A 98,534-nucleotide genomic window follows, 5' to 3' on the forward strand; every position below is an offset into this window, starting at 1 on the left:
AAGAAAAGTAGTTGGAGGGCAAGAGGATATGATTTTAGATGTCGCGGCAGAATTAGCAAAGATAAAAACGGGGGTGTAAAAGATGGCTTTAGTGAAAGGAGCAGATTTAGAAATTGTGGAGTATTTACTTCAAGCTGAAAAGGAAAGGAAAGAAGTAGTAAAAGTAACGGATAAGCACCCAGATTTAACAGTAGAGGATGCTTATAAATTGCAAAAATGTTTAATTGAACAGAAAATGAACGAAGGTTCTAAAAGAGTTGGTGTGAAGCTTGGGTTAACGAGTAAAGCAAAACAGCAAATGATGGGTATTGATGAAGCGATATACGGATATTTATTGGAAGATATGTTAGCGTTCGAATGGGAGCCATTGCAATACGAAACATTGATTCATCCAAAAGTAGAACCAGAGATTGCTTTTTTAATAGGTGAGGATTTACAGGGAACGAATGTGACAGCAGATGATGTATTAAAGGCAACAAAATATGTTGCGCCAGCTTTAGAGATTATTGATAGCAGGTATTTAAATTTTAAATTTACATTACCTGATGTAATAGCAGATAATTGTTCATCTTCAAAGTTTTTATTAGGAAGTAGATGGATGGATGCTAAAGAAATAGACTTAGCTAGTGTAGGTATGGTTATGTCGAAAAATGGTAAGATTGCTACAACTGGAACGGGGGCAGCAGTACTGGGACATCCAGCAGAGGCAATTGCTTGGGCGGTAAATAAACTTGGTTTACAAAATGAAGGATTAAAAAAAGGTGATATCGTATTAAGTGGAGCATTATCAGAAGCGATTGCATTTAAAGCAGGAGATTCTATTATTGCACAATTTGATCACTTAGGAAGTGTAGCGATGTTTTGTGAATAAATAGCAAAGAGAGAGATAGAAATGCCAATTGTACAAATTCAAATTATAGAGGGTAGAAGACAAGAACAAATTCAAAATCTTATTTCGGATGTTACAGAGGCAGTTGCAAAAAATTTAGATGTAGATGTTGGGCGTGTACGTGTTTTAGTAAATGAAATACCTAGTTCACATTGGGGAGTAGGAGGAAAGTCAAAAGCTAGTTTAGAAGAAAGTTAGTTAGTAATAAAAGCAATTTTCATTCTTTTATGAATGGGGATTGCTTTTATTATTTTGAAAATTTTTGATAATATGTTAAAATTTAATCTTGGTTTTAAGGAGATAAGGGGGAGTAAGAATGCAAATACTACTAATACGCCACGGAGAATCCGAGGCAGACATTTTACATGTACATGAAGGTCGAGCTGACTTTGAATTAACAGAAAAGGGAAGACAGCAAGTGCAAAGGCTTGTAAAGAAAGTGAAAGCAGATTTCCCACCAGATTTCATTTGGGCAAGTACATTAAAACGTGCTCGAGAAACGGCTGAAACATTAGCTGAAGCGATTCAGTGCCCAATTCAACTAGAAGAAGAATTAATGGAGTTTAATAACGGGATACAAGCAGGGTTATCATTTGAAGAAGCGAAAAAATATCCAGAGCCAAAATTTCTTCATGATCGTTTTGAAAACGGGGAATCATTTATTGAATTTAGAATGAGAATAGAAGGAATCTTTTCTAAAATCGTGACAGAGAATACATATGACCGAATTGCAATTGTTGCACACGGTGGTGTAATAAATAGTATTTTACGAGCGTTTTTCCAAATGCCAATTAGCATGGACTATTATTTTAAAATGGGAGATACGGGAATTAGTTTGATTGAACTTACGGATAAACAGAAAACTATTCATTTTATAAATGATACAAATCATTTAGATGGAATGTAAGAGGATATGTACAAAGTTGTATTTTTTGATGTTGACGGTACTCTTTTAAGCGAGATTGATAGAAGTATGCACGAAAGTACAAGAGAGGCTATACAAAGGTTAATAGATAAAGGAATTCACGTAGTTGTTACAACAGGGAGACCATATAGTTTATGCTCACAATTTAAAGAGCTGGGCATAAATACGTTTATTTCTGCAAATGGTGCACATATAAAATGTGCTGATGAAGTTATACATAAATCGGTACTTTCAAGTGAAATTGTTCATGATATTTCAAATTTTGCTGAATTACATGGTCATAGTGTTTCTTATTTTACAGAAGAATTTGTAATGAATGGTATTGCCTCAAAAGACGAACGTGTAATACGAGCATTAAATGAAACGTTAAATTTAGAGTGTTATCCTGACAAAGTTAGAAACTTGTCAGAAGAGATTTATTGTGTTTGTCTGTATGCTGATGAAACAGAAGCCCAAAAATTCTTTGAAAGATATCCAGCACTTACGTTTGAACGTTTTCATGGTTACGTTATGAATGTGTTGGAAGATAATAAAGTATCGAAGCTAACTGCAATTCAAAAGGTATTGGAACATTTAAACATTTGTAAATCAGAAGCAATTGCTTTTGGAGATGGTGGGAATGATGTTGAGATGTTGCAATATGTAGGATTAGGAATTGCGATGGGGAATGGCGGAGAAGAGTTAAAAACAAGAGCAGATTTCGTTACAAAGAAATCAAGTGAAGGTGGTATTTTATTTGCCTTAGAGAAGTTTCATATCGTCTAACATACCTTTATTGAAATAAAGGTATGTTAGGATCTTTAATGTGCTCGCACAATAAAATATGAATTTGCCCGCGATGATGATAAAAGTGTGCAACGATTTCAAGTAACCATTCGAATCGAGAATAAGAAATCCCCCAATAAGCAGTCATAATTTCCGCTAACTCTTCATTGGAATAGGATAAGAAAGTTTTAGAAAGTAGTTCGTACCCTTTTATCATCATTTGTTGCATTTGAGTAATTGTTTTTGGTGTATGTTCTAAATAAAAGGTACGTAACTCTTTTTCTGTAATACCATTTAAAATGAGTAAATCAGCATGGCAAATAAGAGAAAGATGTGCGCACATTTCAAATAATGATCGCTTCGAGTGAATTGGTTGTATTTTTAAATCGTCTTCATTATATTGGTTAAGCATTTGAATAGAAGTATCAACAGCAACTTGTAGTTGATGCAAGGCAGAGTGAACAAACATTGTAATTCTCCTCATCTCCGTATATAATAGTTTCTTAAGGGTATTATATCATACTCAAAATTCCGAAAATTCTAGTAGTTTGACTAGCATATTGAAAAGTATTATATTGTAAAAGGTCATATGAAACGTGAAATAGAATGGAATGTAATTATTGAGTTAGGAGTTAGACCAATGAGTTTGAAATATGGAAGAGATACAATTGTTGAAGTTGACTTAAATGCTGTAAAACATAATGTAAAAGAATTTAAAAAACGTGTGAATGATGAAAATATTGCAATGATGGCTGCTGTAAAAGCGAATGGGTATGGCCACGGAGCAGTTGAAGTTGCGAAAGCTGCTATCGAAGCAGGAATAAACCAACTTGCAGTTGCATTTGTAGATGAAGCAATAGAATTAAGAGAAGCTGGAATCACTGTACCGATTTTAATTTTAGGCTATACATCAGTAGCAGCTGTGGAAGATGCAATTCAATATGACGTTATGATGACTGTTTATAGAATTGAAGACTTACAAAGTATAAATGAAATTGCAAACCGTCTTCAAAAGAAAGTGCAAATTCAAGTGAAAATTGATACAGGAATGAGTCGTATCGGTTTACAAGAAGAAGAAGTGAAACCATTTTTAGAAGAATTAAACCGTATGGAGTATGTGGAAGTGGTAGGAATGTTTACACATTACTCTACCGCTGATGAAACTGATAAAGCATATACGAATATGCAAACAAGTTTATTCGAAAAAGCTGTAAATACAGCAAAAGAATTGGGAATTCATTTTCCATATATTCATAGTTCAAACAGTGCAGGATCAATGGAACTTAGCAACACATTTCAAAATATGGTTCGTGTCGGTATTGGAATCTATGGAATGTATCCTTCGAAAGAAGTTGATCATACTGTTGTAGCGTTAAAACCAGCGTTGTCTTTAAAATCAAAAGTAGCTCATGTTAAACATGCGAAGAAAAATCGTGGTGTTAGTTATGGAAATACGTATGTAACAACGGGCGAAGAATGGATTGCAACTGTACCGATTGGTTATGCTGATGGTTATAATCGTCAGTTGTCTAATAAAGGACATGCATTAATAAACGGAGTTCGAGTACCTGTTATTGGCCGTGTTTGTATGGATCAGCTTATGCTAGATATTACGAAAGCAATGCCAGTACAAGTTGGAGATGAAGTTGTATTCTATGGCAAACAAGGCGAAGAAGAAATTGCGGTAGAAGAAGTAGCAGATATGTTAGGGACAATTAACTATGAAGTTACATGTATGTTAGACAGAAGAATCCCACGTGTTTATAAAGAAAATAATGAAATGACTGCTGTTGTAAATATATTAAGAAAAAACTGAATCGTTATGATTCAGTTTTTTTATTTTTCACAAATGAAAAATGTTCTATTTGTACCATGTAGTTGAATGTTTTTAAATCCTACAGATTCCAACGAAGAAATTATTTCTTCATTAGAGTAACAAGCTTCCTCAAAAGAAAAGTCACTTCTTTTCCAATTATCATTTATGTCATGCTTAAATAGTATAAAGTTCATCTCTGCTTTTTTTCTTTCAATGTCATAAGTAGAGTTTATCGTACAGACATATTTTTGTTCTGAAATGTGAAAGGACGCACTCCAATTTTCAAGAAAACCTTTCTCCATATTCATATCAAATACAAATGTACCTCCATCATATAATGCTAAATAAACATGATGAAAAGTGTTTTTTAGCTCATCTAATTTCATTATATGATTTAAGCTATCACCGGCTGAAATGACATAGTGGAATTGCTCATTCAATTTGAAAGAGCGTGCATCATCGACGATGAAGGATGCATCTGGCGCGTTTTGACGTGCGTGTTCAATCATTTGAGCAGAACCATCTATACCAGTTACTATAAAATTATTATCAATTAGTTTCCTAGTAAGATGACCAGTCCCGCAGCAAAGGTCTAATATACGGGAGTGGGGAGCGGCATCTTGTAAAACGAATTTATGATAGGCTGGATAAGAGTGTTCTGCAAAATGTCCCCAATGTTTATTATAGATCTCTGCAAAAATATCATAATCAGAATAAATTAGTTTTTTAGACATATGTATTATGCTCAAAATTCATTAAATTATAATAGTCATGCTTCGTTTTAATTTCAAAACCACATTGTGTATATAGTTTTAAAGCATTATTATTTTTCGTTTCGACGTCTAATTCAATTGTTGAAACTCCTTCTATAATAAGTGTATGTACCATATAACTAAGAATATCTTTACCATACCCTTTACCTTGATAAGAAGGATGAACTGCGAATCCTGATAGTGTGGTAGATTGCTCTTGCTCAGAAACGGTAATCGTTCCAATTGCTTTTTCATTAATAAGAGCAATGTAAACTTGATGAGAAGGTGAATTCATCATTTTCTGTAACCATGTAGCGGTATTTTCTACAGAATCTCCAAAGGCTTTACTGGAAATTTCAATAAGATTAAGAAGTGATTCTGAAGATGCAAGAGTGAGCTGTATAGTATTCTTTGTTGTTTGTTGCACTTCTTTTGCTTTGAACTCCATACTATATTCACTATATAAATAAGGTAACTTCATTTGTTTTGCAAATTCTTTCCCAGAAGCAGAATCCCCATTCATAATAAGAAGAGCTTCATCTACCTCTCTTATCCGTATTTCTTTCATTGCGGTTTGTAAAAGAGTGGTGCCTATATGTTGCTTCCTATAGTTCGGATGAACAAACCCTATTAACTCCAGTTTTGTCGGTCTTTCAAAGTCATACATACTTAATGCACCGATTAATTGAGTATCATCATAAAGTAGAAAATCATTTATCACATCTTTATTACGGGCGGTTAAAAAGTTGACATGTAAATCTGACGAGTAATCAATTTTATCTTGTTGTCCGCAAATATGAGCTAAATCTTTCATTTGCTGAATTTCGTTTGCTGTTAAAGATTTCTTTTTTTCAATATTCATTTCATAATCCCTCTCATTCGTATTTAAAAATAGGATGGATGACTTAGCCACTTTTCTAACTCCACACTGCCCTGAACAGATAATAACCGGTATAAATATCGATAGGGGTGTCTACATTCTTCAAGACGAGGAATGGGCATAATGGTTTTGTAACCTTGTTTAAAAGCATGAGCCTCTTTTTCTGTAAATACATATTCTAAGCCGATAAAATCAAACTCTCGAGGAGCAACTGCATAGGCTTCTGTATCTACTAAACCCGTAATAGTTGTACCATCTGATAAAAACTGAGTAGGATCCATATCAATTAAAACGAGTGTAGATTCCTTTGGTGCAGGCAAGGAAGATAGCTGTGATTCAAAAGTATGAAATGCGTTATGGATACTCGTGTTATCGGAATAGAACCTATTTACAAGTTCTTTACTGACTTTTAATATGTGAGATTTAAATTCTTCTAGTGGAATGTGGAAAGTACTTGATGGGTTTCCTATAAACTCTGCTTGAAACGAATGAATTTCTGCTAGTCCTTTTCCAAGGCTGAATAAAATAGAATCAGCTTGTCCGATAAATGTTTGCAGCGTATTTCCGGTTAGTTTTTCGACGATTACATACTCTCGCTCATTTAAAACATGTTTTTGCAAAATAGTAGGGATGGGTAGGGTAGTATGCTTTTTCAATAATGCGTGTATTGTTTCTAAATGATGTACATGCCTTGGATCAATTCCAAAAAGGTTTTTACATCCCCACCAAAAATCATTGTTGGGCTCTTCAGTCATTTTTGAGGAACGAACAATAACTTCTTCAGCTTCTGTTTTAACAAGAAACACGTCGCTTGCATGGTCTACATAGCCTGGATGCAAAGTTTGAACAGATAAAATAGGTGAAGTGAATAGTTGCTGTAGCATGAAAGAGCTCCTTTTTCTGTAAATTCTCTAAATTTAATTATATAACATAATGTAATTAAGAGGTAAAAATTAGGGGGATATTATTTTTGTATAAAGTGTATTAAATTTTGAGATTCTACATAAGAATCACCAAAAAGGTGAAAAATGTGTGTATATAAAGCAATTTCTTTGTATTTGCGAAAAAAATTAGTTATGATAATACTAAGAAAATATATAAGTTTTGGGGGTAATGAATGAAAAAATTATTTGAATACGTATTATTAACAATTGGCTCCATTATTGTAGCGGGTTCACTAGAGCTTATTTTAGCGCCAAATGGCTTAGTAGACGGTGGGGTAACCGCGATTGCTATTATGGCAAATAAAGTTGCTGGATTACCGCTTTACGGAGTGTTTTTAGGACTTAACATCCCGATTTTACTATTTACTGCAAAGGTAATGGGAAAGAAGTTTTTCATCCGTACATCCTATGCAAATGTTGTTACAACACTCGGATTGATTTATTTAAAACCATTTCCAGCAATTACGACTTCGGAATTATTAATTGTACTTTATGGAGGAGTTCTATTTGGTGTTGGTGTAGGGATTGTTGTAAAAATGGGCGGAGCAATTGATGGATCAGAAATGTTAGCTGTTTGGATGAACAAGCATTTTAAAGTACCAATTAGTACATTTTTACTTGCTGTAAATGCGGTTATTTTTGTATTTGTTGCTATTTTATTTTCAATTGAGCAAGCGATGTTCTCATTAGCAATTTTCTATATTGTTACGAAGATGATAGATTTCATATTAGACGGTATTAATCAAGGAAAGAGCGTCATGATTATTTCGAATAAAAATAAAGAAATTGGCGAACTGCTTATGAAAGAATTACAACTGTCTGTTACGTATCTACATGGAGAAGGTGGTTTTTTAGGAGAGCACCAGAGAATTATTTATTGTATTACAAACCGTTTCATTTATCCAAAAATGAAAGATCTCGTTCTCTCTGTAGATCCAAGTGCTATAATTGAAGCTTCTTATTCAACAGAAACAACTGGTGTAAAGCGTCCAGGAAGGACAGCGAGATCAGGGCAAGTATCAGAAGAATAGTGAATAAAAATAACTCCACGTAAGTATAACTTACGTGGAGTTATTTTTAGTTAGGGAACCAGACTTTTTTCAATAATTTTACAATCGTTTCGATACTATCTTCGGGAATACTGCCGAAACCGAGTAATACATACGATGCCTTCTTTAAATTGTGAACAGAATCGTATGTGGAGAGAGGATACAACTTAATTCGCTGTTTTGCAGCAGCATGAATAAGTTCTTGTTCGTTCATCCCATTATGAACATGAAGTACGATGTGCAGTCCTGATTGTTCACCGAGTATATGAACGTTATTGCCCATTTCGTTTGTAATAGATTTAACTAAAGAAATATGTTTTCTTTTATATAACGTACGACTTCGATTAATATGGCGTTCCCAATCCCCATTTTGAATAAAGGTTGCAAAGGCAAGTTGCTGCAGGATAGAAACAGTTTGTTTAAACATGCCTCCAAGCGCTTTATAGATTTTTAAAAGATGAGGTGGTAAGACGATATACCCCATTCGCAAAGAAGGTAAAAAGGATTTCGAGAAAGTTCCCATATAAATAACGCGTTCATTTGAATCTAGTCCCTGTAAAGAGGGGATAGGTTTTCCTACATAACGAAATTCCCCGTCATAATCATCTTCAATAATATATCCTTCGCAATCATTGGCCCATCTTAATAATTCGAGCCTTCTAGATAATGGCATAATCATTCCAAGAGGAAATTGGTGAGATGGAGTGACGTATGCTACATTAGCACTTGATTCACGTAAAGCTGAAATATGAATCCCTTTCTCATCTAGAGATATAGGGTGAACAGGAAGAGCAGAACTTTGAATCATTGCAGTTATACGGTGAAATCCAGGGTTTTCGATTCCATATTCTTTTTTTGAACCAAGCAGTTGGAGTAGTAGCCAAAGAAGAGGCTGCGTACCGGCTCCAATAATAATTTGATCAGGTGTAGAATGTACCCCGCGAGCATGATATAAATATTTTGAAATATGTTCTCGTAGAATGAACTCACCTTGAGGATCTTCTTTAGCAAATAATTCATTTTCATACTGGAATAAAGTTTCTTGTAATGCTTTTTTCCAGTTTGTAATTGGAAAAGCTTTTTGATCAATAAGGCCTTGGCTACAATCATAGTCATATTGTTCATTTTTAGTATTGTTAGCGCTGTTTGACGCAACGTGTTGTTTATTTTGAATGACATCAATATCAACTTCCACAACAAAAATCCCGCGTTTCGGTTTACTTTCTACATAACCTTCAGCTAGTAATTGTTGATAAGCAGATTCAACAGTAATACGACTAACATTAAGTTGTATCGCTAAATTTCTGTGAGAAGGAAGGCGCGTACCGGCAGGCAGTAATCCCTGAGAAATTTCTCGTTTCATATATTCGTAAATTTGTAAGTAAATTGGTGTTTTACTTTCTAATTGTAATGGGATAGTAAGATCCATTTTAAGAATTCTCCTTTAAAAACTGGCCATATAAAAAATAATCGAACTGTCACTTAAGTTAAGGGCAGTTACTTTTTATAATGATGATACAACATTTAGAAAATTTAATAAATAGAAAGGAGAGAATCAAAATGAATATTAGAGAAATAGTAACAGAAGCTGATTTACATGATGTATTCCCTGTATTACAGCAATTACGAACAAAAATTTCAAGAGAAGAAGCAAGTTCTTTATTTCAAAAAATGAAAAAAGAAAATTATAAACTACTCTCGTTACAGAATGAAGATGAAGAAGTTGTTAGTCTAGCTGGTGTAGCGATTTGTACGAATTTTTATAATGAGAAACATGTTTTCGTATATGATCTTGTAACTGCAGAAGCTCACAGATCAAAAGGATATGGTAAGGTTCTGTTGTCATATGTAGAAAAATGGGGGGAAGAAAAAGGGTGCAGTTCTATCGTTCTTACATCAGCGTTTCCAAGAGTTGATGCACATCGTTTTTATGAAAGAGAAGGCTATGATAAGGTAAGCTATTCTTTTTATAAAGAATTATAATAGTAAGGGGGTTCTATGTGTGAGAACATATGGAACCCCTTTTAATTTAGAATTGAAGAATGAGGAGGGGTAATTACTTATTTTGTCGAATAGTCTCTTTATAATTGAGACGATAATATGGAATTAAAAGAAGGTTAGGGGAGTTTATACTTGGAAAAAATTCAGAAACTATTAATCCCAAAAGGTGTAAGAGTTATCGTAATATCTGATATTCATGGTGAATTAAATCTTTTAAAGGAATTATTACATAAAGTTCATTTTAAAGATGATGATTATTTAATTATAAATGGAGACCTTTGTGAGAAGGGAAACGATAGCGTTGGCGTCGTAAACTATGTAATGGATTTAGTAGTTAGCAAGCCAAATGTTTATGTAGTTGAAGGGAATTGTGAAGTTGTAGTTGAAGCACTTGTAAATGAAAATCCTGCGCTAATAAATTATTTATGTACGAAAAAGAATACAATTTTTAATGAATGGCTAGCGAAATTGAACGTTACCGTTAATGAAGAAAGTGATATTTGTGAAGTGAAAAACATATTGATGGGCCATTTTTCAAAAGAAATAAAGTGGCTAACAGAATTACCAACTGCTATTGAAACTGAGGAGTATATCTTTGTACATGCTGGTCTTGAAGATAGAGAGAATTGGAGACAAACAGACAGGAAAAATGCAATTGCAATGCCAGAGTTTTTTAATAAGTCACATAGAGCGGATAAGTACGTAATTGTTGGACATTGGCCTGTTGTGAACTATTCCGAGGAGGCACCATCTAACAATCCAGTTATTGATAAGGAGAAAAAAATTATTGCGATTGATGGTGGTAATGCAATTAAAGAAGCAGGGCAATTAAACGCATTTATTATTCAGAGGACAACTTCAGGTGATACGTTTTCTTATACATATGTAGATCATTTTCCGCAGTATGAGGTATTGGCCGATTTTAATGCGAATTCAGTAATGCAGGGCGGGGTTACATATCCGCATTATTACATAGAGCCTGTGGAGAGAATGAAAGGTTTTACCGTATGTAAACAACTAGGAACAAATGAATTACTTCATGTGAAAAACGAGTATATAAAGCAACTTGAATCAGGTGAGTATACAGTGAAAACGGATATTTCTTGTGCACAATTAAGCGTTAGAAACGGGGATGTTGTTTCTCTCATTGATGGTAGTTGTGCCGGATATGATTTAATTAAAAAAGATGGTGTAGAAGGCTGGATAGAGAAAGGAATTCTACTTGAGGTAGAAAAGAAGGGGAATACAATATTTAGCTAAAGTGGGAGGGATATAACCTCCTATTTTTTATTAACTATGTTACGAGTTCGTACTTCATCTAATTTTTTCCGAAGTTCCGTTTCTAAATTAAACTCGAAAAAATAGGCTAATTTACATAAATAATTCGTATTTTATAACAAAATTATACAATAAAATAAAGGGTTTTGTTTTGATTTTTCTGAAAAAACATTATAATTATATATGAAATAAAGAGGAATGTAGGAGGAAATTATGCAAAACGTTATATTAAAGGGGAACAAAGTTACAATTCGTACAATAGAAGAATCAGATATAAAAACATTATGGAGCTTCATATATAAAGAAGAAAATCCAGAGTGGAAAAAATGGGATGCACCGTACTTTCCGTTCTCAATGCAAGAATACGCGTCCTATAAAGAGAAGATGCAAACTCGTTTACGAGAAGAACCGCTGTCAAATTTAATTATAGAAAATAACGATCAAATTATAGGGACAGTCGGATTTTATTGGGAACATAAACCGACGCGTTGGTTAGAAATGGGAATCGTAATTTATGACCCAGCATACTGGAATGGTGGATATGGTACAGAAGCATTAAAACTATATAGAGATTTGCTATTTGAAAATATGGAGATTGGTAGAGTAGGACTTACGACTTGGTCTGGTAATGAACGAATGATGAAAGTAGCGGAGAAAATAGGAATGCGATTAGAAGGTAGAATGCGAAAATGCCGTTATTATAACGGGACATACTATGACTCTATTCGAATGGGAATGATTCGTGAAGAGTGGGAAGCGCTATGTGTAACGGAGGGGTGAGGAAGCATGTACGCAATTATTGCTACATTGGATAGTGTGTTTACTAATAAAATTAAAGAATTGCAAAATGAATTAACAAATATAATTGGAATAAATCAACTAGCTGGAGTAGAACCACATATTACATTGGCTGATTATAATGAGTTAGATGTTAATTTATATACGAAGAAATTAGAGGAGTTTGTAGTTTTTCAAGAGAACATCTCCGCTGTAACTTTTCCATCTGTTGGAACTTTTCCTACTAACGGAACGATCTTTCTAGCACCAACCATTACTGATGAATTATTAAAACTTCATCATTCTTATCATGATTATTTCAAAACTTTTCATGATAATCCACAGTCCTATTACGTTCCGGGAAAATGGATTCCGCATTGCACGATTGCAAATGGGTTAAATTCAAATCAATTTTTAAGTGTAATGGAATATATATATGAAAAATTTGATGTTACAATAGCTTCGATTGAGAAGTTAAAATTAATTAAGGTAAATTATGAAGATGGTTTTGCCATTTCTTCTAGTATATTAGCAGAATATAATTTAAAGAGAATGGAGACATCGAGATGACATATGTAATTAGAGAAATGAAGCAAGAAGATATTCATGCTGTACAAAACGTAGCAAAAATAGCTTGGCATGATACTTACGAAGGAATTATTCCGAGAGAGATTCAAGACAACTTTTTAAATGAAGCATATTCCGATGAAAAAATGAAATATCGTCTTAAAAATACACATTTATTCGTTGCAGAAGAAGAGGGAGAAGTAATTGGATTTGCGAATTTTTCACCCGTTAGACTGCAAAATGAAGCAGAATTAGGTGCGATTTATTTGTTACCAGATCAGCAAGGAAAAGGGATAGGAAGTGCTTTGTTAAAAAGAGGGATTAAGGGACTAAAAGGGATTCGGAAACTGTACATACATGTAGAAGCAGCAAATGAAAAAGGAAAGCGCTTTTATGAAGCGAAAGGTTTTGCAGCTTTAGAGCAATTTGAAGAGGACTTTGAAGGACATATGATGCAGACAGTAAGGATGGTTTTATACATATAGGGAGGAGCAGGAATGAAAATATTTGATTTCAGTGCAGAAGTTGGGAAACACATATCAGCATTTCAATCTAATTTCATAATGGCAAAAATATTAAATCATCAAGGGAATATACATATCGGTGCCATGCATTTACAAGAGAATGGAATTATCGGATATCATGAAGCAGTTGTATCTCAACTGCTTCTTATTGTGGACGGCGAAGGATATGTGTGCGGAGCAAATAAAGAAAAAGTGAAGGTGGAAGCTGGACAAGCTGTGTTTTGGGAGAAAGGTGAGTTACATGAAACAAGTACAGAAAAGGGATTGATGGCAATTGTAATTGAGTCGGAGGAACTTGAGAAAAGAGTTTTAATGAAAGAAGTGGGAAAGTTTGATGATTAAGGTGTGTAAGGAGGAGATTACTATGCGCAAAGTTACGCAAATAGTAATATGTGCAGCAGCAGTACTATTAATCACACTCGCTATGATAAATGGAGAAACGTGGAAAGATAAAATTGTTATTTCGCTAGCTGTTTTTATATTTACTGGATTTTCTCTAGTATGGAACACATTTATTATAAATTTTATGGAGAAATTCAATGGAAAAAGGAGTAAATAAATGCTACCTTTCAAGCGAATGAGAACTATATATTTAATAACAGTACCTATTATTGCACTACTCTCATTATTTTTCCGCAGTCATTAGGAGATCGTATATTTACTTTCTTTTTTGTACTTGTTTTTGGCGGATTAGCAATTGGATTTACCTATTTAATGGACTTTATTGGAAAAACAAAAGATAAAAGGGAATGAAAATGAAGCTTTTACAAGTGGGAACAGTAGTAAAGTCCAAAGTTGTAGATTTGTAAAATTTGAGAAGACGGATAAGGAGTAGTAAGGTGATGAAGATTCCGAAAATTATAATGGTAATACTAGTTGTAATTTCAGTCGCTGTCGGGCTGATGGGGCCATATTCAATAAAAGAAAAGATTATATATACATTTGGTGTGATCTTTTGGGGAGCAATGGCGATAGGAGCAATTAATTTAATGGAGTATATTAAAAGGAGGATGAGTAAATGAAACTTAGATTGAAGGAGGAATAATAATTAGGATAAGAAACGGAATTATATGTTAGAGATAGTTATGGACTAGGTGGTACCATTAAGTTTGAGGCGAATGCTTTAGACCACTCTTCCTCTAAAAAACTTCCCTTTGCAGAGGATTTAACAGTTACACAAAAGTTCTTAAATGGATCTTATGTATTCGGAATAGATCAATATACTTTTAAAAATGATTATGAATTAACAGCACATAAGTATGAAGTAGTTCTTAATAAAATTGAGATTCCGGATTATATCCCTTTCTTAGGTGACTATGATATTACACTAAAAGGTGAATATGGGTTTGGATATGGTTACAAAGTCCATTTAGGACAAGAGACTGGGGGGTATGCGACAGCACCTAATGGTCATGGAGGAGGATTCTTTTTTAAACTTGATAAAGACAAAAAGGAGTAAAAGTATGTTCAGACAAGGACGGTTTATGATTATTATTGGTACTATGGTACTTGTTATTGCAGGGTGGTTTTTCCCATTTAATTTATGGCAGAAATTATTTTTCAGTATTGCTATGATTGGCATTGGGATGTTGGCATATGAAAGTTCAATATTATTTGACCGTTTAGCTAAAAAATTTACAAATAGAGGAGAATAAATACCTATGAAACTATTTCCAATTGGAACAATAGTTAAACTAGAAGAGGTAGAACCGATTATTATGATCATTGGAAGAATGGTTGTATCAGCAGATAAACGTGATTTTGATTATGTGGGCGTTCCTTATCCAGTGGGCTATCTAGGTGATGAAAAAGTACTTTGTTATAATCATGATAAGATTGTAGAGGAAATGCATAGAGGGTATATGACTGAGAGTGAATTAGTTCTACGTGAGAAATTATTAGAATTGTAGATTAGTTGAAAAATACATATAGATTTAAAAAATAAGATAGGGGAAATAAAATGGGGAAAATAATGAGAACCCTTGTAATCATTGGCATACTTATCCCTCCAGTACTGCTGTGGAGTGTACCTACAATGCCTCTAAATGATAAATTGCTGTTTACAGTTTTACAACTAACTGTAGGATTCAGTACGGTAATTGTATTAGAGATTATATTTAGAAATCGAAAAAAGAAAAGGGTAAAATAGAGATAGATTGCATGGAATATCAGTTGAAAATATATAACATGTATGACTAATAGCTTTCCTTGGAAGGTGGCCTACTGGTCGCCTCTTTTAACGTTATCTCCCTGGTAATGGAGGGCTGATTTTTTATTTAACAAAGAAAAAAGGAGCAATCAAGCATGTTTAAACAAGGGCGCATTTTAATGTGTATTTTTACCGTAGTGTTATTTTTTTCTTCCTTCTTCTTTCCACAGCCAATGGGAAAAAGGGTGTTAACAGCTATTGTTGCTCTAATTATTGGTGGAGTAGGTATTGGAATTTCCTATTTATTAGAAAATTTCAGTAGCAATTCGAAAAATATATCTAAATAAGAACAGAGAATAACGATAAAGCGTTCCTAATTGGTTCAGTTGTAAAGATAAAAGATTTAAATTGTTTTTTTATGTTATAGAAATTAACAAGAGTTAACAAGCATAGTATATCATATAGTAACGACAAGCGGAGTACATGTGAATAGATATTAGTTATACGCAGAAGAGGCTACTTATAATAGGCAGCCTCTTCTGCGTGTATTATGCATTATTATCGATACATCGTCCACATTCCAATATCTTTAAACCCTAATCGCTTATAAATTCGTCCGGCAGCTGGATTGTTATAAAATAAGCAAAGCGTTCGGCCTTCTTTCGTAAAGTCTTGGATCATTTTCTGTAATATGAGCGAAGCATATCCATTCCCGCGATGATTCGGATGTGTACAGACTCCAACAACCATAGCCGATAATGAATTTTCAGCGGAAGTAGAAGCAGATGCGATAATAGCACCGTCTTTTTCAATATAATATGTACGTCCTGTATTTGTTTCGAGAGCTTGTCTTAATATTTTCTCTGATTCATTAGCAGTTGGGAATTCAGCGATGTTACTTCGTAATTTCATAATTCGCTCTACATCATCTAGTGTGGCATGTTTAATTGTTTCTTGGACAGGCGTGCTAGGTAAGTTGTTGTCATCTAGACATTCGCAAAAATACATTTCATTTTTGGTACCTAGTTGTACACTTGGAGCAGTTTCAAATCTTTCTACAATAGTCGACTTGCCAGAGAGTTTAAGCGGCTTATATGCGGAAAGAAGTGCCTCATAGTCAGCGACTATAAACTCTCCTTTACTATACGGTATAAATGTTTCATGGAAGCGTAGCAAAATTGATTTTAATGTTCCGTTCTCTTTGAATGCGCCCCATAATTCTTGAAAATCTGTGTCATAACCGAAAGCTTCAATATCTCCAATGATAAATAAGTTAAGGGCTGCTTCTTCTTTTAGAAAAGAAAATACTTGTTCATGATCTTTCTTTGTTAATTTTCGCAGCATCACGATTCGACCCCTTTTTTATTTTTTCTAAATATTACAACTTAAGTTTTTTGAAATCAATATAAAATTTTATGTTTAGTTCACAAACTTTCGGAAAAACTAGGAAAGATATGACAAAGGAGGTTATGAACGGTGGATCATCCAATTCAAGGATTAATGAAAGCAGCAATGGAAAATTTGAAGGAAATGGTCGATGTAAATACGATTGTTGGAGAGCCTGTTCAAACGGCTGACGGTGGTGTAGTATTAACGGTTTCTAAAGTAGCGTTCGGTTTTGGCGCAGGAGGTTCTGATTTCCAGACGAATGATGGACAAAGAGCGAATGGTAACCCTGCATTTGGTGGCGGTAGCGCGGGTGGAGTATCAATTACACCGGTAGCATTTCTAGTTGTGAATAAAGATGGGGTAAATATTCTTCATTTACAAAATGCGACACATTTAGCGGAAAAAATGATTGAATTAGCTCCACAAACAATTGATAAAATCCAATCGATGTTCCAAAAAGAAGAAAAGAAAGAGGAAAATCATCACCCTCAAAACCCAGATGATATCCTTTAAAAACGCCTGCTTATGAGCAGGCGTTTTTTCTTGTAATCAGTATGTAATAAAACACATGAAATTGTAAATAGTTTTTGAAGTTTTTTCTATGTTTCTAAAATTTTTCATGTTAAAATATGCTATAGAATTGAAACATATAAAACGAAGGTGGCTGGGTGCTTTGTCTGGAGGATCTGACCAAGTAAACAATATGATATATATTAATGGTAATCGTCGGGGTCATTGTTTTATTACATCTGGAATTACGTTTAAAGAGTTTGCAAGTAACATCCCTTCACCGCTTCATCAAGTATTACTTTTAAAGCATAATTTTGAGTGGACAGATTTTCATTATCATACTTTATTTGAATATGTCGAGGAAGAAAACATACATAAACTCATTCAAGCAGAGATTGATGAATTTGATGAATTTTGTTGGGTAGATTTTGATGATGCAAGCGATTTAGATGAGTTAGAGCCAAAAGAAATTGCAGAATTATTATATTTGGCTCACAAAAAAGAACCACTTGGAAGAACGTTCTTCCCGTTACTGAAAAATAGATTCGTTTATTTTTCACATGATGATGGTTGGTACAACAAAGTGTATTACCGTAGAATCGGTGATTTTGTAGGAATGCTAAGTAAAGTAATTCCATATAAACTCGGTTCGTTTGGAAAGAAACGTTTTACTTTCTTCCAAAAATCAAAAATTTTCCCAGCAATTTCAAAGGAAGTTATCCTTGGGCTTGTTCCGTTAATGGAAGATGGGTTATACATTGATTTAGCGGGGAAAATTGAGTCAAGAAGAGGTCTTGAAATTCCGGTATATGTAGTAGGATCATTCGAAAGTACGGATGAGGTACTAGATAATATCGATGAATTGAAAGCGGACGCAACAGAAACAGGTTGGCTCATTTTTGATAAGAAAGAACAAGAGTGGCAATGGGTAGTAGACTAAGAAAACTTGGCGCATGAAGTCAAGTTTTCTTGTCTTTTGAAAGGAGAACAAATGAAGAAATATTATACAATTGTGGGTATGGTAAGTATTATTCTCGTGGCGATATTACTTATAACTTGTCCGAAAGAATCAGATTTCAAATTGTATTTAGAGGATAAGTATGCATTGAAATGTGACGAGAGTAGCTTTGAATGCACGCAAAATGTAGATGGAAAAAAAGAAAAATTACAGTTTGAAAGTATTGATGCGCGAAATGGTGTTTTCTTTATGACTGTAAAGCAAACGTATAAAACAGAAGCTGGTGTTACAAAAGAATATAGCGGAGTAGGGATGTTTGGTACATTTCTTTTTGTTTCAGAGAAGACTTTCTAGTAATAGAAGGTCTTTTTTTTATGCTTATGTTCATATAGATGAAGTAAGACAAGCATAGGAGGGGGATTAATGAAGAAGGAATGTATCGTTTGTGGTGGTGAGGAGTTTTTTTCATCAACATTATATGCACGTACGAAACAAGATTGGGCATATGCACCAAACATGTACCGATTTGAAAAGGTGTTTATTGAACAAAGGGACGAAGAAAATTATCCAGTCTTTCAAGAAATTACAGCCAAGCATTGTTGTGGATGCGGTCATATTATGTTGTATCATGAATGAACACACCAAGTATAACTTGGTGTGTTTTTTTTAAAACGCTGATAAAGCAAGCGGATATAGTAAAGTGAATAAAACAGAAAAACTGCCAAAACCAATTGCAGTATATCCAAGTGTTCTCGCTCCAAAGTTGACAGCTAATAAGCCAACTAAAATCGCAAGGGAGCCGAGTGTAACAGGATAAAAAGCAATGGAGAATAACGAAAGAAATAATGCGACATAGCCTATCATTGCTCCGGTATTTGTACCTTCTATTTCATTTGCAATTTCTTTGCGCTTATGTCTAATCGGAATACCAGCTGGTGATATTTCAGCTGCATACTCTTCGTTTTTTTCACCACTTTTAAAATGATGATTTCTCTTTCTTCGCATGTACATCCCTCTCTTTCAATTGGGTGTATCTATAGTATCTTTCATAAGGAAAAGAACATGAGTATGAGTTAAACCCAAGTAAAGCAAAAATTGGAGAAAATAGATTCCATTGTTATCCTGTACATCCCGCTATTTGCCGTGCAGTAAGGTTACCCGAAAAAGCCCGATTGGTGAGGGCTAATAATCAGTGGGGGACGAACAAAATCCCCCACTGATTAAAGCTTCACTTTATCTCTTTATGAAGATAAACAGGAATTTTGGAAAATGATGTAGAATGAAATGAATGATAATAACTGAAGGTAGGGGAATGTATGGCGAAGTTTAATTGGCATGAATCGGCAGAGAAAAAATGGGATAACGATGCAGAGTTTTGGAATCAAAATAGTCAAGAAATGTGGGATAGCGGGAGCAGGAGTACAATCATTCCATTTTTTGAGCAGTACGTCGAAAAAGAAGCACAAGTGTTAGATATTGGCTGTGGTGATGGGTATGGTACATATAAATTAAGTGTTACTGGGTACAAAGCAGTTGGGGTGGACTTATCGGAAGTGATGATTCAAAAGGGTAAGGAACGCGGAGAGGGCTCAAATTTATCTTTTATAAAAGGTGATTTTTCTGCATTACCATTTGAAAATGAGCAATTTGAAGCAATAATGGCAATTAATTCTTTAGAATGGACTGAGGAGCCATTACAAGCATTAAATGAAATAAAGCGTGTTTTAAAGAAAGATGGATACGCATGTATTGCAATTTTAGGACCGACAGCAAAGCCTCGAGAGAATAGTTATCCTCGTTTATACGGCAAAGACGTTGTTTGTAATACGATGATGCCTTGGGAATTTGAACAGTTAGCGAAAGAACAAGGTTTTGAAGTTGTAGATGGCATCGGTGTATATAAGCGCGGAGTAAATGAGAAGATGTTAGGTCAACTACCTACAGAGTTACAACAATCGTTAACATTCTTATGGGTATTTATGTTAAAAAACGTATAAAGAAATGAAAGAATTTTTAGGAGGTAAATAAGTGCAGAAAATACAAAAAACTGATACAATATCATCAGAACCAATTAAAGGGGGACTAGGGTATATGACAACTACTACAACAGTTAAATCCGATATTGAAATCGCACAAGAAGCGAGTATGAAGAAGATTCAAGAAATTGCAGCTGAATTAAATATTTTAGAAGATGAATTAGAGCCATACGGACATTATAAAGGTAAGTTATCTCTTGATATTTTTAAGCGCTTACAGGATGAAAAAGACGGTAAAGTTGTTTTAGTAACAGCGATTAACCCAACTCCAGCTGGAGAAGGTAAATCAACAGTAACAGTTGGTTTAGGTCAAGCTTTTAATAAAATTGGTAAGAAAACAGTAATTGCACTTCGCGAACCATCTCTTGGACCAACGATGGGACTAAAAGGCGGAGCAGCAGGTGGTGGTTTTTCACAGGTTGTACCAATGGAAGACATTAACCTTCACTTTACTGGAGATATCCATGCGATCACAACTGCCAATAATGCGTTAGCGGCGTTTATTGATAATCATATCCAACAAGGAAACACACTTGGAATTGATACGCGTAAAATCGTTTGGAAACGCTGTGTTGACTTAAATGATCGTGCCCTTCGTAATGTAGTAATTGGCCTTGGTGGACCGGTTCAAGGTGTACCACGTGAAGACGGTTTTGATATTACAGTAGCATCTGAAATTATGGCCGTATTCTGCCTTGCAACAGATATTCAGGATTTAAAAACGCGTCTATCTCGCATTGTTGTCGCTTATAATTTTACAAATCAACCTGTAACGGTTAAAGATTTAGGTGTAGAAGGTGCGTTAACATTATTATTAAAAGACGCATTAAAACCGAACTTAGTACAAACATTAGAAAATACACCAGCTATCATTCATGGCGGACCATTTGCGAATATCGCTCACGGTTGTAACAGTGTTATCGCTACGACAATGGCAGCAAAATTAGGTGATTATGTTATTACAGAAGCTGGATTCGGTGCAGATTTAGGTGCTGAGAAGTTTTTAGATATTAAAGCTCGTGCAGCTGGCATTAAACCAGAAGCAGTTGTTATTGTTGCGACTATTCGTGCGCTTAAAATGCATGGCGGCGTAGCAAAAGATCAATTAAAAGAAGAAAATGTAGATGCATTAGCAAAAGGTATGGAAAACTTACAGAAGCATGTTGAAACAATTCAAAGCTTCGGTGTGCCTTTCGTAATTGCTATTAACAAATTCATTACTGATACAGATGCAGAAGTTACATATTTACAAGAATGGTGCAATGAGCGTGGCTATGCAGTATCCTTAACAGAAGTTTGGGAGAAGGGTGGCCAAGGCGGAGTTGATCTTGCTGAAAAAGTACTAAAAGAAATCGAAAAAGGTGAGAACAACTACGCACCACTTTACGAATTAGAATTACCATTGGAAGAAAAAATTCGTACAATTGCTCAAAAAGTGTATGGTGCAAAAGATATCGAATTTGCTCCGAAAGCACGTAAGCAATTAGCTCAATATGAAGGAGAAGGTTGGAGTAACCTACCAGTTTGTATGGCGAAAACACAATACTCTCTTTCTGATGATGCAACGAAATTAGGGCGCCCATCTGACTTTATTGTTACAATTCGTGAATTAAAACCATCTATCGGTGCAGGGTTTATCGTTGCGTTAACAGGAACAATGTTAACAATGCCAGGTCTTCCGAAACAGCCAGCTGCGCTGCAAATGGATGTAAATGAAGAGGGAAAAGCAGTAGGTTTATTCTAAAAGGTTGTAATTCATCTCGTTTATCTGTACACTATATATACATCAAGTGGCGCCTTTCCATCGAAAGGCGCCTGTTTTTTGGAGGAAATTATGTTTGATCCAACTGCTTTTGAAAATTTAAAGGTAATTGTGGAAGGAGCTGTCTATGATTTCGATTTACACGGTGATATTCTCGTAACAGATCGAAAAGATGTGATGGACCTTGCTTCATTGAGTCGTATGTATAGTATTTCATTTCAACTAACAGAACCATTTAAAACGATGGTAGAGGCAACATTTTCACTATCTGTTGATGCAAAGAATTTATCAGGTGAAATATTAGAAGTACCTCAGTTTATACCAGGTTGTGAAATGAAGCTGGAATTCTCGTTCGAAATGGAACAACCAGAGATAGGATGCGAAGAAATTGAAACTTTATTGCATTCTATATGGGGAAAAGAGCGAATGATTACGCAGAAAATTTCATACGAATATAATAAGCAAGCGATTTCATATCATAATAAGGTAGAGGTTCTATTTCAAAAAGCGATTACAGAAGACCATGTTGATGATTTAATAGCTGTTATTTCACACATGATAGAAACGGTGCGAACAATACAGCATTTTCTTCAAAAATAGAGATAAAGGAGAAAAACAAATGATAAAAGATATGCAACCATTTTTACAACAAGCTTGGGAGAAGGCTGGTTTTAAAGAATTAACTGAAATTCAAAAACAAGCGATTCCAACTATTTTAGAAGGACAAGACGTTATAGCTGAATCTCCAACTGGAACAGGAAAAACATTAGCGTACTTATTACCACTTTTACATAAAATTAATCCTGAAGTAAAACAGCCACAAGTTGTTATTTTAGCTCCAACGCGTGAACTTGTAATGCAAATTCATGAAGAGGTTCAAAAATTTACAGCAGGAACTGAAATTTCAGGTGCATCTTTAATTGGTGGTGCAGATATTAAGCGCCAAGTTGAAAAATTAAAGAAACACCCGAAAGTAATTGTCGGTTCACCAGGCCGTATTTTAGAATTAATTCGTATGAAAAAGCTAAAAATGCATGAAGTGAAAACAATTGTATTTGATGAGTTTGATCAAATTGTAAAGCAAAAAATGATGGGCGCTGCACAGGATGTAATTAAATCAACGATGCGCGATCGTCAATTAGTATTCTTCTCAGCAACAATGACAAAAGCGGCAGAAGATGCAGCACGTGATTTAGCAGTTGAACCACAATTAGTACGTGTAACTCGTGCAGAGTCAAAAAGCTTAGTTGAGCATACGTATATCATTTGTGAGCGACGCGAAAAAAATGATTACGTAAGAAGAATTATGCATATGGGCGATGTAAAAGCAGTTGCTTTCTTAAATGACCCATTCCGTTTAGATGAAATTACTCAGAAATTGAAATTCCGTAAAATGAAAGCAGCAGCTCTTCATGCAGAGGCAAGCAAGCAAGAGCGTGAAGCAACGATGCGTGCATTCCGCGGTGGGAAATTAGAAATTCTACTTGCTACTGATATTGCAGCACGTGGAATAGATATTGATGATTTAACACATGTAATTCACTTAGAGTTACCTGACACTGTAGACCAATACATTCACCGTTCAGGACGTACTGGACGTATGGGTAAAGAAGGAACAGTAGTTTCTCTTGTAACAGAACAAGAAGAACGTAAATTACTTCAATTTGCGAAAAAATTAGGTATCGTGTTTACGAAACAAGAAATGTTCAAAGGAACATTTGTAGAATCGAAACCACAAGAACCAAAGAAAAAGAAACCAGCTTTTACTGGGAAGAAGAAGCCTAGATAAAGTTAAACTTTAATCAGTGGGCGGGTGTTCCTCCCCACTGATTATTAGCCTTCACGTGCAGTTAATCTCCCACCGGACTTCTTTGCTCTAACTGAATTTTGAGGTGGGAGTCTTACTGCACGGCAAATAGTGGGATAAATAAAAGGAAAGACGCAACTATGCGTAGTTACGTCTTTTTTTTGTGGAATAATAGATGAAATTTTATTAACGATTATTAAAATTTCATCTATCGTAACTTTAAAAATATTAATGATTCTACAGGGATTATTGATAAAGGTGTAGCATTTCTAGTTTAGTTTGTACAAGGAAGTAACATAAAAAGAGTCGAATATTAACATGATACGAAATAATAAAAAGAAGGTACATTTATGAACAGGAAATTAGGAATGTTTTTAAATACAAAACATATTGAAGTAAACGAAGGAATAAAAAAGGCGAGAGAATGGGATTTAAAATATATTCAACTATATGCTATGAATATGACTTTCAACTTAGCAAATATTTCAAAGGTAGAATGGACCAATTTAAAGAAAAGTTTATTTTTTAATGGAATTAAAGTTCCGTCATTAGCAATTAGTTTTGGAGAAAGTGGAATTGTAGGGGCGGAGGATGAAAATGTAATAGAGCAGTTGAAACGTGTTGCTGATAAGGGATTAGAATTAGGAGCAAATATAATAACGGCTCACATTGGAAAAATTCCAGATGTTGAAAAGAGCGAGCGATATGACAAGATGCAAAGGGCTTGTTATGAGATAGGGGATTTATTATTAAAATTAGGGGGAGTCTTCGCTATGGAGACAGGATCTGAAAAAGCAATAGTATTAAAACAATTTTTAGAAACTACAAACTCCAAAGGACTAGCTGTTAACTTTGACCCAGCAAATTTAATTAGCGATGTAAATGGAAATCCGATAGAGAGTTTATTACTATTAAAAGATTATATAGTACAAACTCATATTAAAGATTGTAAAGAAGTGAAAAGCGATAGTTCAAGTAAGTATATAGAAGTCGCAGCAGGAAATGGTGAAGTAGATTTCGATATATTCTTCAAGGCATTAGATGAAATCGGATTCGACGGGTATAACATGATTGAAAGAAATGATTATTTTAACGAACTTGACGGGATGAATCAGTCGGTAAATTTTGTAAAGAGGTACATATAAACTCAAAAGGAATAACAATAACACTTGTAGAAACCTACATAGAGTATAAAAACCATTAGGGGGAAATGAAATGATCCATAAAGTTGGACAAATTATGCTGTATGTAAATAATCAAGATGAGGCAGTAAATTTTTGGACGGAAAAGGTAGGGTTTCATGTAGTAGCAGAGGAAGATAACAAGCAAGGAATGAGATGGATTGAAATCGCTCCGACTAACGGTGCAGAAACGAGTATTATATTACATAATAAAGAAGTTATTTCTAAGATGAGCCCAGAATTAAATCTTGGTACACCATCTTTAATGTTCTTCTCAGAAAATCTTGATCAATTATATACAGATTTAAAAAATAAAAATGTTACTGTTGGAGAAATGGTAACTATGCCTTCTGGTAAAGTGTTTAACTTTGCTGATAGTGAAGGGAACTATTTTGCGGTTATGGAAAAGAACCAATAATAATATTGTTATGTGAAAATCCCCCTCGTAAATCATGAGGGGGATTAAATATTTGAAGTGAATTTTTTATTAGCGAGTTGTTCTATAAAAAATGTTCCTTTTTCAATAGCGGTCTCAATATAACCAACGATTTGATCAAACGTAAAAACCTGTAACTCTTCATGCAAATGTTGCTCCGGATACAGCATATCTTCAAAAAGGTATGCTCGAAATGCTAAAACGTTTTCTTTAGAAACCTCTTCGATATCCATAATGTGAGCCTCTTGATTTAGAAGAGAGAAGAGCTTTTGATCTATAGCGTAATGATGCAACAACTTTGCGTTCAACAATTTAAAATCGTTATAGTACATAGGTGCGATAGTTTCGTCGTTTTCCATTCTATTTTTAAGCCAAGGTAGAAAAAAGCCGCTTAGCCAATTATCATCGGCAATGAGGTGGGTGCAATAGCCTAGGAGAAAAGGGGACTCCATATAATCTTTATATTTATGAATAAATGATCCATAATCAATTCGTCTCGTATAGTCTTTTGTTGAGCCGGCGTAAAAATGTGAGGTGACTTTTTCTATCTTTGAATGCACAGCATCGGGGGCTACGCCTCCAAGTATAAAAGAAGTTTTATCTTGAATAGATAATTTCTCGGCAATCCTGTTAGCGATAATAGCATGCATAATTCGTGATCCCATGAATGACACCTCGGTTTCAAGTATTCATTTCAGGAAGAGGGCTGAATAGTTAGTATGACTTTCCCTGTACTTTTTCTACTTTCGACCCATTCATGTGCTTTCCCTGCATCTTGAAGTGGAAAAGATTTCGTTGCTTTCATTTTCAGACGGCCATCACGTAAATAACGGAAAACTTCATTTGCAGTTTCTTGGAGTAGTTCAGGACGTTTTTTTCGTGTAGTACCAAAGCTAAAACCGAGTATAGAGCGGCAACTTGCGTGTAAATCTTTCGTTTGAAAGTTACCAATTTCACCGCTTGCATTACCGAAATGAACGAGGCGACCGTAATAAGCAAGACATTTTAAACTTCTTTCCGAAACCGTTCCAGAAATAGAATCTAAAATTACATCGACCCCTTCACCGTTGGTCAGCTCATTGACTTTCTCTACAAAATCCTCATCTTGATGACAAATAACATAATCAGCTCCAGCATCTAAAGCTATTTTTCTTTTTACTTCACTCCCGACAGTACCAATAACGGTTCCAGCCCCTAATCGTTTTGCAAGTTGAATCGCGGTAGTACCAATTCCACCAGCAGCCGCATGAATTAGAACAGATTCACAATGTTGAAGTCTTGCAACATTTACAAGTAAATTGTAGCTTGTAAAAGATACGATAGGGCAAGCGGCTGCAGTTTGGAAATCAACTTCATCAGGTAATACGAAAGTAAGATTTTCATTTGCAACAACATATTCAGCGTAAGAACCATTTTGAGGAAAAGCAATGACTCGTTGGCCAGGATAAATGTTTTTCACATGAGAACCTACGCGTTCTACAATACCAGCTGCATCTATCCCTGGGATAAAAGGTAAGGCTTTGTTTCCTTTTTTGCCATAACGTGATTTAATATCGGCAAAATTAACACTAGTAGCAACAACACGAATTAATACTTGATTGTCTGAAATAGCCGGCATCTCCACGTCTGTATATTTCATCACTTCAGGACCACCGAACGAAGGTACAACGATAGCTTTCATATAATATCCTCCTAAATTTGACTATATAAATCATTTTAAATCTTCATTAAGAATTGGAAAATTATATAATTGTTATGCAAGGTTATAAGTGAAGCTTATGAAGTCATTAGATCATTATATTAATGTATATAAAATTTTTTTTGAAAAATCGAACGAAATATCGTTTTCTTGCCAATATATAGTATAAGACAAAGGAGGGATGGTACATGAAGGATGAAACAGTGTATACAGATTTAATCCAATTAACTTTATCAGGAAATAAAGAAGCGTATAGCGAATTGTATGATAAAACGATTCAAGAAATATATAAGACAGCACATTTTTTAATAGAAGACAAAGCAGATGTAGATGATGTCGTTCAAGAAATATACATACAGCTATATGAATCGCTTCGTAAATATGATAGCGAGAAGCCATTTAGACCTTGGCTAATTGGACTGGCGATTAAACAAATTCATTCTTATAGAAGAAAGAGGTGGATGCGACTGCGAATTGTAAAAAAAGCAGAAGAGCAAAGAAAGCCAGTACAAATTGATTTTTCTAGCGATGTTGTAAGTAAAATATCAAATCAAAAATTAATCGAACTCATTCATAAGTTACCGTATAAATTGAAACAAGTTATTATCTTAAGATACTTACACGATTACTCTCAAGAAGAAGTAGCACAAATATTACATATTCCAATCGGTACAGTGAAGTCTAGAATTCATGCGGCATTAAAGAAACTACGTCAAAAAGAGCAAGTAGAAGAAATCTTTTTAGGAGAGGTAGGGAATGTGAAATGAGCTTAGATTGTAGAGTTAGAGAATCTATACAAGAAGAAGCGAAGGGGATTATTGCCCCGCCGGAGTTAAAAGAAAAAGTAATTGTTCAGATTAAAATGAAGCGAGGGGGGAACAAAAGGAAGAAGCGCCTTATTGCAGGAGTGCTTGCAGCAGCATTTTTAATCCCAACGACTGGTTTTGCTTACCAATCTATTATGGCGGATGGTATATACGGGTCGTTTGAGAACTTAAAAAAACATGCCGGAGCGATGACATTAGAAGCATATATGCGTTTTAATGCAAAGTTATCACAAGCGAAAGACGAAATGGGTGCAAAGGAATATGAAGAGTTTACAAAAGAACTAAAGAAATTAACAAATGCAAAGCTTGAGTACGGGGATTCGAACGGTAATATTGATTATGATCAATTATCACCAGCTAAAAAAGAGGAAATGAAAAAGGTAGAAATGGAACTTCAGCCGTATTTTGATAAATTAAATGGCCATAAATCTAGTAAAGAAGTATTAACTTCAGAAGAGTATGAACAATATATGGAAGCGTTAATGTCATATCAAACTGTATTAGTAAAAGCGAAATCGAGTGGTGGGATAACAGTAGAAGAAGTACCTGAAGCGTATAAAGAAAGATTTATTAAAGCAGAACAGTATATGGAGTATGTAGATGAAAAGGTGAGATAAGTAAAAAAGCTCATAGCTTAAGCTGTGAGCTTTTCTTATTGAAACGTAAATATATTAACCACCTATGCCTTTTGCTAGCAATAAGAAATATACAAATACTAGTATTACTCCATTTAATGCCGTGCCAACTATTTTAAATAGCCAATTCTTTGATGCGATCGCAAAAATAATACCGAGTAATGAAAGAATACTTAGAAGTACAATAATTAATGTTAAATTTGCATTAGGTCCTCTTAAAATAAAGAAAGAACATATACTTGCGATAAACGTTAGAAACGAGAAAGTCCCAAATTTCATAATAAGTCTCCCTTGTTTGAAATGTATTTTGATTTAGTGCACGACTTTCTTTAGTTTAACATGAATTTCCTATTATCAATTAAATATATGAACAATAACAAAACGAGTATAAAATCTATGCGATTTCATACTCGTTTTGTTATTACTTAAATTTCCTTACCGCATGTATAGAAACTCTTACAAGGAGTATTGCACTTATAAATAAACCACCATAACCAACGACACTTAAAAATTGAACATTAGGTTCTTTTGCATACAAGTTAGGGGCAGAATTATCTTGATTTACTAAATAAGTGAAAGTGGGAAATCACTTAGTTATATTCCTTCCCAGTCTCCTTGTCTTTTTGTATCAAACAATCTAAAAGTGAGTAACCAGCTATTAAACTAATAATGGTAACGAAAGTTGTATTTATAAGAATAATATTAGTTAAATAAGGTAGATATTTTCCAACTGGTGAAAAGAGTAGAGCTGGAGAAAAGGAAATGAATAGTGTAGGCAACGTAATAGCGATAAATTTATCCGGCTGAAAGTTCCAGTTTTGTTTACTTGTTTCACGATTAATGGATTGAAGGAATCGTAATAAAATGCCGACCAAAAGAGGGAAGAGTGTATAGTAGAATAATCTTGGATAAACGTTAAAGTTCACCTGCGCGTCTGTATCTAAATAAAATTGAATTTTCACTCCGACAAATAATAATAAGACGATAAATAATGTGAAGCAGAGGTATAGAATCACTTTTTGCATTGCATTCCACCATCCTTTACTCAAAATATATTCAAAAAAAGAAGAGATATACAATAACTACTGTTGTATATCTCTTCTTTTACTGTTAGTTAATAGTGGAGTTTGCTTTTTCTTGCTTCGTGAAATAATCAATAATGCCCATCGCGCTAATTTCTATATCTAGATGTAAAATGTTATAAACGGAATGATTTGATGGAACGTTTAACTTTGTAAGATGAGAAGAGATTTTATCCATTAATAAAGTTTGTAAAGCTTTAGTCGCTTCATCAAAATCATTATACTTTTCAAAGACCTCTTTACCAGTACCAACAAAAATAGGTAACCAATGTTCAAGTTGGTTATATACTTCTGTAACATTGGATGATGCGCCGTAATGACCGAAATAAATAGTATCTACATCCATACTTTGAATATGATTTTTAGAAGCGATCATCGCCTCTGGTTGGAATTGTGAAGGTGAAGTTGATGGTAGATATAGTTCTACACCAAGATCAGCTAGCTCTCGATAGTAAATTCCAATTGTATCGCCAGTAAAAATGCCGTTTGTTAATGAATCGTGAATGCTAATATGATGCTTAGCATGTCCCGGTGTATCGTAAAATGTAAGTGTACGGTCTTCTGCAATTTTTAACGTATCACCATGTTGTACAATACGAACACGTTCTTCTTCAATTGGAAGAATGGGATCAAAAAGTTTATCAAAATCTTCTTTGTACACAGCTTTTGCACCTAAAATGAGTTTTGTTGGATCGATCATATGACGAGCACCACGAGAATGTACAAATAAAGTAGCATTTGGGCACTTTTCCATCATTAGCCCTGCTGCACCTGCGTGATCTAAATGAACATGTGTAACAATGATATTTTTTACATCTTTTAAATCAATATGTAATTGTTGTAAGCCGTCTAAAATATAGGGAAGAGAAGGGGCTGCACAAGTTTCAATTAAAGTAATGTCGTCACCTAATAAAACGTACGTACCTGTTCGTTCAATATGTTGTAAGTCGTAATCATCAATAAGATATAGGTGAGAAGATAATTGTTCTACTTTTTTCATCATTACCACTCCTTATATACTTTTATGTTTTTTATTATACGCTAAAAATGCAAAAAGGCAGAAAACGAAACCTCGTCTTCTGCCTTTTTGTAATGTTCTTACCGCGTTTGTTCTTTATTAATAGACATAACGAACAGTCCAACAATGCCACCAACGATTGGAAGCATAATCTCTCCTGCTAAATTAAAGTAGGAGCTTAAAAATAAACCATTTACATCGATTACCCAGCCAATAACATACAATAACATCATATATAGTACGAAATAAAACTCGCGATTTGAAATCGTTTCATGTTGTGCAGTTTTCATAATGAACACCATCCTTTTCTTTTATAATGGAATATAAACTGTCACATTTTGTTCATAATTCAATTGTAAAACTTTCCATCATAAAAGTCTAGTATATTGTGTCGAATTTTTGAACGAAAATAAAGCGCTATCATTTTGGTGTGTAAGTACGTAATAAGAGCTGTATATTCACGAATGTAGTATAGTATAAACATAGAATGATAGTAAAGAGAGGGGCAAGGATAATGACAGTTTATGATTTTTCAGCTAAAACGATAACAGGAGAAGATAAATCGTTAAAAGATTACGAAGGAAAAGCGCTTCTTATTGTAAATGTAGCTAGCAAATGTGGTTTTACACCGCAATATAAAGGATTACAAGAAGTATATGATAAATATAAAGATCAAGGATTAGAAATACTAGGCTTCCCTTGTAATCAATTTGGAGGGCAAGAACCGGGAACGGAAGCTGATATTACTAGTTTTTGTGAATTAAACTACGGTGTAAACTTCCCGATGTTTGCAAAGATTGATGTGAAAGGTGATAAGGCTCATCCTCTTTATACATACATGACAGAACAAGCACCCGGTTTACTTGGTATGAAAGCAGTGAAATGGAACTTTACTAAGTTTCTAATTGGAAAAGATGGGAAAGTAGTAGGGCGTTTTGCACCGCAGACGAAGCCGGTGGATTTAGAGGTTGAGATTGAGAAGGTGCTTGGGGAATAATTAGGAGTTAGCTATCTTTTATTATGTTTATTAAATAACACCTCAAAGAACAAAGTAGTTCTTTGAGGTGTTTTCTTTAAACTCACATAATCAAGATTAAATCACTCTATCGTAGTCATTTGATTTAGGCAGAGAAGCTGCTTTTTTCATAAGCACTTCCCATAAGTGTACGGATGTCTTCCATTCGGCGGCGGCCTGTTCCTTTTGATACATAGCGTTCTCATAACTGAAAGTAAGTTGTTGCATATCAGCCGAGTTGTAAAGTGTATCGATGTGAAGAGCGTATTCTCGGAATGTTTGACTTTCACCCCGCGGTATGCCGATTCTCGCAAATTGTTTTAAAAGTGCACCGTAAGCTTTTCTATAAACAGCATCATCTTTTCGATATTTATAGAAAAGAATAATAAAAAATGTAATCCATTTCATTCTTGTGGTGAAGAGAATGTATCCTATGATACTAATCGGTATCGCAGAGAGGAATACGTACCACCAAGAAAAATCATTTTTAGAATTTGTGATCTTTTTAGTAGAGGCTTCTTCTGTATCTTCTATTAAACTTTTGAGCTTCGCTTCATTGTTTCTTTGGTGCATTTGCTCGTTTTGAGAATTAGTTTCTTCGCTATTTTGAAAAGTAGGAGCAGGAGTATTATTTGTAAAATTATAGGGATTGGTAAATCCTTTTGTTGGTTCGAATGGAATCCATCCGTATCCAGGAAAATATACTTCGACCCAAGAGTGTGCGTTATTGTTTTCGATTTTATAAACATTCTCACCTTCTGTACTAACAAGTGTATTCTCAAGAGTTCCTTCTGTATAGCCTTTTACCCATCGAGCGGGAATCCCGGCAGAACGAAGTAACACGATCATAGACGTCGAAAAATTATTACAGTAGCCGCTTTTTGTATCGAAAAGGAATTGATCTACATAATCTTGGTTTTTGGCAGGAATCATCACATCCGTTGTTTCGTATACAAAAGAATGGTCTGTGAAGTAATTTTCAATAGCTAATACTTTATCATATCGGTTGTCTTTATCATTTGTAAGATTAACAGCTAAGTCTCTTACTCGCTGCGGTAATGATTCGGGAAGTTGTGTGTACTTTGTCATGAAATAAGAATTTGATTCTTGACCTTCATTCGTTTTTGTTGCTTTCAAGTTTTCTATGGAAAACTCCGGGATCTCATATGTTACTTTATATGAATTTAAAGTAGTAGAAGAGTCTCCGTGCATCGTATAGATTTTTTCTGAAAATGGGTCAACGCTGTATGATACATCAGAAGAAGCCTCAACTGATACTAATCCTGTTGGATAGGTAAGGTGAGAATAACTTTTTTGCATGGTGATTGTTGCTTTGGCTGTTTCTGTTTTTGTATTTTTTTCGTACCAACTCACGACGTCGTTTTTATTTTTAAAAGAAACCTTTTTCGGATTTTCAGAAACCTCCCAGCCTTTTCCTGTATAAAAATCTTTTGTTTCTACTCTCCAATATTGTTTGTTTTGCGTTTGTGCTGTAAAAACAATTGTATTATCCGCCTTAAAAGGACCACCTAATTGCGAGTCATCTAAACCATACCCAATTTTAGAAACTTCTTGTTCTTTACTTGCTTCGGATGTGTTGAATTTTAAAAAATCCATTGGGTTTGGCCATTGAGGGCCAAATTTTGGAGCGAAGTATGCGATAGTTGCTGACAATACAATAAATATTGTAAGAGGTCTAAGTAATTTTGAGATTACTCTAGCATAATTTTGTAAGTGTTCCATCTCTTTTATTCGTTCTATTTGAAGAAGACTAAGCATAAAAAAGCCGATGACAACAGTACGAATAATAGCGTAGTTTGCATTGTATAAATGTAAGTTATGAAAAGTTATGATATAAATAATAGTCAATATAAGAAATAACAACCCGCGTTTTTTATGAATCATCCAAAAAAAGATGAAAGAACTCAAAAACCAAAATGATAAAAAAAATAAAAGTGTTGGAAAAACTGGAGAAATATCTAGCAAATTCCCTTGAAATAACAGGGAGGAATTTCGAGAAATATCAGAAAAAAATTTCGTTAGCCAAGATGGATTTATAAAAGCATTTTTATAATACAGGAAATGAATGATGAATAAGATCGTGACGATCTTTATTGGAATTTGCCACCTTGTTTGAAAAAAAGAGAGAGTGAAGCAAATTCCTATAAATATTACAAAAATATCTAATCTACCTACGTTTGTAATACCTATAAGGGGTCTTAGCCATTCTAGTAAAAGTAGAAGTGCACATACATGCATGAAGAATCTGCTCATATCCCATTTGTATTTTGTTCGTAATGTTATCATTTGCTCACCTCAAAAAACACGTTTGTATACCGGTTCCCATAAACCACATTTACAAATATTTTTCGTTTTTGTAGAGTTTCTAGAATACTTAGTTCTCGATGTGAGAGTTGATTTGCTTTTTCTTTCACGACAAACACCATTAATTTTCTGTTTTTTATAGCAGCAAAGTCAGCCGCCTTTTGAATATCGGGAGAAAGATCGCTTGTTACGAGTATAATCGTTACGGGCTCATAAATTTTTCTTAATTCTATTTCTACACTCCGAGAGAGCGGGAATACACAGTCCGCTTGTACTTTCGCTAAATGACAAAAGATTTGATGCAACTGACTATCTCCATTGTCTAAAGGGAAAAAAGTTTGTTCTTTTCCGACAGACACGAATGACGCTGGTGAATTTTGCTTCAATACAGCCCTTACAATAGAGGCGGAAAATGTTACGACTGATTCGAATAGAGGGGATGGGGTTCTGTCCATGAATATCATAATATTATGGCTGCGCTGTTGTTCAAATTCTTTCGTCATAATGTTGTTTGTTCGTGCAGTTGCTTTCCAATCAATCCATGAAAAGCGATCACCAGGCTTATATTCTCTGACACCGACAGAAATTGTAGAGTCCTTTGCTAAATTTATATTTGCTGAAAGCGCTCCTTGTTCGAAATGATTTTCTAATTGTCGATACGCTATATCTACATACTGGGGATAGACTAAAAATGTATCTGGAACTGAAAAAGTTACTTCTTTCTCCATCATACCGAATAAATCGCCAGTTTTGACACGTACGCTTGAAAAAGTGTGCTCTCCTCTAGGGATTGTGTCAATAGCATATTGAAACGAAATATTCCGTTTTAATCCTGGAAAGAGTATTACATTATTCACCGTCGTTTGTCTACAATTTGTAAATTGTGATGGCAGTTCATCTTCTATAACTAAATAAAGTAAGGGGAAAGGAAATCTTCTTTTTATTGTAATCGTGCTTGAAAATTGTTCTCCTGCTGCATATTCATCTTGGTTTGTTATTCGTTTTACTTCAGCGTCCCGTAAAGCGTAGAAGGGAAGTAGTAGTGAATAAAGGCCAATAGGAATCGTACTGTAAAACAAAAACCAACTTACAAATCCTCCTTGAAGCATAGCGTATACAAATGTTAAGACTAGGCATAAAGGTATTAGCAATAACTTGGTAACGTGATATAGCGCCCGTAGTAGTTGTTTCATCAAAGGTTTTTCGTCCTTTGAGTCGGCACGGTAGTTCGTGCAACGATTTTGGCGATAACTTGTTCTCCTGTTATTCCTTCAAATCTTGCTTCCATTTTTAGAATGAGTCTGTGAGCTAACACGTAAGGAGCTAAAAATTTAACATCGTCTGGAATAACATAATTTCTACCATGGATGAATGCATAAGCTTGTGAAGCTTTCATTAAAGCAATTGAGCCGCGTGGACTTGCACCTAGCTGTATAGAACTATAAGAACGGGTCTGACTAACAAGCTTTACAATGTAATGTTTGATTGCTTTGTCCATGCTTATATCCCGTACGCTTTGTTGTAAATAAAGTAATTCTTTTATTGTAGTAATAGCTTGTAAATGAGAGAGTGGATTTGTTTTTTCCATCCGGTTTAAAATTTCAAATTCTTCTTCTGGTGTAGGATATCCCATTTTTAGCTTCAACAAGAAACGATCGAGCTGAGCTTCTGGTAAAGGATATGTTCCCTCATATTCGACCGGATTTTGTGTAGCCATTACAAAGAAAGGTTTTGGTAACGATCTTGTAATGCCATCTATTGTGATAGTGCCTTCTTCCATACTTTCAAGTAAGGCAGATTGTGTCTTTGGAGATGTACGATTAATTTCATCAGCAAGTATAAAATTCCCCATGATTGGTCCAGGCTTGAACTCAAATTGGAGCTCTTTTGGATTGTAAATAGAAACACCTGTTACATCTGACGGCAGTAAATCAGGTGTGAATTGAATGCGCTTGTAATCGGCATCAATCGATTTAGAAAGAGCACGTACTAACATTGTTTTCCCAACGCCAGGAACATCTTCTAATAGTACATGACCTTCAGCTAAGAGAGCTGTCAAAGCTAAGATCGTTTCTTTTCGTTTTCCGACCATTAATTTTTCAATATTGGTGATTATTTTTTCTACAAGGGGATGTAATGAATCAAGCTGGTGCATCGTAATCCTCCTAATGTTATTATCGTTTTTTAATCTATTGAGTGGAAAATAGAATGTATCCATCTAATTGCGGGCAGTAAAGATTTTATCTTTAATTCTAAGAATATTCAGATTATTTATTCTGATTACATCTAGTATAATTGTTTCCGTAACTTTGGGCAATATGGTAAATAATGATTTGTAGTTTTATGTAAAATATGTCTGGATATAAAATAGTATCGTTGGAGAAAATAAATTCCTTATTAAATCAGAGTCATCCTTCGATAACGTTAAGATCCATTGGAATTACTGGAGAACAAATCGAAGACAAATTAAAAACGTTCAAAATATAGTCGGTATAGATACCGGCTTTTTTCTTTAAGGGCGGAGGAGATATTCGGAATTTGTATTTGCCAGGTGCCTGAAACAGCGGCGCAAAATTTAAAATTTTAGGGTTTGAAGTCGAGAGTATATTCGTTGTATTTTGAACTCCTTTCATTTTTAAAAAAATAATAACGAAGACTAACGCCTTTTATATTAGTAGTAGCCTTCGTTATTATTTATTATGATATATATTTGTGCTTTATTTTCGTTACACCTTACCTCATTATTTAGATTAAGTATTTAATTTTTTGTAGTTAGTATTTATCATTTATTAATTTTATTAATGATATTATTTATCCCCTCAAATAGTGCATCTTTGACTACTTCAGTATAATTACTATAATTATCATTTTTGTCGATTATTATATCCATGACTTGCTTTAACTTTCCATCAACTATAACTGTTAACCCTTGTAACTTTTCACCAGTCTGCTCATTTTCGAATTCCTCATTTAATATAGTTACTACATCTTTATTACTCATACTATTATCATCCTTATCCCGTTTAAATTATAGTGAAAATAGATTGTTATTAAACTCATCTATCCAATATTTTTCTGATTTAGGTATTAATTTAGTGAAATCTTCATATTTACCATTCCAATCTTTTGGTGTATATTCTTCATATGATGCTGGTTCTGGGAACATTGAATATAGTATTTTATCATCAAAGTTAATTAATAACACCGGACTAAAATCTAATAGATCTTCTCCTGCATGTTTACTTTTAATATTTTCAAGTAGTAAATAATTTAATTCCTCTTTAGTTGTGTTATATTTATTAATCCTTTGTAAAAATACTTCTACATTTTCATTGTCTAATACTTTTATTCCATTTCTTTCTTCAATTTCGTCATTATCTTCAATGCTTACACCTAAATTTTTATATGCATTATCTAACTTATTATAATCCAAAAACCATAGTTCTTTATCTGTTACATACCATCTAAATTCATTATTATATATGACGGCTACTATAATGTTTTCTGCATAAAGCGGTTCTAATATCATAATCTACTCCTTTTATTATTACTTTATAGTCCTGCCATTCTTGGCGTATTCTTCTATCCATTCAATCCAAGGTGCTGGCAATTCATAAGAATTTCCTGGCGTTGTTGGGTCAACTATTTTCGGTGCAGTTCCTCCTTGATTTAGGGGGTTTGATTTATATCCTTTTTGAGGTATTGCATTTTCATTTATAAAATCATCTAACGATTTAGGTATATCAAATTCAACTATCTCTGCATTACTTCCTCTTTTATTTAAGAAATATTTTGCATGCTCATCATTACCTGTACTTACATTTAAATTAGCTTTCTTATTAGGTATTTCTACATTACTATTTTCATCTACAGTTATCCTAGTTCTACTTGCATTTGGAGGTGTTCCACCTTGAACACGTCTATAAGTGACCATTTCCTCTTCAGCTTGTGTAATTCTCTTAGTTGCCTTAGAAGCTTCAGTCGCTCTATCAGCATTCTTAATACCCTCTAACGCATTAGTAGTCATCTTCACGCCTTTTCCGACTTTAGCAAGTTTTCCAAAAGGTGTGAGTCCAGCTACCGCCATTCCTCCAGCAAATATTCTATCCCAAGTGGAAAGCTTTTCACCGGTAGAGGGATCAATGCCATCCCAAGCACGTCTAATATCGTATTCACCTGTCAATTCACCTGCTATATCTCTAGCTAGTTTTTTTTCATCAAAACTTTTCTCTTCCATTGATACTTTACCACACATTGCACCCTCTGCCTTTGCTACATCCTGATTATCTGTATTGCGAAATTTCTCAGCAATTCTCTTTAATTCTTCTTCAATATGTGAGATTGCATTGGTAGCTGTAAACACAGAAGGTCTTGCGTTATTGAACACTTGAACGAAATTTTGATTAGATGCGCCTGCCCACTGATAACACATGTAATCAATTTGATCGCATAAATTTTTATGTATAGATTCTAACATGTGTTTTGTATCATTTGCCCGTTTTGCAACTTGTTCTAATTCCTCAGGTGTTACCTTAATCTGAACCATATTTATCCTCCCATCCCCGATTAAATTATGAACCGTGAGGATAAATATGTAAATACCTAAATGAGGAAATATCAGTATATTCGCTATGTTATTAACGTAATAATTCTTTTTTGTACTACTACCATCTTCACATAAATACCACTGAATTCCTAGACAATTGAGTAATGTAATACGAAACATTTTTAAATCAATGAGGGGACATACAAGGAAGAAATAGAGTAGTAGCTTTCGGTGACGAAAAAGCGCAGAGGGATCTACGTGATAAGATTGTAAACATAAATCATACGTCTTATGATTTAAATTTATTAGTTAATAGTATGATTAATTACATACTTAGTCACTATTTTGATCACAATTCTATTAAAATACCGCTTTCATCTTCTAGCGAACAATTTGTCTAAGATACGTCTTTATTTGATAAATATAAAGAATAAGAGTTAGAAATACTCGGTTTCACTTGTAATCAATTTGGAGGGCAAGAATCTGGTACGGAAGCTTATATTACAATCTTTTGTGGACTGAACTATGGTGTTCATCCACTGTATACATACATGATGGAACAAGCACCGGTTTTACTTGTCATGAAAGCAGTAAAATGGAAATTTACGAAGTTTTTAATTGGAAGGAATGGGGAAAGTGATAGGAAGTTTCGTACCACAGACAAAGCCAGTTGATTTCTATCATATTGCGAACCGCTTCACTATAATTTCATTCGTAGATGACTTTTGAAAGATAATAATTTTCATTGGAAAAAGGAAATGAGTATAACAAACGTATCCTTTGAGCATTCAATATTAGTAGGTGAAATTAGAATAATTAGAAGAAGGTGCTGAATAGAACGTGAGAAAAGAGTCTACCAAAAAAGCATAAAAAACTTCTCAATATACTTATAAAGAAAAACGTAGGAATGTCTCCTGCGTTTTTTCTTTTGCAAAATAGTCGATACCCCAAAATACTATTCTCCTAATAATTAAGATTAACCATAAATCTTCACAACGGAACAAAGGATTTTCTCACAAACTTATTTTCTACTGAATTTTTGACAATCTCTTGAACTGTGCGAAATGTCACATCTGTATTTTATAACCTCTTTTATAGTAAGGGTATGTAAGAGAGACGTATTAAAGGAGTGAACATTATGAAGAAGAAACCTTCAGCACTAATGAGACGTTTAAAATATTTTTCACCAATAGATCGTTATAACGATAATCATACACAAGAAACATATGAAGATCGCGAATGGGAGAATGTGTACAGAAAGCGTTGGCAGCATGATAAAGTAATTCGTTCTACACACGGCGTGAACTGTACTGGTTCATGTAGCTGGAATATATATGTGAAGGATGGAATTGTAACTTGGGAAGGACAGGAGCTTAACTATCCGACTACAGGTCCTGATATGCCTGATTTTGAACCACGAGGATGCCCACGTGGAGCAAGTTTTTCTTGGTACATTTATAGCCCGCTTCGTGTGAAATATCCATACGTACGTGGTGTTCTTTGGAATATGTGGCAAGAAGAACTACAAAATAACGAGTCACCATTAGACGCTTGGAAAAGTATTGTGGAAAACCCTGAAAAGGCACGTACGTATAAGCAGGCGCGTGGTAAAGGGGGATTCATTCGTGCGAATTGGGATGAAGTGTTACAACTCGTTTCAGCGTCTTTACTTTACACAGTAATAAAATACGGTCCAGATCGAAATGTTGGTTTCTCACCAATTCCAGCTATGTCGATGTTAAGTCATGCAGCTGGTAGTCGCTTTATGCAACTTATGGGTGGACCGATGCTTAGTTTTTATGATTGGTACGCAGATTTACCACCAGCTTCTCCGCAAATTTGGGGCGATCAAACAGATGTACCAGAAAGTAGTGATTGGTATAACTCGGGTTACATTATGACGTGGGGTTCAAATGTACCGATGACGAGAACTCCAGATGCACACTTTTTAGCAGAGGTTCGATATAAAGGAACGAAAGTCGTTTCTGTTAGTCCTGACTTCGCTGAATCTACAAAGTTTGCGGATGATTGGATTAGTGTGAAACAAGGTACAGATGGTGCACTTGCGATGGCAATGGGGCACGTAATCTTACAAGAATTTTACGTAGATAATCAAGTGGAGTACTTCACAAAGTATGCGAAGCAATATACTGATTTTCCTTTCTTCGTTACATTGAAACAAAAAGGGGATCAATTCGTTGCTGATCGTTTCTTCAACGCTTCTGATATTGGACGCGAAACGAAGTTAGGAGAATGGAAACCTGTTCTTTGGAACGAGAACACGAACGATTTTGCAACACCTCACGGCACAATGGGATCACGTTGGGATAACGAAAAGAAATGGAACTTACGTTTAGAAGATGAAGAAACAGGTGAAAAGATTAATCCGCGTCTTTCTTTACTTGGAATGGAAGATAGTGTTGAAACGGTGCAAATTCCGTACTTCTCTGATGATGGAAATACAATATTAGAACGTACAATTCCAGTGAAAAAGGTTATGACAGAAGAAGGTGAAGTGTTCGTTACAACTGTATACGACTTAACATTAGCAAATTATGGCGTGAACCGAGGGCTTGGCGGGCAAGAGCCGAAAGACTTCAATGATGACGTACCGTTTACACCTGCATGGCAAGAAAAAATGACAGGGGTGAAACGAGAGCTTATTATTCAAATCGCTCGTGAGTTCGCACAAAATGCTGTTGATACGAATGGTCGCTCAATGATTATAATGGGAGCTGGTATTAACCATTGGTTTAACTCTGATACGATTTATCGCGCCGTTTTAAATCTTGTACTTCTCGTTGGGGCACAAGGTGTAAACGGAGGTGGTTGGGCGCATTACGTTGGTCAAGAAAAATTACGACCAGCAGAAGGATGGCAAACAATTGCGATGGCAAAAGATTGGCAAGGGCCACCGAAATTACAAAACGGTACATCTTTCTTCTATTTCGTAACAGATCAATGGCGCTATGAAGATACACCAGTTGGACATTTGGCATCACCAGTTGAGGGTAAATCACGTTATCAACATCACGGTGATTACAATGTATTAGCAGCAAGACTTGGCTGGTTACCTTCGTATCCGACATTCGAGAAAAATGGGATTGAATTATATAAAGAAGCTGTTGCTGCTGGTGCAACAACGCAAGAAGAAATCGGAAAATACGTTGCGCAAAAACTAAAAGAAAAAGAACTGAAATTTGCAATTGAAGATCCTGATAATAAAAATAACTTCCCGCGCAACTTATTCGTATGGCGTGCAAATTTAATTTCAAGTTCTGGTAAAGGCCACGAATATTTCTTAAAGCATTTGTTAGGTACAACGAACGGATTAATGAATGATGATAGTGATTCGTTACGACCAGAAGAAATTAAGTGGCATGAAGAAGCACCAGAAGGGAAGCTTGATTTACTTATTAATTTAGATTTCCGTATGGCTGGAACAGCGCTTTATTCTGATATCGTCTTACCTGCTTCAACTTGGTATGAAAAGCATGATTTAAGTAGTACAGATATGCATCCATTTGTACATCCGTTTAATCCAGCAATCGGTTCGCCGTGGGAAGCGCGCTCTGACTGGGATATTTTCACCTCTCTTTCTAAAGCTGTGTCAGATTTAGCGAAGAAAATCGATCTTGAGCCAATGAAAGAAGTTGTTGCAACACCACTTCTTCATGATACACCGCAAGAATTAGCGCAACCACTTGGCAAGATTAAAGACTGGAGCAAAGGTGAGTGTGAACCGATCCCAGGGAAAACAATGCCGCAAATTCATGTTGTCGAAAGGGATTATAAAACGATTTATGACAAGATGACAGCGCTTGGACCAAATACTGGAAAACAACCAATTGGTACGAAAGGGATTTCTTGGTCTGCAGAAAAAGAATATGAGCAATTAAAGAGCCGATTAGGAGTTGTTCGAACGGATTCTATTGCGAAGGGGTGCCCAGATATAAAAGAAGCAATTAATGCTGCTGAAGCGGTATTAACACTTTCTTCTACAACAAACGGTCATATGGCTGTAAAAGCATGGGAAGCGCTTGAAAAACAAACGGATTTAAAACTACGTGACTTAGCAGAAGAACGTGAAGAAGAATGCTTCACATTTGAACAAATTACAGCGCAGCCGAAAACAGTAATTACTTCTCCGGCCTTTACGGGTTCTGAAAAAGGTGGACGCCGTTACTCACCATTTACAACAAATGTTGAACGTCTCATCCCTTGGAGAACGATAACTGGTCGACAATCTTTCTACTTAGATCACGACATGATGAAAGAATTTGGTGAAACGATGGCAACATTTAAACCAATTCTGCAACATAAACCGTTCCGTAAATCACGTCCCGAAGTAGAAGGAAAAGAAATTACACTAAACTATTTAACACCGCATAATAAGTGGTCGATTCATAGTATGTATTTCGATTCATTACCGATGTTAACGCTGTTTAGAGGTGGTCCGACTGTTTGGATGAATAAAGATGATGCGAATGAAGCTGGTGTTGCTGATAATGATTGGATTGAATGTTTTAACCGTAACGGCGTAGTCGTAGCACGTGCTGTTGTAACGCACCGTATACCGAGAGGAATGGCATTTATGCACCATGCGCAAGATCGTCACATTAACGTACCTGGTACGAAATTAACAAGCACCCGCGGGGGAACGCATAATAGTCCAACCCGTATTCATGTGAAACCAACACATATGATTGGTGGATATGGCCAATTAAGCTATGGATTTAACTACTATGGTCCGACTGGTAATCAGCGTGACTTAAATGTCGTAATCCGTAAACTGAAGGAGGTAGATTGGCTTGAAGATTAAAGCACAAGTCGGAATGGTAATGAACCTAGATAAATGCATCGGCTGCCATACTTGTAGTGTAACGTGCAAAAACACCTGGACAAATCGTCCAGGTGCTGAATATATGTATTTCAATAACGTAGAAACGAAACCGGGAATTGGTTATCCGAAGCAATGGGAAGATCAGGAGAAATATAAAGGCGGCTGGGAATTGAAAAATGGTGAAATTCAGCTGAAGTCCGGTTCGAAAATGAAGCGTCTTATGAATATTTTCCACAATCCAGATCAACCAACAATTGATGATTACTTTGAACCTTGGAATTATGATTATGAAACATTAACAAATAGTCCACAGCGTAAGCATCAGCCAGTTGCTCGTCCGAAATCAGCAATTACAGGCGAATTTATCGATAAAATTGAATGGGGTCCAAACTGGGAAGATGATTTAGCTGGTGGACATATAACAGGGTTACAAGACCCGAACGTAAAGAAAATGGAAGAAGAAATTAAAACGGATTTTGAAAATGTCTTTATGATGTATTTACCACGCATATGCGAACATTGTATGAATCCATCTTGTGTATCTTCTTGTCCATCCGGTGCGATGTATAAACGTGAAGAAGATGGGATTGTTCTTGTAGATCAAAACGCATGTCGTGCATGGAGATTCTGCGTATCTTCTTGTCCATATAAAAAAGTGTATTTTAACTGGCAAACGAATAAAGCTGAAAAATGCACAATGTGTTTCCCACGTATTGAAGCAGGTATGCCAACAATTTGTTCGGAAACATGTGTAGGACGTATTCGATATATTGGGGTAATGCTATATGACGCTGACAAAGTAAAAGAAGCGGCATCTGTTGAAGATGAAAAAGATTTATATGAATCTCAGCTTACTGTTTTCCTAGATCCAAATGATCCAGAAGTAGCAGCTGAAGCGAAAAAACAAGGCATTCCTGAAGAGTGGATTAAAGCAGCACAACAGTCACCAATTTATAAAATGATTATTGATTGGAAAATTGCTCTGCCTCTTCATCCGGAGTATCGTACAATGCCAATGGTTTGGTATATCCCGCCGCTTAGCCCAATTATGAACATGGTGGAGGGGAAAGGTAGTAACTGGCAAGCAGAAGAGATTTTCCCTGCTATTGATAATATGCGTATTCCAATTCAATATTTAGCGAATTTACTCACTGCAGGAGATGAATCACATATTCGACTTACATTGAAAAAAATGGCTGTTATGCGAACTCATATGAGAGCATTGCAAATTAATAAAGAACCAAATGAAGCGGTATTAAAAGAACTCGGTTTAACGAGACAGGATGTAGAAGATATGTATCGTCTTCTTGCTATCGCGAAATATAAAGATCGTTTCGTCATTCCGACATCTCACCGCGAACAAGTTGCAGATTTATATAACGAACAAGGAAGCTGTGGTTTATCTTTCCCAGGTGGCCCAGGCTCTTGCACGACAATTTCTTAAATAATGGGGGCGGAAAAATATGAAACAAAGTTTACAAACTGCTTTTTCATGTTCTTCATTCCTTCTTTCCTATCCGGAAATCGGGTGGAGAGAAGCTTTAACTGAATTGCAAGAAGAGATTGAAGCGATTGAACAGGAAGACGTTAAAGCATCACTTACAGCATTTATAAAGCAAGCGCTGGATAAAATGGATGATCAATTAATTGACTGTTACGTATATACATTCGATTTTGGTAAGAAGACAAATATGTATCTTACTTATATGAACACCGGTGAACAAAGAGAAAGAGGTATTGAGTTATTAGAGTTAAAACAGCATTATAAAAAATCTGGTTTTGAAGTAACAGATAAAGAATTACCTGATTATTTACCGCTATTGCTTGAGTTTTTTGCAAATGCAAATGAGCAAGACTGTGAACCAATTATGAGTAAATACAAGGAGAACATACAAGCATTACACGTTCAGTTAAAAGAAGCTGATAGTATGTATGAACCAATTCTTGCGGCTGTTCTACTCGCTATCGATACATGGAGTGTACAGACAAATTAGAAAGGAGAGTTGTCAAAATGATGGATCAATTTCTGTGGGTATTGTTTCCCTATATCATTTTTGCAATCTTTATCGGCGGACATATTTTTAGATACAACTATGATCAATTTGGATGGACATCAAAATCTAGCGAACTATTAGAAAAGAAAATGCTGCGAATCGGAAGTCTATTATTCCACTTTGGGATCATGTTCGTAATTGGTGGTCATGTTATGGGGATTTTAATTCCAGAGGCTGTATATCGTTCAATAGGTATTTCTGAGCATATGTATCACATAATGGCAATTAGTTTCGGGCTTCCGGCAGGTATTGCTTCTATCATCGGTTTAATTATATTAACGTACCGCCGCGTAACAGTAAAACGTATCATTGCTACGAGTACAAAGGGAGACTATATTGCGCTTATTTTATTACTTATCGTAATGTTAGCGGGACTTTCTTCAACTTTTTTAAACATCGACTCAAATGGGTTTGATTATCGTACAACAATCGGTCCGTGGTTCCGAAGTCTCTTTATTTTCCAACCGAAAGTTGAATATATGATGGAAGTACCAGTATGGTTTAAAATTCATATTATTGCAGGGCTGGGGCTATTCGCGGTATGGCCATTTACTAGACTTGTACATGTATTTAGTGCTCCAATTAAATATTTAAGCCGTAGTTATGTAATCTATAGAAGACGTATTCCTAATGAATTGAAAAAATAATTTTGTTTTATATGTCTAGTAACTTATAAGGAAAGCCGAGATCTAATTGGAGACCTCGGCTTTCCTTATAGAAATAAGATGCTAATCAATGCTACAAACAGAGGTAGAGCAATCTTCACAAGCAATTTCACATTTTAAAAATTGTAAATCATGGATTGTAATCTTTCCTTTATGAATAGAAATCGTACCTTTTTTTTTCAAATCATTTAACATTCGATTTACACTTTCACGCGAAGTTGCACAGAAATTAGCAAGTTCTTGATTCGTTAATGGTAAATCGATGAGAATACCATTTTCTTTTAACACACCGTAACTATTTGTCATTCGTATGAGAGTAGAATACAGGGCACCTTTTTTGCCGTGTAATACTAAATCTCGGAACTTCGTTTGCATTCTTCTTAAATGTTCACTAATCCATTTCATAAATTCAAATACAAGTGCGGGTTTTTGGAGTAATGCTTTTTCTAAGGTTTCACGCTTTATTACTCCTACTTCAACATCTTCAAGGCATTTTGAATTTAATAAATACTTCGCATTGTCCGTGAATAATGTTAATTCTCCAATAATGTCGTATGCCGAACAAATACGGAGTGTTAATTCTTGCCCGTCAGCACTTAGTTTACTAATTTGTACTTTTCCAGAGTGGATGATATAGAGTTCTGTTGCTTCCATACCTTCTTGAAAAATAAAACTCCCCTTTTTAATCTGCATTTTATATTCAACAGATGCAAGTAATTCCTTTAAATCTTGAGATAATGTCATACTGTTTGCCACAGCAATCACCTTTCTTCTTATAAGCAATACATTTCCTATTTTGAGTGTAAATATGCTGAAAATGCAAGAGCTATTTTAAAAATAAAGTGAAATTTCAATGACCGTAAGGAGGAGAGACTAAAGATGTGAACAAAATTCGAACGGATTTGTGAAGAATTTTTGAATGGGGAAAGTAATGTGAGAAAAGTCACATTGAATATGTAGCTTCTTTTTTATAATAAAGGCAAATAAAAAATATGAAACCTACTAAGGATTGCAGTAGAAAAGAAGGGATATAGATGCACGAGAAGATGAGGGATTCGTTAGAGCGGCCACTTCAAGATTTACGTATTTCGGTTATTGATCGTTGTAATTTTAGGTGCACATACTGTATGCCTGCTGAAGTGTTCGGGCCTGATTACGCTTTTTTACAAGAAGAGTTTTTATTAACGTTCGATGAAATAGAAAGATTAGCGAGATTATTTATAAGTATGGGAGTCAATAAAATTAGACTTACTGGCGGTGAACCGTTATTGCGTAAAGATTTACCGAAGTTAATTGCAAGGCTTGCAAAGCTAGAAGGCTTAAAGGATATTGGACTCACAACAAACGGTATTCATTTAGCAAAACAAGCTAAGGCGCTAAAAGATGCGGGATTAAAACGTGTAAATATTAGTTTAGATGCGATAGAGGATCACGTCTTCCAAAAAATTAATGGAAGAAATGTAAGTACAAAACCTGTATTAAAAGGAATTGAAGCAGCAAAGGCTGCTGGATTAGAAGTAAAAGTAAATATGGTCGTAAAAAAAGGTATGAATGATAGTCAAATTCTTCATATGGCTCGTTATTTTAAAGAACAAGAAATTCAGCTCCGTTTCATTGAGTTTATGGATGTAGGCAGTACGAACGGATGGAATTTTGAACAAGTTATTACGAAGGAACAATTAATAGAGAAGATTAATCGCGTATATCCGATTGAACCTGTTCAACCTCATTACTTTGGCGAAGTTGCGAAATTGTATCGATATGTAGGGAGCGATGCAGAAGTTGGATTTATTACTTCAGTATCTGAGTCATTTTGTTCTTCTTGTACGAGAGCTCGTATTTCGGCAGACGGCAAGTTTTTTACGTGCTTATTTGGAACAAAAGGAACGGATTTGCGAACGCTTCTTCGAGAAAATATTTCTGATGCTTCATTATTAAAAATTCTCCAACATACATGGGAGTACAGAACAGATCGGTATTCAGATGAAAGAACGGTGGAAAGTACAAATAAACGTCCAAAAGTTGAAATGTCTTACATTGGCGGATAGCGAAAGGAGGGTTCTCTATGCAAGAGCGATATGCAAGGCAAGTATTGTTTTCTGGAATTGGTGAAATGGGACAAAGAAAAATAAGAAAAAAACATGTGCTCCTAATCGGTGCGGGTGCACTTGGAACTGCGAATGCAGAAGCGCTCGTTAGGATGGGAATTGGGAAATTGACAATTGCCGATCGTGACTACGTCGAATGGAGTAATTTACAGCGGCAACAGTTATATACAGAAGAAGATGCAAAACAGTCTAAACCGAAAGTAATTGCAGCGGCAGAACATTTAAGAAAGATTAATTCTGAAGTGGAAATTGTACCAGTTGTAACGGATGTCACAATGCAAGAAATAGAAGAGTTAACGAAAGAAGTGGATCTTATATTAGATGCGACTGACAATTTCGATACGCGCCTACTTATAAATGACATTTCGCAAAAAGAAAATATACCTTGGATATACGGTGGTTGCATTGGAAGTTACGGTGTAACGTATACAATTCTTCCAGGGCAAACACCATGCTTTCGCTGCCTAATGGATCATCCTCTGGGCGGTGCAACATGCGATACAGCGGGAATCATTCAGCCGGCTGTACAAATGGTCGTTGCTCACCAAGTGACAGAAGCGATGAAAATATTGGTGAATGATTTTCAGGCGTTAAGGGGAACGATGTTATCATTTGATATTTGGAACAATCAATATCTCTCATTAAAAGTAAATAGGCAGAAGAAAAGTACATGTCCATCTTGTGGGAATGTACGCACTTACCCAAGTTTAACATTTGGATCACAGATGAAAACTGAAGTGCTATGCGGGCGGAATACAGTTCAAATCCGTCCAGGGATAAAGCGAGTTCTTAATTTAGAAGAAGTTAGAAAACGTTTACAAAGAAGCGTGAGTGTCAAAAAAAACCCATATTTACTATCGTTTCTAGTAGATGAATATCGTTTTGTTTTATTTACAGACGGTAGGGCATTTATTCATGGGACAAATGATGTGAAAATGGCAAAACGATTATACGCAAAATATATAGGATGAACAGAAAGAGAGTTTATCCTTATCAAAACGAGGTGAAAAAAGAATGCTAGAAAAACGTAAACCAATTCCAGTAGCAGAAGCAGTTGCACGCGTAATGGAGTATGCTCATCAAGGTGAAATAGAAAAGGTTTCCCTTATAGACAGCTACGGTAGAACGCTTGGAGAAGATGTTATTGCAGATCATGATGTCCCGCATTTCGATCGCTCTCCGTACGACGGGTTTGCGATTCGCGCGGAAGATACAAAAGAAGCAAATAGCAGTAACCCCATTCAGTTTGAAGTGATTGGTGAGATCGGGGCAGGTTCTGTTTTTAGAGAAGAGGTGAAAGCATTTCAAGCTGTACGTATTATGACAGGAGCCGCAATTCCCGCGGGGGGTAATGCTGTTGTTATGTTAGAGCTAACGGAAGGGTTTGAAGAAAACGAAAAGACGTATATGACATTAAAACGCTCTTTCGCTGCTGGTGATAACATTTCTTTTCAAGGAGAAGATGTAAAACAAAATGCCATACTTGTGAAAAAAGGGACTTCTATTAACCCTGGAGTAGCGGCGCTTCTTGCTACGTTTGGTTATAGTTCCGTACATGTTGTAAGGCAGCCGGTTATTGGAATTGTAACGACAGGAAGTGAACTGCTGGAAGTACATGAACAACTGAAAGAAGGGAGGATTCGAAATAGTAACTCCTATATGATAGCTGCTCAAGTTGAACGAGCGGGCGGAATTGTAAGGTATTATGGACAGTTCGTTGATGAATTAGAGACGTGTTATAACACTGTAAAAAAAGCGATGAAAGAAGTAGATATTGTAATTACAACTGGTGGCGTTTCAGTAGGAGACTATGACTATTTACCTGCTATTTATGAGAGATTACAAGCTAATGTACTTTTCAACAAAATAGCGATGCGACCAGGAAGCGTGACTACTGTAGCTGAGCTAGAAGGAAAACTATTATTCGGTCTATCTGGTAATCCTTCTGCTTGTTATGTCGGATGTGAATTATATGTTAGACCAGTTATTCGAACATATTTGCATAGAAAAGATCCGCATGTATATCGTGCAGAAGCGATTTTACAGAAAGATTTTCCGAAAGCAAACCCATTTACTCGTTTTGTAAGAGGGAGAGTGGAAATTGTAGATGGCCAATTGCAAGTTACTCCAGTTGGTTTAGATAAATCTAGTGCAATTTCTTCACTTGCAGAGGCGAATGCATGTATCGTCCTGCCGGGAGGAACGAGAGGATTTGAAGCAGGAATAATTGTTTCGGTATTATTATTGGAATCGAATATAGGAAGTGAGTGGCCGTGGAAAGAACCACTTCGATCATACAAATAATATAAAAATAGATTGCTAACTTATACAAAGATAAGAGGTGCAAAATGACACATACGTATTATGAAGTAATTGATACACCTATTTCAATTGAAGGTGTTACAAGTAAAGTAATTCGGCGTGAATGTGGTGCTGTTACTACTTTTATTGGTACTGTTAGAGAATTTACGAAAGGACGTCGTACGCTATATTTAGAGTATGTAGCTTATAAGACGATGGCGGAAAAACAACTTGAGAAGATTGGAACCGAAGTAGAAGAGAAATGGCCTGGGACATATGTGGCAATTACACATCGCATTGGTACATTACAAATTTCTGATCTTGCTGTTGTTGTCGCCGTTTCTACGCCACATCGGAAAGCAGCTTATGAAGCGAATGAATATATTATGGAACGCATAAAACAAGTTGTTCCGATTTGGAAGAAAGAGTTTTGGGAAGATGGTGAGTCATGGATAGGTGATCAGTTAGAGAAAATAGCATATGCAAATGGTGAGCCTGAAAGGGAGATGAGAACATGATTGAAGTACTATTATTTGCACATTTGCAAGAAGAAGTAAGCAAACCTGCCTTGCACATAGATTGTGAAAATATTACGGTTGCTGAACTAAAGGAAGTTCTGGTTAAGGAATATAACGTAGCAATTTCAAATGAGGTTATGGTCGCCATAAATGAAGAGTATGCAAATGAAGATGACATCATTCAAACTGGCGATATTGTAGCAATGATTCCGCCAGTAAGTGGTGGTTGATTCTTTTCAGCCTAATCATGTTAGGACGTGATTAGGCTGGAGAGAATGAATATAACTATGCATACATAGGAGGGAACAGGATGAAAAGTCCTAATTTTCAATTAAGTTTACAAACTTCTAATCTAGTTATCGGTTTTATGGTATGGGTCATTTTATCATCATTAATGCCTTATATTAAAGCGGATATTCCATTAACTGCGGGACAAATCTCTATGGTCACAGCAGTACCGGTTATTTTAGGTTCTATTCTTCGCATTCCAATTGGTTATTGGACGAATCGTTACGGAGCAAGAAAATTGTTCTTTATTAGTTTTATACTTTTATTATTCCCTGTTTTTTACATTAGTGTTGCCAATTCTATGATGGATTTAATTATTGGTGGATTATTTGTAGGGATCGGTGGTGCGGTATTCTCTGTAGGAGTAACTTCTCTACCGAAATACTTCCCGAAAGAGAGTCACGGTTTTGTAAATGGTATTTACGGTGTGGGTAACGCTGGAACAGCAATTACTTCATTTTTAGCACCTGTCATTGCGACATCAGTTGGCTGGAGAACGACAGTACAGTGTTATTTAGTTTTACTTGCAGCATTTGCACTTATGAACTTTTTATTAGGCGATCGTAAGGAAAAAAAGGTGAATACACCATTAATGGAACAAATAAAAGGTGTATATAAAAATGAAAAATTATGGTTTCTATGTATCTTTTACTTTTTAACATTTGGATCATTTGTTGCATTTACAGTATATTTACCAAACTTTTTAGTATCTCACTTCGGATTAGAGAAAGTAGATGCAGGCATGCGGACAGCTGGATTCATCGTATTAGCAACAATGATGCGCCCAATTGGTGGCTGGCTCGGGGATAAGTTTAATCCATTTAAAATATTAATCTTCGTATTTATCGGCTTAACACTATCTGGTATTGTTTTATCATTCATGCCTAGCATGAACGTGTATACGTTTGGTTGCTTACTAGTTGCATTCTGTGCAGGTATTGGAAATGGAACAATCTTTAAGCTTGTTCCAATGTACTTCTCTGAACAAGCAGGGATTGTAAATGGGGTTGTGTCAGCTTTAGGCGGACTAGGAGGGTTCTTCCCACCATTAATTTTAACGTTACTATTCCAACTAACAGGTCATTATGCAATTGGATTTATGGCATTATCAGAGGTTGCACTTGCTTGTTTAATCATTACAGTGTGGATGTATAGCCAAGAGAAGCTGTTAGTGATGTTAAAGAATCATTAATAAGGAAAAAGAACCGTCCCAAAGTATTATGGGAGGGTTCTTTTAGTAATAGGATTCGCCACGTTGTATTGCGATCTTACCAAACGCTTGTTTTCTAAAATAATGTGGTTTTAAAATGAAAAACAGAAGGTTTATGGGATTTTATGTTAAAATATAGACAGCAGATGTTATTCAATTAAAGGGCAGGTTAGTTAAAGAAATCTTAAATCTCTTCCAAAGATCGCACTAATTTTTAGCATACAAATATTTAATTGGATTGGGGTGTTTAGATGAAAAAATTATATAAGTCCACTCAAGATAAACAAGTATCAGGTGTATTAGGTGGCTTAAGCGATAAGTATGGAATTGATGTTAGTATCCTTCGAATAGTAACGGCATTATCAGCCTTTTTTACTAGTGGATTAACAGTGTTACTTTATATAATAGCTGCAATTGTTTTGCCTACAGATAAAGAAATTAAGGGATAAATGTATGAACTTAAATCTAATTCCACAATCGAGAACTCTGTTTTTTGTCTATTGAAAGTTTCCAAAGTAAAAGCAACAGTACGATTGTTAAAAAACTGAAATGAACAAACGAAAAATCCTCATAAAACATTCGGAATATATCGAGAACGAAAATAATAACTTTTGAATGGAACGATGACTATTGATCGCTAACGAATCGATAAATAGTCGCTCCTTTCTAAAAACTATATATTTATATATAAAAATTAATGTAAATATATAGAAATATCCCGAAATTTTAAAAATATATGACGGTATTTATAACAAGAAAAAACTTCATATTTTTTTAGGGCCAGATTTTTTGGAAAGGCTAATGGATATTGTGAAAAAGTACACTTAAAATAAAGAATAAAGTTTAGGTCGATAAGATAAAATTATGAATTTGTATAAATAATCCATAATTTTCTTTATGAGTCATATTTGATATGTTAAAGAAAAGAGAGGGGAGGGAAATGAAATGAGAATTTTTGATGCACATTTTCATATTATTGATTTTAATTTTCCGATTATTGAGAACCAAGGGTATTTTCCACCCAACTTTGTTGTAGAAGATTATCAGAATGAATCTCCTAATTTAAATGTAATTGGTGGAGCGATCGTATCTGGTTCTTTCCAAGGGTTTGATCAAGAATATTTATTAAAGGCACTAAAACAGTTGGGTTCAACATTTTGTGGCGTAACACAATTACCTTTTACAGTGACGGATGAAGAAATACTAAATTTAAATGAAAATAGGATAAAAGCATTACGCTTTAATATTAAAAGAGGTGGTTCAGAAGATTTATCGAAGCTGGATTACTTTGCTAGAAGAGTTCATGATTTAGTAGGATGGCATAGTGAGCTTTATATGGATGCAAAAGAGTTGCCCGAAATTGCATTCACTATAGAAAAATTACCAGCTATATCAATTGACCATTTAGGGTTATCAGAAGAAGGTTTACCACATTTATTAAAACTAGTTGATAAAGGGGTACATGTGAAAGCTACTGGTTTTGGTCGTGTCGAATTAGATGTTGAGAATGCCTTAAAGTCGATTTATGAAGTTAACCCAGATGCACTTATGTTTGGAACAGATTTACCATCTACAAGAGCAAAAAGACCTTTTGAGTATGGAGATATCAAATTGATTCAACAGCTATTTGATGAACAAGCTACCGATAACATCCTGTATACGAATGCTTTTAAATGGTATTTTGGGTAGCGTCAGGGTCTACATTTGAATTAAATGTGTCCATATTTAGTAAAGCGTTTAATCCAACTAAAATATATTTAGAATGAGGTTTTAAATGTTTGTTTTTATTATATTAGACGTAATATTACCAATATTAATATTGATGCTAATTGGTGCAATCTTACAAAGAAAGTTCCAATTTAACTTAAAGCAGCTATCTACACTTATTACTTATTGCTTGATGCCAGCGGCTGTATTTGTGAATATATATGATATTAGTATAGAAACAGGTTTGTTGCTCCAGATAATATACTATTTAATGCTTTACAGTCTGAGTGTGATGATAGTAAGTCATTTCATTTCAAAAACATTAAAGTTAGAAAAAGGAGAAAGTGCAGCTCTAAAAAATAGCATTTCGTTAATGAATTCCGGTAATTATGGATTACCAGTAAGTCAATTGATTTTCAGTCACAATCCAGTGGGGGTTTCCATTCAGATTTTCATTGTGATTTTCCAGAATCTTTTAACTTATTCATATGGGATATATAACTTATTATCAGCAACAAAAACAATCGGAAGTATTATTCAATCATTTCTAAGACTGCCTGTATTTCATGCACTCATATTAGGGGTTCTCTTTCAATCTTTTACAATTCAAATACCTAATTCTATCTTTCTACCTCTTAATCAGCTTGCGAATAGTTTTGTTGCAATAGCACTCATATTGCTAGGAGCGCAATTATCCAACATTAAGCTTAATTTTTTCCATCGAGTCATAACATGGGCTTTAATTGGAAGATTATTAATGGGACCATTATTAGCACTTGCCATGATATACCTACTAAACATTGATGGTATTGTTGCACAATCATTATTTATTGCAAGTTCTTTTCCTACTTCAAGAAATACATCAACCATTGCTATGGAGTATCAAATAGAGCCTGAATTACATGCACAAATCGTTTTATTTTCAACACTTTTCAGCATTATTACAGTAACTGTCGTTATTTATTTGTCATATATTTTGTTTTGAATATACGTGCAAAAACGAATAGATTTGAGGCGGTAAATGATGGACTGAAATCCCATCGATATGAGAAGAAAACAGTCTTTGATATATTAGGTGTCGTTTACAATTGTACCATGCCTGATAATCAAGCGGCTTAATTCAAAAAAGGAACCAAAACAAAAAGAACAAACGCTTCTAAAAAACGTTTGTCCAAAGTTAATTACTATTTTAATTAAGTGATAGATTACGATTTATGTGTACGAGAAAGCTTTTTTATAAGCTTAGGAAGTATAGATGTTAGTTCCTGCTTCATACGCTTTGTAAACGATGGATCTTTACCTGAAGTAGAAATAGTGACAACAGAATCATCATTTCGGATGACACCAGGTGTGTGAAACGATGATTCTGTACCATCACTGACAACGTTAACCCATTGGAAATCATGAGCAGCCTGTTTGACCATCATATTTACAGCATGTTGATTTGTAGCTGCATAAATAAGGTGAGCATCTTTAATATCATCATTACTAAAAGTTTTTTGCTTCCAAGTAATATAAGGAAGTTCCGTCATTTCCTCGCAAATTTCTGGGCTGATAACGGTGACAAAAGCGCCTGTATCTTTTAATCCAGACGCTTTCCGATATGCAATTTTACCACCACCAACTATAACAACCACTTTTCTATCTAAATTAAACATAAGAGGGTACATGTTATACATACACACATTCCTCCATTCGTTCTAATAATGTTAACTTCATATATGTATCAAACTGAAGACAGTTGCAAGTCGTAACGTGATCATATTTTTTTGTATGCAACTTAATTTTTTGAAGCAACAATCCGGTAAAGAGAAGATACGGCATGACATATACATGGGACGCAGTCGATGTTATAGTCTTGAGCTCAGCGGTAAAAGAGGGAGTTCCTTTCGTTAAAAAGGAGCACGATACTGACATACCGAGTTTTTGTTCGACAGCTGCTCCGATTTGTTGTAACTCATAAATAGGCCGTGGATCACTACTACCTCGTCCTACGAGTAAAACGCTACTACCTTGCATTGGCATAGTTTCACGTATTCTTTTTACTACAAGTTCAACCATATGTGGATGCGTACTAAAAGGTGGTACAACTGAAAATGTTATATGTGGATATTTCTTTTGTAGTTGCTCTATTTCAAAAGGAATATCACGTTTATAATGAGCTGCCGCAAATAGTAAAACAGGTACAATCATTATTTCAGTTGCGCCCTCTAGTATCGTTTCTGTAACTGCATCAGAAATGGTAGGTGTTGTTAGCTCTAGAAAAGCTATTTTTTGAATCCGTTCGTTACGTTCTTTCATAACAGATTGAATAAAGTGAATGAATTGTTCGTTACCTTCTTGCAGGCGACTACCGTGTCCAACATATACAATTCCTTTCATCATACCACCAAATCTTTCTTCATAATAATGTCTTGTAATTGCTCATCTACATTATGAAACCCAACTTTATTCGCATAGTGTAAAGTTGGAACGTCGGTATACGAGAAGGGAAGAGTAAGGATATCGATAAAGCCTAGGCGTTTTACTTCTGATAGAAACGTATCAATTGAAGCACGGCCGTCAAACACAATGCTATCCCATGAGAATTCAGAAAGCATACGAGAATGAATTTCATCGAAACGATGATCAATTGTATACTCATGAGTCATCATATATGACCCGGCACCAATTTTCTCTTGAATAAAAGCAATCCGATTAATATTTCTTCCTAAATAAACAGTTGTATCGGAAGAGAACTCTGCTTGTTTACTTAGTAGCCCATATTGCATTAGTTTTTCTTGAGTGGCAACGTTCATATACTGCAGCTTCGCCTGTAAGGAACGAATATCTTTCTGGTGTTTACTACTTAATCGCATCAATATTTCTACACTTTCAGCTGAACAAAATACAATACGCTTAACGTTAAAAATTTCATTGATTTGTTCAGGGGTTAATGTGTATTCTTTCTTTTTGAAAGTTGGAATTTGATATATTTCTGCACCGGCTTCTTGTAACTTTTGCTTCGCTAAACTTGTTTTATTTGTTGCGGATGCAAATAAAACTTTTTTACCATGTAATGGTTTACGTTCTTTCCAAGCGATTTGATTACGTAAGGAAACGACATCACCAACAATTGTCATAGAAGGGTTAGAAATATTTTCGTTTTGGACGACATGAACTATTGTTGATAGTGTCCCTGTGACAACGCGCTGCTTTCCAGTTGTACCCCACTCAATGACTGCTACTGGCGTATCTGTTTTCTTTCCTGCTTGTAGTAAGCTTTCACAAATTGTAGGTAAGTTTTTTATACCCATGTAGTAGGCGATCGTGTCGCTATTGTGGGATGAATTATATTTTCCATGATCGGTTAAAGGACCTTTTGCATGCCCAGTTAGTAAAGTCACGCTATTACTGTAATTACGGTGGGTGAGGGGGATACCTGCATAGCTACTAGCGGCGATACTAGATGTAATACCTGGTACAATTTCATATGGAATGTTCGCTGCTGCTAAAGTTTCTGCTTCTTCACCAACACGGCCAAAAATAGAGGGATCGCCGCCTTTTAAGCGGACAACGGTTTTTCCTTCTTTCGCAAATTGAAGGAGGTGGGCGTTAATCATTTCTTGTCGCATAGTATGATTTTTCGGCATTTTTCCGCAATAAATAAGTTCGCATGTTTCTTTCGTATAATTAAGAAAGGTAGGATTTAATAAGCGGTCATATAAGACAATATCTGCACGCTTTAAGCAATCTATCGCTTTCTTTGTAATAAGCCCTTCATCACCTGGTCCTGCACCAACTAAATATACATATCCGTTCATAATCGCACCTCATCAATTTTTATTTAAAAGGAAGCCAGAGGAGGCTTCCTTTCGTAAATTACATGTATATATAAATGTCACCATCAATAACTTCTACTTCATACGTTTGAATACAGCCGTCATCAGGTTTTTGAACTTCACCTGTTAGTAATGAAATTTTCCAATCATGTAGTGGACAAAAGACGAATTCTCCAGATACAATTCCTTCTGCTAACGGTCCGTTTTTATGAGGACAACGATTTTCTACAGCTCGAATATCGCCATTTGAAAGGCGGAATAGGGCGATAGACATACCTTTTATTTGCACCTCTTTACCGATTTGAATAGGAAGGTCTTCCGCACGCATAACTCTTATTTTTTCTTTCGTTTGTATCATATAGATCACAGCTCCTTATTTCACAGTTTCTACTTCATACATCGCTTTTAAAGACTTCGTTTCTAGTGCTTGTCCCCAAGCTTCCGTATATGTGCTACGAGCTGTTTGGAAACGCTCATTTAACATCGTGACCTTACTTGTATCTTGTAGTATTTCTTTTATGTGATCGAAGCCTAGTCGTTCTGTCCAGTAAGCAGTACGTTCCCCGTAAATACCAGTTTCACGATAATATTGCATGTAAGCTGTAGCGATGCGAAGGACATCTTCTTCAGTAGGGACGATCATTACAAAATCAGCTTCGCGTACTTCTGTACCACCATTTCCGCCGATATAAAGTTGGAATCCATTTTCAACACAAACAACGCCAAAATCTTTCGTCAGTACTTCCGCACAGTTACGCGGACAGCCCGTTACACCCATCTTCATTTTATGGGGTGTATCTACCATTTCTAATGACTGTTCAAGGAGCATACCAAGTCCTAGTGAATCTTTCGTACCGAAACGACAGAAGCGAGAACTGACACATGATTTTACATTACGAAGCGATTTTGAATACGCATATCCAGAAGTCATATGTAAGTCAGCCCATACGTTAGGTAAATCTTGTTTCTTAACACCATATAAGCCGATTCGGCTCGCACCTGTAATTTTCACGAGAGGAACGTCATATTTTTTTGCGACTTCAGCAATTTTCATTAAATCATCTGCCGTTGTAACGCCTCCGTACATACGTGGAATAACAGAAAATGTACCATCATGCTGGATGTTACCATTCATTCTTTCATTAACGTAACGTGACGATTTATCGTCTGCATATTCTTCTGGAATCGCCATACGTAAATAGTAGTTTAAAGCAGGACGACATTTTGAACAGCCATCTTCATGGGCAAAACCAAGAACATTTCGTACTTCTTTTGGAGATTTTAAACCTTTCTCGTGAATGGCCGCTACGACTTCATCACGTGATAAAGTTGTGCATCCGCACATACCAGCAGATTGTGCAGAGGCATCAAAAGCATCTCCGAGTGTATGAGCTAGAACTTGTTCCACAAGTGGACGACATTTACCACAAGACCCTGCGGCTTTCGTGCATCCTTTAACTTCTTCAAAAGTAGTTAACTCTTGCTCTAAAATGGCATGAACAATTGTACCTTTCGTAACGCCATTACATCCACAAATTGTGTCATCCGCACTCATTGTAGCAACGTCAAGTTCACTTTCTTCACCAGCTTTGTGAAGAAGGGAAGCGGCTGTATATTCTTGTATATCTTCTTCTTTCTTTAACATGCTAAAGAGGCGTGTACCGTCAGCTGTATCACCATATAAAACGATACCAACGACTTTATTGTCACGAATTAATACTTTTTTATAGGAACGTTTACATTCATCAAAGATTGATATTGCTTTCGTCTGATCATCTTCATATATTTGGCCAGCAGAGAATAAATCACAACCTGCAACTTTTAATTGTGTACCGACGATACTGCCCGTATATCCATTCGTTTGTAAATTCGTTATATGTTTCGCTAATATTGCCCCTTGTTCATAAAGAGGGGCAACTAGACCGTATGCGATACCGCCATGTTCTGCACATTCCCCAACTGCATAAATGGATTCATCATTTGTTTGCATATAGTCGTTGACTACAATGCCGCGATTTACAAGTAAACTAGCATCTTTTGCTATTTGCGTATTCGGACGTATTCCGACAGCCATTACGATTAAATTACAATCTACAACTTCACCATCTTCAAATTGAATGCCCTCAACATGATCTGTACCAAGAATCTTTACAGTTTTCTTTTCCATTAGAAACTTCATGCCTTGCGCTTCTAAATCTTCACGCAATAGGGAAGCAGCTTTCGTATCTAGTTGTTGCTCCATTAAGCTAGGCATTAAATGAACAACATGTACGTCCATTCCTAAGTCAATAAGACCTCTTGCGGCTTCTAAACCGAGTAATCCACCACCAATGACAACGGCCTTTTTCTTTTCTTTAGCGGTATCCATCATAAATTGTGTATCTTCAATTGTTCGAAATCCTGTTACACCAGGAAGGGTGGAACCTTCAACTGGTAAAATAAAAGCACTAGAACCTGTTGCGACAATGAGTTTGTCGTATGTAAGAGTACGATTTTTTTCTGTGACAATGACTTTTTCCTCGCGGTTAATACTTTGAACTCTCTCGTTTGTATTTAAAGTTATTTCGTTTTCTTCGTACCAACTATATTCGTTCATAATGATATCTTGCATATTTGTTTTGCCTTGTAGAACATGAGAGAGCATAATGCGATTGTAGTTTGGATGTGGTTCATCTCCAAAAATAGTAATCTCATATGAATCACTATCATGTTTTAATATTTCTTCCATACAGCGTATTCCAGCCATACCATTTCCGATCATAACTAAACGTTTTTTCATATTCATTTCCCTTTCTATGTGAAATGCTGAACAAATTATTATATTTTCATTATAGAAAATCAAAAAAGGGGAAGATGTGATATTTATCACACTTTTATAATGATTCACAAATTGTTAAAATTCGGATTTATGTGAAGGGAGAAGCGAAAGGGAATATGGGTAGAGGGGGAGGGGAAGTATAAATATATTCCATACAATAAAAAAGCAGGACATGAGCATTTATACTCATGTCCTGCACTTTATTTATGCTTTTGTAATTGCACGTGGAAATAAAATATTATTTTCTAAATGAATATGCTCAAATAAATCAGATTCAATGGCTTCAAGGCGCTGGTAAACAAGGCGATAAGTGCCGCAAGCTCCTTCTGGTGGAGTAAAGTCATTTGTCACCTTACGAAGTTCTTTTATAATATTTCCGGCGTGGCTATGTTCATTTTCCAACTCATCTACTACTTTGCGTAACTTTTCATAGTTTTCATCAGTTGGATTTTGTTCAAATTCTAAAATTAATGGGAAATCTTCCGTTTCTTCTTTAATTAAATGCTGTTCTAATTCCATTTTAAGTTCATGAAATAGCTTATGGATTTGAGCTAAATGAGGTTGATTTGCTCCATGAACACGTAACACTTTCGTCACATATGGACTTAGCTGTGGCAACTCTTCATTTAAATAGCGATGATGCTTATTAATTACATAATCAATCAATTCGCGATAAGAAGCATTTTTCCAATCAATTTCAGATTCATTTAATAGTTTCGTATTATGATAAAGCGTATTTAACTCTGTAATTACCTCAGAAGCCGATAAATTTCTTTCATTAATTGCATCAATCAGTGGTCTATTACCACCACAGCAAAAATCTATTCTATATGATTTAAAAAGATCACTAGCTTTTGGGAATTGTGTAACAATCTCACCAACAATTGAAGTTTCAGTAAATGTATGTTCCATATGAATGCCTCCATAAAGTTTAAATGTAATATCTAAATTAAGAATAGCGATAAATGAAAAATAATGTGGTGATTGAAATCACTTTTTATGTGTCTGATTTGAGAATAATAAAATGAGTTTTATAAAAGGAAGAGGAGGGGCATTCGTCGCAATAGTTTCTGATAATAAAAAAAGAAGCTTACTAGAAGCTTCTTTTTTACTACTATTTTTCACATGCAACTCCATCGCCATCACGATCAAGTTTAGAGCTATAACCTGGTTGGTCTCTATATAAAGGAGCTTTCCCAGCAGCTCTAACTGCATCACAATTTTTGTAATATGCGTTACTTGTATTTCCTGAAGCAGGTTTTGTTTGAGTTTGCTGTGCTTTTTGTTGTTCCTGTTGTACGCGAGCTTGTTCAGCGGCTTGACGTTGTTGCTCTTCTTGTTGTTTGCGGGCTTGCTCAGCGGCTTGACGTTGTTGCTCTTCTTGCTGTTTACGAGCTTGCTCAGCGGCTTGGCGTTGTTGTTCTTCTTGTTGTTTACGAGCTTGCTCAGCAGCTTGGCGTTGTTGTTCTTCTAGTTGTTTACGGGCCTGTTCTTCAGCTTGACGCTGTTGCTCTTCTTGTTGTTTACGGGCTTGTTCTTCAGCTTGGCGTTTCTCATCCTCTTGCTTACGAGCTAGTTCCTCAGCTTGACGTTTCTCATCTTCTTGCTTACGAGCTAGTTCCTCAGCTTGGCGTTTCTCATCTTCTTGCTTACGAGTTTTTTCGTCCGATTCTTTCTTTTCTAATTCCTTTTTCTTTTCGTCATCTTTTTTCTCTTCACTATTAGAAGCAACTTGTTTATTCGTTGCTGTCGTTTTTTCAGAAGAAGGACTTGAAATACCTGATAGCGCAACAAAAATGACAAATAAAATAGCTGTGATAATAAATTGTTTTTTTGCTACACCTGTCTTTTTAATTACGGATAAGATTGCTAGAACAAGGAAAAAAATAAATAAAATTAAACTTAAAGTAGCAAAAAAATCGATGACTGGGTGTTCAGATTTTGTAGTGCCCATTCCTATTAAGAGAATTGAAATCATAAAAAGAATAACAGTAGGACGACCATATTGTTTTGTTTTTCCAGTTTTCTTAAAGAATGAAATAATACATAGTATTAAAAGAATAAAAGCTATAAAAAATAAAACTGCACCAATATTACTCAAAATCGCCATTTTTATACCTCCATTTGTAAGATTTTCTCTATAGATTATATAGGAATTTATTGGATATTACACGTTTTATATTAATTTAGAAAATTACTATTTTTAATGGACATATAAACATTTATTTTGTATATAAGGAAAAATAGATATATTTACTATTACTTTTTGAAAGAGATTTCATAAATTATAGTATATCGATTGAAAGGAGGAGATTTGAATGGAATTTCAATTATTAGTGAATTGCGTGTTACAAGAAGGGAATGCTTACTTTTTAGTAACAAAAGTAGATGATGTTATTACGTTGAAAGTGCCAATTACAGCAGGAGTAGCAGGTTTATTCTTAGCTTTAGGTGTACCAAGATGTTCTTAATCTAGCTTTTGATAGTAAAAGGATGGGGGACAAGCCTTATCCTTTTACTATTACATAATTTTTTTATGTAAACTAAATGAGCTGTTTTCAGTTTTTTAATATTATTTTTGCCATAGCACGTTTAAAACAGACATGCATATACTATAATGTTTCATTGGCCTTTGATGAGAAACGATAGTTTTAAAAAGTGTATCGAAAGTAGAAGTGGTACTTTTTTAATAATGAAAAAATATGAGGTGCTAGTATATATGAAAAGACGGACGTATGATATTCCAGTCACGTTGCGAAGAGAATGGTTTTTAATAGAGTTAGCGCATTTAACAAAGAAATACGGAATTGAAATTGCAACTAGTAAAATAGAAGATGCACCATTTCTAAGAGATAAAGTTACAGAATTGAAAATAGGAGCTGGTTTGCAGTACGATAAATATGATGATGAGTACATCATCGAGTTTTAAACAAAGAAGCTGCGTATAAAAGGTTATTAAAGAAACCTTTTATACGCAGCTTTTTTTGTAAAGAGAAAGCTTTATTGAGAAATATTTAAAACGATTCTTGCAAAAAGGAATGAAGGAATGTTGAGAGAATAACGTTTGATAAGAAAGGAATGTGGCTATTAATTTCTTATTCAAATGTATCGTAAAAGTAATTGATTAACTGGAATTTAAAACAATTGGTGTTCAATGTAATGATGGCGCTTTCTTTCAAGAGGAAAAGGGGGATTTTAATGGGGATTATGAAAAGGTGTATCGTATTACTTATTGTACTTTGTTTTATGAGTCCGATGGTTGTTAGTACAAATGTACACGCAGAGGTTGTAACAGAGCTTAAGACTGGCTTTCCAAATCAAGAAGTATTTACTCCTGGAGAATGGTTTTTAGGTCAGAAACCTGCTAATTATGATGAGAATAAATCACCAATTCTCTTTGTACAAGGAAGAAATGGTAATGCGGATAGTTGGTATGGAAAGACAGTATATCATGATATGAATGATATGTACGATTATGCTTTGAAAGCAGGCTATCAAACTGTATTTATTCAATTATATGATGCCGCGGGGAAAGGATCTGCTAGCCAATGGGACAATGGAAAATTGTTAGCACAAAAGCTTGAAGAGATTTATAATCATTTTGGCAAAAAAGTAAATATTGTAGCTCACAGTAAAGGTGGTATCGATACACAAGCTGCGTTAGTTGGATATGGAGCGAATCGATTTGTTGGAAATGTTATTACGCTTGCCACTCCACATTACGGATCAAATTTAGCGGATTTATCATATAGTTGGTGGGCGGGGTGGCTTGCCTCTATATTAGGTCAAAAAGATGATGGGACATATTCATTACAAATAGGTGAAATGGCAAAGTTTCGTTCTACAATAGATAATAATCCTGCAGCTAAATTAAACCGTTACTATACGGCTACTGGGACAAGCTGGGGACCTGTTTTTTCAGCATTATCTATGGGTGGGTTGTATTTGTCATCATACGGTTCTAATGATGGGTTAGTGAACGAATGGAGTGCTAAGTTACCATATGGAACACATTTATTTACAGATTCACGGTTTGATCATGATAATATACGAAAAGGTTCAGCTGTTTTCGCACGAATTGAACCATATTTACGGACAGCGAATGTACCAGTACCGGTTTTATTAGCCCCAAGTAATAGTTCAGAGGAAAAGGTAGAACAATTAAACACAACTTCTAATCAAGCTATTTTAGGAGGAGAGTTGTCACAAAATCAGTGGGTAGGACAAACTGTCGCAGTTGATAAAAAGGCAGAAGGGGTAGTTTCTGTTTTAACAGCTTCTTCGGATGTAGAAATACAACTAATTTCTCCAAAAGGAAAAGTTTATACAAATAAAGATAGTGCTGTATCTACTGGTGAAGGCGAGTCTTTCTTTAAAGGAGCGACTATAAGAACATTTAAATTTGATAAAATGGAAGCAGGAGAATGGCAAGTTAAAATGATGGCGAAGCAACCGAATGATGCATATTTAATCGTAACCGATTACAAAAAAGATGCTCCGTTCGTCCTTCAAATGCCGGCAAAAGTTAAAGTAAATAAAGCAGAGTATAAACTCAAAAAATCACCTGTAGCTCCAGAAATGAAAGGCGATCTTTCAGTAACAGTAAGAGTAATTAATAAAGATGGAAAGTTAGTTTCTGAATCAAATGAATCGCAAAATATTAATACAAATACATTTACAGGTGCTTTGAAAAATATAGAACAGCCGGGTGTATATAACGTGACAATTGATATAAAAGGGATGAATAAGGAAGGACAACCTTATAATCGTACGATAGTTAAGTCGGTTTATGTGGAGAAGTAGGAAAGAATGAATAGGTTTTAATAAAAAAAGTGCCGAATTCTTGTGGTAGAAGGATTTCGGCACTTTTTCATATTTAGTAAATGAATAGAAAAGTGAAATGGAAGTTTATGTTGTATAAGAGGACGATAGGAATCAAAAAACGTTATGCAATAAAAAAAGATACTAAATTAGTATCTGAATGTGAGGGAATAGTATTAACTTAGTTTTGTAACTGTTAATTCAACTGAATTTATACCATTATCACAAGTTACAATACTTTGATGATTGAAACCACTATTATTTCTAAGTTGAAGAGTTGAATTAGCAGGTACCGTAACAATAGTTTCGCCAACTAGTTGAAGGCATTCGTTATTTGATGAAGTATTCATTTGAAAAGCGAAATCACCTTGACTATTAGCAAGTGGATTGTTATTTAAAAATATAGTTATGACTGGAATATGGGGAAATACAGGATTTAACGTAGTGTTAATACTTGAAATGAAAGAAATTCTATAATCACCAGCTTTACTAAATTGTATAGTAGTCGGATTTAGTAAGGAAACTCCTCCTGCCAAAGGGCCAACGTGATTAAACGGAAAAGAACCGCCAAAAGGAACCGTGATAAACTCAGTTTGCCAAAAAGTGCCGTAAGCAGGCTTAGATGATTTATGTGAATGGTCGCATGAACATTTTTTATACGAACTGGAAGATTGATGGCATGAACACCTTTTATATGAACTTGAAGAATGATAGTATGAACCCAATATATTACCTCCTATTATTAATAAATGTATAACGCATAGTAGTTTATGCAATCGAAAAGCAATTGGCGTGTATACTTGTCCATATATAAGGTAATAGATTTGGGATAAAAAGCTGGCATAATATAAAGTGCTCTAATGAGGAGATATAGTTTTCAAAAAAATGGAGTTAGAATATTCTATGTAATGAACTTTGGAGAAGAAAAAGGGTGAATATTTAGCAGATAACTCTATCCAAGGTTTTAAAATGTTGAAGTATTTAAACTTTAAGATAGTATATCGCCAAAGTAAAGAAGAGAAGTATTTAAAGGACAGCATTTTAGTGAAACAGAGAAATGGATAAAGCGATGATTAAGTTTTTAACTTAGTCGTCGCTTTTTATTTATGTAGTTGTGCAGGAAGAAGGCAAAAAATATCGAATGAATGTAATTATACAGAATTGTTTGTATTTAGTATGAATAGTAGTTAAAGATACGTTAGTTATATTTCAAACAGTAAGAAAAGAGAGATTAAATAATAGAGGGAGCAACTTACATGGAAAATATATTAAAGGTATCCTCAAAATCAAGTCCGAATTCAGTGGCAGGTGCAATAGCGGGTGTACTAAGAGCAAGTGGCAATGTAGAAATCCAAGTAATTGGAGCTGGTTCTTTAAATCAAGCGATTAAAGCGATTGCGATTGCAAGAGGTTTTGTCGCTCCAAGTGGAATTGACTTGGTTCTTGTTCCAGCGTTTCAAGAGGTTACTATCGATAATCAAGAAAGAACAGCAATCAAATTAATTGTAGGTCCTAGAAGGAAAAGGTCTTAATAGCGAGCACTAATATAAGGGGATTTGAAAAGGTCAATAGACTTCAAAAAGTTAGAAACGTTATTTCATTTGACAGTTCCTTGGGCTTGGATACAGTATTGTACCGAATTCATGACTTTTAATTTCTACCTATAATTATCGGGTTTTTCTAGAAACTTAAAAATGCCAAATCCTTTGTGACATAAGGGATTTGGCATTTTTGAAGTTTTTATGTTTTTTTAAATAAATACTAAAACTGCTCATTCTTCTCCCAAGATTCCACAATATAATGTGCAATCGTCGGATTAAATCCTTTACCAACTAAGAACATAATCGCAGCAACTTCTGTTAAAGCATGTTTGTGTGATGTATGTTTTGCTTCATTTAAACCGTAATCTACCCAAGGTTTTACGAAATCTAGTACAGGTTTCTTTAAAGGTAAAAACTGTGTACCGACAACTTGTTGGATTTGTTGTTGCGTCGGTTCTGTGATAGGTCCAGGTGGTAAAATTTGAGGCTGTGTAATATCAAATGTAGGTCCTGGTGGTAAGATTTGCGGTTGGGTAATATCAAGTGTTGGGCCAGGTGGTAAAATTTGTGGTTGTGTCGGATCAATCGTTTGTGGTGCCGGTGGTGAAACTCGTGGATCATAGTTTGGTTGATACATTTGAGGCTGAGTTGCGTATGGATTTTGTTGATATTGTTGTTCCTGATTTTGTGGTGTCACATATGGATTTTGTTGTTCTTGATGTTCTTGATGTTCTTGATGTTCTTGATGTTCTTGATGTTCTTGATGTTGCGGTGCTGTATATGGATTTCGCTGATATTGTTGTTCCTGATTTTGTGGTGTCACATATGGATTTTGCTGATATTGATGTTCTTGATGTTGCGGTGCTGCATATGGATTTTGCTGATATTGTTGTTCTTGATTTTGTGGTGATGCATATGGATTTTGAGGATATTCATAATTTGGACGTGTGTCATATGGATTTTGTTGATATTCAGCTTCTTGATTTTGCGGTGTTGCGTATGGATTTTGTTCGTATTGTTGTTCTTGCTGTTGAAGCTCTTGTTCCTCATACTGTTCTGTGTGTCTTTGTTCCTGTTGTTGAGGGTAAAATGGTTGTTGTGGATAAGGTGGTTGATTATTATAGAACATTTTGATTCCTCCTTCATAATGATGCCTACCACCTAGTGTATGGGCGGACAAGAAAATATGTGATGAAAAAATGTAGGCGTGTTACAATAAGTAACTGGGTGAAGATAAAATGATAAAACAAGAAAAAATAAAAAAGACAATAACTTTCGTAAAGCATATTTTAGAAAAAGATGCGAGTGGGCATGATTGGTATCATATTGAACGCGTACATAAATTGGCGATTTCTTTATCCGAGCAAGAAGGAGGAAATCGTTTTATAATTGAAATGGCAGCATTACTTCACGATGTGGCAGATGAGAAGTTAAATGATAGTGAAGAAGCAGGAATGAAAAAAGTTTCTGATTGGTTAGAAGAGTTACATGTTGAAGAAGAGGAAAGTAAGCATGTTCTTCATATCATTGCCAATATGTCTTATAAGGGTGGTCACGGTGGCACAGTTGAGTCACTTGAAGGGAAAATTGTTCAAGATGCGGATCGCTTAGATGCTCTTGGTGCAATTGGAATAGCTCGTACATTTGCATATGGCGGAGCAAAAGGGAGATTAATGTATGATCCTACTATTCCGCCACGTGAAGTAATGACGAAAGAAGAGTATAGAAAAAATAACGATCCATCTTTAAATCATTTTTATGATAAACTTTTAAAATTAAAAGACTTAATGAATACGAACGCGGCAAAAAAAGAGGCTGAAGTTCGTCATCGTTATATGGAACAGTTTATTGAACAATTTATGAAAGAGTGGAATGCACAAATATGAAAATGTTAACTGTGGAGAACTTATCGAAATCATACGGAGAAAAACCGTTATTTGATGGATTATCATGTAGTATTACAGAAGGACAACGTGTCGGAATTATTGGTGTAAATGGTACTGGTAAATCGACATTATTAAAAATTATTGCAGGGTTAGAAACTCCTGATACAGGTGATATGACGCATTCACGCGGATATACAATTAGTTATTTATCACAGCAACCAGAATTTGATGAGAAACTAACAGTATTAGAGCAAGTATTCCATGGTGATACACCTTTAATTCGTCTTCTTCGTGATTATGAAAAAGCACTATTAAATATCGAAAAAGATCCAAGTAATGAAAAAGTACAGGAACAATTATTTGCAGTGCAGCAACGTATGGATGCAATGAGTGCATGGGAAGCAAATGCAAATGCGAAATCCCTTTTAACAAAATTAGGAATTACAGATTTCACTGCAACTGTTGGAAATTTATCTGGTGGACAGAAAAAACGTATCGCAATGGCACAATGTTTTATTGAAACACCTGATCTATTAATTTTAGACGAGCCTACGAACCATCTTGACCATGAGACAGTTGAATGGTTAGAAGAATATTTAGCAAGATATACAGGTGCGGTATTACTTGTAACCCATGATCGTTATTTCTTAGATCGTGTGACAAACCGTATTTTTGAATTAGATAACGGTAAACTATATAGCTACGAAGGAAACTATAGTACATTTTTAGAAGCGAAAGCACTTCGTGAAGAGCAAGAATCGGCACAAGAATCAAAACGCCAAAATTTATATCGTCGTGAATTAGCATGGATTCGTCGTGGTGCAAAAGCCCGTTCTACGAAACAAAAGGCACGTATTCAGCGTTTTGATGAGCTAAAGGGACAAGAAGGACCAGCTGCAAAACAGTCAGTTGATATTGCACTTAGTGGAAGTCGTCTAGGAAAGAAAGTACTTGAGTTAAAAGATGTAACGAAAAAATTTGGCGATAAGACGGTATTACATAATTTTAATCATATTGTGAAACCAGGCGATCGTATCGGAATTATTGGGGCGAATGGAAGCGGGAAATCTTCTCTATTAAATATGCTTGCAGGCAAGTTATCTCCTGATAGTGGAGAAGTTGAAGTAGGACAAACTGTAAAAGTTGCTTATTATACGCAAGAAAATGAAGAGATGAATTTAAATCAGCGTATGATTGAATACATTAAAGAGATTGCAGAAGTTATTCATACAACAGATGGAAAAGTCATTGGTGCATCTCAAATGTTAGAACGTTTCTTATTCCCGACGCATTCACATGGTACACCGCTTGGTAAATTATCTGGTGGTGAAAGAAGACGTTTATATTTATTACGTATTTTAATGGGAGAACCAAACGTACTATTACTTGATGAACCTACGAATGATCTAGATACACAAACATTAACAGTACTAGAAGATTATTTAGAAGATTTCCCAGGTGTCGTTTTAACTGTATCGCATGACCGTTACTTCTTAGATAAAGTAGTAGATGAACTGTTCATCTTTACTGGCGGAGGCGAAGTGCGAGAGTTCTTAGGTAGTTATACAGATTATTTAGAAATGGAAAAAACGAAAGAACTTATTGAGAAAGCGGAAGTTCAAAAAGAGAAAAAAGTAGTAGAAGAAGCTCCAAAACAACAACGTAAACGTAAACTTTCATACAATGAGCAGCGTGAATGGGAAACGATTGAAGATACTATTGCCGAGCTAGAAGAGAAAATTGAGTCAATTGGAGAAGAACTTTCGAAAGTTGGATCTGACTTCACAAAGGCACAAGAATTATCTGAAGCACAGCAGAAAACAGAAGAAGAGCTAGAAAAAACGATGGAAAGATGGAGTGAACTATCAGACATCGTTGAAGGATTAAAATAAAAACAAGCTGCATATATTGAAAAGTAAAGAGAAAAACTTTACACTATTGGTAGAACCTATTTTAGGAGGGAAAAAATGAGAACATCTAATCCAATGTTGAAAAAAGACGCATTTCGTAAAGAGGGAGCAAGTGCTTCTGCGATGACTATTGGCGGAACAGTAGGCAAAACGTTTATCATGCTTATCTTGCTGCTTGCAACGTCTGTCTATTCATACATACAGATGACGCAAGGTACGATGAAGATGCCAGTATTAATTGGCGCTTTAGTTATTGCGGCAATCGTCGCATTTGCGTCTATATTCTTCCCGCGCATATCACCTATTGGTGCACCAATCTATGCAGCGGTAGAGGGAGTTGTATTAGGAAGTATTTCAGCGGTTTATACAATGAAGTTTGGCGATTCTATCGTTTTAAACGCTGTATTACTAACAATCTCAATTCTATTTGCAATGTTGGTGTTGTATGCAACACGCATTGTAAAGGTAACTGATAAATTCCGTACGGGTGTAATTGCGGCTACAATGGGAATTATGGTTATGTATTTAATCGTATTCTTATTAAACATGTTCGGTGTAACTGTTCCATATATTCACCAAGGCGGAACTATCGGTATTATCATTAGTGCGGTTGTTATTGTAGTAGCTGCATTAAATTTATTACTAGATTTCGATTTAATCGAAAGTGGTGCACGTAGTGAAGCTCCAAAATATATGGAGTGGTACAGTGCAATGGGTCTAATGATGACTCTAGTATGGTTATACTTGGAAATTCTTCGTTTTGTTTCTTACTTTACGAAAAATGACTAATAAAAAAATCCTGCATGAAATGTGCAGGATTTTTTATTTTCAAAGATATATTGAAAATATGGATGTTATCAGCTTGAACTGAAGAGGGTGAAGGAATATGAAAGAGAAAAAAGGGATTATGAAAAAACTATTTTCTAAAAGTTTTTTCATAGAACTAGATAACGCTTTAACATATCCGTCAGCAGAAGTCATTCGTTCAGCTATTGAAGGATATGCGACAGAATGTAATGAACAATTGAAATTTGAGAGTAAAGTTAAACCGATTACTTTTTACTTAGAAAATGTAATGTACCGCGCTGAAATAAAGATGGCTCGCGGAGGATATTACATATCTTGCAGTGAAGTATAATATTTTTGGAGACCTTACATGTTTAAACTATGTAGGGTTTCTTTTTTTGATTTGTAAGATATAAAGTAATAATTTTTGCTTACAAACATATCATTTTGTGCTTTTTACCCTTCCAACATTTTTCTTTACAATGAAGAAAAATATGTGAGGTGGTATAACTTATGATGAATCGAGTTGTATTAATCGGTAGATTGACAAAGGAGCCAGAATTATACTACACAAAACAAGGTGTCGCTTATGCACGGATATGTGTTGCGGTGAATAGAGGTTTTCGAAATAGTTTAGGTGAACAACAAGTAGATTTTATTAATTGTGTTGTTTGGCGAAGGTCGGCTGAAAATGTAACAGAATATTGTACGAAGGGCTCACTTGTTGGGATTACAGGGCGTATTCATACGAGTAATTACGATGATGAACAAGGAAAGAGAATATATAGAACTGAAGTTGTGATTGAGAGCATTACATTTTTAGAGAGAAGGCGGGAGAGTGCATCGCAATAATGTTAGACTTTTAACTATAGTTTCGGATTAATTAGGTGGAAAGAGAAAGAATGAAAAATTATGATGATGGGAAGAAATCAGCAAAATTAAGCATCCGAGTAGGAGTATAAAGGGGTAACATGTTACAATACAGCTAAGAACACGCAATAAAGGAGAGTTTTTTACGTGAAGATTAAAGCAATTGAACCGACGCCAAGTCCAAATACAATGAAAGTTATTTTAAATGAAGTATTACCATCAGGAGCGCGTAATAATTATACAAATGAAAATAAAGAACAAGCACCAATGCAAGTGCAAGAAATTTTGAAAATTGAAGGCATTAAAGGTGTATACCATGTAGCAGACTTTTTAGCAGTGGAGCGAAATGCGAAGTATGACTGGAAAGTTTTATTACAACAAGTTCGTGCCGTTTTTGGTGAAGAAATAGTGGAAGAAAGCGCAGAACAACAACTTTCTCATTTTGGAGAAGTGAAAGTGTTTGTTCAAATGTTCTTTACTATTCCGATGCAAGTGAAGTTAACAGATGGAACAACGGAAGAGCGTGTAGGCTTACCTGATCGTTTTAAAGAATCTATTATGAAAGTGCAAATGTCTGCACCTAACGTTGTGAAAGAGCGCAAATGGGTAGAGCAAAGTACACGTTACGGTAATTTTGAAGAAATCGGGAAAGAAGTAGTAGAAGAAATTGTTGCTGCTTATTCAGAAGAACGTGTAAATGAAACGGTTAAAGAACTATTGAATCAAGCGGGTGCTGTTGAAGTAACGATTCAAAAGCGTGAGCCATATAAAGTAACAGAAGAGATGATGAAAGATTCTGACTGGAAAAACCGTTTTGCGGCTTTAGAACAAATGGATCCTACTGAAGAAGATATGCCGATATTGAAAATGGCATTAGAGGATGAGAAAATTTCAATCCGCCGTTTAGCAACAGCGTATTTAGGTATGGTAAAAGGTGATGGAGTATTGCCGTTATTATATAAAGCGCTATTAGATCGTTCAGTAAGTGTTCGCCGTACAGCAGGAGATTGCTTATCAGACGTAGGTGATCCAGCAGCGATGTTCGTTATGATTAAATCTCTGAAAGATTCAAGTAAATTAGTACGCTGGCGTGCAGCAATGTTCTTATTTGAACTTGGTGATGAAAGTGCAATTCCGGCACTAAAAGCAGCAGAAGATGATCCAGAGTTTGAAGTGGCGATGCAAGCGCGTTTAGCTTTAGAGCGTATTGAAGGCGGAGAAGAAGCAAAAGGTTCTGTATGGAAACAAATGACGGAGTCTCGTAAAGGGGAATAATGTATGATTGTTTTCTATGATAGTTGGTGTCCGATGTGTACAGCAGTTGCAGAGCGTACGAAAAGATTAGATAAAAAGGGTAAGATGAAATTTGTTTCATTTCGAGATGAAGATGTAGTTGAGAAGTATGAACTGTCTCAAGAATTACAAAGTAAGATGGAACAAAGATTGTATATTTTAAAAAATAATAAGTGGTATGACGGAATTCATAGCATTAACGTATTAGCAAAGTCCGTTCCATCTTATTGGTTTGCAGTGCCTTTTATAAAGCTATCTATCGTACTTGGATTTGGAAGTAAAGTATACGATTATATCGCTAACAATAGAAAACTTGTCCCAGTTGGACACTGCCGTGAAGGGGTTTGTGAAATCCCTACAAAAAAATGAAATCATCGTTATCTTTCTTTTGCACCTATTAATAGAGCGTGATATGATGAATTTGGAATGAAAGTTGAAGGAGAGATACAAGATGTCAAATGCTTATGAAGAATACATGCGTCAAATGGTAATTCCAATGCGCCAAGAATTAGTGCGTTCTGGATTTGAAGAGTTAACTACAGAAGAAGCTGTAACAGAATTTATGGAAAACGCAACAGGTACAACTTTAGTAGTTGTAAACTCAGTTTGCGGTTGTGCAGCTGGTTTAGCGCGCCCATCAGCAGGTCAAGCGGTTGTACGTGCTGAAAAACAACCTAAGCATCTTGTAACTGTATTTGCAGGTCAAGATAAAGATGCTACTGCTAAAATGCGTGAATACTTCGGAGAAATTCCTCCATCTTCACCATCTATGGCATTATTAAAAGGAAAAGAAGTTGTTCACTTCATTCACCGTCATGAAATTGAAGGTGCAACTATGGACGAAATTATTACGAACTTAGAACAAGCTTTCGAAAAGAATTGCTAAAGTAGGGGGAGAGTGAATCTCCCTCTTTTCTTTATATAGAGGTGAAACAATGATAGTAACAACAGCAGGAAGAACAAATAAAGAAATGACAGCTTATGCACATAAGGTAGCAGCAGAATTAAATAGTTCTTTCGTTATACGTAATGATATACCTGTACATAAATTGCATGAACAGCATGAACAAGATGTGCTGGTTGTAGGGAAAAATCGATTAGCTATTTATCCGAAAGGTACGGAAGAGTCGTTTTTCTTTCATCCGAACTCAGCGATGTTTCGTGTAAAAAGGTTAATGCGCGGAGAGCACGATCCGTTTGTACAAGCTGCTAAACTAGAGCGCGGAATGACAGTGTTAGATTGTACGCTCGGTATGGCATCAGATAGTATTGTAGCTAGTTATATTGTTGGTGAAGGCGGAAGAGTAACAGGACTTGAAGGAAATGAATATATGGCTTACATAATGGAAAAAGGCTTGCAAACTTGGTCTTCGTCCGTTGCAGAAATTGATGAGGCAATGCAAAGAATCGATGTAAAGCAAACAGAGCATTTTGCATTTTTAACGCAATGTGAAGACAATAGTTATGATGTTGTTTACCTCGATCCGATGTTTGAAGAAACTGTCATAGAATCAGATGGAATAAAAGGGTTAAAACACTTCGCTTTGTATCATGATATTACTGACGAAACAATTGCGGAAGCGAAGCGTGTGGCGAAAAAGCGTGTCGTTCTGAAAGATCATTTCCGTAGTTCTAGATTTGAAAAACATAATTTTCACGTATACAAAAGAAAAAGTGCTAAGTTTCACTTTGGTGTAATTGACCCTTGCTAATTGTGTGAAAAGATGTATAATAAGCAATAATTAATTAAATATACTGTCGGTGATGAAGAGAGTAGTCTTTTTCAGAAGGAAAGCGAGCTAGGGGTGGTGTGAGCCTAGTGCGGAAGAAAAAGATGAAGCGCACTTCGGAGATGCTTCTTGAATGAATAGTAGAGTAAGCCGAGGCCCCCTGTCCTCGTTATAAACGGGAAAGTGGTTCGTAATGAACAACAAGGGTGGTACCACGGGTTAAAACTCGTCTCTTTTTTAGAGACGAGTTTTTTGTATTCAAAAAATAAGGAGGTTGTAGTATGGATTATAAAACGCAGTTTGCAAAAAGTTTATCGAATATTTTTACGAATGAATTAAAGAAAAATCAAATTTTAGATTTAATTGAAACACCAAAACAAGATGAATTCGGAGATGCAGCGTTCCCATGCTTTTCACTAGCGAAGCAATATAAAAAATCACCAGCTATTATCGCAAAGGAAGTTGCAGAAAAATTAAATGATCCGTTCTTTACGAAAGTAGAGGCCGTTGGTCCTTATGTAAATATATTTTTCAACCGTGAAACTGTAAGTGATGAAGTATTAAAAACGATTTTAGCTAAGAAAGAAGAGTACGGTCAAAACCACTTTGGGTGTGAAAAAACGGTAGTTATTGATTACTCATCCCCAAATATTGCAAAACCTTTTTCGATGGGGCATTTACGTTCTACAATGATAGGAAATTCGCTGAAACATATCGCCGAAAAATGTGGCTATGAAGTTGTAGGGATTAATTATATTGGCGATTGGGGAACACAGTTTGGAAAATTAATTACCGCATATAAAAAATGGGGAAATGAAGCAGTAGTTAAAGAGGATCCAATACGTGAATTGTTTAAGTTATATGTTCAATTCCATGAAGAGGTAAAAGAGAACGAAGAACTAGAAGAAGAAGGTCGTGCTTGGTTTAAGAAATTAGAAGAAGGTGATGAAGAAGCAGTCGAGCTTTGGAATTGGTTCCGTCACGAATCCTTAAAAGAATTTTCTCGCATATACGAACTTCTCGGTGTAGAATTTACTAATTTTCAAGGAGAAGCTTTTTATAATAATTTAATGGAAGATTTTATTGGGATTTTAGAAGAACATGATTTGCTTGAAGAATCAGAAGGCGCATTAGTCGTTAATTTAGAAGAAGAGGGAATGCCGCCATGCTTAATTAGAAAATCAGATGGTGCGACTATTTATGCAACACGTGATTTAACGGCGGCTTTATATCGTCAAAACACATATGGATTTGATAAAGCACTTTATGTAGTTGGACCAGAACAAAGTTTACATTTTAATCAATTTTTCACTGTATTAAAAAAGCTAGGCTTTACTTGGGTTGATGGAATGGAACATGTACCGTTTGGATTCATATTAAAAGACGGTAAGAAAATGTCGACACGTAAGGGCAGAATTATTTTATTAGAAGAAGTGCTAGAAGAAGCTGTTGCACTTGCGGAACAAAATATTGAAGAGAAAAATCCGAATTTAAAACAAAAAGAAGAAGTGGCAAAGCAAGTAGGTGTTGGAGCAGTTATCTTCCACGATTTAAAAAATGAGCGTATGCATAATATTGAATTCTCATTAGAAAATATGTTGAAATTTGAAGGGGAAACAGGACCGTATGTACAATACACACATGCACGTGCTTGCTCTATTTTAAGAAAAGAAAGTGTAGAATTTGAAACGTGTACGTTTGCATTAAAAGATGATTATAGCTGGAGTGTCGTAAAATTACTTAATAAATTCCCACAAGTAATTGAAGCAGCCTTCAACAAAAATGAGCCATCAATCATTTCGAAATACGTATTAGATGTAGCACAATCGTTTAATAAATATTATGGTAATGTTCGTATATTAGAAGAGAGCGAAGAAAAAGACAGCAGACTTGCATTAGTGTATGCTGTGACGGTTGTATTAAAAGAGGGGTTACATTTACTTGGTGTGGAGGCACCTGAGGAGATGTAAAATAATAATTTTGTGCTTATGCGCCGTGAGAAATATTCATATTACTTTACTAATAAACTGCAGATCAAATTAAAGTGTAATATTGTAACAAAAAGAAGAATCAGGCGATCATTAACCTGATTTTTCTTTTTGTATTCTCTTGAATAAATTCTTATCTATAAAATGTTATACGCTGCGAAGTGTAAGAAATCTATAATTTTGTTGCGAAATCAATTAAAATATTTGTAGAGAGGATGGTCCGTATTGATTCGAGGTTTCATTTTACACATTCCTTGTCATAGACTACCGGAAAGGAGTTTTCTTAAACTACAAAAATACATGCCTTTATGTGCGCGATGCTCAGGTATGTTTATTGGTTTATGTATGTTTCCAATTTATTTTTTAATAACACCTTCGTTTAGTCTCTCATTCATGCTATCCTTTTTTGCTCAAATTCCATTATTAATTGATGGATTCACCCAAAAGTGGAAATGGCGAAGCAGCACAAATTTGCTAAGAGTAACTACCGGCTTATTAAGCGGTAATGGTATGGGACTATTTATTGCATCTAGTATTATATGGATTACATCTTAAACCGCATATCAACGGAGGTAGCTACTTACATGTTTTGGATTTATATAATTCTAATTTTTATATCAGGTGGAAGTGGAATTGGTTTTATTATTCATGAAAAATATATAGAAGCAACAATAGCTTTTGTTATCTGCGTATTATTTATGGTGCTACTATATTTTTATTTAAAAAGAAGCAAAAAAAAGAGAAATTTAGATTGTGACGTAATAGATTGTACCGATTGCTCAGATTGTGATTGTACTATTTAAACTTCTGCTTATCTCAATATTATTATGAAAAGGATTATATATCGTTTCAGGTATGTAATCCTTTTTATTTTTTTCAAAATTAGTTTGTCAAATAGGTGGAGAGTAAAGAACATGTACAATTTAACGTTTCAATTAAAATTAAACATCTCTAAAATTTTTAGAAACATAGGAATACATTTATTAAATGGAGAACTATAGTTTTGTATATAAAAGGAGGCGTGGGTTTTGGAAAAATATGATTGGAATAGTAAGCTAGTGTATTTAAGAAATACGAGAGATTTATATTATAACGATGATTATTTAAGTTTTTTAGTGAATACAGTTTGGAAGATTACTGAACCGGTACATATTGTTGATTATGGTTGTGGATATGGTTATTTAGGCTTAGTTTTGTTGCCGTTACTTCCAAATGGATCAAAGTATACAGGTATTGATAGCGGGGAAGCATTAATAGCTGAAGCGAGAGAGTTGTTTCGTTCGCTTCCATATGAATCAGAATTTATTAAAGGAGATGCTATAGAAATTGAATTGAAAAATAAATACGATATAGCAATCTGTCAGGCTTTCTTATTACATATGAGTTCCCCAAGAACGATGCTAGAGAAGATGATACATTCAATTAAACAAGGTGGTAAAATAATCTGTTTTGAACCACATTGGATGTCAAATATGTCTTCATACGTATTAGATGGAGAGAATCAATCGGAAATTATCCAGCTAGGTGTTTTGCAGAGATTATTTGAAAGAGATACACAGAGAAACGGTAGAGATGGCAACATTGGCATGAAAATACCAATGTATTTAAGTGAATTGGGTGTTAAAAATATTGAATGTAGAGTAAGTGATAAAGTGAATTTTTTAGATTCTAATTTAAATCAAAATGATAAGCAAGGATTATATAATTCTCTAAAAGAAGAGGGGATTGCAGGCAATCCGGGTGATAAACAGCAATTTATAGAACGTTTAATGGCCAGAGGATTAACATATGAAGAAGCGCTAGCTCAATATGAAGTGGAACTACGGTTTTTTAAAGCATTTCATATGCATTCATCTTTAGTATATGCTCCGAATATGAAAATTACATTTGGTGAAATAAAGAAGTAAATATCATATTAGAAAAGTAAGGGAGAAGGAGAATTGCTACATTTCTAATGTGGATAGGTTACCATTATTATCAAGATTTGTCGGTAAATCGATATATCTTATCAAATCGTTGATCTATTGTAAGTTACAAGAGATATATTCAGGAAATCGTTAATATAATTTCATCCACTGAATAAAGCCTCAAAAAAGAAGATAAAATTCATCTTCGAATAATACATGTTATTTCATCAAATTAAACAAAATAACGAGAAAAAGTATCGTTTTTAAGATATTTAGTTAAAAACTTGAATAATATTAAATAATATCGTTCATTATATGAGGTTTTAGTTGAATGCGTACTATATGATGTGTAAAATCTAAGCAAGTAGGTTAGAATACTGCTTGCAAATGGCAGTATAAATAATTATTTGAGGTGAATACATGCTAGATTTTAAACAATTAGAAGTTTGTTTGAAAGAAAAGAGATTTGTAGATGGATTACATGAGATAAATAATGAAATTGCACATATAAAAGAAACGAATAAGTTATCATACGTGAAGACCTGGCTTTCTAACGTTTCATCATTTGCGGAGTTTGATACATTAATTCGCCTTGCTGATGAAGGTTTGATGCATCAATATAGCTCCTTTTTAATTCGTTATACTTATAAAAAATTCTCTAATATGAGAACGCTCTCTTTATATTGTGATGAGTTAATTGATGAGCGTAAAATCCTTGATGCTGAACAATTATTAAAAGATTCTTTGGAAGAGGTAAATGAAGAGGAAACTGATGCGGACGTTTTAACGAAAGCATATTTTACGTTAGTTAGATGTTTGTTAGATATGAAGCGAAATGAAGAGGCCTATGCCTATATGCAAAAGGCGGAAAAGTATAGTACACGTGCAGTTTTTGATAAATGGGGTTACTTATATATACAGACTGGTGAGTGGGAGAAGGCAGAGGAACAACTTTTAGCCGGTCAGCAGCATAAAGATTGTGAAGAGTTAGCTACGTACCTATTGGCGCAATTATATGCATATAAAGGTGAACAGCAACGAGCGTTACAACTCATAAATGATGCGATTGCAAAGTTCCCTCAAGTACCATATTTCTATTTTGAGAAAGTAAAATATTTATTAGATTTAGAGCGCTATGAAGAAATGTTAGCGGTAATAGATAAAATTAATCACATGCTTCCGCATCATGCATATACAACTTATTTTATACATTTACGTGCAGAGGCATTTTATAAAATAAATAATATTCACGATTTGCAAGCACTATTGAAAAGTGAAAAGAGTTTGAAAAATTCTCTATATCATCATATAGAAAAAAATCCTGATGGAAAAAAGGTTCGTTTACCAATAGTTCCGGTTGTACAAAAGGATAACTACTGCGTTCCGACAAGTTTAGAAATGATGTTAGGGGTATGGGGAGAAAAACGTACGCAAGATGAAATAGCACAACATATTTTTGATGTAACAGGTTCTAAGTTTTCAGATACAGTTACATATATAGAGGAGCAAGGTTACGAATATCGTTATTTTCAAGGGAATGTGGAAAATTATAAGAGATTACTTGATCAAGGTATTCCCGTTTTATTAAGTATAGATATTGAGCACGCTTCCCATGTACAAGTACTTTCTGGTTATGACGACGTGCTGCAAGCTTTTTATATTCAAGATCCGAATTTCTTAGAACCGATTTTTGTGGAATATGATAAGTTGCAAGAAAAATATCGTTATACAGATTGTTTAGCTATTACTTTTACACCAAAAGATAGAATGGAACAACTTTCATTTTTAGATGAGGAAGAACATAATTATTATAAATCAATTTTTTCTCTTACTGATCATTTAGCTGAGCAAGATAAAGAGGGAATTGAAAAGTTAGTACTATTTTTAAAAGAAACAAGTGAAAATCCAAACACTTGGTTATATACGATTAAACATTTAGATGCGGAAGTAGATAAAGAGTTTATTCAGTTTTGTATAGAAAAATTAATGGGAAAGTTTCCGAGCTCTGACTTTGTGAAATTGCATAGTGCACAGTGTTTTATTCGTCTGCAAGATATGGAAAAAGCAGGACATATGCTTCAAAGTGTGGAGAAGAAAAGCAATCAAGCGTTGTATCATTTTATAAATGGACGGTATTCTTTTGAGCAAGATAATTATGCAGAAGCGATTGCTAGTTTTCGTTCATCATTACAACTGGATGCAGACCAACCAGTTGCGTGGAGTTTCTTAGCATTATCATACATGTATATGGATCAATCCGAAAAAGGGATAGAGTATTCTCTAACAGCTATAGAACGTAGCCCAGAAAGGTTTACACTTGTTAATCACGGTTTAATTTTAATAGATTTAGAACGATATGAAGAAGCATATGGATTCTTTAATGATTTATTAAAAGAATATAAGTATGAAGCGCACATTTGGTATGAACGTGCAAGATGTGCTCAACATTTAGGAAAAGTGTATTTGGCGGTAAAAGGACTTAAAGTAGCAATTCAATTAGATAAAACAGCAGCCTATTTATATACGAAGCTTTCGGAAATCTATGAATCAGATTTGGATGATGAGAAAAGTACGAAGGAAATTTTATTACAAGGAATTCAAAATTGTGAAGATCAGGCGTCTTTATATGTTCGTTTAGGAGATTTTTATTTTCAAAATGATGAACTTGAAGAAGCGGAAACTATTTATAAGCGCTCTTTAGAAGAAAATAATGAAGATGTATATTCTCATTTTGGTTTAATTCAAGTATACATGGCTAAGGAACAATATGAGGATGCAAAAAATTATATTGTTAGTATCAATAAGCAATTTGAGGGCAATCAAGATTTCCTTATGAATGCTGGTATGGTGCTGTGGGATGCTGAAATTGCGTTAGGCGGGAATGAATCTGAGTTGAAAACTGCACTTTCTAAATTAGAGGACGGTATACGAAAGTTATACAGTAATATAGAGAACGTGTTAGAAGAGTATGTAAATAGAATAAAAGGAACAGCTTTCGTGCAACGAGGCATAGCATTTTTAAGAACGTTACAAAAAGAAAAAACGGAAGTAATTGAATACGGTTGTTATGCTGGTATTTTATATGAATCTATTGGACAGTATGATCAGGCAATGAAGAGATACAATAAGGCAATCGAACAAAAGAGAACTGCTTTGCCATATTATCGAATCGGCGAAACATATATGGCATTAGGACAATTGACAGAAGCAAAGCAAGCGTATGAAATATGTTTAGAGCTGGATGAAAACTTCCCAGCTGTACATTTGCAACTAGCAGAAATATACGAAAAAGAAGAAGATCGTTCTAAAGAACAAAGTCATATGGTCCAGGCGATGAAAGAAGAGCCTTTGCATATTAATATAGAATATTTGGCACAGCTTTCAGTAGATTTGAATCTTCATGAAGATTTGCTGACTGAATTAGAACAATTAGCAGGAGAAGTACCCGAAATATGGCGTTTAGATGCGATTGCATATGTATATGGTGCGATGAATGAAATAGATAAAGAACAGGCGCGAATTGAAGAAGCGCTACAATTAGATGAGGGACATACAGAAGTTCTATATCATTATGCGAAAGTATTAGTGAAAAAAAGAGATGCGAGTGCAATTGAAGTTGCAATGAAAGTAATGCATAAAGAATTAAATAATGAACGTATATTTGATGTATATGTAAAAGCAGTAGAACAACATAAAAAAATATCTCAAATACGAGACGCACTTCATACGTTAAAGGTGAAAAAAGCAGAAAGAAGTATGGCATTTATGTATGCAGCAGCTGCGATTACAGAAAGATGGATTGAACGCCAACAAAATGAACAGCCGAAAAAATCTATATTTACGAGAGCTTTTTATCGTATGAAAAATCGCGCGAAAGAAATTTCAATGATTACTACAATCATTGATTTATATGAAATCTCGTTAAAATTAAATCCGAAAAATAGTATGGCAGCGAGGCGATTTGCAATATTTTACGAGAATGCGGCAATGAATAAAGAAGCAATAGAAGTATTGCAAACATCGCTAGAAAATAAATGGGATTATGATGTAGCGAAGCAACTTGTAAATCTTTTCATTGAGTGTGAAGAAGAAGGCATGTTACGAGATGCTTTGGAATTAACGAAGCAAATGGTTCGAGAACTACCGGATGATTATGATACGCTTCTTTTGCAAGCACAAGTATTCTTGAAAGCTGGGGAAGAAAGAAAAGCAGAAAAAATATGTTTACAATTAACGGGAAAAACACCGTTTGTAAGTAGAGGATTCCTTACTTTAGCAGAAATATACCAAAGTCAAGAGAGGTTTGAGGATGCGATTCATTTATTAGAAGATGCTGCTGTAGATCATCCAAATGAAACGGCAATTCTTATTGCTTTAGCATCTTCGTATCATAGAGCTGGGCGAACTGTCAAAGCAGAAAAAATAACAAATGATATATTAGAAATTGATGCTACACACTTGTTAGCAAGATACGACCACGCTTGCTACTTAGCGTTATTAAACAGAAATGAAGAGGCGAAAGAAGAACTTGAAATTGTGCTTCGTGAAGATGAGACGGGATTCTTTGCTGAACTTGCAGAGGAAGATGAAGATTTAGCGGGATTACGAGAATTTGAAAATTAATTGTATAGAAATAGATAAAAAGGATATAAATAAAAATATATTTTGAATTAGTTGACAATTAATTGCCCAATGGCATAAAATAACTTTTAATAAAGTATACAAATCTGAAGACGAGAAAGAGTAAAACAGTGAACTGTTCTCCAGAGAGCCGGTGTATTGCTGAAAGCCGGTGTGCAGACGTTATTTGAAAATCATCTCCGAGGAGCCGTGGCTGAATAAAGTAAGCTCGGACGGATGTCTACCGTTACAAAGAACGCGTATGTTAGTACGTTGCTAAGTGCTATTAGCGAAGAGCTAATAGAATTAGGGTGGTAACGCGGTTAAACCCGTCCCTACTTCATAGGGACGGGTTTTTTGTGTGCTTTAAAACATTCAAAGGAGTGATTGTAGATGAAGAAAGTAGATGTAAAAGAGTCAGCTGTAGGGAGAGAAACACGTATTCGTAAGCAGTGGAACGAGCAAAGTATTTTCGAGCAATCAATTCAGAATCGAGAAGGCGCACAGTCTTTTGTATTTTATGAAGGACCACCAACGGCGAATGGATTACCGCATGTAGGTCATGCGCTTGGACGGACAATTAAAGATGTAGTAGCAAGATATAAAACGATGGCTGGATATAAAGTGTTACGAAAAGCGGGATGGGATACACACGGTTTACCTGTAGAATTAGGTGTTGAGAAGCAACTCGGTATTTCTGGTAAACATGAAATCGAAGAGTATGGAATTGAGCCATTTATTCAAAAGTGTAAAGAAAGTGTATTCACATATGAGAAGCAGTGGCGTGAATTCACTGAAAGCATCGGTTATTGGGTAGATATGGATGATCCATACGTTACGTTAGAGAATCCATATATCGAAAGTGTATGGCATATTTTAGGAACGATTCATGAAAAAGGATTATTGTATAAGGGGCATAGAGTTTCACCATACTGCCCAAGCTGTCAAACTTCATTAAGTTCACATGAGGTTGCACAAGGGTATAAAACAGTAAAAGATTTAAGTGCAACAGTTAAGTTTAAAGTGAAAGATAGTGAAAATGAGTATTTCCTAGGTTGGACAACGACACCTTGGACACTTCCAGCAAATGTTGCGCTCGCTGTACATCCAAATATGGAATACGTGAAAGCGAAACAAGAAGGTCATGTATACATTGTTGCGAAAGAACGTGTACAAGATGTATTAAAAGAAAACTATGAAGTATTATCTGTTCATAAAGGCGAAGAATTAGTAAACACATCTTATACAGCACCGTTTCCGATGAAGGAAGTTACGAATGGGTACCACGTAATTGCAGCAGATTTTGTCACGGCAGATAGTGGTACAGGACTTGTTCATATCGCTCCAGCATATGGGGAGGACGATTATAGAGTCGTTCAAAGTGAAGGATTGTCGTTCTTACATGTTGTAGATGAGAAAGGTGAGTATACGGATGCAGTACCATTTCTTAAAGGTAAGTTTGTAAAAGATTGTGACGTGGATATCGTTCGTTATTTAGCGAAAGAAGGGTTACTATATCATAAAGAAAAATATGAACATAGCTATCCGCATTGCTGGCGCTGTGATTCACCATTACTTTATTATGCAGGAGAAAGCTGGTTAATCCGAACAACTGAGATTAAAGAAACATTTTTACGAAATAATGATTCTGTTACGTGGTATCCAGACCATATGAAACATGGCCGGTTTGGTAAGTTTTTAGAAAACATGGTGGACTGGAATATTAGCCGGAATAGATATTGGGGAACACCTTTAAACGTATGGGAATGTGAAAGCTGCGATCATCAATTCGCACCGAAAAGCATTGCCGAATTAAGAAAGCATAGTACGAAAGAAACACCTGAAGATTTAGAATTGCATAAGCCGTATGTAGATGAAGTGCAAGTTTGCTGCGAAAAATGCGGAAGTACAATGAATCGTACACCAGAAGTAATTGATGTTTGGTTTGATAGTGGTTCGATGCCGTTTGCACAATATCATTATCCATTTGAAAATAAAGAGTTATTTGAAGAACAGTTTCCAGCGGATGTTATTGCAGAAGGCATTGATCAAACACGCGGATGGTTTTATAGTTTATTAGCAGTATCAGCACTATATACAGGAAAAGTACCTTATAAACGAGTGTTATCACTAGGGCATGTTCTAGACGAGGAAGGACAGAAAATGTCTAAAAGTAAAGGAAATGCACTAGATCCAGTCGATTTAGTAAATCAGTTTGGTGCAGATGCTTTAAGATGGGCTCTACTTGTTGACAGTGCTCCGTGGAATGCAAAGCGTTTTTCTGAAAGAACAGTACTGGAAGCGAAATCTAAATTTGTAGATACGTTAGTCAATGTGTATAGCTTCTACGTTTTATATGCAAATTTAGATGAGTATAATCCGAATGAAACCTATGATGTAAAGCGAACGAAATTGGATGAATGGGTATTATCAAGATTGCATAGCACAACGAAAAAAGTGAGAACAGCACTTGATGATTATCAATTTACGAATGCAGCTCGTGAAATCGCGGCGCTTGTAGATGAAGTAAGTAACTGGTACGTAAGACGATCACGTAATCGTTTCTGGGAGTCTGGTATGAATGCTGAAAAAGCAGCTGCGTATGAGACACTTCATGAAGTACTTGTGACAATTAGTAAATTAATTGCACCATTTACACCGTTTGTCGCTGAAGATATTCATTTGAATTTAACTGGAAGTAGCGTTCATTTAGAGGATTATCCAGTTGTAAATGAATCACTACTTCAGCCGAAATTAGAAGCGGAAATGGATGCTGTTTTACAAGTTGTTGAACTTGGAAGAAGTAATCGTAATCAGCATTCATTAAAAGTAAAACAGCCGTTAGCAGAACTTGTATTACTAGCGCATAATGAAAATGATATGGATTGGGAATCTTATCGTGATATTGTAATGGATGAGCTAAATGTAAAAGCGTTCCATGTTGAACTCGATGAAACGAAATACACGTCCTATCAATTAAAGCTGAATTTTAAAACAGCTGGGCCGAAGTTTGGTAAAAGTGTGAATGCAGTAAATGGCTGGCTAAAACAATTATCAAAAGAAGAAGTACAACACTTTGTATCTACAGAAAGAGCTGTTTACGAAGTAGCACCAGGAGAAGAAGTAGTGGTAACAGCTGAAGATGTATTAGTAGAGAAAGTTGCAAAATCAGGATTCTCTAATACGACTAACGGACAATATACAGTTATGTTAGATACGAATGTAACGGAAGAATTGTTACAAGAAGGAGTAGCGCGCGAATTCATTCGAGCGGTTCAAGAATATCGTAAACAGTTGAATTTACCGGTTAATTTACGAGTCGATGTTATTCTTGATACAGCGGAAGAACTAAAGCGAACATTAACGAACCATAAAGAGTTGTTGGAAGAAAACTTACTCGTTAAGCGATTTACATTTGGAAACTTAACGAATGAAGATGATGAATTATCTTTAGGTGAGACAAAAGTCCGAATTAAATTAAGCGCGGCTCATTAAAGAAAAAGGAAGTTGGAATGATTCCAACTTCCTTTTTGTATGATGGGAATTTATCCGGCCAATTTCCTCATAATCCATTCGATAGAGCCTCTAGAAAATTTCTTTCTTCATAGCACCTAAATAAAATACTGTAAAAATATATTTCTACAGTATTTTTCTCATTTTACACATAAATATTGAGAAAATTTCACTTACCCAAAATGTAAAGGTAATAGAATTGTTTGTATAGAATTACTCGTAGATTCAATTTTTATCCGGCTACTTGTGGACAGTAATAGCCCACTGGGAATGGGGTAAAGGTTTCAATTTATTAGGGGGAGTGGTTTTATGTTAAACAAAAAAATGGTGGCAATGGCAATGACTGTGCCATTAGTAATGGGGACGATTTCTACGGTTTCGGCATTGGAAAAACAGCAGCAAGTAAAGCTAGAAGCTTATTCGCCGCAGAAAAAAGCAATTGAATATTTAAAAGGACATGCTACGGAATATGGATTGAAGGCAGACCTTTCAGACTTACAATATATTTCTACAACAGAAACGTCAGTAGCTTCATATGTTAGGTTTCAGCAAGTTGTTAATGGTGCCCCTGTATTTTCAAAACAAATTACAGTTACTATTAATGGACAGGGGCAGGGATTACTTGCTGTTTCTGATTACCAGGCAGTTCAAAGTGTGAAAGAAATAGCGAATAAGATTAGTGAAAAAGATGCTGAACAAAAATCAATGGCGTATGTTGGAGGAGAAAGCGAGCAAAACTTATGGGCTCCTACAGAGAAAGAGTTTGGATATATTATTGAGGATGGAGTAGCTATCCCAGTATACAAAGTTTTAGTCCATTCTAATAAACCTTTCGGTGCATGGGAAACATTTATTGACGCAGAAAATGGAAAGTTAATTAAAAAGGTTGATATAAACCGAAAAGCAGAAGGATCAGGAAAAGTATTTTTACCTAATCCAGTCGTATCTAGTGGTAGTAAAGTAGGCTTAAAAGATAATAACGATGCAGATTCTACAGCTCTAACGAATCAATTGAAGACCGTTACTTTAAAAGGTCTAGATGGTAGCGGATCTTTAATTGGGGAGTATGTCACGATTTCTTCAAAAGCGAAGACGAAATCTACAAATTTACAATTTAACTATACACGTGCAAATGATAGTTTTGAAGATGTTATGTCATATTATCATATTGATACATTACAGCGTTACATTCAAGGATTAGGCTTTAAAAATATTAATAATCGTTCGATTAAAGTAAATGTAAATGGTACAACTGACGATAATTCATTCTATTCTCCATCAACGAAAGCTTTAACTTTTGGTACTGGCGGTGTAGATGACGCAGAAGATGCGGGCATTATCGCGCATGAATATGGTCATTCTATTCAAGATAATCAAGTACCAGGATTCGGAAGTTCACCAGAAGGTGGAGCGATGGGAGAAGGGTTTGGAGACTTCTTAGGTGCTACGTATGAAGATGCAGTATCGACAACAGGATACGGAAAAGCATGTGTTGGAGAATGGGATGCGACTGCTTATTCTAGTTCAGATCCGACGTGTTTGCGCCGATTAGATACGAATAAAGTGTATCCGAAAGATGTTACAAATGAGGTACATGATGATGGGGAAATTTGGGCACAAGGTCAATATGAGATGGCACAAGCTTTTGGACGTGATGTGGCAACAAAAATTATTTTACAATCACATTGGTCATTAACGCCAAATGCTAAATTCCGTGACGGGGCAAAAGCAATTAAGCAAGCGGATGCTCTTTTATATGGCGGACAACATGCGGCTGAAATTGATCGCATTTGGGCAGCGAGAGGAATTAGCACAAATTAATATAAAAAGTCGTGGCGTTTATAAGCCACGACTTTTTAATTTGCTTAAGAACTGGTACTGGAAAACTTATTGGTATCGGTAATAATGTACATATACCAATAAGTTTATTTTACTGCTTCTTTAAAAACAAAATGCTCTTTAAATTTTCTAGACTCAACTTTTTGGCCGTTTCGCATAGATCGGAAAGGGTGTTCTTGCCAAGTGATTATAACGTCAACCGCATCTGATTTTGTAGAAACAGGGAAGTTAGCATGTCTAAATCCAGTTTTTCCACTTGCTAGACGACCTTCTTTTAGGGAAAAGAGTTCGTATTTTGTTTTCATATTTGGTTCATTGCGGAAGACTTCAACTTGTACGTTATATACTTCGTTTTCTCCAACATTCTTTACTGAAAATTGATATGTTTGAAATTTATCTTTTTTAGCTTGAAGCATATTTTTACTTGTTTTTTTCGGTTCATCAATATTCACTTGCCATTGATCAGAGTTTTGAGAGATTGGTAAAGATTTTGGTGAATAGGCGTATGTTTCATTAACTACAACTAAGCATAATAATAGGAGAAAGAAACTAATTGTTTTTTTCATATGTACACCTCCGATAAAACTTTAATAATAATATGCGTGGGAAATGCTTATTTTATGTAATAAAATGGAAAAAATGAAATTGAATGGATTTGAGAAAGAAAAAATATTTTGTAAAAAGAAGCATAAGCTGGCCGTTTTGGCCAACTTATGCTTCCATGATTTGAAGAATATTTTTAATGTCGCTTTTTAATAAAGTCGCGACTTTTAGGGATAGCATCACATTGCCATCAATTTAAGAAATTCATTGTTCCTCAAAATGAAAAAACGAGCTGAATTCCCATAAATAAATGTAGCAAGAACAAACTTCGTTTTGGATACATTTCAAAGTCTCAAGTCGATAGGCATATGGCTACTTTTCAACTAGTACGATATCATCAAGATAGGCATGAAGATATTCATTATCATCGCCTGGTAATACGGAATCAGTAAAAATGATGATGTTTGGACTTGGAGAACTATAATTTCGAGTAGTAAATTCGAACGATTTTTGTTCATACTGTGAGGAAGTAAATCCAATGCCGACTACTTTTATTACATCAGGCCCCCCTGCTTCTACGTATATACTTCTACCAGGAGTAGTTACTTTTCCAGATACGGACAGTATGTATGTAGTATTAGGCTTCAAAGTTACTCTCCCCCTAAATCCACCGCCATATCCACTTAAATGAAGTCCTTTAGAATTATTTACTCCTGCATGCTCTTCAATATTGTAATTTATATAGCCCTCAAGTTTAAAAGGTTCTAAACTTGAATTGTAGTCAAAATCAATATTAAAAATATAAGATTTCTCCTTTTCCTTTAATTGTACATTATCAAACTTAACCCTCCCATTTGTTGTAGAAGCAAGTTTGACAGCAAAGTTTGACACATCTTCCCCTGTTTTAAACTTTATTTCATGATGTTCCGGCTTAAATCCTGTATACTGCTTCTTTGTTAATGGAACGATTTCTTGATTGGCATTCAGATTACCTACTGTTACTTCTGATGGGGAAACTATACTTCCCGCTATATCAAATGTTAATGTATATTCTGTATTCGGCTTTACAGTAACAAGCTGATAGGCTGTGTCTGCATGTATTAATTTGAGATAATGATTGCCTGGTTCAGAAGTGCCGATATTCTCGGTAGAAGAATTAGGATTAGATAAAATCCAGTTATTTAGCCCATCCTCAAAGTCTCCATTCCTAACTTGTTCATTTGCAGAGGGACTATCTGCTAATACAATACCTGAAAAACCTATACTGGCACTTAATACAATTGCTGTAGAAAATACTCCTATACCGAATTTTTTAAACAATTTCTTCATCTCCTTTGGTCAGATTAAAATTTACTTTTTCACATTTCTATATATATTTGGATAAACCTTCCAAAGAACGCCTTTGTTAATAAATAATTTATGTATCCGAGATTAAGGTTATTTTCATTTGAAAGATCTTCAACATATACAAGGACACCTCGCTCAAATTGAACGGGTAAAGAAAGCATATCAAGAGAGCACAGTGACCTATTAACTCACGGAAGTGTCAGTTCCACTTTCTCTTTTATTAAGGTTATTAGTATCAATTTGACCAAGTTATGCTTCGAACTGCGGCTAACTTATAGGTAAAGTGACATATTTCTAAGCTGTCAAATGATAATTGTATAGAGTTCAATGTTCATATTACATATCTTTAGAAGGGGTTTGTTTAGTGAGAAATTGAAATATTTTTCTAAAAGGGCTTGCGTTTTATAAAGTAAAGAGATAGAATACTCTGTAAATATAAAAAGTGATGATCAGGAAAAGTACATGGTGCAAAGGTCTACAGAGAGCAATCGGTTGTTGAGAAGATTGCGATACCGCATGATGGAAAGACACCTGTGAGTGTTGCTTTGAACGTGATAATTAGTAAAAGCAAACGGTACCTACCGTTATCAGGGCTAAGATGGTCATTATGACAATTTGGGTGGTACCGCGGAAAATCCGTCCCTATTTATAGGGGCGGATTTTTGTATTCTTTGAAAGGAGGTGAGTGACCGTGGATGATGCCGATGACAACAACAATAACGTAAATAAAAATAAAATTAATGGAGGGAAATGTAATGGATGCAATAATGAAGCGTTCACTCACAAAAGAATGTAAGGAACAAAGCGGAAAGGTTGTATTACTTCAAGGATGGGTAAAAAAGGTTCGTCATCTAGGTAATGTTAGTTTTTTATTATTACGGGACCGAACGGGAGTTATTCAATGTGTATTAGAAAACGGGTTAGCTGGATATAAAGTAGATGTGGAAAGTGTCGTTCAAATAGTTGGTCAAATAGTAGAGACTTCGAAAACAGAATTAGGGGTTGAAGTGCTTGCACATGAAGTGAAAATATTAAATGGCGCAGAACCACTTCCATTTGAAATAAATAAAAAGAAGTTACAAGTTGGCTTAGATCAACTACTGAATGAGCGGGTATTATCATTAAGACATGAGCGAATCGCGGCGATATTTAAAGTGAAATCTACACTTGTTCAGAGCTTTAGTGAATTTCTTATAGAGAACGATTTCACACGTATATTTACTCCAAAAATTGTTTCGCAAGGGGCAGAAGGAGGAGCGAATGTTTTTAAGCTTCCATACTTCCAAAAAGAAGCTTATTTAGCGCAATCACCACAGTTTTATAAACAAATGATGGTAGCTGGAGGGTTAGAACGTGTTTTTGAAGTTGCACCTGTTTACAGAGCGGAACACCATAATTCTTCCCGTCATTTGAATGAATATATATCGTTAGACGTAGAACTTGGATTTATTCATGATTTTTATGAAGTGATGCAATTAGAAACGGATGTTTTACGATATATGTTTCAACAAGTAGCAAAAATCTGTGAAAAAGAACTACAACTATTACAAATAGAAGTACCTGTTATTACAGAAATACCTAAAATCACATTGTTAGAAGCACAAGATATTTTGAAAAATAAATACCGGAAAGAATCGCCGATTGGGGATTTAGATACAGAAGGTGAAAAGCTATTAGGTAAATATGTGAAGGAAACATATAATAGTGAATTTGTCTTTATTACACATTATCCGAAAGAAGCGCGACCGATGTATACAATGCCGAATAAGGAGAACGAAGCCGAAACGGATTCATTTGACCTATTATATAAAGGATTAGAAATAACGTCAGGTGCACAGCGTATTCATAATCATGAAATGTTACTCGCATCTTTTAAAGAAAAAGGATTACATCCAGAGAAATTTCAATCTTATTTAAATACATTCCGATATGGTTGTCCACCGCATGGCGGTTTTGGAATTGGATTAGAAAGGGTTGTATATAAACTTTTAGAATTAACAAACGTACGAGAGGCGAGCGCTTTTCCGAGAGATTGTACACGTCTTATGCCATAACATTAAAACCCTTCTATATTATAGAAGGGTTTTATGCATTTCAACATAAGTTAAAGGAGATAATAATGGATTTTTGTGTGAAAAAATGTAAATTATATCAAGAAAATTTTATAATGAATTGAGAAAAAGAAAATTCATAAGTTATAATAAAATATGAATATAAAAATAGTTCATATAATAATGTATGGAAGGGTATGAAACATGCTATATCAAACACAAGCAACACAACAAACACCAGCGTATATAATTTATCTTCTTGATGTAAGCGCATCAATGAATCAAATGATGGATGCAGGGGGAGAAGAAAAAAGAAGAATTGATATGGAATAAAATAAATGGAACGACAGGATGGCAAAGTGAAGTAGGAAAAACAGTATTACCTTCATACACATTACTTGCACAGTTGAAAGATATTGATAAAACGATTGGTCAAATTAGTGGTATGAATATGATTGATAATGCATCAAGAAAAATGGAGGGAATTCAACTTGTACAATTAGCAGGTGATGAAGCAAATAAAGAAGGACAAACGAGCCTTGATAATGCTTTACATTATTATGGTCAAGCAGCTTCCCGTGGTGTTCTTGAAAAAACAGGATTTTCTGATGTTACTAGTCGTGTAATCAAAGAAGCAAAAGAATTAGAAAAAACTCAATATAAAGCTGCATTAAACAAATATCAAATTTTATATAAAACACCAGGAATTGAAGAGTTAGGAATTAAGGATGGGATAAAAGCGAAAATTGAGTACTTGAGTACATTTGATGCTGCAAATGTAAGCGGGAAGAAAGATACGATTGAAGATTTAGCTTCAGCGATTGAATTAACTTATCATTCGATGGAACTAGGATATCCAGAAGCAGATGCAAAAGAATGGATGAATACGGTAGCTTTAATAATGCTGAATAAAGGTGTAGGATACATGTCGTCAAATGATACGAATAATGCATATAAATGTTTTGAATTTTTAACTCGTGATAAATATGCAAATGCTATTAATGGGGAAATAACTAAACAAGCAAAAAAGAAAGCAGATACAATTAAAGCTATGAATGTTCAAAAATAATTAGATTTAAATTTCGCATAAGGAGTAAGTATTAATGAGTTTAGTAGAAATTTGAATTCTACTAAACTCATTAATTATTCATTAAAGTCACACTTTGCATAATAAAGAATTTGAAAGGTGGAAAAAAGATGATTAGCAATTTAAAAAGGGAAGCATTATCCTCATTGAAAGGCCGATGGGGATTAGGGGTAGGTTCAACGTTTCTTAATTACCTCATTCCCGCAGCAAGTATGTATTTCATCGGTATAGTAGTATTTCTAATTTTTGGTTTGTTCATAGACGTTTTAGGACCAGAGAACCTTGTATATTATTCATATGGCGAACCTCAAATTAATTTTGGAGTTATTTTATCTCAAATTATTATATGGGCTATTATTTTTATTCTTTACATTGTTGTACAAAGTGTTATGAGTTACGGCTATTATAATATCACATTAGGTTTAGCGAAAAATGAATCTACCACAATTGGTGATTTATTTGCTGGTTTCAATTCAAATAATATATTTAGAGCTATGAAACTAGGTATCTTACAAACAATATTTATTAGCTTATGGAGTCTTTTATTCATTGTTCCAGGTATTATTAAATTTTTCTCTTATTCTATGGCTTACTACATTATGTTAGAGGATCCAGAATGTACAGCAAGTGAAGCAATTAAAAAAAGTAAAGTGATGATGAAAGGACATAAGTTAGATTTATTTATCACTTGGTTAAGTTTCATTGGTTGGTTTATTTTAGGTTCATTGGTGGGAATATTTACACTAAATCTCCCATATCTTTGGATTTCGCCATATTATACTACTACAGTATCACATTTCTACTTAAATCTAGTGAATAAAACTAATAATACAAAAGAAGTACCAGTTATTAATGTTCAAAAATAATCGGATTTAAAATTCGCCATCTTACTTTCAGTAAGATGGCGAAATTATTCCAAATAGGGGTGAATATTAATGAGTTTACTAGAAATTTGCCCATTAGATGAGGCATTAGTGGAAGCTTTACAGAATGAAGAAAAAAGAGTTCGTTTTTATGAGATGTTACAGAAATCAAATTTATACGTTGTAGCTTCTGTCGAAGGAGATACAACTGTAGATGAAGAAGGGGATTTGGTTTCAACTGATAATACACAATTGCTAATTCATTATTTTGAAATGGAAGAAGGATTAATATTACCACTGTATTCAGATTTGAAACATTTAGAAATGGTTATTCCAGAAGAATGTCCGTATGTCTCAATGAATGCAGTTGAATTATTGAAGACGATAGATTTAGAGGCAAATGTCATATTGAACCCAGGAACAAAATTTCAAAAATTATTTGTAAAGGAAGAAATTGAAGCGATTTGTGATAACAGTATTTTTGATGTTTTCTTTAAAGAGAATAAGTAAAATTGATGCAGTTCTATTTCTTTTTGGTATAAAAAAGAGGAAGGTTTGGAGATCCAGGTCAAACCTGAACAACTCGAACAAATTGCCAAAAACATATCAGAGATGCAAACACACAGCCAGAATATACAACAAAATCTCAATCAATCTATGTTTAGTATTCAAATGCAATGGCAAGGGGCAACGAGTCAGCATTTTTATGGGGAATATATGAGATCAATGAGACTCATGGAATCTTACATACGTAACTTACAAGTTACAGAAAAAGAATTACGGCGTATTGCTCAAAAGTTTCGTCAAGCAGATGAAGAATATCAAAAGAAACAAACCGGAAAATTGAAAGAAACCCATACAAAAGAAACATGAAAAATCATGGTGGGAAAAGGGAATAGAAGGAGCAGCTGAATTCATTGGAGTAAATGATGCAATTCGTGCAGTTACCGGTAAAGATCCTATTACAGGAAAAGAATTATCATCAAAAGAAAGACTCATCGCCGCAGGATGGACACTCCTAAACTTTGTTCCTGTTGGAAAAGTGGCAAGTCTTGCTGGAAAAGGAATAAAGTATGTCGCTTCTAGCTTTGGGAAGACGATTGTAAAAGCAGGAAAAAGACTAGGCGAAGGCGTAACAATGGTAGCCGGAAAAGCTGGAAAAGCAGCCGTCGATGGTATAAAAACAGCCAGCCACAAAGTAAAAGAGGGTGTAAACTTTGTAGCCTCCACAGCAAAAGGCTTTGCCGACAAAATTGGAAGCCTATGGAACAAAGGTGCCACAACCGTAAAAACAACCTTCTTGCAGGGGAATGAAAAGATCCAGCACGCAGTAAAAACATTACTGGAATACAAATGGATCCCAGGCGAGGGAAAAGGCTTCGCCATGGCTGGAGTAGGAAATGTCTCAGGAGGAGGACAGTATTCTCTGAAAGAGGCTTATCAGTATATGGAGAGTAAGGTTGTTAAGGGTACGGGTAAAAATCCAGAAATAGTAAAGTTTACAGAGGAACAATTATCTACTAAACTCTTATATTCTAGGGATCCTGAAAAATGGCAGAAAAAAGGTGGGAAAATCGAAATTAGTGAGGAAGGAATATGGACTTATATTGATTGGGAGATTCCTCCAAATCGAGTTTCTTATCCTGGAGGTTTTCCCGACTTTAAATCTGCTGGGTTGGTAAGACAAGAAGTTCCGATAGGTGAATTTAATAGATATGACATTGATTTTGCTAAGGCTGATGAATTAGCTCCAAATGGACCAAAATTAGATGAAAACACATGGCACCATCATCAAGATTTAACAACAATGCAAGAAGTTAGTAAAGAGATGCACAGAAGATTTCGACATATGGGTGGAATGTCATTAGCTAAGAAGTTAAAAGATTAAATAGGAGTGAAATAAATGAATTTAAATGCTTTTGGTAAAGCAACTGAAGAATCAATTAAAGAATTAGAAGAGTTTTTAGGATTTCTACTTCCGGAAGATTATAAAAATTTTTTAAGTGAATATAACGGAGGGACTTCGAAAGTTAGGTATAGTAAATTTTTTGTTAAAGAATTAAATCAGGAAATCCCTTTAGATGTTTTGTATGGTATAGGTGTAAAAAAACTTTTGATTTAAGTGAATGCTATGAAGAGTTTGAAGAAGATATGTTACCGAACAGTTTAATAATAGGAGATGATCCGAGTTCAGGGTTAATTGTACTTATTACAGATACTGAAAACCATGGTGTATATTATTGGGATCACTCTTTTTATTTTCCACATTCTAGTGAAGAAGAAAATACGTATAAAATAGCTAATAGCTTTAAGGATTTTATTAATGGATTGAAGAATCCTTAATTATTAACTTTTGTATATTGTAATTAATAATTTAAGAGGTTAAGCAAATATACGAAATGAATTACAGTGACTTTACACATGAGAATGTCAAAAGTTGTGGTGCATGGTTAAAGATAACAAGCATATATGTAGATGAGTAAAAAATAAAGTATATTTGCAGTGAAAAAAAGCATAGGCTGTTAGAAAGTACGTACTTCATGATGGTTGTACCATCATGGAGTACTATGTGCAATGATAGAATAGAAAACGAAGTACGAGCTTAGGCGAGATGACATTTTACTGGGTGATGAATATAAACACATGGAATGTATATTAAACTAATGAACTCGTACAAACTCGTAAGTTTTAACGTAGTAGTTTTTATGACATACAAAAGGTATCGTATTTTTACTGCAAGATTTACAAATTTATGCTACTTAAAAACATATGAACTTAAAGCGCTTGATTGTCGACTAAAGGCAACAAGTGCTTTTTTCGTCTTAGTATAGAAATAAGATATAATAAAAAAGTTAATATTTCGTTAGATTGAGAAAATAAAAAGTATCTACTAAAAAGCAGCTGTCGATGGTATAAAAACAGCCAGCCACAAAGTAACAGAAGGTGTAAACTTTGTAGCCTCCACAGCAAAAAGCTTTGCCGATAAAATCGGAAGTCTATGGAACAAAGGTGCCACAACCGTAAAAACAACCTTCTTGCAGGGGAATGAAAAGATCCAGCACGC

At 35.0% G+C, this 98,534-nt stretch carries 101 protein-coding genes, 6 pseudogenes and 3 other annotated features (1 of these 110 only partly in view); of the genes and pseudogenes, 76 read left to right on the forward strand and 31 right to left on the reverse strand.

Annotated elements, in window-relative coordinates:
• The 5 genes from dmpG to BAU23_RS07605 all read left to right on the forward strand — a co-directional run.
• On the forward strand, positions 1 to 79 hold the 3' portion of the coding sequence (gene dmpG, locus BAU23_RS07585; RefSeq protein WP_001254084.1) for a 4-hydroxy-2-oxovalerate aldolase. It extends 947 nt beyond the left edge of the window; the window shows 79 of its 1,026 coding nt (coding positions 948–1,026); its start codon lies off the left edge, out of view; the stop codon is at positions 77 to 79.
• 3 nt (positions 80 to 82) lie between these two features.
• Complete coding sequence (locus BAU23_RS07590; protein ID WP_001229808.1) at positions 83 to 871, forward strand: 2-keto-4-pentenoate hydratase; 789 nt, start codon at positions 83 to 85, stop codon at positions 869 to 871.
• A 15-nt stretch (positions 872 to 886) separates the two neighbouring features.
• On the forward strand, positions 887 to 1,087 hold the full coding sequence (locus BAU23_RS07595) for a 4-oxalocrotonate tautomerase (protein ID WP_255257093.1): 201 nt from the start codon (positions 887 to 889) through the stop codon (positions 1,085 to 1,087).
• Between the two features lie 118 nt (positions 1,088 to 1,205).
• Positions 1,206 to 1,796, forward strand: coding sequence for a histidine phosphatase family protein (locus BAU23_RS07600; RefSeq protein ID WP_001166449.1), 591 nt, complete (start codon positions 1,206 to 1,208; stop codon positions 1,794 to 1,796).
• A gap of 6 nt (positions 1,797 to 1,802) precedes the next feature.
• Positions 1,803 to 2,579 carry a Cof-type HAD-IIB family hydrolase gene (locus BAU23_RS07605; RefSeq protein ID WP_000278981.1) on the forward strand — a complete coding sequence of 259 codons (777 nt, stop codon included), beginning with the start codon at positions 1,803 to 1,805 and terminating at the stop codon, positions 2,577 to 2,579.
• A 7-nt stretch (positions 2,580 to 2,586) separates the two neighbouring features.
• Here BAU23_RS07605 and BAU23_RS07610 read toward each other — a convergent pair whose 3' ends face one another.
• Positions 2,587 to 3,048 carry a DinB family protein gene (locus tag BAU23_RS07610; protein WP_000497556.1) on the reverse strand — a complete coding sequence of 154 codons (462 nt, stop codon included), beginning with the start codon at positions 3,046 to 3,048 and terminating at the stop codon, positions 2,587 to 2,589.
• Positions 3,049 to 3,219: 171 nt separating this feature from the next.
• On the opposite strand from BAU23_RS07610, the gene alr reads away from it, so the two are divergent.
• On the forward strand, positions 3,220 to 4,395 hold the full coding sequence (gene alr, locus BAU23_RS07615; RefSeq protein WP_000054190.1) for an alanine racemase: 1,176 nt from the start codon (positions 3,220 to 3,222) through the stop codon (positions 4,393 to 4,395).
• 20 nt (positions 4,396 to 4,415) lie between these two features.
• On the opposite strand, the gene BAU23_RS07620 is transcribed toward alr, so the two are convergent.
• From BAU23_RS07620 to BAU23_RS07630, 3 genes are read right to left on the reverse strand one after another with little or no spacing between them, the layout of a single operon-like run.
• On the reverse strand, positions 4,416 to 5,129 hold the full coding sequence (locus BAU23_RS07620) for a class I SAM-dependent methyltransferase (protein WP_016129238.1): 714 nt from the start codon (positions 5,127 to 5,129) through the stop codon (positions 4,416 to 4,418).
• The gene (locus BAU23_RS07625; RefSeq protein ID WP_016129239.1) at positions 5,122 to 6,009 is read right to left on the reverse strand and encodes a GNAT family N-acetyltransferase; all 888 of its coding nucleotides are present in this window, start codon (positions 6,007 to 6,009) and stop codon (positions 5,122 to 5,124) included. The genes BAU23_RS07620 and BAU23_RS07625 overlap by 8 nt, the downstream gene beginning before the upstream one ends.
• A gap of 23 nt (positions 6,010 to 6,032) precedes the next feature.
• Complete coding sequence (locus tag BAU23_RS07630) at positions 6,033 to 6,911, reverse strand: phosphotransferase (RefSeq protein WP_000941392.1); 879 nt, start codon at positions 6,909 to 6,911, stop codon at positions 6,033 to 6,035.
• Positions 6,912 to 7,144: 233 nt separating this feature from the next.
• Between BAU23_RS07630 and BAU23_RS07635 the strand changes: the two genes are divergently transcribed.
• Positions 7,145 to 8,002 carry a YitT family protein gene (locus BAU23_RS07635; RefSeq protein ID WP_000732300.1) on the forward strand — a complete coding sequence of 286 codons (858 nt, stop codon included), beginning with the start codon at positions 7,145 to 7,147 and terminating at the stop codon, positions 8,000 to 8,002.
• 46 nt (positions 8,003 to 8,048) lie between these two features.
• Here BAU23_RS07635 and pdxR read toward each other — a convergent pair whose 3' ends face one another.
• The gene (gene pdxR / locus BAU23_RS07640) at positions 8,049 to 9,449 is read right to left on the reverse strand and encodes a MocR-like pyridoxine biosynthesis transcription factor PdxR (protein ID WP_016129240.1); all 1,401 of its coding nucleotides are present in this window, start codon (positions 9,447 to 9,449) and stop codon (positions 8,049 to 8,051) included.
• 131 nt (positions 9,450 to 9,580) lie between these two features.
• On the opposite strand from pdxR, the gene BAU23_RS07645 reads away from it, so the two are divergent.
• The 13 genes and pseudogenes from BAU23_RS07645 to BAU23_RS07710 all read left to right on the forward strand — a co-directional run bounded on the left by BAU23_RS07645 (position 9,581) and on the right by BAU23_RS07710 (position 15,663).
• Positions 9,581 to 10,003, forward strand: coding sequence for a GNAT family N-acetyltransferase (locus BAU23_RS07645; RefSeq protein ID WP_001025957.1), 423 nt, complete (start codon positions 9,581 to 9,583; stop codon positions 10,001 to 10,003).
• A 150-nt stretch (positions 10,004 to 10,153) separates the two neighbouring features.
• Positions 10,154 to 11,281, forward strand: coding sequence for a metallophosphoesterase (locus BAU23_RS07650; RefSeq protein ID WP_016129241.1), 1,128 nt, complete (start codon positions 10,154 to 10,156; stop codon positions 11,279 to 11,281).
• Positions 11,282 to 11,512: 231 nt separating this feature from the next.
• On the forward strand, positions 11,513 to 12,079 hold the full coding sequence (locus BAU23_RS07655) for a GNAT family N-acetyltransferase (protein ID WP_001181785.1): 567 nt from the start codon (positions 11,513 to 11,515) through the stop codon (positions 12,077 to 12,079).
• A gap of 6 nt (positions 12,080 to 12,085) precedes the next feature.
• Positions 12,086 to 12,646 carry a 2'-5' RNA ligase family protein gene (locus tag BAU23_RS07660; RefSeq protein WP_016129242.1) on the forward strand — a complete coding sequence of 187 codons (561 nt, stop codon included), beginning with the start codon at positions 12,086 to 12,088 and terminating at the stop codon, positions 12,644 to 12,646.
• Positions 12,643 to 13,128, forward strand: coding sequence for a GNAT family N-acetyltransferase (locus BAU23_RS07665; RefSeq protein ID WP_000222816.1), 486 nt, complete (start codon positions 12,643 to 12,645; stop codon positions 13,126 to 13,128). Before BAU23_RS07660 ends, BAU23_RS07665 begins: the two co-directional genes overlap by 4 nt.
• 12 nt (positions 13,129 to 13,140) lie before the next feature.
• Positions 13,141 to 13,509, forward strand: a complete 369-nt coding sequence (locus tag BAU23_RS07670) for a cupin domain-containing protein (RefSeq protein WP_000688061.1) — start codon at positions 13,141 to 13,143, stop codon at positions 13,507 to 13,509.
• A gap of 22 nt (positions 13,510 to 13,531) precedes the next feature.
• The gene (locus BAU23_RS07675) at positions 13,532 to 13,726 is read left to right on the forward strand and encodes a hypothetical protein (RefSeq protein ID WP_001233480.1); all 195 of its coding nucleotides are present in this window, start codon (positions 13,532 to 13,534) and stop codon (positions 13,724 to 13,726) included.
• Positions 13,727 to 13,920 (forward strand): annotated as a pseudogene (locus tag BAU23_RS30505) (hypothetical protein). It abuts the gene before it with no gap.
• An 89-nt stretch (positions 13,921 to 14,009) separates the two neighbouring features.
• Positions 14,010 to 14,189 carry a hypothetical protein gene (locus BAU23_RS07685; RefSeq protein WP_000701193.1) on the forward strand — a complete coding sequence of 60 codons (180 nt, stop codon included), beginning with the start codon at positions 14,010 to 14,012 and terminating at the stop codon, positions 14,187 to 14,189.
• Between the two features lie 441 nt (positions 14,190 to 14,630).
• Positions 14,631 to 14,822, forward strand: coding sequence for a hypothetical protein (locus BAU23_RS07695; RefSeq protein WP_000489621.1), 192 nt, complete (start codon positions 14,631 to 14,633; stop codon positions 14,820 to 14,822).
• Positions 14,823 to 14,828: 6 nt separating this feature from the next.
• Positions 14,829 to 15,077, forward strand: a complete 249-nt coding sequence (locus BAU23_RS07700) for a DUF4176 domain-containing protein (RefSeq protein WP_000765494.1) — start codon at positions 14,829 to 14,831, stop codon at positions 15,075 to 15,077.
• Positions 15,078 to 15,127: 50 nt separating this feature from the next.
• On the forward strand, positions 15,128 to 15,316 hold the full coding sequence (locus tag BAU23_RS07705) for a hypothetical protein (protein ID WP_000516426.1): 189 nt from the start codon (positions 15,128 to 15,130) through the stop codon (positions 15,314 to 15,316).
• A gap of 155 nt (positions 15,317 to 15,471) precedes the next feature.
• Complete coding sequence (locus BAU23_RS07710; RefSeq protein ID WP_016129243.1) at positions 15,472 to 15,663, forward strand: hypothetical protein; 192 nt, start codon at positions 15,472 to 15,474, stop codon at positions 15,661 to 15,663.
• Positions 15,664 to 15,874: 211 nt separating this feature from the next.
• Here the strand turns inward: BAU23_RS07710 and BAU23_RS07715 are convergent, their stop codons facing one another.
• Positions 15,875 to 16,660, reverse strand: coding sequence for a GNAT family N-acetyltransferase (locus BAU23_RS07715; RefSeq protein WP_016129244.1), 786 nt, complete (start codon positions 16,658 to 16,660; stop codon positions 15,875 to 15,877).
• A 132-nt stretch (positions 16,661 to 16,792) separates the two neighbouring features.
• Between BAU23_RS07715 and ytfJ the strand changes: the two genes are divergently transcribed.
• The 4 genes from ytfJ to BAU23_RS07735 all read left to right on the forward strand — a co-directional run bounded on the left by ytfJ (position 16,793) and on the right by BAU23_RS07735 (position 18,809).
• Complete coding sequence (gene ytfJ / locus BAU23_RS07720) at positions 16,793 to 17,218, forward strand: GerW family sporulation protein (protein WP_000349989.1); 426 nt, start codon at positions 16,793 to 16,795, stop codon at positions 17,216 to 17,218.
• A gap of 160 nt (positions 17,219 to 17,378) precedes the next feature.
• Positions 17,379 to 18,155 carry a hypothetical protein gene (locus BAU23_RS07725; protein ID WP_000014098.1) on the forward strand — a complete coding sequence of 259 codons (777 nt, stop codon included), beginning with the start codon at positions 17,379 to 17,381 and terminating at the stop codon, positions 18,153 to 18,155.
• Between the two features lie 51 nt (positions 18,156 to 18,206).
• Positions 18,207 to 18,527 (forward strand): hypothetical protein, encoded by a 321-nt coding sequence (locus tag BAU23_RS07730; RefSeq protein ID WP_000761191.1) that lies wholly within the window; start codon positions 18,207 to 18,209, stop codon positions 18,525 to 18,527.
• 69 nt (positions 18,528 to 18,596) lie between these two features.
• Positions 18,597 to 18,809: a hypothetical protein gene (locus BAU23_RS07735; protein ID WP_000711203.1), complete on the forward strand. Its 213-nt coding sequence runs from the start codon at positions 18,597 to 18,599 to the stop codon at positions 18,807 to 18,809.
• Positions 18,810 to 18,839: 30 nt separating this feature from the next.
• Here BAU23_RS07735 and BAU23_RS07740 read toward each other — a convergent pair whose 3' ends face one another.
• The gene (locus tag BAU23_RS07740) at positions 18,840 to 19,178 is read right to left on the reverse strand and encodes a hypothetical protein (protein ID WP_001253199.1); all 339 of its coding nucleotides are present in this window, start codon (positions 19,176 to 19,178) and stop codon (positions 18,840 to 18,842) included.
• 311 nt (positions 19,179 to 19,489) lie between these two features.
• On the opposite strand from BAU23_RS07740, the gene BAU23_RS07745 reads away from it, so the two are divergent.
• From BAU23_RS07745 to BAU23_RS07770, 6 genes are all read left to right on the forward strand, one after another.
• The gene (locus BAU23_RS07745) at positions 19,490 to 20,170 is read left to right on the forward strand and encodes a class I SAM-dependent methyltransferase (protein ID WP_001051562.1); all 681 of its coding nucleotides are present in this window, start codon (positions 19,490 to 19,492) and stop codon (positions 20,168 to 20,170) included.
• Positions 20,171 to 20,264: 94 nt separating this feature from the next.
• Positions 20,265 to 21,953, forward strand: a complete 1,689-nt coding sequence (locus BAU23_RS07750) for a formate--tetrahydrofolate ligase (protein WP_033657013.1) — start codon at positions 20,265 to 20,267, stop codon at positions 21,951 to 21,953.
• Between the two features lie 90 nt (positions 21,954 to 22,043).
• On the forward strand, positions 22,044 to 22,571 hold the full coding sequence (locus BAU23_RS07755) for a hypothetical protein (RefSeq protein WP_000460232.1): 528 nt from the start codon (positions 22,044 to 22,046) through the stop codon (positions 22,569 to 22,571).
• A 19-nt stretch (positions 22,572 to 22,590) separates the two neighbouring features.
• Positions 22,591 to 23,760, forward strand: a complete 1,170-nt coding sequence (locus BAU23_RS07760) for a DEAD/DEAH box helicase (RefSeq protein ID WP_000588605.1) — start codon at positions 22,591 to 22,593, stop codon at positions 23,758 to 23,760.
• Positions 23,761 to 24,128: 368 nt separating this feature from the next.
• Positions 24,129 to 24,923 carry a sugar phosphate isomerase/epimerase family protein gene (locus tag BAU23_RS07765; RefSeq protein ID WP_001080391.1) on the forward strand — a complete coding sequence of 265 codons (795 nt, stop codon included), beginning with the start codon at positions 24,129 to 24,131 and terminating at the stop codon, positions 24,921 to 24,923.
• Positions 24,924 to 24,993: 70 nt separating this feature from the next.
• A complete protein-coding gene (locus BAU23_RS07770; protein ID WP_000581476.1) occupies positions 24,994 to 25,377 on the forward strand; it encodes a VOC family protein in 384 nt (127 codons plus the stop codon).
• 44 nt (positions 25,378 to 25,421) lie between these two features.
• Here BAU23_RS07770 and BAU23_RS07775 read toward each other — a convergent pair whose 3' ends face one another.
• Together BAU23_RS07775 and BAU23_RS07780 are read right to left on the reverse strand one after the other, a co-directional pair.
• Positions 25,422 to 26,060 (reverse strand): zinc dependent phospholipase C family protein, encoded by a 639-nt coding sequence (locus tag BAU23_RS07775; RefSeq protein WP_016129246.1) that lies wholly within the window; start codon positions 26,058 to 26,060, stop codon positions 25,422 to 25,424.
• Positions 26,061 to 26,089: 29 nt separating this feature from the next.
• Positions 26,090 to 27,076: a quinone oxidoreductase family protein gene (locus BAU23_RS07780; protein WP_071733964.1), complete on the reverse strand. Its 987-nt coding sequence runs from the start codon at positions 27,074 to 27,076 to the stop codon at positions 26,090 to 26,092.
• 206 nt (positions 27,077 to 27,282) lie between these two features.
• Between BAU23_RS07780 and BAU23_RS07785 the strand changes: the two genes are divergently transcribed.
• Positions 27,283 to 27,861 (forward strand): sigma-70 family RNA polymerase sigma factor, encoded by a 579-nt coding sequence (locus tag BAU23_RS07785; protein ID WP_000651115.1) that lies wholly within the window; start codon positions 27,283 to 27,285, stop codon positions 27,859 to 27,861.
• Positions 27,858 to 28,538, forward strand: coding sequence for a DUF3600 domain-containing protein (locus BAU23_RS07790; protein WP_000050667.1), 681 nt, complete (start codon positions 27,858 to 27,860; stop codon positions 28,536 to 28,538). The genes BAU23_RS07785 and BAU23_RS07790 overlap by 4 nt, the downstream gene beginning before the upstream one ends.
• A 54-nt stretch (positions 28,539 to 28,592) precedes the next feature.
• Here BAU23_RS07790 and BAU23_RS07795 read toward each other — a convergent pair whose 3' ends face one another.
• The 4 genes from BAU23_RS07795 to BAU23_RS07815 form a co-directional block, all read right to left on the reverse strand.
• Positions 28,593 to 28,835 (reverse strand): hypothetical protein, encoded by a 243-nt coding sequence (locus tag BAU23_RS07795; protein WP_000668394.1) that lies wholly within the window; start codon positions 28,833 to 28,835, stop codon positions 28,593 to 28,595.
• Between the two features lie 311 nt (positions 28,836 to 29,146).
• On the reverse strand, positions 29,147 to 29,581 hold the full coding sequence (locus tag BAU23_RS07805) for a hypothetical protein (RefSeq protein ID WP_001174414.1): 435 nt from the start codon (positions 29,579 to 29,581) through the stop codon (positions 29,147 to 29,149).
• Positions 29,582 to 29,666: 85 nt separating this feature from the next.
• Positions 29,667 to 30,638, reverse strand: a complete 972-nt coding sequence (locus tag BAU23_RS07810; protein ID WP_071733968.1) for an MBL fold metallo-hydrolase — start codon at positions 30,636 to 30,638, stop codon at positions 29,667 to 29,669.
• A 98-nt stretch (positions 30,639 to 30,736) separates the two neighbouring features.
• Positions 30,737 to 30,946, reverse strand: coding sequence for a DUF3925 family protein (locus BAU23_RS07815; protein ID WP_000844974.1), 210 nt, complete (start codon positions 30,944 to 30,946; stop codon positions 30,737 to 30,739).
• Between the two features lie 224 nt (positions 30,947 to 31,170).
• Here BAU23_RS07815 and bsaA point away from each other — a divergent pair, with 224 nt between their 5' ends.
• The gene (gene bsaA, locus BAU23_RS07820) at positions 31,171 to 31,653 is read left to right on the forward strand and encodes a glutathione peroxidase (protein ID WP_000219424.1); all 483 of its coding nucleotides are present in this window, start codon (positions 31,171 to 31,173) and stop codon (positions 31,651 to 31,653) included.
• A 96-nt stretch (positions 31,654 to 31,749) separates the two neighbouring features.
• Here the strand turns inward: bsaA and BAU23_RS07825 are convergent, their stop codons facing one another.
• From BAU23_RS07825 to BAU23_RS07850, 6 genes are all read right to left on the reverse strand, one after another.
• A complete protein-coding gene (locus tag BAU23_RS07825) occupies positions 31,750 to 33,978 on the reverse strand; it encodes a transglutaminase TgpA family protein (protein WP_071733970.1) in 2,229 nt (742 codons plus the stop codon).
• The gene (locus BAU23_RS07830; RefSeq protein WP_071733973.1) at positions 33,975 to 35,189 is read right to left on the reverse strand and encodes a DUF58 domain-containing protein; all 1,215 of its coding nucleotides are present in this window, start codon (positions 35,187 to 35,189) and stop codon (positions 33,975 to 33,977) included. Before BAU23_RS07830 ends, BAU23_RS07825 begins: the two co-directional genes overlap by 4 nt.
• A complete protein-coding gene (locus BAU23_RS07835; protein ID WP_071733975.1) occupies positions 35,189 to 36,151 on the reverse strand; it encodes an AAA family ATPase in 963 nt (320 codons plus the stop codon). Before BAU23_RS07835 ends, BAU23_RS07830 begins: the two co-directional genes overlap by 1 nt.
• A gap of 627 nt (positions 36,152 to 36,778) precedes the next feature.
• Positions 36,779 to 36,997 (reverse strand): hypothetical protein, encoded by a 219-nt coding sequence (locus BAU23_RS07840; protein WP_000066138.1) that lies wholly within the window; start codon positions 36,995 to 36,997, stop codon positions 36,779 to 36,781.
• A 27-nt stretch (positions 36,998 to 37,024) separates the two neighbouring features.
• Positions 37,025 to 37,525: a hypothetical protein gene (locus tag BAU23_RS07845; RefSeq protein ID WP_071733977.1), complete on the reverse strand. Its 501-nt coding sequence runs from the start codon at positions 37,523 to 37,525 to the stop codon at positions 37,025 to 37,027.
• Positions 37,526 to 37,543: 18 nt separating this feature from the next.
• Entirely contained in the window at positions 37,544 to 38,542 is a 999-nt protein-coding gene (locus BAU23_RS07850; RefSeq protein ID WP_000249904.1) for a WXG100 family type VII secretion target, read from the reverse strand.
• A gap of 410 nt (positions 38,543 to 38,952) precedes the next feature.
• Between BAU23_RS07850 and BAU23_RS28935 the strand changes: the two are divergent.
• The 5 genes and pseudogenes from BAU23_RS28935 to narI form a co-directional block, all read left to right on the forward strand.
• Positions 38,953 to 39,271 (forward strand): annotated as a pseudogene (locus tag BAU23_RS28935) (hypothetical protein); the annotation flags it as partial.
• A gap of 409 nt (positions 39,272 to 39,680) precedes the next feature.
• Positions 39,681 to 43,364 carry a nitrate reductase subunit alpha gene (locus tag BAU23_RS07860; RefSeq protein WP_016129252.1) on the forward strand — a complete coding sequence of 1,228 codons (3,684 nt, stop codon included), beginning with the start codon at positions 39,681 to 39,683 and terminating at the stop codon, positions 43,362 to 43,364.
• Complete coding sequence (narH, locus tag BAU23_RS07865; protein ID WP_016129253.1) at positions 43,354 to 44,829, forward strand: nitrate reductase subunit beta; 1,476 nt, start codon at positions 43,354 to 43,356, stop codon at positions 44,827 to 44,829. Before BAU23_RS07860 ends, narH begins: the two co-directional genes overlap by 11 nt.
• A gap of 19 nt (positions 44,830 to 44,848) precedes the next feature.
• The gene (gene narJ / locus BAU23_RS07870; protein WP_071733979.1) at positions 44,849 to 45,379 is read left to right on the forward strand and encodes a nitrate reductase molybdenum cofactor assembly chaperone; all 531 of its coding nucleotides are present in this window, start codon (positions 44,849 to 44,851) and stop codon (positions 45,377 to 45,379) included.
• A gap of 17 nt (positions 45,380 to 45,396) precedes the next feature.
• A complete protein-coding gene (gene narI, locus BAU23_RS07875; protein ID WP_000969206.1) occupies positions 45,397 to 46,086 on the forward strand; it encodes a respiratory nitrate reductase subunit gamma in 690 nt (229 codons plus the stop codon).
• Between the two features lie 81 nt (positions 46,087 to 46,167).
• On the opposite strand, the gene BAU23_RS07880 is transcribed toward narI, so the two are convergent.
• Complete coding sequence (locus tag BAU23_RS07880) at positions 46,168 to 46,860, reverse strand: Crp/Fnr family transcriptional regulator (RefSeq protein WP_000013861.1); 693 nt, start codon at positions 46,858 to 46,860, stop codon at positions 46,168 to 46,170.
• Positions 46,861 to 47,138: 278 nt separating this feature from the next.
• Here BAU23_RS07880 and moaA point away from each other — a divergent pair, with 278 nt between their 5' ends.
• The 9 genes from moaA (at position 47,139) to BAU23_RS07925 (ending at position 55,221) form a co-directional block, all read left to right on the forward strand.
• Positions 47,139 to 48,152 (forward strand): GTP 3',8-cyclase MoaA, encoded by a 1,014-nt coding sequence (moaA, locus tag BAU23_RS07885; RefSeq protein WP_071733981.1) that lies wholly within the window; start codon positions 47,139 to 47,141, stop codon positions 48,150 to 48,152.
• Positions 48,153 to 48,169: 17 nt separating this feature from the next.
• Positions 48,170 to 49,183 carry a molybdopterin-synthase adenylyltransferase MoeB gene (locus BAU23_RS07890; RefSeq protein WP_071733983.1) on the forward strand — a complete coding sequence of 338 codons (1,014 nt, stop codon included), beginning with the start codon at positions 48,170 to 48,172 and terminating at the stop codon, positions 49,181 to 49,183.
• A 43-nt stretch (positions 49,184 to 49,226) separates the two neighbouring features.
• Complete coding sequence (locus BAU23_RS07895; RefSeq protein WP_071733985.1) at positions 49,227 to 50,516, forward strand: molybdopterin molybdotransferase MoeA; 1,290 nt, start codon at positions 49,227 to 49,229, stop codon at positions 50,514 to 50,516.
• Between the two features lie 44 nt (positions 50,517 to 50,560).
• The gene (locus BAU23_RS07900; RefSeq protein ID WP_000149981.1) at positions 50,561 to 51,031 is read left to right on the forward strand and encodes a molybdenum cofactor biosynthesis protein MoaE; all 471 of its coding nucleotides are present in this window, start codon (positions 50,561 to 50,563) and stop codon (positions 51,029 to 51,031) included.
• Positions 51,028 to 51,261, forward strand: coding sequence for a molybdopterin converting factor subunit 1 (gene moaD / locus BAU23_RS07905; RefSeq protein ID WP_000573671.1), 234 nt, complete (start codon positions 51,028 to 51,030; stop codon positions 51,259 to 51,261). The genes BAU23_RS07900 and moaD overlap by 4 nt, the downstream gene beginning before the upstream one ends.
• Before the next feature lie 80 nt (positions 51,262 to 51,341).
• The gene (narK, locus tag BAU23_RS07910; RefSeq protein ID WP_002031603.1) at positions 51,342 to 52,511 is read left to right on the forward strand and encodes a nitrate transporter NarK; all 1,170 of its coding nucleotides are present in this window, start codon (positions 51,342 to 51,344) and stop codon (positions 52,509 to 52,511) included.
• Between the two features lie 269 nt (positions 52,512 to 52,780).
• Entirely contained in the window at positions 52,781 to 52,978 is a 198-nt protein-coding gene (locus tag BAU23_RS07915; RefSeq protein ID WP_000737855.1) for a PspC domain-containing protein, read from the forward strand.
• A gap of 496 nt (positions 52,979 to 53,474) precedes the next feature.
• A complete protein-coding gene (locus BAU23_RS07920) occupies positions 53,475 to 54,218 on the forward strand; it encodes an amidohydrolase family protein (RefSeq protein ID WP_071733987.1) in 744 nt (247 codons plus the stop codon).
• Positions 54,219 to 54,303: 85 nt separating this feature from the next.
• Positions 54,304 to 55,221: an AEC family transporter gene (locus BAU23_RS07925; RefSeq protein ID WP_000497512.1), complete on the forward strand. Its 918-nt coding sequence runs from the start codon at positions 54,304 to 54,306 to the stop codon at positions 55,219 to 55,221.
• 220 nt (positions 55,222 to 55,441) lie between these two features.
• Here the strand turns inward: BAU23_RS07925 and BAU23_RS07930 are convergent, their stop codons facing one another.
• From BAU23_RS07930 to BAU23_RS07960, 7 genes are all read right to left on the reverse strand, one after another.
• Positions 55,442 to 55,915: a precorrin-2 dehydrogenase gene (locus tag BAU23_RS07930; RefSeq protein WP_071733989.1), complete on the reverse strand. Its 474-nt coding sequence runs from the start codon at positions 55,913 to 55,915 to the stop codon at positions 55,442 to 55,444.
• A complete protein-coding gene (locus BAU23_RS07935) occupies positions 55,908 to 56,618 on the reverse strand; it encodes a sirohydrochlorin chelatase (RefSeq protein ID WP_071733992.1) in 711 nt (236 codons plus the stop codon). The genes BAU23_RS07930 and BAU23_RS07935 overlap by 8 nt, the downstream gene beginning before the upstream one ends.
• On the reverse strand, positions 56,618 to 58,039 hold the full coding sequence (locus tag BAU23_RS07940; protein WP_071733994.1) for a uroporphyrin-III C-methyltransferase: 1,422 nt from the start codon (positions 58,037 to 58,039) through the stop codon (positions 56,618 to 56,620). The genes BAU23_RS07935 and BAU23_RS07940 overlap by 1 nt, the downstream gene beginning before the upstream one ends.
• A 58-nt stretch (positions 58,040 to 58,097) precedes the next feature.
• On the reverse strand, positions 58,098 to 58,415 hold the full coding sequence (nirD, locus tag BAU23_RS07945; protein ID WP_000616698.1) for a nitrite reductase small subunit NirD: 318 nt from the start codon (positions 58,413 to 58,415) through the stop codon (positions 58,098 to 58,100).
• A gap of 15 nt (positions 58,416 to 58,430) precedes the next feature.
• On the reverse strand, positions 58,431 to 60,836 hold the full coding sequence (nirB, locus tag BAU23_RS07950) for an NADPH-nitrite reductase large subunit (RefSeq protein WP_071733996.1): 2,406 nt from the start codon (positions 60,834 to 60,836) through the stop codon (positions 58,431 to 58,433).
• Positions 60,837 to 61,079: 243 nt separating this feature from the next.
• On the reverse strand, positions 61,080 to 61,787 hold the full coding sequence (gene ric / locus BAU23_RS07955; RefSeq protein ID WP_000401370.1) for an iron-sulfur cluster repair di-iron protein: 708 nt from the start codon (positions 61,785 to 61,787) through the stop codon (positions 61,080 to 61,082).
• 202 nt (positions 61,788 to 61,989) lie between these two features.
• The gene (locus BAU23_RS07960; RefSeq protein ID WP_071733998.1) at positions 61,990 to 62,985 is read right to left on the reverse strand and encodes an excalibur calcium-binding domain-containing protein; all 996 of its coding nucleotides are present in this window, start codon (positions 62,983 to 62,985) and stop codon (positions 61,990 to 61,992) included.
• A gap of 208 nt (positions 62,986 to 63,193) precedes the next feature.
• Between BAU23_RS07960 and exsG the strand changes: the two genes are divergently transcribed.
• The 3 genes from exsG (at position 63,194) to BAU23_RS07975 (ending at position 65,678) form a co-directional block, all read left to right on the forward strand.
• A complete protein-coding gene (gene exsG / locus BAU23_RS07965) occupies positions 63,194 to 63,346 on the forward strand; it encodes an exosporium protein ExsG (protein WP_000395676.1) in 153 nt (50 codons plus the stop codon).
• Between the two features lie 248 nt (positions 63,347 to 63,594).
• A complete protein-coding gene (locus tag BAU23_RS07970; RefSeq protein WP_071734037.1) occupies positions 63,595 to 63,804 on the forward strand; it encodes a hypothetical protein in 210 nt (69 codons plus the stop codon).
• Between the two features lie 269 nt (positions 63,805 to 64,073).
• A complete protein-coding gene (locus BAU23_RS07975) occupies positions 64,074 to 65,678 on the forward strand; it encodes a lipase family alpha/beta hydrolase (RefSeq protein WP_000512305.1) in 1,605 nt (534 codons plus the stop codon).
• A gap of 194 nt (positions 65,679 to 65,872) precedes the next feature.
• Here the strand turns inward: BAU23_RS07975 and BAU23_RS07980 are convergent, their stop codons facing one another.
• Positions 65,873 to 66,421 (reverse strand): preprotein translocase, encoded by a 549-nt coding sequence (locus tag BAU23_RS07980; protein ID WP_071733999.1) that lies wholly within the window; start codon positions 66,419 to 66,421, stop codon positions 65,873 to 65,875.
• Between the two features lie 531 nt (positions 66,422 to 66,952).
• Between BAU23_RS07980 and BAU23_RS07985 the strand changes: the two genes are divergently transcribed.
• The gene (locus BAU23_RS07985) at positions 66,953 to 67,228 is read left to right on the forward strand and encodes a stage V sporulation protein S (protein ID WP_000427797.1); all 276 of its coding nucleotides are present in this window, start codon (positions 66,953 to 66,955) and stop codon (positions 67,226 to 67,228) included.
• A gap of 229 nt (positions 67,229 to 67,457) precedes the next feature.
• Here the strand turns inward: BAU23_RS07985 and BAU23_RS07990 are convergent, their stop codons facing one another.
• A complete protein-coding gene (locus tag BAU23_RS07990) occupies positions 67,458 to 68,366 on the reverse strand; it encodes a hypothetical protein (RefSeq protein WP_071734001.1) in 909 nt (302 codons plus the stop codon).
• A 109-nt stretch (positions 68,367 to 68,475) separates the two neighbouring features.
• Between BAU23_RS07990 and BAU23_RS07995 the strand changes: the two genes are divergently transcribed.
• From BAU23_RS07995 to BAU23_RS08070, 16 genes are all read left to right on the forward strand, one after another.
• The gene (locus BAU23_RS07995; RefSeq protein ID WP_071734003.1) at positions 68,476 to 69,123 is read left to right on the forward strand and encodes an HD domain-containing protein; all 648 of its coding nucleotides are present in this window, start codon (positions 68,476 to 68,478) and stop codon (positions 69,121 to 69,123) included.
• Positions 69,120 to 71,015, forward strand: coding sequence for an ABC-F family ATP-binding cassette domain-containing protein (locus tag BAU23_RS08000; RefSeq protein ID WP_000783175.1), 1,896 nt, complete (start codon positions 69,120 to 69,122; stop codon positions 71,013 to 71,015). Before BAU23_RS07995 ends, BAU23_RS08000 begins: the two co-directional genes overlap by 4 nt.
• Before the next feature lie 75 nt (positions 71,016 to 71,090).
• Positions 71,091 to 71,822 carry a Bax inhibitor-1/YccA family protein gene (locus tag BAU23_RS08005; protein ID WP_001260634.1) on the forward strand — a complete coding sequence of 244 codons (732 nt, stop codon included), beginning with the start codon at positions 71,091 to 71,093 and terminating at the stop codon, positions 71,820 to 71,822.
• A 97-nt stretch (positions 71,823 to 71,919) separates the two neighbouring features.
• On the forward strand, positions 71,920 to 72,171 hold the full coding sequence (locus BAU23_RS08010; protein WP_000660072.1) for a DUF4318 domain-containing protein: 252 nt from the start codon (positions 71,920 to 71,922) through the stop codon (positions 72,169 to 72,171).
• 161 nt (positions 72,172 to 72,332) lie between these two features.
• The gene (locus tag BAU23_RS08015) at positions 72,333 to 72,671 is read left to right on the forward strand and encodes a single-stranded DNA-binding protein (RefSeq protein ID WP_000982022.1); all 339 of its coding nucleotides are present in this window, start codon (positions 72,333 to 72,335) and stop codon (positions 72,669 to 72,671) included.
• Between the two features lie 165 nt (positions 72,672 to 72,836).
• Positions 72,837 to 73,964 (forward strand): conserved virulence factor C family protein, encoded by a 1,128-nt coding sequence (locus BAU23_RS08020; protein WP_071734005.1) that lies wholly within the window; start codon positions 72,837 to 72,839, stop codon positions 73,962 to 73,964.
• Between the two features lie 3 nt (positions 73,965 to 73,967).
• Positions 73,968 to 74,351 (forward strand): thiol-disulfide oxidoreductase DCC family protein, encoded by a 384-nt coding sequence (locus BAU23_RS08025; RefSeq protein ID WP_000634904.1) that lies wholly within the window; start codon positions 73,968 to 73,970, stop codon positions 74,349 to 74,351.
• 82 nt (positions 74,352 to 74,433) lie between these two features.
• A complete protein-coding gene (locus BAU23_RS08030) occupies positions 74,434 to 74,868 on the forward strand; it encodes a BrxA/BrxB family bacilliredoxin (protein WP_071734007.1) in 435 nt (144 codons plus the stop codon).
• A 49-nt stretch (positions 74,869 to 74,917) separates the two neighbouring features.
• Positions 74,918 to 75,694, forward strand: coding sequence for a class I SAM-dependent methyltransferase (locus BAU23_RS08035; protein WP_000637431.1), 777 nt, complete (start codon positions 74,918 to 74,920; stop codon positions 75,692 to 75,694).
• A 40-nt stretch (positions 75,695 to 75,734) separates the two neighbouring features.
• Positions 75,735 to 75,949: a binding site (T-box leader), on the forward strand.
• Positions 75,950 to 75,993: 44 nt separating this feature from the next.
• Positions 75,994 to 77,682 carry an arginine--tRNA ligase gene (argS, locus tag BAU23_RS08040; RefSeq protein ID WP_071734009.1) on the forward strand — a complete coding sequence of 563 codons (1,689 nt, stop codon included), beginning with the start codon at positions 75,994 to 75,996 and terminating at the stop codon, positions 77,680 to 77,682.
• 243 nt (positions 77,683 to 77,925) lie between these two features.
• The gene (locus BAU23_RS08045) at positions 77,926 to 78,255 is read left to right on the forward strand and encodes a DUF2085 domain-containing protein (protein WP_002094625.1); all 330 of its coding nucleotides are present in this window, start codon (positions 77,926 to 77,928) and stop codon (positions 78,253 to 78,255) included.
• Between the two features lie 29 nt (positions 78,256 to 78,284).
• Positions 78,285 to 78,503, forward strand: a complete 219-nt coding sequence (locus BAU23_RS08050) for a hypothetical protein (RefSeq protein ID WP_000498597.1) — start codon at positions 78,285 to 78,287, stop codon at positions 78,501 to 78,503.
• A gap of 225 nt (positions 78,504 to 78,728) precedes the next feature.
• Complete coding sequence (locus BAU23_RS08055) at positions 78,729 to 79,607, forward strand: class I SAM-dependent methyltransferase (protein WP_000417081.1); 879 nt, start codon at positions 78,729 to 78,731, stop codon at positions 79,605 to 79,607.
• Between the two features lie 420 nt (positions 79,608 to 80,027).
• Positions 80,028 to 84,230, forward strand: a complete 4,203-nt coding sequence (locus BAU23_RS08060) for a bacteriocin-processing peptidase family protein (protein WP_071734011.1) — start codon at positions 80,028 to 80,030, stop codon at positions 84,228 to 84,230.
• Between the two features lie 98 nt (positions 84,231 to 84,328).
• Positions 84,329 to 84,567: a binding site (T-box leader), on the forward strand.
• Positions 84,568 to 84,620: 53 nt separating this feature from the next.
• Positions 84,621 to 87,722, forward strand: coding sequence for an isoleucine--tRNA ligase (gene ileS, locus BAU23_RS08065; protein ID WP_000754921.1), 3,102 nt, complete (start codon positions 84,621 to 84,623; stop codon positions 87,720 to 87,722).
• 327 nt (positions 87,723 to 88,049) lie between these two features.
• Positions 88,050 to 89,561, forward strand: coding sequence for a M36 family metallopeptidase (locus BAU23_RS08070; RefSeq protein ID WP_000932731.1), 1,512 nt, complete (start codon positions 88,050 to 88,052; stop codon positions 89,559 to 89,561).
• A gap of 104 nt (positions 89,562 to 89,665) precedes the next feature.
• Here BAU23_RS08070 and BAU23_RS08075 read toward each other — a convergent pair whose 3' ends face one another.
• Both BAU23_RS08075 and BAU23_RS08080 read right to left on the reverse strand, forming a co-directional pair.
• On the reverse strand, positions 89,666 to 90,145 hold the full coding sequence (locus BAU23_RS08075; RefSeq protein ID WP_071734014.1) for a hypothetical protein: 480 nt from the start codon (positions 90,143 to 90,145) through the stop codon (positions 89,666 to 89,668).
• 349 nt (positions 90,146 to 90,494) lie between these two features.
• Positions 90,495 to 91,442, reverse strand: a complete 948-nt coding sequence (locus BAU23_RS08080; RefSeq protein WP_071734015.1) for a carbohydrate binding domain-containing protein — start codon at positions 91,440 to 91,442, stop codon at positions 90,495 to 90,497.
• A gap of 463 nt (positions 91,443 to 91,905) precedes the next feature.
• Positions 91,906 to 92,116 (forward strand) — a binding site (T-box leader).
• Between the two features lie 108 nt (positions 92,117 to 92,224).
• Here BAU23_RS08080 and aspS point away from each other — a divergent pair.
• From aspS to BAU23_RS31095, 9 genes and pseudogenes are all read left to right on the forward strand, one after another.
• Entirely contained in the window at positions 92,225 to 93,523 is a 1,299-nt protein-coding gene (gene aspS, locus BAU23_RS08095) for an aspartate--tRNA(Asn) ligase (protein WP_071734018.1), read from the forward strand.
• A gap of 201 nt (positions 93,524 to 93,724) precedes the next feature.
• Entirely contained in the window at positions 93,725 to 93,853 is a 129-nt protein-coding gene (locus tag BAU23_RS30800; RefSeq protein ID WP_276327595.1) for a hypothetical protein, read from the forward strand.
• Positions 93,846 to 94,589 (forward strand): annotated as a pseudogene (locus BAU23_RS08100) (hypothetical protein); the annotation flags it as partial. The gene BAU23_RS30800 and the pseudogene BAU23_RS08100, both read left to right, overlap by 8 nt.
• 128 nt (positions 94,590 to 94,717) lie before the next feature.
• Positions 94,718 to 95,473, forward strand: coding sequence for a DUF975 family protein (locus BAU23_RS08105; protein ID WP_071734019.1), 756 nt, complete (start codon positions 94,718 to 94,720; stop codon positions 95,471 to 95,473).
• Positions 95,474 to 95,542: 69 nt separating this feature from the next.
• Positions 95,543 to 95,980: an SseB family protein gene (locus BAU23_RS08110; RefSeq protein WP_071734021.1), complete on the forward strand. Its 438-nt coding sequence runs from the start codon at positions 95,543 to 95,545 to the stop codon at positions 95,978 to 95,980.
• A gap of 45 nt (positions 95,981 to 96,025) precedes the next feature.
• A pseudogene (locus BAU23_RS30510) lies at positions 96,026 to 96,950 on the forward strand (WXG100 family type VII secretion target); the annotation flags it as partial.
• 138 nt (positions 96,951 to 97,088) lie between these two features.
• Complete coding sequence (locus BAU23_RS30515; protein ID WP_078179046.1) at positions 97,089 to 97,358, forward strand: HNH endonuclease; 270 nt, start codon at positions 97,089 to 97,091, stop codon at positions 97,356 to 97,358.
• Positions 97,359 to 97,373: 15 nt separating this feature from the next.
• Positions 97,374 to 97,813, forward strand: a pseudogene (locus BAU23_RS08125) (SMI1/KNR4 family protein).
• Positions 97,814 to 98,364: 551 nt separating this feature from the next.
• Positions 98,365 to 98,534 (forward strand): annotated as a pseudogene (locus tag BAU23_RS31095) (WXG100 family type VII secretion target); the annotation flags it as partial.

Origin of the sequence: Bacillus nitratireducens (assembly GCF_001884135.1) — a bacterium.
Taxonomy (GTDB): Bacteria; Bacillota; Bacilli; order Bacillales; family Bacillaceae_G; genus Bacillus_A; species Bacillus_A nitratireducens.

What these genes read in the sequence shown, in the direction of transcription:
- BAU23_RS07760 (WP_000588605.1), top strand. Translation starts at nt 22,591, where the DNA reads ATGATAAAAGATATGCAACCATTTTTACAACAAGCTTGGGAGAAGGCT.
- BAU23_RS07935 (WP_071733992.1), bottom strand. Translation starts at nt 56,618, where the DNA reads ATGAAAGGAATTGTATATGTTGGACACGGTAGTCGCCTGCAAGAAGGT.
- BAU23_RS07705 (WP_000516426.1), top strand. Translation starts at nt 15,128, where the DNA reads ATGGGGAAAATAATGAGAACCCTTGTAATCATTGGCATACTTATCCCT.
- BAU23_RS07665 (WP_000222816.1), top strand. Translation starts at nt 12,643, where the DNA reads ATGACATATGTAATTAGAGAAATGAAGCAAGAAGATATTCATGCTGTA.
- bsaA (WP_000219424.1), top strand. Translation starts at nt 31,171, where the DNA reads ATGACAGTTTATGATTTTTCAGCTAAAACGATAACAGGAGAAGATAAA.
- BAU23_RS07600 (WP_001166449.1), top strand. Translation starts at nt 1,206, where the DNA reads ATGCAAATACTACTAATACGCCACGGAGAATCCGAGGCAGACATTTTA.
- BAU23_RS08010 (WP_000660072.1), top strand. Translation starts at nt 71,920, where the DNA reads ATGAAAGAGAAAAAAGGGATTATGAAAAAACTATTTTCTAAAAGTTTT.
- nirB (WP_071733996.1), bottom strand. Translation starts at nt 60,836, where the DNA reads ATGAAAAAACGTTTAGTTATGATCGGAAATGGTATGGCTGGAATACGC.
- BAU23_RS07590 (WP_001229808.1), top strand. Translation starts at nt 83, where the DNA reads ATGGCTTTAGTGAAAGGAGCAGATTTAGAAATTGTGGAGTATTTACTT.
- BAU23_RS07655 (WP_001181785.1), top strand. Translation starts at nt 11,513, where the DNA reads ATGCAAAACGTTATATTAAAGGGGAACAAAGTTACAATTCGTACAATA.
- BAU23_RS07915 (WP_000737855.1), top strand. Translation starts at nt 52,781, where the DNA reads ATGAAAAAATTATATAAGTCCACTCAAGATAAACAAGTATCAGGTGTA.
- BAU23_RS07660 (WP_016129242.1), top strand. Translation starts at nt 12,086, where the DNA reads ATGTACGCAATTATTGCTACATTGGATAGTGTGTTTACTAATAAAATT.
- BAU23_RS07755 (WP_000460232.1), top strand. Translation starts at nt 22,044, where the DNA reads ATGTTTGATCCAACTGCTTTTGAAAATTTAAAGGTAATTGTGGAAGGA.
- BAU23_RS07805 (WP_001174414.1), bottom strand. Translation starts at nt 29,581, where the DNA reads ATGCAAAAAGTGATTCTATACCTCTGCTTCACATTATTTATCGTCTTA.
- BAU23_RS07770 (WP_000581476.1), top strand. Translation starts at nt 24,994, where the DNA reads ATGATCCATAAAGTTGGACAAATTATGCTGTATGTAAATAATCAAGAT.
- BAU23_RS08000 (WP_000783175.1), top strand. Translation starts at nt 69,120, where the DNA reads ATGAAAATGTTAACTGTGGAGAACTTATCGAAATCATACGGAGAAAAA.
- BAU23_RS07860 (WP_016129252.1), top strand. Translation starts at nt 39,681, where the DNA reads ATGAAGAAGAAACCTTCAGCACTAATGAGACGTTTAAAATATTTTTCA.
- BAU23_RS30800 (WP_276327595.1), top strand. Translation starts at nt 93,725, where the DNA reads ATGCTATATCAAACACAAGCAACACAACAAACACCAGCGTATATAATT.
- BAU23_RS08025 (WP_000634904.1), top strand. Translation starts at nt 73,968, where the DNA reads ATGATTGTTTTCTATGATAGTTGGTGTCCGATGTGTACAGCAGTTGCA.
- BAU23_RS07920 (WP_071733987.1), top strand. Translation starts at nt 53,475, where the DNA reads ATGAGAATTTTTGATGCACATTTTCATATTATTGATTTTAATTTTCCG.
- BAU23_RS07775 (WP_016129246.1), bottom strand. Translation starts at nt 26,060, where the DNA reads ATGGGATCACGAATTATGCATGCTATTATCGCTAACAGGATTGCCGAG.
- BAU23_RS07610 (WP_000497556.1), bottom strand. Translation starts at nt 3,048, where the DNA reads ATGTTTGTTCACTCTGCCTTGCATCAACTACAAGTTGCTGTTGATACT.
- BAU23_RS08035 (WP_000637431.1), top strand. Translation starts at nt 74,918, where the DNA reads ATGATAGTAACAACAGCAGGAAGAACAAATAAAGAAATGACAGCTTAT.
- BAU23_RS07930 (WP_071733989.1), bottom strand. Translation starts at nt 55,915, where the DNA reads ATGTATAACATGTACCCTCTTATGTTTAATTTAGATAGAAAAGTGGTT.
- BAU23_RS07810 (WP_071733968.1), bottom strand. Translation starts at nt 30,638, where the DNA reads ATGAAAAAAGTAGAACAATTATCTTCTCACCTATATCTTATTGATGAT.
- moaD (WP_000573671.1), top strand. Translation starts at nt 51,028, where the DNA reads ATGATTGAAGTACTATTATTTGCACATTTGCAAGAAGAAGTAAGCAAA.
- BAU23_RS07890 (WP_071733983.1), top strand. Translation starts at nt 48,170, where the DNA reads ATGCAAGAGCGATATGCAAGGCAAGTATTGTTTTCTGGAATTGGTGAA.
- exsG (WP_000395676.1), top strand. Translation starts at nt 63,194, where the DNA reads ATGGAATTTCAATTATTAGTGAATTGCGTGTTACAAGAAGGGAATGCT.
- BAU23_RS08075 (WP_071734014.1), bottom strand. Translation starts at nt 90,145, where the DNA reads ATGAAAAAAACAATTAGTTTCTTTCTCCTATTATTATGCTTAGTTGTA.
- BAU23_RS07735 (WP_000711203.1), top strand. Translation starts at nt 18,597, where the DNA reads ATGAAGAAGGAATGTATCGTTTGTGGTGGTGAGGAGTTTTTTTCATCA.
- BAU23_RS07630 (WP_000941392.1), bottom strand. Translation starts at nt 6,911, where the DNA reads ATGCTACAGCAACTATTCACTTCACCTATTTTATCTGTTCAAACTTTG.
- moaA (WP_071733981.1), top strand. Translation starts at nt 47,139, where the DNA reads ATGCACGAGAAGATGAGGGATTCGTTAGAGCGGCCACTTCAAGATTTA.
- BAU23_RS08030 (WP_071734007.1), top strand. Translation starts at nt 74,434, where the DNA reads ATGTCAAATGCTTATGAAGAATACATGCGTCAAATGGTAATTCCAATG.
- BAU23_RS07895 (WP_071733985.1), top strand. Translation starts at nt 49,227, where the DNA reads ATGCTAGAAAAACGTAAACCAATTCCAGTAGCAGAAGCAGTTGCACGC.
- BAU23_RS07830 (WP_071733973.1), bottom strand. Translation starts at nt 35,189, where the DNA reads ATGAAACAACTACTACGGGCGCTATATCACGTTACCAAGTTATTGCTA.
- BAU23_RS07645 (WP_001025957.1), top strand. Translation starts at nt 9,581, where the DNA reads ATGAATATTAGAGAAATAGTAACAGAAGCTGATTTACATGATGTATTC.
- BAU23_RS07605 (WP_000278981.1), top strand. Translation starts at nt 1,803, where the DNA reads ATGTACAAAGTTGTATTTTTTGATGTTGACGGTACTCTTTTAAGCGAG.
- BAU23_RS07850 (WP_000249904.1), bottom strand. Translation starts at nt 38,542, where the DNA reads ATGGTTCAGATTAAGGTAACACCTGAGGAATTAGAACAAGTTGCAAAA.
- BAU23_RS07990 (WP_071734001.1), bottom strand. Translation starts at nt 68,366, where the DNA reads ATGTTCTATAATAATCAACCACCTTATCCACAACAACCATTTTACCCT.
- BAU23_RS08105 (WP_071734019.1), top strand. Translation starts at nt 94,718, where the DNA reads ATGATTAGCAATTTAAAAAGGGAAGCATTATCCTCATTGAAAGGCCGA.
- BAU23_RS07815 (WP_000844974.1), bottom strand. Translation starts at nt 30,946, where the DNA reads ATGAAAACTGCACAACATGAAACGATTTCAAATCGCGAGTTTTATTTC.
- BAU23_RS07825 (WP_071733970.1), bottom strand. Translation starts at nt 33,978, where the DNA reads ATGATAACATTACGAACAAAATACAAATGGGATATGAGCAGATTCTTC.
- BAU23_RS07685 (WP_000701193.1), top strand. Translation starts at nt 14,010, where the DNA reads ATGAAGATTCCGAAAATTATAATGGTAATACTAGTTGTAATTTCAGTC.
- BAU23_RS07840 (WP_000066138.1), bottom strand. Translation starts at nt 36,997, where the DNA reads ATGAGTAATAAAGATGTAGTAACTATATTAAATGAGGAATTCGAAAAT.
- BAU23_RS07960 (WP_071733998.1), bottom strand. Translation starts at nt 62,985, where the DNA reads ATGGCGATTTTGAGTAATATTGGTGCAGTTTTATTTTTTATAGCTTTT.
- BAU23_RS07925 (WP_000497512.1), top strand. Translation starts at nt 54,304, where the DNA reads ATGTTTGTTTTTATTATATTAGACGTAATATTACCAATATTAATATTG.
- BAU23_RS07970 (WP_071734037.1), top strand. Translation starts at nt 63,595, where the DNA reads ATGAAAAGACGGACGTATGATATTCCAGTCACGTTGCGAAGAGAATGG.
- BAU23_RS08050 (WP_000498597.1), top strand. Translation starts at nt 78,285, where the DNA reads ATGTTTTGGATTTATATAATTCTAATTTTTATATCAGGTGGAAGTGGA.
- aspS (WP_071734018.1), top strand. Translation starts at nt 92,225, where the DNA reads ATGGATGCAATAATGAAGCGTTCACTCACAAAAGAATGTAAGGAACAA.
- argS (WP_071734009.1), top strand. Translation starts at nt 75,994, where the DNA reads ATGGATTATAAAACGCAGTTTGCAAAAAGTTTATCGAATATTTTTACG.
- BAU23_RS08015 (WP_000982022.1), top strand. Translation starts at nt 72,333, where the DNA reads ATGATGAATCGAGTTGTATTAATCGGTAGATTGACAAAGGAGCCAGAA.
- BAU23_RS08005 (WP_001260634.1), top strand. Translation starts at nt 71,091, where the DNA reads ATGAGAACATCTAATCCAATGTTGAAAAAAGACGCATTTCGTAAAGAG.
- BAU23_RS08070 (WP_000932731.1), top strand. Translation starts at nt 88,050, where the DNA reads ATGTTAAACAAAAAAATGGTGGCAATGGCAATGACTGTGCCATTAGTA.
- BAU23_RS07635 (WP_000732300.1), top strand. Translation starts at nt 7,145, where the DNA reads ATGAAAAAATTATTTGAATACGTATTATTAACAATTGGCTCCATTATT.
- nirD (WP_000616698.1), bottom strand. Translation starts at nt 58,415, where the DNA reads ATGATACAAACGAAAGAAAAAATAAGAGTTATGCGTGCGGAAGACCTT.
- alr (WP_000054190.1), top strand. Translation starts at nt 3,220, where the DNA reads ATGAGTTTGAAATATGGAAGAGATACAATTGTTGAAGTTGACTTAAAT.
- BAU23_RS07700 (WP_000765494.1), top strand. Translation starts at nt 14,829, where the DNA reads ATGAAACTATTTCCAATTGGAACAATAGTTAAACTAGAAGAGGTAGAA.
- BAU23_RS07625 (WP_016129239.1), bottom strand. Translation starts at nt 6,009, where the DNA reads ATGAATATTGAAAAAAAGAAATCTTTAACAGCAAACGAAATTCAGCAA.
- ric (WP_000401370.1), bottom strand. Translation starts at nt 61,787, where the DNA reads ATGGAACATACATTTACTGAAACTTCAATTGTTGGTGAGATTGTTACA.
- narI (WP_000969206.1), top strand. Translation starts at nt 45,397, where the DNA reads ATGATGGATCAATTTCTGTGGGTATTGTTTCCCTATATCATTTTTGCA.
- BAU23_RS07835 (WP_071733975.1), bottom strand. Translation starts at nt 36,151, where the DNA reads ATGCACCAGCTTGATTCATTACATCCCCTTGTAGAAAAAATAATCACC.
- BAU23_RS07995 (WP_071734003.1), top strand. Translation starts at nt 68,476, where the DNA reads ATGATAAAACAAGAAAAAATAAAAAAGACAATAACTTTCGTAAAGCAT.
- BAU23_RS08110 (WP_071734021.1), top strand. Translation starts at nt 95,543, where the DNA reads ATGAGTTTACTAGAAATTTGCCCATTAGATGAGGCATTAGTGGAAGCT.
- narK (WP_002031603.1), top strand. Translation starts at nt 51,342, where the DNA reads ATGAAAAGTCCTAATTTTCAATTAAGTTTACAAACTTCTAATCTAGTT.
- pdxR (WP_016129240.1), bottom strand. Translation starts at nt 9,449, where the DNA reads ATGGATCTTACTATCCCATTACAATTAGAAAGTAAAACACCAATTTAC.
- BAU23_RS07790 (WP_000050667.1), top strand. Translation starts at nt 27,858, where the DNA reads ATGAGCTTAGATTGTAGAGTTAGAGAATCTATACAAGAAGAAGCGAAG.
- BAU23_RS07765 (WP_001080391.1), top strand. Translation starts at nt 24,129, where the DNA reads ATGAACAGGAAATTAGGAATGTTTTTAAATACAAAACATATTGAAGTA.
- BAU23_RS07975 (WP_000512305.1), top strand. Translation starts at nt 64,074, where the DNA reads ATGGGGATTATGAAAAGGTGTATCGTATTACTTATTGTACTTTGTTTT.
- BAU23_RS07620 (WP_016129238.1), bottom strand. Translation starts at nt 5,129, where the DNA reads ATGTCTAAAAAACTAATTTATTCTGATTATGATATTTTTGCAGAGATC.
- BAU23_RS07715 (WP_016129244.1), bottom strand. Translation starts at nt 16,660, where the DNA reads ATGCTGCGAAAATTAACAAAGAAAGATCATGAACAAGTATTTTCTTTT.
- BAU23_RS08060 (WP_071734011.1), top strand. Translation starts at nt 80,028, where the DNA reads ATGCTAGATTTTAAACAATTAGAAGTTTGTTTGAAAGAAAAGAGATTT.
- BAU23_RS07710 (WP_016129243.1), top strand. Translation starts at nt 15,472, where the DNA reads ATGTTTAAACAAGGGCGCATTTTAATGTGTATTTTTACCGTAGTGTTA.
- narJ (WP_071733979.1), top strand. Translation starts at nt 44,849, where the DNA reads ATGAAACAAAGTTTACAAACTGCTTTTTCATGTTCTTCATTCCTTCTT.
- BAU23_RS07675 (WP_001233480.1), top strand. Translation starts at nt 13,532, where the DNA reads ATGCGCAAAGTTACGCAAATAGTAATATGTGCAGCAGCAGTACTATTA.
- BAU23_RS07845 (WP_071733977.1), bottom strand. Translation starts at nt 37,525, where the DNA reads ATGATATTAGAACCGCTTTATGCAGAAAACATTATAGTAGCCGTCATA.
- BAU23_RS07730 (WP_000761191.1), top strand. Translation starts at nt 18,207, where the DNA reads ATGAAGAAATATTATACAATTGTGGGTATGGTAAGTATTATTCTCGTG.
- BAU23_RS07740 (WP_001253199.1), bottom strand. Translation starts at nt 19,178, where the DNA reads ATGCGAAGAAAGAGAAATCATCATTTTAAAAGTGGTGAAAAAAACGAA.
- BAU23_RS07695 (WP_000489621.1), top strand. Translation starts at nt 14,631, where the DNA reads ATGTTCAGACAAGGACGGTTTATGATTATTATTGGTACTATGGTACTT.
- BAU23_RS07670 (WP_000688061.1), top strand. Translation starts at nt 13,141, where the DNA reads ATGAAAATATTTGATTTCAGTGCAGAAGTTGGGAAACACATATCAGCA.
- BAU23_RS07785 (WP_000651115.1), top strand. Translation starts at nt 27,283, where the DNA reads ATGAAGGATGAAACAGTGTATACAGATTTAATCCAATTAACTTTATCA.
- BAU23_RS07940 (WP_071733994.1), bottom strand. Translation starts at nt 58,039, where the DNA reads ATGAACGGATATGTATATTTAGTTGGTGCAGGACCAGGTGATGAAGGG.
- BAU23_RS07750 (WP_033657013.1), top strand. Translation starts at nt 20,265, where the DNA reads ATGACAACTACTACAACAGTTAAATCCGATATTGAAATCGCACAAGAA.
- BAU23_RS07795 (WP_000668394.1), bottom strand. Translation starts at nt 28,835, where the DNA reads ATGAAATTTGGGACTTTCTCGTTTCTAACGTTTATCGCAAGTATATGT.
- ileS (WP_000754921.1), top strand. Translation starts at nt 84,621, where the DNA reads ATGAAGAAAGTAGATGTAAAAGAGTCAGCTGTAGGGAGAGAAACACGT.
- BAU23_RS07780 (WP_071733964.1), bottom strand. Translation starts at nt 27,076, where the DNA reads ATGAAAGCTATCGTTGTACCTTCGTTCGGTGGTCCTGAAGTGATGAAA.
- BAU23_RS07900 (WP_000149981.1), top strand. Translation starts at nt 50,561, where the DNA reads ATGACACATACGTATTATGAAGTAATTGATACACCTATTTCAATTGAA.
- BAU23_RS07745 (WP_001051562.1), top strand. Translation starts at nt 19,490, where the DNA reads ATGGCGAAGTTTAATTGGCATGAATCGGCAGAGAAAAAATGGGATAAC.
- BAU23_RS07985 (WP_000427797.1), top strand. Translation starts at nt 66,953, where the DNA reads ATGGAAAATATATTAAAGGTATCCTCAAAATCAAGTCCGAATTCAGTG.